This is a genomic window from Paenibacillus sp. Root444D2 (assembly GCF_001426375.1).
Taxonomy (GTDB): domain Bacteria; phylum Bacillota; class Bacilli; order Paenibacillales; family NBRC-103111; genus Paenibacillus_E.
Genome location: NZ_LMEO01000001.1, coordinates 288,357 through 401,304, shown reverse-complemented (window position 1 = coordinate 401,304; position 112,948 = coordinate 288,357). Strand labels below are relative to the sequence as shown.

Annotated in this window: 140 protein-coding genes and 1 pseudogene (2 of these 141 only partly in view); 128 read left to right on the top strand and 13 right to left on the bottom strand. The window is 41.3% G+C overall.

Annotation, left to right across the window (positions count from 1 at the left end; genetic code table 11):
* Positions 1–865 carry the 3' portion of an AAA family ATPase gene (locus ASD40_RS02060; protein ID WP_082562020.1) on the top strand. The gene continues 872 nt to the left of window position 1, outside the view, so only the last 865 of its 1,737 coding nucleotides appear in the window; its start codon lies beyond the left edge, outside the window; its stop codon occupies positions 863–865.
* Between the two features lie 308 nt (positions 866–1,173).
* Here the strand turns inward: ASD40_RS02060 and ASD40_RS02055 are convergent, their stop codons facing one another.
* Positions 1,174–2,364, bottom strand: coding sequence for a tyrosine-type recombinase/integrase (locus ASD40_RS02055; RefSeq protein WP_057301663.1), 1,191 nt, complete (start codon positions 2,362–2,364; stop codon positions 1,174–1,176).
* Positions 2,365–3,030, bottom strand: a complete 666-nt coding sequence (locus ASD40_RS36030; RefSeq protein WP_063870687.1) for a helix-turn-helix domain-containing protein — start codon at positions 3,028–3,030, stop codon at positions 2,365–2,367. It abuts the gene before it with no gap.
* A 207-nt stretch (positions 3,031–3,237) separates the two neighbouring features.
* On the opposite strand from ASD40_RS36030, the gene ASD40_RS02045 reads away from it, so the two are divergent.
* From ASD40_RS02045 to ASD40_RS02000, 10 genes are all read left to right on the top strand, one after another.
* Positions 3,238–3,420: a helix-turn-helix domain-containing protein gene (locus tag ASD40_RS02045; protein ID WP_057301662.1), complete on the top strand. Its 183-nt coding sequence runs from the start codon at positions 3,238–3,240 to the stop codon at positions 3,418–3,420.
* Between the two features lie 202 nt (positions 3,421–3,622).
* Positions 3,623–3,820, top strand: coding sequence for a hypothetical protein (locus ASD40_RS02040; RefSeq protein ID WP_057301661.1), 198 nt, complete (start codon positions 3,623–3,625; stop codon positions 3,818–3,820).
* Positions 3,821–4,823: 1,003 nt separating this feature from the next.
* Positions 4,824–4,985: a hypothetical protein gene (locus ASD40_RS38120; protein ID WP_200957332.1), complete on the top strand. Its 162-nt coding sequence runs from the start codon at positions 4,824–4,826 to the stop codon at positions 4,983–4,985.
* An 18-nt stretch (positions 4,986–5,003) separates the two neighbouring features.
* Positions 5,004–5,438: a hypothetical protein gene (locus ASD40_RS02030; protein WP_057301659.1), complete on the top strand. Its 435-nt coding sequence runs from the start codon at positions 5,004–5,006 to the stop codon at positions 5,436–5,438.
* A 3-nt stretch (positions 5,439–5,441) separates the two neighbouring features.
* On the top strand, positions 5,442–6,137 hold the full coding sequence (locus ASD40_RS02025; RefSeq protein WP_057301658.1) for a hypothetical protein: 696 nt from the start codon (positions 5,442–5,444) through the stop codon (positions 6,135–6,137).
* A gap of 76 nt (positions 6,138–6,213) precedes the next feature.
* On the top strand, positions 6,214–6,636 hold the full coding sequence (locus ASD40_RS02020) for a hypothetical protein (RefSeq protein ID WP_057301657.1): 423 nt from the start codon (positions 6,214–6,216) through the stop codon (positions 6,634–6,636).
* Positions 6,637–6,787: 151 nt separating this feature from the next.
* Positions 6,788–7,924, top strand: a complete 1,137-nt coding sequence (locus ASD40_RS02015; RefSeq protein WP_057301656.1) for a tape measure protein — start codon at positions 6,788–6,790, stop codon at positions 7,922–7,924.
* Positions 7,925–9,571, top strand: a complete 1,647-nt coding sequence (locus ASD40_RS02010) for a phage tail protein (protein WP_057301655.1) — start codon at positions 7,925–7,927, stop codon at positions 9,569–9,571.
* Between the two features lie 27 nt (positions 9,572–9,598).
* Positions 9,599–9,877, top strand: coding sequence for a hypothetical protein (locus tag ASD40_RS02005; protein ID WP_057301654.1), 279 nt, complete (start codon positions 9,599–9,601; stop codon positions 9,875–9,877).
* Positions 9,878–9,879: 2 nt separating this feature from the next.
* Positions 9,880–10,584 (top strand): hypothetical protein, encoded by a 705-nt coding sequence (locus ASD40_RS02000; protein WP_057301653.1) that lies wholly within the window; start codon positions 9,880–9,882, stop codon positions 10,582–10,584.
* Positions 10,585–10,633: 49 nt separating this feature from the next.
* On the opposite strand, the gene ASD40_RS01995 is transcribed toward ASD40_RS02000, so the two are convergent.
* On the bottom strand, positions 10,634–10,867 hold the full coding sequence (locus ASD40_RS01995) for a hypothetical protein (RefSeq protein WP_057301652.1): 234 nt from the start codon (positions 10,865–10,867) through the stop codon (positions 10,634–10,636).
* Between the two features lie 249 nt (positions 10,868–11,116).
* On the opposite strand from ASD40_RS01995, the gene ASD40_RS01990 reads away from it, so the two are divergent.
* From ASD40_RS01990 to coaD, 4 genes are all read left to right on the top strand, one after another.
* Positions 11,117–11,395, top strand: coding sequence for a hypothetical protein (locus ASD40_RS01990; RefSeq protein ID WP_156389857.1), 279 nt, complete (start codon positions 11,117–11,119; stop codon positions 11,393–11,395).
* A 95-nt stretch (positions 11,396–11,490) separates the two neighbouring features.
* A complete protein-coding gene (locus ASD40_RS01985) occupies positions 11,491–12,222 on the top strand; it encodes a hypothetical protein (protein ID WP_057301650.1) in 732 nt (243 codons plus the stop codon).
* A 443-nt stretch (positions 12,223–12,665) separates the two neighbouring features.
* Positions 12,666–13,223, top strand: a complete 558-nt coding sequence (gene rsmD / locus ASD40_RS01980; protein ID WP_057301649.1) for a 16S rRNA (guanine(966)-N(2))-methyltransferase RsmD — start codon at positions 12,666–12,668, stop codon at positions 13,221–13,223.
* 32 nt (positions 13,224–13,255) lie between these two features.
* A complete protein-coding gene (coaD, locus tag ASD40_RS01975) occupies positions 13,256–13,759 on the top strand; it encodes a pantetheine-phosphate adenylyltransferase (protein WP_029195317.1) in 504 nt (167 codons plus the stop codon).
* A 12-nt stretch (positions 13,760–13,771) separates the two neighbouring features.
* Here the strand turns inward: coaD and ASD40_RS01970 are convergent, their stop codons facing one another.
* Entirely contained in the window at positions 13,772–15,070 is a 1,299-nt protein-coding gene (locus ASD40_RS01970) for a nucleoside recognition domain-containing protein (protein ID WP_156389856.1), read from the bottom strand.
* 123 nt (positions 15,071–15,193) lie between these two features.
* Here ASD40_RS01970 and ASD40_RS01965 point away from each other — a divergent pair, with 123 nt between their 5' ends.
* The 27 genes from ASD40_RS01965 to ASD40_RS01835 all read left to right on the top strand — a co-directional run bounded on the left by ASD40_RS01965 (position 15,194) and on the right by ASD40_RS01835 (position 38,939).
* Positions 15,194–16,318, top strand: a complete 1,125-nt coding sequence (locus ASD40_RS01965; RefSeq protein WP_057301647.1) for a SepM family pheromone-processing serine protease — start codon at positions 15,194–15,196, stop codon at positions 16,316–16,318.
* Positions 16,319–16,408: 90 nt separating this feature from the next.
* Positions 16,409–16,915 carry a YceD family protein gene (locus tag ASD40_RS01960; RefSeq protein WP_057301646.1) on the top strand — a complete coding sequence of 169 codons (507 nt, stop codon included), beginning with the start codon at positions 16,409–16,411 and terminating at the stop codon, positions 16,913–16,915.
* A 37-nt stretch (positions 16,916–16,952) separates the two neighbouring features.
* On the top strand, positions 16,953–17,126 hold the full coding sequence (gene rpmF, locus ASD40_RS01955) for a 50S ribosomal protein L32 (RefSeq protein ID WP_029195321.1): 174 nt from the start codon (positions 16,953–16,955) through the stop codon (positions 17,124–17,126).
* Between the two features lie 119 nt (positions 17,127–17,245).
* Positions 17,246–17,860: a transcription factor FapR gene (gene fapR / locus ASD40_RS01950; RefSeq protein WP_047672754.1), complete on the top strand. Its 615-nt coding sequence runs from the start codon at positions 17,246–17,248 to the stop codon at positions 17,858–17,860.
* On the top strand, positions 17,844–18,848 hold the full coding sequence (plsX, locus tag ASD40_RS01945; RefSeq protein WP_057301645.1) for a phosphate acyltransferase PlsX: 1,005 nt from the start codon (positions 17,844–17,846) through the stop codon (positions 18,846–18,848). Before fapR ends, plsX begins: the two co-directional genes overlap by 17 nt.
* On the top strand, positions 18,845–19,831 hold the full coding sequence (locus tag ASD40_RS01940; protein ID WP_057301644.1) for a beta-ketoacyl-ACP synthase III: 987 nt from the start codon (positions 18,845–18,847) through the stop codon (positions 19,829–19,831). The genes plsX and ASD40_RS01940 overlap by 4 nt, the downstream gene beginning before the upstream one ends.
* 378 nt (positions 19,832–20,209) lie before the next feature.
* Entirely contained in the window at positions 20,210–20,482 is a 273-nt protein-coding gene (locus ASD40_RS38420) for a hypothetical protein (protein WP_057301643.1), read from the top strand.
* Between the two features lie 330 nt (positions 20,483–20,812).
* Positions 20,813–21,763 carry an ACP S-malonyltransferase gene (fabD, locus tag ASD40_RS01930; RefSeq protein WP_057301642.1) on the top strand — a complete coding sequence of 317 codons (951 nt, stop codon included), beginning with the start codon at positions 20,813–20,815 and terminating at the stop codon, positions 21,761–21,763.
* Positions 21,750–22,490 (top strand): 3-oxoacyl-[acyl-carrier-protein] reductase, encoded by a 741-nt coding sequence (fabG, locus tag ASD40_RS01925; RefSeq protein WP_057301641.1) that lies wholly within the window; start codon positions 21,750–21,752, stop codon positions 22,488–22,490. The genes fabD and fabG overlap by 14 nt, the downstream gene beginning before the upstream one ends.
* 84 nt (positions 22,491–22,574) lie before the next feature.
* Positions 22,575–22,808 (top strand): acyl carrier protein, encoded by a 234-nt coding sequence (acpP, locus tag ASD40_RS01920; RefSeq protein ID WP_028558238.1) that lies wholly within the window; start codon positions 22,575–22,577, stop codon positions 22,806–22,808.
* Positions 22,809–22,902: 94 nt separating this feature from the next.
* A complete protein-coding gene (gene fabF, locus ASD40_RS01915; protein ID WP_057301640.1) occupies positions 22,903–24,138 on the top strand; it encodes a beta-ketoacyl-ACP synthase II in 1,236 nt (411 codons plus the stop codon).
* A 61-nt stretch (positions 24,139–24,199) separates the two neighbouring features.
* Positions 24,200–24,901, top strand: a complete 702-nt coding sequence (rnc, locus tag ASD40_RS01910; protein WP_057301639.1) for a ribonuclease III — start codon at positions 24,200–24,202, stop codon at positions 24,899–24,901.
* A 94-nt stretch (positions 24,902–24,995) separates the two neighbouring features.
* Positions 24,996–28,571, top strand: a complete 3,576-nt coding sequence (gene smc, locus ASD40_RS01905) for a chromosome segregation protein SMC (RefSeq protein WP_057301638.1) — start codon at positions 24,996–24,998, stop codon at positions 28,569–28,571.
* A gap of 32 nt (positions 28,572–28,603) precedes the next feature.
* Complete coding sequence (ftsY, locus tag ASD40_RS01900) at positions 28,604–29,596, top strand: signal recognition particle-docking protein FtsY (RefSeq protein WP_057301637.1); 993 nt, start codon at positions 28,604–28,606, stop codon at positions 29,594–29,596.
* Positions 29,597–29,764: 168 nt separating this feature from the next.
* The gene (locus ASD40_RS01895; protein ID WP_057301636.1) at positions 29,765–30,115 is read left to right on the top strand and encodes a putative DNA-binding protein; all 351 of its coding nucleotides are present in this window, start codon (positions 29,765–29,767) and stop codon (positions 30,113–30,115) included.
* Positions 30,116–30,149: 34 nt separating this feature from the next.
* The gene (ffh, locus tag ASD40_RS01890) at positions 30,150–31,508 is read left to right on the top strand and encodes a signal recognition particle protein (protein WP_057301635.1); all 1,359 of its coding nucleotides are present in this window, start codon (positions 30,150–30,152) and stop codon (positions 31,506–31,508) included.
* Positions 31,509–31,543: 35 nt separating this feature from the next.
* The gene (gene rpsP, locus ASD40_RS01885; protein ID WP_029195333.1) at positions 31,544–31,816 is read left to right on the top strand and encodes a 30S ribosomal protein S16; all 273 of its coding nucleotides are present in this window, start codon (positions 31,544–31,546) and stop codon (positions 31,814–31,816) included.
* Positions 31,817–31,846: 30 nt separating this feature from the next.
* Positions 31,847–32,077 (top strand): KH domain-containing protein, encoded by a 231-nt coding sequence (locus ASD40_RS01880; RefSeq protein ID WP_047672782.1) that lies wholly within the window; start codon positions 31,847–31,849, stop codon positions 32,075–32,077.
* 82 nt (positions 32,078–32,159) lie between these two features.
* Positions 32,160–32,675, top strand: coding sequence for a ribosome maturation factor RimM (gene rimM / locus ASD40_RS01875; protein WP_057301634.1), 516 nt, complete (start codon positions 32,160–32,162; stop codon positions 32,673–32,675).
* A complete protein-coding gene (gene trmD, locus ASD40_RS01870; RefSeq protein ID WP_057301633.1) occupies positions 32,672–33,430 on the top strand; it encodes a tRNA (guanosine(37)-N1)-methyltransferase TrmD in 759 nt (252 codons plus the stop codon). The genes rimM and trmD overlap by 4 nt, the downstream gene beginning before the upstream one ends.
* Before the next feature lie 164 nt (positions 33,431–33,594).
* The gene (gene rplS / locus ASD40_RS01865; protein ID WP_028558249.1) at positions 33,595–33,936 is read left to right on the top strand and encodes a 50S ribosomal protein L19; all 342 of its coding nucleotides are present in this window, start codon (positions 33,595–33,597) and stop codon (positions 33,934–33,936) included.
* Between the two features lie 90 nt (positions 33,937–34,026).
* Complete coding sequence (gene lepB / locus ASD40_RS01860) at positions 34,027–34,638, top strand: signal peptidase I (RefSeq protein WP_156389855.1); 612 nt, start codon at positions 34,027–34,029, stop codon at positions 34,636–34,638.
* An 11-nt stretch (positions 34,639–34,649) separates the two neighbouring features.
* On the top strand, positions 34,650–35,522 hold the full coding sequence (gene ylqF, locus ASD40_RS01855) for a ribosome biogenesis GTPase YlqF (protein WP_057301632.1): 873 nt from the start codon (positions 34,650–34,652) through the stop codon (positions 35,520–35,522).
* A gap of 164 nt (positions 35,523–35,686) precedes the next feature.
* Entirely contained in the window at positions 35,687–36,334 is a 648-nt protein-coding gene (locus ASD40_RS01850) for a ribonuclease HII (RefSeq protein ID WP_063860112.1), read from the top strand.
* A 66-nt stretch (positions 36,335–36,400) separates the two neighbouring features.
* Positions 36,401–38,251 (top strand): hypothetical protein, encoded by a 1,851-nt coding sequence (locus ASD40_RS01845; RefSeq protein WP_057301631.1) that lies wholly within the window; start codon positions 36,401–36,403, stop codon positions 38,249–38,251.
* Complete coding sequence (locus tag ASD40_RS01840; protein WP_057301630.1) at positions 38,248–38,565, top strand: EscU/YscU/HrcU family type III secretion system export apparatus switch protein; 318 nt, start codon at positions 38,248–38,250, stop codon at positions 38,563–38,565. Before ASD40_RS01845 ends, ASD40_RS01840 begins: the two co-directional genes overlap by 4 nt.
* Positions 38,562–38,939: a YraN family protein gene (locus ASD40_RS01835; protein ID WP_057301629.1), complete on the top strand. Its 378-nt coding sequence runs from the start codon at positions 38,562–38,564 to the stop codon at positions 38,937–38,939. The genes ASD40_RS01840 and ASD40_RS01835 overlap by 4 nt, the downstream gene beginning before the upstream one ends.
* 87 nt (positions 38,940–39,026) lie before the next feature.
* Here ASD40_RS01835 and ASD40_RS01830 read toward each other — a convergent pair whose 3' ends face one another.
* From ASD40_RS01830 to ASD40_RS37700, 3 genes and pseudogenes are all read right to left on the bottom strand, one after another.
* The gene (locus ASD40_RS01830; protein WP_057301628.1) at positions 39,027–39,950 is read right to left on the bottom strand and encodes a YifB family Mg chelatase-like AAA ATPase; all 924 of its coding nucleotides are present in this window, start codon (positions 39,948–39,950) and stop codon (positions 39,027–39,029) included.
* A gap of 70 nt (positions 39,951–40,020) precedes the next feature.
* Positions 40,021–40,722, bottom strand: coding sequence for a hypothetical protein (locus tag ASD40_RS01825; RefSeq protein ID WP_057301627.1), 702 nt, complete (start codon positions 40,720–40,722; stop codon positions 40,021–40,023).
* 68 nt (positions 40,723–40,790) lie between these two features.
* Positions 40,791–41,037, bottom strand: a pseudogene (locus tag ASD40_RS37700) (group-specific protein).
* Between the two features lie 278 nt (positions 41,038–41,315).
* Between ASD40_RS37700 and ASD40_RS01815 the strand changes: the two are divergent.
* The 7 genes from ASD40_RS01815 to ASD40_RS01785 all read left to right on the top strand — a co-directional run bounded on the left by ASD40_RS01815 (position 41,316) and on the right by ASD40_RS01785 (position 44,217).
* On the top strand, positions 41,316–41,723 hold the full coding sequence (locus tag ASD40_RS01815) for a hypothetical protein (protein WP_057301626.1): 408 nt from the start codon (positions 41,316–41,318) through the stop codon (positions 41,721–41,723).
* A 99-nt stretch (positions 41,724–41,822) separates the two neighbouring features.
* Positions 41,823–42,323: a hypothetical protein gene (locus tag ASD40_RS01810; RefSeq protein WP_156389854.1), complete on the top strand. Its 501-nt coding sequence runs from the start codon at positions 41,823–41,825 to the stop codon at positions 42,321–42,323.
* Positions 42,324–42,348: 25 nt separating this feature from the next.
* Positions 42,349–42,783, top strand: coding sequence for a NucA/NucB deoxyribonuclease domain-containing protein (locus ASD40_RS01805; protein ID WP_057301624.1), 435 nt, complete (start codon positions 42,349–42,351; stop codon positions 42,781–42,783).
* A gap of 28 nt (positions 42,784–42,811) precedes the next feature.
* The gene (locus ASD40_RS01800; protein ID WP_057301623.1) at positions 42,812–43,000 is read left to right on the top strand and encodes a hypothetical protein; all 189 of its coding nucleotides are present in this window, start codon (positions 42,812–42,814) and stop codon (positions 42,998–43,000) included.
* A 33-nt stretch (positions 43,001–43,033) separates the two neighbouring features.
* The gene (locus ASD40_RS01795) at positions 43,034–43,369 is read left to right on the top strand and encodes a hypothetical protein (protein ID WP_057301622.1); all 336 of its coding nucleotides are present in this window, start codon (positions 43,034–43,036) and stop codon (positions 43,367–43,369) included.
* Positions 43,370–43,413: 44 nt separating this feature from the next.
* Positions 43,414–44,013, top strand: coding sequence for a hypothetical protein (locus ASD40_RS01790; RefSeq protein ID WP_057301621.1), 600 nt, complete (start codon positions 43,414–43,416; stop codon positions 44,011–44,013).
* Between the two features lie 24 nt (positions 44,014–44,037).
* Positions 44,038–44,217, top strand: a complete 180-nt coding sequence (locus ASD40_RS01785; protein ID WP_057301620.1) for a hypothetical protein — start codon at positions 44,038–44,040, stop codon at positions 44,215–44,217.
* A gap of 26 nt (positions 44,218–44,243) precedes the next feature.
* On the opposite strand, the gene ASD40_RS01780 is transcribed toward ASD40_RS01785, so the two are convergent.
* Positions 44,244–44,477, bottom strand: coding sequence for a helix-turn-helix domain-containing protein (locus ASD40_RS01780; protein WP_057301619.1), 234 nt, complete (start codon positions 44,475–44,477; stop codon positions 44,244–44,246).
* A 137-nt stretch (positions 44,478–44,614) separates the two neighbouring features.
* On the opposite strand from ASD40_RS01780, the gene ASD40_RS01775 reads away from it, so the two are divergent.
* The 4 genes from ASD40_RS01775 (at position 44,615) to ASD40_RS01765 (ending at position 45,887) form a co-directional block, all read left to right on the top strand.
* Positions 44,615–44,884, top strand: a complete 270-nt coding sequence (locus tag ASD40_RS01775; protein ID WP_057301618.1) for a hypothetical protein — start codon at positions 44,615–44,617, stop codon at positions 44,882–44,884.
* 96 nt (positions 44,885–44,980) lie between these two features.
* On the top strand, positions 44,981–45,382 hold the full coding sequence (locus tag ASD40_RS01770) for a type II toxin-antitoxin system PemK/MazF family toxin (RefSeq protein WP_327205270.1): 402 nt from the start codon (positions 44,981–44,983) through the stop codon (positions 45,380–45,382).
* Entirely contained in the window at positions 45,370–45,525 is a 156-nt protein-coding gene (locus ASD40_RS36960) for a hypothetical protein (RefSeq protein ID WP_156389853.1), read from the top strand. Before ASD40_RS01770 ends, ASD40_RS36960 begins: the two co-directional genes overlap by 13 nt.
* A 41-nt stretch (positions 45,526–45,566) precedes the next feature.
* Entirely contained in the window at positions 45,567–45,887 is a 321-nt protein-coding gene (locus ASD40_RS01765) for a hypothetical protein (protein ID WP_057301617.1), read from the top strand.
* Positions 45,888–45,989: 102 nt separating this feature from the next.
* Here ASD40_RS01765 and ASD40_RS01760 read toward each other — a convergent pair whose 3' ends face one another.
* Entirely contained in the window at positions 45,990–46,337 is a 348-nt protein-coding gene (locus tag ASD40_RS01760; RefSeq protein WP_057301616.1) for a hypothetical protein, read from the bottom strand.
* A gap of 427 nt (positions 46,338–46,764) precedes the next feature.
* On the opposite strand from ASD40_RS01760, the gene ASD40_RS01755 reads away from it, so the two are divergent.
* The 4 genes from ASD40_RS01755 to ASD40_RS01735 all read left to right on the top strand — a co-directional run bounded on the left by ASD40_RS01755 (position 46,765) and on the right by ASD40_RS01735 (position 52,565).
* The gene (locus tag ASD40_RS01755) at positions 46,765–47,658 is read left to right on the top strand and encodes a hypothetical protein (RefSeq protein ID WP_057301615.1); all 894 of its coding nucleotides are present in this window, start codon (positions 46,765–46,767) and stop codon (positions 47,656–47,658) included.
* Between the two features lie 381 nt (positions 47,659–48,039).
* Positions 48,040–50,796, top strand: a complete 2,757-nt coding sequence (locus ASD40_RS01745) for an RNA dependent RNA polymerase (RefSeq protein WP_057301613.1) — start codon at positions 48,040–48,042, stop codon at positions 50,794–50,796.
* 521 nt (positions 50,797–51,317) lie between these two features.
* Complete coding sequence (locus ASD40_RS01740; protein ID WP_057301612.1) at positions 51,318–51,713, top strand: hypothetical protein; 396 nt, start codon at positions 51,318–51,320, stop codon at positions 51,711–51,713.
* A 267-nt stretch (positions 51,714–51,980) separates the two neighbouring features.
* Complete coding sequence (locus ASD40_RS01735) at positions 51,981–52,565, top strand: hypothetical protein (protein WP_057301611.1); 585 nt, start codon at positions 51,981–51,983, stop codon at positions 52,563–52,565.
* Here ASD40_RS01735 and ASD40_RS01730 read toward each other — a convergent pair.
* Positions 52,562–52,753, bottom strand: a complete 192-nt coding sequence (locus ASD40_RS01730; RefSeq protein WP_057301610.1) for a hypothetical protein — start codon at positions 52,751–52,753, stop codon at positions 52,562–52,564. The two genes, ASD40_RS01735 and ASD40_RS01730, sit on opposite strands and share 4 nt — an antisense overlap.
* Before the next feature lie 859 nt (positions 52,754–53,612).
* Entirely contained in the window at positions 53,613–53,978 is a 366-nt protein-coding gene (locus tag ASD40_RS01720; RefSeq protein ID WP_057301608.1) for a hypothetical protein, read from the bottom strand.
* 318 nt (positions 53,979–54,296) lie between these two features.
* Between ASD40_RS01720 and ASD40_RS01715 the strand changes: the two genes are divergently transcribed.
* From ASD40_RS01715 to ASD40_RS37695, 36 genes are all read left to right on the top strand, one after another.
* Positions 54,297–54,857 (top strand): hypothetical protein, encoded by a 561-nt coding sequence (locus ASD40_RS01715; protein ID WP_156389852.1) that lies wholly within the window; start codon positions 54,297–54,299, stop codon positions 54,855–54,857.
* A 70-nt stretch (positions 54,858–54,927) separates the two neighbouring features.
* Complete coding sequence (locus ASD40_RS01710) at positions 54,928–55,317, top strand: HNH endonuclease (protein WP_057301606.1); 390 nt, start codon at positions 54,928–54,930, stop codon at positions 55,315–55,317.
* Positions 55,314–55,532: a hypothetical protein gene (locus ASD40_RS01705; protein WP_057301605.1), complete on the top strand. Its 219-nt coding sequence runs from the start codon at positions 55,314–55,316 to the stop codon at positions 55,530–55,532. The genes ASD40_RS01710 and ASD40_RS01705 overlap by 4 nt, the downstream gene beginning before the upstream one ends.
* A gap of 123 nt (positions 55,533–55,655) precedes the next feature.
* Entirely contained in the window at positions 55,656–56,129 is a 474-nt protein-coding gene (locus ASD40_RS01700; protein ID WP_057301604.1) for a phage terminase small subunit P27 family, read from the top strand.
* Positions 56,122–57,825: a terminase large subunit gene (locus ASD40_RS01695; protein ID WP_057301603.1), complete on the top strand. Its 1,704-nt coding sequence runs from the start codon at positions 56,122–56,124 to the stop codon at positions 57,823–57,825. Before ASD40_RS01700 ends, ASD40_RS01695 begins: the two co-directional genes overlap by 8 nt.
* 17 nt (positions 57,826–57,842) lie before the next feature.
* Entirely contained in the window at positions 57,843–59,078 is a 1,236-nt protein-coding gene (locus tag ASD40_RS01690; protein ID WP_057301602.1) for a phage portal protein, read from the top strand.
* 19 nt (positions 59,079–59,097) lie between these two features.
* Complete coding sequence (locus ASD40_RS01685; protein ID WP_442952624.1) at positions 59,098–59,781, top strand: head maturation protease, ClpP-related; 684 nt, start codon at positions 59,098–59,100, stop codon at positions 59,779–59,781.
* A gap of 58 nt (positions 59,782–59,839) precedes the next feature.
* A complete protein-coding gene (locus tag ASD40_RS01680; RefSeq protein WP_057301600.1) occupies positions 59,840–60,988 on the top strand; it encodes a phage major capsid protein in 1,149 nt (382 codons plus the stop codon).
* 29 nt (positions 60,989–61,017) lie between these two features.
* A complete protein-coding gene (locus tag ASD40_RS01675; protein ID WP_057301599.1) occupies positions 61,018–61,296 on the top strand; it encodes a head-tail connector protein in 279 nt (92 codons plus the stop codon).
* The gene (locus tag ASD40_RS01670; RefSeq protein ID WP_057301598.1) at positions 61,293–61,625 is read left to right on the top strand and encodes a phage head closure protein; all 333 of its coding nucleotides are present in this window, start codon (positions 61,293–61,295) and stop codon (positions 61,623–61,625) included. The genes ASD40_RS01675 and ASD40_RS01670 overlap by 4 nt, the downstream gene beginning before the upstream one ends.
* On the top strand, positions 61,625–62,050 hold the full coding sequence (locus ASD40_RS01665; RefSeq protein WP_057301597.1) for an HK97 gp10 family phage protein: 426 nt from the start codon (positions 61,625–61,627) through the stop codon (positions 62,048–62,050). Before ASD40_RS01670 ends, ASD40_RS01665 begins: the two co-directional genes overlap by 1 nt.
* Before the next feature lie 5 nt (positions 62,051–62,055).
* Entirely contained in the window at positions 62,056–62,502 is a 447-nt protein-coding gene (locus ASD40_RS01660; protein ID WP_063870694.1) for a phage tail terminator family protein, read from the top strand.
* A gap of 13 nt (positions 62,503–62,515) precedes the next feature.
* Positions 62,516–63,601, top strand: coding sequence for a phage tail sheath C-terminal domain-containing protein (locus ASD40_RS01655; RefSeq protein WP_057301595.1), 1,086 nt, complete (start codon positions 62,516–62,518; stop codon positions 63,599–63,601).
* Between the two features lie 13 nt (positions 63,602–63,614).
* A complete protein-coding gene (locus ASD40_RS01650) occupies positions 63,615–64,040 on the top strand; it encodes a phage tail tube protein (protein WP_057301594.1) in 426 nt (141 codons plus the stop codon).
* Positions 64,041–64,097: 57 nt separating this feature from the next.
* Entirely contained in the window at positions 64,098–64,487 is a 390-nt protein-coding gene (locus tag ASD40_RS01645; RefSeq protein WP_057301593.1) for a hypothetical protein, read from the top strand.
* 179 nt (positions 64,488–64,666) lie between these two features.
* Positions 64,667–66,646 (top strand): phage tail tape measure protein, encoded by a 1,980-nt coding sequence (locus ASD40_RS01640; RefSeq protein WP_057301592.1) that lies wholly within the window; start codon positions 64,667–64,669, stop codon positions 66,644–66,646.
* Between the two features lie 11 nt (positions 66,647–66,657).
* Complete coding sequence (locus ASD40_RS01635; protein ID WP_057301591.1) at positions 66,658–67,074, top strand: hypothetical protein; 417 nt, start codon at positions 66,658–66,660, stop codon at positions 67,072–67,074.
* Positions 67,074–68,063: an XkdQ/YqbQ family protein gene (locus tag ASD40_RS01630; protein ID WP_057301590.1), complete on the top strand. Its 990-nt coding sequence runs from the start codon at positions 67,074–67,076 to the stop codon at positions 68,061–68,063. Before ASD40_RS01635 ends, ASD40_RS01630 begins: the two co-directional genes overlap by 1 nt.
* Positions 68,063–68,365, top strand: coding sequence for a DUF2577 family protein (locus ASD40_RS01625; protein ID WP_057301589.1), 303 nt, complete (start codon positions 68,063–68,065; stop codon positions 68,363–68,365). The genes ASD40_RS01630 and ASD40_RS01625 overlap by 1 nt, the downstream gene beginning before the upstream one ends.
* Positions 68,365–68,802, top strand: a complete 438-nt coding sequence (locus ASD40_RS01620) for a DUF2634 domain-containing protein (protein WP_057301588.1) — start codon at positions 68,365–68,367, stop codon at positions 68,800–68,802. Before ASD40_RS01625 ends, ASD40_RS01620 begins: the two co-directional genes overlap by 1 nt.
* Positions 68,795–69,847: a baseplate J/gp47 family protein gene (locus tag ASD40_RS01615; RefSeq protein WP_057301587.1), complete on the top strand. Its 1,053-nt coding sequence runs from the start codon at positions 68,795–68,797 to the stop codon at positions 69,845–69,847. The genes ASD40_RS01620 and ASD40_RS01615 overlap by 8 nt, the downstream gene beginning before the upstream one ends.
* Positions 69,840–70,367, top strand: a complete 528-nt coding sequence (locus ASD40_RS01610) for a putative phage tail protein (RefSeq protein WP_057301586.1) — start codon at positions 69,840–69,842, stop codon at positions 70,365–70,367. The genes ASD40_RS01615 and ASD40_RS01610 overlap by 8 nt, the downstream gene beginning before the upstream one ends.
* A 5-nt stretch (positions 70,368–70,372) precedes the next feature.
* On the top strand, positions 70,373–71,164 hold the full coding sequence (locus ASD40_RS01605) for a hypothetical protein (RefSeq protein WP_057301585.1): 792 nt from the start codon (positions 70,373–70,375) through the stop codon (positions 71,162–71,164).
* Positions 71,165–71,167: 3 nt separating this feature from the next.
* Positions 71,168–71,914 carry a hypothetical protein gene (locus ASD40_RS01600; protein WP_057301584.1) on the top strand — a complete coding sequence of 249 codons (747 nt, stop codon included), beginning with the start codon at positions 71,168–71,170 and terminating at the stop codon, positions 71,912–71,914.
* Between the two features lie 90 nt (positions 71,915–72,004).
* The gene (locus ASD40_RS01595) at positions 72,005–72,424 is read left to right on the top strand and encodes a DUF4376 domain-containing protein (RefSeq protein WP_057301583.1); all 420 of its coding nucleotides are present in this window, start codon (positions 72,005–72,007) and stop codon (positions 72,422–72,424) included.
* 10 nt (positions 72,425–72,434) lie between these two features.
* The gene (locus ASD40_RS01590; protein ID WP_057301582.1) at positions 72,435–72,923 is read left to right on the top strand and encodes a hypothetical protein; all 489 of its coding nucleotides are present in this window, start codon (positions 72,435–72,437) and stop codon (positions 72,921–72,923) included.
* Positions 72,907–73,068, top strand: coding sequence for a hypothetical protein (locus ASD40_RS36955; RefSeq protein ID WP_156389851.1), 162 nt, complete (start codon positions 72,907–72,909; stop codon positions 73,066–73,068). The genes ASD40_RS01590 and ASD40_RS36955 overlap by 17 nt, the downstream gene beginning before the upstream one ends.
* A gap of 59 nt (positions 73,069–73,127) precedes the next feature.
* The gene (locus ASD40_RS01585; protein ID WP_156389850.1) at positions 73,128–73,781 is read left to right on the top strand and encodes a hypothetical protein; all 654 of its coding nucleotides are present in this window, start codon (positions 73,128–73,130) and stop codon (positions 73,779–73,781) included.
* A 105-nt stretch (positions 73,782–73,886) separates the two neighbouring features.
* Positions 73,887–74,198 (top strand): hypothetical protein, encoded by a 312-nt coding sequence (locus ASD40_RS01580; protein WP_057301580.1) that lies wholly within the window; start codon positions 73,887–73,889, stop codon positions 74,196–74,198.
* A gap of 142 nt (positions 74,199–74,340) precedes the next feature.
* Positions 74,341–75,114, top strand: coding sequence for a hypothetical protein (locus ASD40_RS01575; protein ID WP_057301579.1), 774 nt, complete (start codon positions 74,341–74,343; stop codon positions 75,112–75,114).
* Between the two features lie 16 nt (positions 75,115–75,130).
* A complete protein-coding gene (locus ASD40_RS01570) occupies positions 75,131–75,601 on the top strand; it encodes a Panacea domain-containing protein (protein ID WP_057301578.1) in 471 nt (156 codons plus the stop codon).
* An 84-nt stretch (positions 75,602–75,685) separates the two neighbouring features.
* Complete coding sequence (locus ASD40_RS01565) at positions 75,686–76,081, top strand: hypothetical protein (RefSeq protein WP_057301577.1); 396 nt, start codon at positions 75,686–75,688, stop codon at positions 76,079–76,081.
* Positions 76,082–76,105: 24 nt separating this feature from the next.
* The gene (locus ASD40_RS01560; RefSeq protein WP_057301576.1) at positions 76,106–76,354 is read left to right on the top strand and encodes a hypothetical protein; all 249 of its coding nucleotides are present in this window, start codon (positions 76,106–76,108) and stop codon (positions 76,352–76,354) included.
* A gap of 75 nt (positions 76,355–76,429) precedes the next feature.
* The gene (locus ASD40_RS01555) at positions 76,430–76,648 is read left to right on the top strand and encodes a hypothetical protein (protein ID WP_057301575.1); all 219 of its coding nucleotides are present in this window, start codon (positions 76,430–76,432) and stop codon (positions 76,646–76,648) included.
* Complete coding sequence (locus ASD40_RS01550; RefSeq protein ID WP_057301574.1) at positions 76,648–77,310, top strand: M15 family metallopeptidase; 663 nt, start codon at positions 76,648–76,650, stop codon at positions 77,308–77,310. Before ASD40_RS01555 ends, ASD40_RS01550 begins: the two co-directional genes overlap by 1 nt.
* Before the next feature lie 162 nt (positions 77,311–77,472).
* Positions 77,473–78,108: a collagen-like protein gene (locus ASD40_RS37695; RefSeq protein WP_057301573.1), complete on the top strand. Its 636-nt coding sequence runs from the start codon at positions 77,473–77,475 to the stop codon at positions 78,106–78,108.
* Positions 78,109–78,256: 148 nt separating this feature from the next.
* On the opposite strand, the gene ASD40_RS01540 is transcribed toward ASD40_RS37695, so the two are convergent.
* Both ASD40_RS01540 and ASD40_RS01535 read right to left on the bottom strand, forming a co-directional pair.
* The gene (locus tag ASD40_RS01540) at positions 78,257–79,966 is read right to left on the bottom strand and encodes a recombinase family protein (protein WP_057301572.1); all 1,710 of its coding nucleotides are present in this window, start codon (positions 79,964–79,966) and stop codon (positions 78,257–78,259) included.
* 41 nt (positions 79,967–80,007) lie between these two features.
* Positions 80,008–80,703 (bottom strand): magnesium chelatase domain-containing protein, encoded by a 696-nt coding sequence (locus tag ASD40_RS01535; RefSeq protein ID WP_057301571.1) that lies wholly within the window; start codon positions 80,701–80,703, stop codon positions 80,008–80,010.
* Between the two features lie 200 nt (positions 80,704–80,903).
* On the opposite strand from ASD40_RS01535, the gene ASD40_RS01530 reads away from it, so the two are divergent.
* The 35 genes from ASD40_RS01530 to ASD40_RS01360 all read left to right on the top strand — a co-directional run.
* Positions 80,904–81,161, top strand: coding sequence for a hypothetical protein (locus ASD40_RS01530; RefSeq protein WP_056832931.1), 258 nt, complete (start codon positions 80,904–80,906; stop codon positions 81,159–81,161).
* A gap of 284 nt (positions 81,162–81,445) precedes the next feature.
* A complete protein-coding gene (gene sucC, locus ASD40_RS01525; protein ID WP_057301570.1) occupies positions 81,446–82,606 on the top strand; it encodes an ADP-forming succinate--CoA ligase subunit beta in 1,161 nt (386 codons plus the stop codon).
* 48 nt (positions 82,607–82,654) lie between these two features.
* Entirely contained in the window at positions 82,655–83,587 is a 933-nt protein-coding gene (gene sucD / locus ASD40_RS01520; protein ID WP_029195344.1) for a succinate--CoA ligase subunit alpha, read from the top strand.
* Positions 83,588–83,703: 116 nt separating this feature from the next.
* The gene (dprA, locus tag ASD40_RS01515) at positions 83,704–84,795 is read left to right on the top strand and encodes a DNA-processing protein DprA (RefSeq protein ID WP_057301569.1); all 1,092 of its coding nucleotides are present in this window, start codon (positions 83,704–83,706) and stop codon (positions 84,793–84,795) included.
* 69 nt (positions 84,796–84,864) lie between these two features.
* Entirely contained in the window at positions 84,865–86,967 is a 2,103-nt protein-coding gene (gene topA / locus ASD40_RS01510) for a type I DNA topoisomerase (RefSeq protein ID WP_057301568.1), read from the top strand.
* A 12-nt stretch (positions 86,968–86,979) separates the two neighbouring features.
* On the top strand, positions 86,980–88,296 hold the full coding sequence (trmFO, locus tag ASD40_RS01505; protein WP_057301567.1) for an FADH(2)-oxidizing methylenetetrahydrofolate--tRNA-(uracil(54)-C(5))-methyltransferase TrmFO: 1,317 nt from the start codon (positions 86,980–86,982) through the stop codon (positions 88,294–88,296).
* 195 nt (positions 88,297–88,491) lie between these two features.
* Positions 88,492–89,046 (top strand): ATP-dependent protease subunit HslV, encoded by a 555-nt coding sequence (hslV, locus tag ASD40_RS01500; RefSeq protein ID WP_047672807.1) that lies wholly within the window; start codon positions 88,492–88,494, stop codon positions 89,044–89,046.
* Positions 89,047–89,114: 68 nt separating this feature from the next.
* On the top strand, positions 89,115–90,512 hold the full coding sequence (gene hslU, locus ASD40_RS01495) for an ATP-dependent protease ATPase subunit HslU (RefSeq protein WP_057301566.1): 1,398 nt from the start codon (positions 89,115–89,117) through the stop codon (positions 90,510–90,512).
* 41 nt (positions 90,513–90,553) lie between these two features.
* A complete protein-coding gene (codY, locus tag ASD40_RS01490) occupies positions 90,554–91,339 on the top strand; it encodes a GTP-sensing pleiotropic transcriptional regulator CodY (RefSeq protein ID WP_057301565.1) in 786 nt (261 codons plus the stop codon).
* Positions 91,340–91,562: 223 nt separating this feature from the next.
* The gene (gene flgB, locus ASD40_RS01485) at positions 91,563–91,970 is read left to right on the top strand and encodes a flagellar basal body rod protein FlgB (RefSeq protein ID WP_057301564.1); all 408 of its coding nucleotides are present in this window, start codon (positions 91,563–91,565) and stop codon (positions 91,968–91,970) included.
* A 6-nt stretch (positions 91,971–91,976) separates the two neighbouring features.
* Entirely contained in the window at positions 91,977–92,426 is a 450-nt protein-coding gene (gene flgC, locus ASD40_RS01480) for a flagellar basal body rod protein FlgC (protein WP_057301563.1), read from the top strand.
* Between the two features lie 20 nt (positions 92,427–92,446).
* Positions 92,447–92,755: a flagellar hook-basal body complex protein FliE gene (fliE, locus tag ASD40_RS01475; protein ID WP_057301562.1), complete on the top strand. Its 309-nt coding sequence runs from the start codon at positions 92,447–92,449 to the stop codon at positions 92,753–92,755.
* Positions 92,756–92,798: 43 nt separating this feature from the next.
* The gene (fliF, locus tag ASD40_RS01470) at positions 92,799–94,382 is read left to right on the top strand and encodes a flagellar basal-body MS-ring/collar protein FliF (protein WP_057301561.1); all 1,584 of its coding nucleotides are present in this window, start codon (positions 92,799–92,801) and stop codon (positions 94,380–94,382) included.
* Between the two features lie 12 nt (positions 94,383–94,394).
* A complete protein-coding gene (gene fliG / locus ASD40_RS01465; RefSeq protein WP_057301560.1) occupies positions 94,395–95,411 on the top strand; it encodes a flagellar motor switch protein FliG in 1,017 nt (338 codons plus the stop codon).
* Complete coding sequence (locus tag ASD40_RS01460) at positions 95,404–96,237, top strand: FliH/SctL family protein (RefSeq protein WP_057301559.1); 834 nt, start codon at positions 95,404–95,406, stop codon at positions 96,235–96,237. The genes fliG and ASD40_RS01460 overlap by 8 nt, the downstream gene beginning before the upstream one ends.
* Positions 96,234–97,559 carry a flagellar protein export ATPase FliI gene (gene fliI, locus ASD40_RS01455; protein WP_057301558.1) on the top strand — a complete coding sequence of 442 codons (1,326 nt, stop codon included), beginning with the start codon at positions 96,234–96,236 and terminating at the stop codon, positions 97,557–97,559. Before ASD40_RS01460 ends, fliI begins: the two co-directional genes overlap by 4 nt.
* 9 nt (positions 97,560–97,568) lie before the next feature.
* On the top strand, positions 97,569–98,012 hold the full coding sequence (gene fliJ / locus ASD40_RS01450; protein WP_057301557.1) for a flagellar export protein FliJ: 444 nt from the start codon (positions 97,569–97,571) through the stop codon (positions 98,010–98,012).
* Between the two features lie 24 nt (positions 98,013–98,036).
* Positions 98,037–98,945 (top strand): MotE family protein, encoded by a 909-nt coding sequence (locus ASD40_RS01445; RefSeq protein ID WP_063870686.1) that lies wholly within the window; start codon positions 98,037–98,039, stop codon positions 98,943–98,945.
* A 32-nt stretch (positions 98,946–98,977) separates the two neighbouring features.
* The gene (locus tag ASD40_RS01440; RefSeq protein ID WP_057301556.1) at positions 98,978–100,420 is read left to right on the top strand and encodes a flagellar hook-length control protein FliK; all 1,443 of its coding nucleotides are present in this window, start codon (positions 98,978–98,980) and stop codon (positions 100,418–100,420) included.
* A 36-nt stretch (positions 100,421–100,456) separates the two neighbouring features.
* Positions 100,457–100,900 (top strand): flagellar hook capping FlgD N-terminal domain-containing protein, encoded by a 444-nt coding sequence (locus ASD40_RS01435; RefSeq protein WP_057301555.1) that lies wholly within the window; start codon positions 100,457–100,459, stop codon positions 100,898–100,900.
* The gene (locus ASD40_RS01430) at positions 100,897–101,283 is read left to right on the top strand and encodes a TIGR02530 family flagellar biosynthesis protein (protein WP_057301554.1); all 387 of its coding nucleotides are present in this window, start codon (positions 100,897–100,899) and stop codon (positions 101,281–101,283) included. The genes ASD40_RS01435 and ASD40_RS01430 overlap by 4 nt, the downstream gene beginning before the upstream one ends.
* A gap of 90 nt (positions 101,284–101,373) precedes the next feature.
* The gene (flgG, locus tag ASD40_RS01425) at positions 101,374–102,195 is read left to right on the top strand and encodes a flagellar basal body rod protein FlgG (protein ID WP_057301553.1); all 822 of its coding nucleotides are present in this window, start codon (positions 101,374–101,376) and stop codon (positions 102,193–102,195) included.
* Positions 102,196–102,256: 61 nt separating this feature from the next.
* Entirely contained in the window at positions 102,257–102,478 is a 222-nt protein-coding gene (locus tag ASD40_RS01420) for a flagellar FlbD family protein (RefSeq protein WP_057301552.1), read from the top strand.
* Positions 102,479–102,964: a flagellar basal body-associated FliL family protein gene (locus ASD40_RS01415; protein ID WP_057301551.1), complete on the top strand. Its 486-nt coding sequence runs from the start codon at positions 102,479–102,481 to the stop codon at positions 102,962–102,964. It begins immediately after the preceding gene.
* 35 nt (positions 102,965–102,999) lie between these two features.
* Positions 103,000–103,998: a flagellar motor switch protein FliM gene (gene fliM / locus ASD40_RS01410; protein ID WP_057301550.1), complete on the top strand. Its 999-nt coding sequence runs from the start codon at positions 103,000–103,002 to the stop codon at positions 103,996–103,998.
* Positions 103,988–105,277 (top strand): flagellar motor switch phosphatase FliY, encoded by a 1,290-nt coding sequence (gene fliY / locus ASD40_RS01405; protein WP_057301549.1) that lies wholly within the window; start codon positions 103,988–103,990, stop codon positions 105,275–105,277. Before fliM ends, fliY begins: the two co-directional genes overlap by 11 nt.
* Positions 105,278–105,301: 24 nt before the next feature.
* Positions 105,302–105,664 (top strand): response regulator, encoded by a 363-nt coding sequence (locus ASD40_RS01400; RefSeq protein ID WP_029195368.1) that lies wholly within the window; start codon positions 105,302–105,304, stop codon positions 105,662–105,664.
* A gap of 102 nt (positions 105,665–105,766) precedes the next feature.
* A complete protein-coding gene (locus tag ASD40_RS01395; RefSeq protein WP_162251186.1) occupies positions 105,767–106,342 on the top strand; it encodes a flagellar biosynthetic protein FliO in 576 nt (191 codons plus the stop codon).
* Positions 106,339–107,112: a flagellar type III secretion system pore protein FliP gene (fliP, locus tag ASD40_RS01390; protein ID WP_057301548.1), complete on the top strand. Its 774-nt coding sequence runs from the start codon at positions 106,339–106,341 to the stop codon at positions 107,110–107,112. The genes ASD40_RS01395 and fliP overlap by 4 nt, the downstream gene beginning before the upstream one ends.
* Positions 107,113–107,137: 25 nt before the next feature.
* Positions 107,138–107,407 carry a flagellar biosynthesis protein FliQ gene (gene fliQ, locus ASD40_RS01385; RefSeq protein WP_029195371.1) on the top strand — a complete coding sequence of 90 codons (270 nt, stop codon included), beginning with the start codon at positions 107,138–107,140 and terminating at the stop codon, positions 107,405–107,407.
* A gap of 12 nt (positions 107,408–107,419) precedes the next feature.
* Entirely contained in the window at positions 107,420–108,220 is an 801-nt protein-coding gene (gene fliR / locus ASD40_RS01380; RefSeq protein WP_057301547.1) for a flagellar biosynthetic protein FliR, read from the top strand.
* A gap of 10 nt (positions 108,221–108,230) precedes the next feature.
* Positions 108,231–109,325: a flagellar biosynthesis protein FlhB gene (gene flhB / locus ASD40_RS01375; RefSeq protein ID WP_057301546.1), complete on the top strand. Its 1,095-nt coding sequence runs from the start codon at positions 108,231–108,233 to the stop codon at positions 109,323–109,325.
* Positions 109,326–109,346: 21 nt separating this feature from the next.
* The gene (gene flhA, locus ASD40_RS01370; RefSeq protein ID WP_057301545.1) at positions 109,347–111,380 is read left to right on the top strand and encodes a flagellar biosynthesis protein FlhA; all 2,034 of its coding nucleotides are present in this window, start codon (positions 109,347–109,349) and stop codon (positions 111,378–111,380) included.
* Positions 111,377–112,675 carry a flagellar biosynthesis protein FlhF gene (gene flhF / locus ASD40_RS01365; RefSeq protein WP_057301544.1) on the top strand — a complete coding sequence of 433 codons (1,299 nt, stop codon included), beginning with the start codon at positions 111,377–111,379 and terminating at the stop codon, positions 112,673–112,675. Before flhA ends, flhF begins: the two co-directional genes overlap by 4 nt.
* Positions 112,672–112,948, top strand: the 5' end (the start) of a protein-coding gene (locus ASD40_RS01360; RefSeq protein WP_057301543.1) for a MinD/ParA family protein. Its footprint extends 593 nt past the window's final position; 277 of the gene's 870 nt are visible here — the first part of the coding sequence; the start codon lies at positions 112,672–112,674; its stop codon lies off the right edge, out of view. Before flhF ends, ASD40_RS01360 begins: the two co-directional genes overlap by 4 nt.

Sequence of the window (112,948 nt, the reverse complement as noted above, 5' to 3'; positions counted from 1 at the left end):
CCAATACTATCTCCGGAAGGTGAAGAGGGACTCTACGCTAACTCCGGAAGCAGCAGCGCTCGATACGGTCGGTTACAGCCCTGCGCAGATCAAACATATTGTCAACGAATCGCTTGTTATCGCCCACCAACGGGGGGCCCAGGAAGCCAGTTACGAGGACTTCCGTGCTGCCATGGAAACCTATGAGTGGGGACTCAAACAGCCGCTCCGCTCCATGAGAGACGACGAGAAGCGGAATGTCGCCTACCATGAGGCCGGTCATGCGGTGGCCCAGTACCTATTGAAGCCTCACGACCGGGTCTGGAAAGTGACGATCATCCGCCGGGGCGGCGCGCTCGGTCTCGCTGCCACCAAGCCGACGCATGAACGGTATAACCGAAGCGATAGTGAGATATTAGCGGAGATTCAAGTCTGTCTGGCAGCTCGGGCGGTGGAAGAGGTGTATTTGGGGAAAAAATTAAACGGTGTCACCTCCGACCTGCAGCAAGCTACAGAGATGGCCGGTGCCTACCTCGGTATGGTAGGTATGGGCGATGAGCTATTCAGTTGGCTTGCGACGGGCTCTCGTGCCGATGCACTCAAGGCACTCCGGCCAAAGATTAACGAGCTTCTGAAGGATCAGATGCTCCAAGTAAAGAATTTAGTAAGGGAACACGTCGACTTCGTCCACGCCATTGCATCGGAGCTGCTAAAGCAAGGCGATCTAACCGGCGAGGAGATTGAGCAGATCTATGTACGGCTGTATGGCCGTAGTCGGCCAGAGGCAATTGAGGTAAAAACCCAGGCGGTTATTGATTCCCTGGCACAAGTTGCTCAGGAACACCGGCTGGAGGAGGACGCCAACGAAACGAAGGATTCCGAATAAACATTCGATTTATCTTTCTTTTTAGTATAACTGAATAACACTATCTAATAAGAAGCTACAGAAATAAACCCTTATAGAAAAATAAGGGTTTTTAGCAATCTGTATTATAAAATAATAACGGCGACCGCTTGCGCGATCGCCTCATGGGAGAGGAAACAAAGCGAAAATATAATAACTGTTATAGTTGTAAAAGTGCTTTTTTGTGCGTTATTTTTGTAGGGGTTATAGGCGATTAAAGCGAATGAATGGTATTTTGGTAAAGGCGGGTATTTTGTTGGTCCCCTTTCGGTCCCCTATAGTCCCCCGCGTTATGCCTTCTGCTGCTGGTCTTGTTTGACTTCAAAGAGCGTATCAAATGCTTCAGCGGCTGCCACGTCTGCTGACTGCATAGCATGGCCGTATATGTTCATTGTGGTCTTAATATTTGAATGACCTAAACGGCTGGAAATCGTTTTTGCGTGTACGCCCTTATTTATAAGCAGCGTAGCGGAAGTATGACGTAGATCATGGAATCGAATGTACTTAATGCCAGGATTCTTTTTTATAAAGTCCCGCCACATATCCGAAAGCGTCTTAGGATAATATGGCATACCGTACTTATTTGCGAATAAAAAGAAACGGTCCCCGCCTTGCCATTTATCCCCGACCTGTAATTTGTCTTTTCGTGCCTGTAAAAAGTATTTGTCCAGTTCGGGAACAACAAAGGCATTGATAGATACTTTTCTAATGGAATTTTTCGTCTTTGGTTCCTTGATAACGGGTTGATGGTCTTTAAACATGGGGATTGACTGCCGCACGTCGATAAAGCTTTTGTCCAGGTGAATATGCTTCCATTCCAGGCCCAGCAGTTCGCCGCGCCGCAGCCCTGTTGTAACTGCTAGAAGAATGAGTACACGAAACATTGGCTTTTCATTCTGCAAAGCATCGAACAGATACGCTACTTCTTCTTCGCTATAAACGTCGGCGTCGTAATCCGTTTCCTTCGGCTTCGGGACGCCCTCCATAGGGTTTTCCTTTACTACTTTCCATTCCTTCGCCCAGTGAAATATGCTTTTTAGGACCCGATAATATTTAACAATGGAATTCGCGCTTAAACCGTCGCCCTTCAACTTGGCTATAAAATCCATGATGTGAAATGACTTTATCTTTTCCATATCCGCTTTGCCGAAAAAGGGGGTTATTCGCTTGTTAACGATATGACTATAATTCTGCTGTGTTTTCTCTTCCTTATCCACTAAATAGCGCTTCTTCCATTGTTCAACGAACGCGGCGAATGACATTTTTTCTATATCCCGGTATTCTCCGTTGTTCACTTCGTTTTTGAATCTATCTAGTTCGGCGTTTAGTTCACGCTTCCCCAATTCCTTTTTACCAAAATCCTTCGCGTTTACCGTCTTTCTCTTTCTAATTCTGCTTCCATCCGGGGCATACCCCAATTCCACTGTGAGCCTATACGACGTAGTTCCGTCTTTAAGTTCCTTTGGTTCAATAGTTGCCATTCACGCTTCCCCCTTTAATAACAGATGTAGCATAGATTCGATGCGCTGGCGGTCGTTTTGGGTAAGTAGCCTGTTCCCATATGCGATATTCGGCAGCTTTAGCAAATCTTCCAAGTGAAGGACCGTCGCTTCTTGTTCCCAGGCGTCTTCGATGCGGCCCAGTTCCAGCATTAGTAGCATTCGCGTTCTGCCGTCCAGGGTTAGAAGGCCGTCAATAAATTCGCTGGGAGTGAAGTTATCGGCGCTAATTTCGATTCCGTAAGTTTGGGCCGTTAACCATAACCGCTGTAGGTAGCGCCCCTTAAATTCGTCATTTTCCATATCGGCGAATTTTTTTAATTCCACAGCTTCTAAATAATCCCGCAGTTCTTGGTCGTTCTCATAGAAAGCGGGATTAAGTGCCCCGGCTACCATAGCCGCATCTTCGAAAGCCGAATCTGCTCTATCAATAACCCCGGCTTTTTCCAGCAGACTTTCAGGTGGAACGTCTAGCGCTTCGGCCAACTTCTTCAAGTTTTCGGGTTTCGGAACGCCCCTAGTACCTAGTTCAATTCGGGAAATCTGGGAGTCACTTACCCCCGATAGTTCGGCCAGCTGCTTCAAGGTGTAGCCCCGCTTCTTACGCAGTTGCTTTAGATAGTCGCCAAAAATAATTTCGTTTACCAAAATACCTTCACCCCAAATCAAAAATTACTTACTAAATCATAATATAACCCAAAATCACCAAAAGGGGAATTATATTTTTTGTAAAACCCCAAAAGGAAAAATTTTTGTTGCTTTTTGTCGGTATCGTATGCTAATTTGTAAACAAATCCCCAAAAGGGGATAAGACACATTGGATGTTTATGACAAAAGGAAAAGGAGAATGTGCAAATGGAAAAAGTAACTATGACGGTGAAAGAAGCCGCGGTTTTCTTGGGGGTTTCGAAGGACCTACTTTACAAAGAGGTACGTTGCGGAAAAATTCCGCATACGCGGCTGGGGGCAACAATTCTTTTTCGCCGGGATACGTTAACTGCCTGGTTAGAGCAGCAAGAGAAACAAAGCGTAAGCTGAAACTGCGAAGGAATGGCGCGATTATCCAACAATTTGAGGTGGAGCAGGATAAATAATCAGTGTAAGCTAAAAAAAGACAACAAAAAAGCCCGGACAGCCTGCCAGCTGCCGAAGCTTTCGTAGTACCCAGGTACGGGCGGTATACTCGTTGGTTCAATTATAACCGCCCCGGCTTGGAAAATTCAACCTATGGGGAGTGTTTTTGCATGAAAATATGGATACTACATTAGACCATCTTAACCGCTTAGAACTGGCTGTAAAGGACGTTATCGAAGCCTACAAGCTGCAAATGGAAATCATTCGAAGAATGGCCGAACTTGGTGTAATCCCGGAAACGGTCGGCGGTGAGATCGAACGGCTAGAAGCTGAAATCGAACAGAAGATTAACGCAGCTGCATAGTTACGAGTGAAGGCCCCGGCGCCTGGTAACTGAATACGAACTGATACAAGCCTTCCAGGTAATGGGGGGCTTTTGTTTTGGATGCTTACCAGGCGCAGCTGCTGGCCGTCATTCAGGGATAGAAGGCTGGTACACGCTGGGCGGCTTGTAGGCGTTTATGACGGACCAGGAGTAAGTACGACTGCCTGGGGCCATCCACGCTAGAGTGGGCAAATATGAACGCCTGGCGACGTGTGGGCCGCGCGGTTCGGATGTGGCATGACTACTTCCAGGCTGTAAGGCTGCGAAATTGAAGCGGTTGGAGGGAGAAAAACGAAAAACGAAAAACGAAAAACGAAAAACGAAGGAAACGGAAGCTATCGGGAGAAAGTACCCCCCGCGTATCCGCGCTCACCTACTCTAAACGGGTGAATACGGCGAAATACAGCAATTCGGAATAATATATATAATTAGCCCTATTACAAAGGGGGGTTCCTATAAATAAAAAACAAAAAAGGAAAAGTCAAAAACAATAAGACCCCCCCTACAAAATTACAGCAGCTAATATATTATTTTTTAAAAAAGAAGAAAGAACAAACAGTATAGTATACTACTATACTTAATAGATACTAATACTATATATAATATATATATATTTATTATTTATATATTATATATTTATATTATATATATAGAGTTACTTACTGTTCATTGTCTCTTCTCTTACTGGAGGGGTTTTTAGGCAGTCATGCCGATAGTGTTTCCTATAGGCAACAATTTGAACTGCTTCATTGACACCTGTATTGGCTCATGCTATATCTATAACATAGACATAAATTTCAAAGGCGTTTCGGGGGCTTCGTACCGTATAAAACCCCCAGGAGTAACAGGTAGCGGCTTTATATTGCTGCCTGGTCATAGTCGGTACCCTTTTCAAAGGGTGTCAGGCGGGCTTCCTATTGTGCGTACTTCATACGCGCTTTAGGAAGCCCGCTTTTTATTTTTTGAAGAAAGGGTGCTGGACATGCTTAACAACGAAGCTAAGAAAACGGACAGGAAAACCTATAAGCGGGACTGGGCGCGAAAATGGCGCAAAGAAAACCCTGAAAAAGAAAGGGCAAACCAGGAACGATATTGGGCGCGTCGATTACAACGGCAGTTGGCCATTTTACGAAACGAAGACTAGGGAGGGGGATATTACAAAATGAATGATTACTTTTTGGTCAGTGGGAATCTAGGGCTGGGGTTTAGGGCTTTACAACGCCACTACATGAACTTACGCGAAACCATGGTAGACGAATTGGAGAAATGCGGCGTAATGGTTGAAGACGAGAAGCTGCGGGAATGGGACGACATGCAGGCCGAAGCCTTCATAAACCTAATTATGTGGGAGAAACAGTTTAGCTGGGATTATATCCGGGCCAAACGCTGGGCCGAGGGACAAGCTGCAAACGATAAGCGAGTACGGAATCTGCTGCGGTACCAGGAAGTTTCGATAGATCGGGCTTTTGAAGTCTTCGACGAGCGGGGAATCATTGAACTGCTGGCCCACCATGTTAAATGCTTTTTCACTTCATGCAGGGTGATGGTCCATATGTGGCGGGAGCGCGGCAAGTTACTGCCGGGTGGGGAGTGTTGACCATTGGAGGACGAACAGCAGCAGCTGAAGGAAAAACGGGAAATTAACCCGAAGGCCGACGATAAAAATCAGATAGCAGAACGCTATGGCCGAACGATTCTAGTATGTGGAGCAAAGCGGAAAAATAAAAATGCTAAATGTCTACAGGTGGCCGGGGCTGGTACGGATCACCTGGGAAGCGGTCGCTGTAATAGGTGTGGCGGGGCTTCGACTGGTCCGAAGACTGAGGAAGGGAAGCGCCGGGTAAGTCAGAACAGCCGCATACATGGGCTGTACGCTTCGACGCTTAACGAAGAAGGCCAGGAAATTTACGACGAACTGGCTGAACAGAAGTTACTAGGCCTGGAAAACGAAATTTATATGCTAAAGGCGCAAATTATCCAACATTTAAGGAACTGGAAGGGTAAGAAGGATCGGCGCAGGGTGGCCGTAGAAGGTTCGCTCAACAGTTACGAATGGTACCAGCCTGGAACTATCGACGACAGGGCATACGTACGTGCGCTGGAAGCCCTGGGCCGTTTGGTAGAGAAGCACGCCAGGTTAACCCCTGACGGTGGCGACGATCTGCTAGGACAAGTTAACGCAGAACTTCGCGCAGCTTCTAAAGGTAAGGTAAGTATTTCCTGGGGCGGCGAAGCACAAGCACGACAAAATCCTGTAGATACGCCAAAAAACAGCGGTACTACAGCTGGGAAATAATCTTAACTAAGGTTCATTAAAATGAAGTATAGTGTACCCACGAAAAACGGTGGTTCAACCGGGGAGGTTATTACGTTTGCTACGTGTTGAAGGCTACATTTCCAAGAAGAACATAAAACGCTGGCTGGAGAATTACGAAGCCCTGGCTGCTGGGGACAGGCCTTACGATGCTATACCAGGCAGTAGCGGCCCAAAGGCTTATGACGGCGTAAGCGGCGGGCGTGTGAATAAGATTATGTTAGACAAGGCGTTGGTGCAGCTGCACCAAGATATGCCGTTTTCCTGGAACTGCATCATGTTCGCCTACATAAGGCCTATCTTACAGAAGGAAGCCCTGCGGTTGCTTCGGGTAAGTCGTAGCGTCTTTATTAGGGGCCTGGGCGAAGGAGTAGAATTTATTTACCGGGAGATAAACGGCGGCGCAGCAGAAGAAAAGGAAAGTCTGGAAGGCCACAAAGCTGCACCAGGCTACAAACGACTCGCAGAATTGATACTTTAATAGTATGTAAAGTTATCAAGAAATAAAGAAGTCTTTACTTCATTCACCTTCACGATTATTGGATAAATCGGCGTCCTTCACGATTATGGAAAATCGGCAACCTTCGACGGTAGGCGGTAAAACGATTTCTCATAGCTGGTGGTGATGGTAAATGTCACGTGAATTTACAATGGGTATACGGCTTAATTACTTCGATAACGACTTTACGCGGGGAATCCGGGAAGCGACGCGGAATACGAATTCCTTTCGGGATGGCATGGCGCAGGCAACACGAAGCGCTACAGGTTTAACGTCTGCTGTAGGGGCGGCAGCCGTTGCCCTGGGGGGAATGGCAGCAGCTAAAAAAGGCTTCGATTGGTTGATTGGTGCAAATGCTGATATGGAAACTTATCAAAATACTCTTACCGTGGTAATGGGAAGTGCAGCAGAAGCCACAAAAACGTTAGCCTGGGCTAATGAATTTGCTGCACAGACGCCTTTCGAAATTCCGCAAATTGTAGAAGCTACAACGAAGCTTACCGCGTATGGAATGAACGCGCAGAAAACACTGGGAATCGTAGGTGATGCGGCTTCCGTTATGGGTAAGGACATTATGCAAGGCGTTGAAGCCGTAGCCGATGCACAAACGGGTAGCCTGGAAAGGCTTAAAGAAGCATTTAGTATTACAAAAGATGATATTAGCGCTATGGCGAAGGCCATGGGTGCTAACGTTTTTGATAATAGTGGCAGCATAACCGATATGAAGGGCATGAATGCGGCGTTATTTGCTATCATGGAAAAGCGATTTAAGGGCGGTATGGAAGCACAAAGCAAGACCTGGAAAGGCATGATAAGCAACGTAAAAGACTTCGTGGGTACTACGGGCCGCCTTATGGGCCTACCGCTATTCGAACGTGCCGAGAAACGCCTTCAAGGCTTCCTAGGTACGCTTGATCAATTAAAAAAAGACGGCAGCATAGACCACTTTATAAGCCAAGCACATAAAATGGGGGCCGTCGTAGGGAATGAAATGGCATACGCAGGGAAGGTAGTTCGCGCAGCCATCCAGGGTATTTGGAAAGTAGCCAGCCCCATTATCAACGAAATACGTACCAATTGGGAGAAGTGGCAGCCCGTTATAAAAACGTTGGGCTACTCAATGGCAGTATTTGCCGTCGGTCTAAGCGGCGTAAAGACGGCGCTAACGGCTGCTAGTATAGCTATGAAACTACTGAATGTAACAATGCTTACGAATCCGATAGGTTGGATTATTTTAGCCGTCGGCCTGCTAGTAGGCTGGTTTATCTGAATGAATGGCGGTATAGAAGGCAGTAAGAAGGCGCTGCTAGGAATGTGGGATACGGTTAAAAAATTCAGCCAGGCAATCGCCGACATATTTACGAAATCCGATCCTACGAAGCTTATGGATATGGGCTTTTCGCTGAAATTCGTACAAGCTACCTGGAAAATCGTAACGGCTGCCCGATTTATGTTCGATCAGCTGGTAAAAGGCTGGGCCTGGATATGCGCGACAGCAGTAAAATACTGGCCGACAATCAAGGCGGCAGCCATGACCACGATAAACGCCCTGGGTGCTGCCTTCAAATGGGTACAGCAGCAGGCGGTACAGTACTGGCCGACCATAAAGGCCGTAGCCATAACAGTAATAAACGCCTTGGGCGCTGCTTTCCAATGGATACAGCAGCAAGCTACGAAATACTGGCCGACTATACAGGCCGTCGCGATGGTAGTAATTAACGACCTGGTAAGCGGCTTTCGCGGATTAGTAAGTACGGCTATTCGTTACTGGCCGAAGATTAAAGACACGATTTTAAATATGTGGGCCGCAGTACAAGCTTACGTGCTCCCAACAATAAAGCAACTGCTTATGATAGCCGTAGACGCCTTTAAAAAAATATGGGCCGTAGCCGTACCGCTGGGTGCAGCCATTTACAATTTCTTTAAGGCCATAGCGCCTACGGTATTAATGCTAGTCGGTATGATAGCCTGGGCCGTAACTAATATCTTATGGCCTGCTGCTATGCTGATATGGAAAGTATTGGCCCAGGTAGCTGCTGCGGTAATCCCGGTAGTAGTAAGTATTGCTACTTCGATAGTCGGGGCCTTTACGAAGGTACTTAACTGGGTAACGGCAATATGGCCCGCGATAAGTAAAATCATTACGGCGGCCTTCGTCGTAATCATGGCGCTATGGACGATACTAGGGCCGTTTTTCATGGCAGCATTAAGCATAATCGGCAGTATCATAGTCGGCGGTTTCCAGGTAATAATGGCCTTCGTTAAATTCATATGGACGACGATAGCCAGCATTATAAGCATAGCCTGGGCTGTAATTTCCGGGCTGATACAAACGGCTTTAGGGCTGCTTACTGGCGATTGGCAAATGGCCTGGGATGGTATAAAAACCATTTTCGAAGGAATCTGGAACGGTATTATAGACTTCCTGGGCGGCCTGGGTAGCCTATTCTATGATTCGGGTAAAGCTATCATTACGACGCTGGTAGACGGTATAAAAAGTATGGCTATGGCCCCGGTAAACGCGATTAAGGGCGTAATGGAGAAGGTACGCGAATTCCTGCCGTTTTCCGATGCGAAGAAGGGGCCGCTTTCTCAGCTAACGTACAGCGGGGGCGCTATCATGACGACCCTATCAGCTGGTGTCAACATGAAAGCTGGGATGCTCCAGGATGCCGTAGGCGGCGCGTTCTCTGCTGCTGGTACAAATATCGCCCCTAGCCAGGTAAACGCCGTGGTGGCCCCGCCAGCGAAAGCAGGAGCATTAGCACCAGTGTACAATATCGGGGACATAAACATTCATGCGGCGGAAGGCATGGACGGAAAACAATTGTACCAAGAATTTATAGACGAACTTTATAACCAGACTAAAAATGCAACGGCCCTTTTGAGTAGCAGTAATAAGGCAGCATTAATTTAATCAGAAAGACAGGAAGGGTATCTGAAAATGAAGGAAAATAGAATTTTATTGGAAAATGCAGTACTAAAGCATGCTGCTGCACTTAACCCGATCAAGATAAGGCAAATAGTCCTGGCGCTGGAAGATAAAGAATACGAAGGCTTACTTGAGTACACCGACAGGGACGAATTAAACCCGGCCAGCGTGAACAGGGCGTTAAAGCACCTGGCCGCAACTGAACCGAATTTATTCTACTCGCCTGATAAGGCAAAAGAACTGGACGACGGCGGCAGCAATTACAATAAATCCGAAACAGGGGGAATGTAACCATGATTAGAGCGTATGAAGAAATGGTAGAGAGTATCAAGGCGTTTGACGCCGCACAGGGGAAGGACAACGGACAGCTGGCCGTAGCAGTTGCGGAAGTTGAGCAAGTCCGCCAGCGGTATAATAGCCTGCTGGGAGAAGCCCTGGAGAACCCGGAACTGGCAGCAGACGTTGCCAATGCCCAGGGAATGGTAACTATCATGGAAACGAAGCTGCAACGTCTACAGGATAAGCTGAACGCGGAAAAGAAGCCATACCCGGACGGCATGGCGGTAGCCTTTATGAACGTCCAGGGGGAAATTCGCCGCAGAATCGCAGATGGTAGCTTGCTGCATGAAGAATTTCAGCCCCTGCTGGACGGAATGAAAGAGCATATGCAGGCATACATGGCGAATCTGGCTACTGTATTCGATAAAATGCACCAGGTAAATAAAAGGCTAGTTCATATCCAGCACAGTACATCAAGCGCGGTACTGCGTTACACAGGTAAGGAAGAACGTTACGGCCTTTTAGGCCCGGAACAGGTAACAGAATCGGACTTTAAGGAATGGGCATGGGTTGACCACTACCAGTATAGTAACGACCTGGCGTCAATTCGTAAGGCAGCCCTGGAGGAAACAAACCCCGAAGCAAAGCTTCCCCCGGTTCGAATGCAGAATGTAACGACGCCGAAAAGCGAGAATTATCAGAACGCTAAACAGCTGTAAACGAGAAAGCCACGTAGGACGGGATACAGCCCCGCTACGCGGCTTTTGTTTATTTGTCCAGTTCTTCGTTATTTTTGGCGTCTGCATTATGGCTTTGGATAAGCTGCCTTTCGATGACTCGCTTGATATATGGCGCAGCAACAGCCCATGCGTGTTCCTGTAAAGCAGTAATTAATGCGGGATGTCCTTCCATCTTACCGTTCATGAAAGATACCCCGGCTTCGAAATCTTCTCTGCTAATCTCAATCCCGGAATTCTTTTTAAATAATTCGTAGTTATCCATTACCCTTGCAGCCCCTATGATAAGGCTAGGTCATAGCGGCAGCGCCGCTATGAATTTTGTTCCTGCCTTTTTCAGTAAGAGTACAACAAGACAAAGCATACCGCTAGATTTATCTCTAGATAACGACTGTTGCCTAGAGATATTAAAATGACGGAATAAAAAATAGCGTATATAATAGTAAAGATATCTTTACTTATACAGTCCGTTATCATAAAAGCCAATAGAAAAAGGGGAAGTAGGTGCTTCGAAATGATGTTTACAGCTGGGGGACAAGTAGGCGGCCAGGATGCTACGATTGTGTGGAAAGATGGAATGGTAAGCGGCAGCCCCTTCGCGGTACAGCTTGTACTGCTGGAAGCTGCCAACTTGGAAGGCGAACTGGTAGGCCCGGTTAACCAGCAGACGGACACCAGACACCTTTCCAGCCCGCTTTCGGCGCTTATGATAATAGACCGGGTACTAACCGCAGCGGTATTTACCGGGGAGGTACCCGAAGTCGATAGCGCGCCACCTGGGGCAGTTATCTAATTTCGTGCCAATGGTTTATGGTGCGATCAGTTGGCTTCTTGCCGTGGTTCGGCTTTAGTGGTCGTGGAATTAGGTCGATTTGTTGGAGGTGTAAAATGAAATTTAACATTCAGTGTATGAAGTGTTTGACAGAAGGAATAAAAGATGAAAACAAAGTCCAAGAACTAACCGACGAAAGGGTTTATCATTTGACTTGTGATGCAGGGCATGAAACTGTTATCATCGTTGAGCATCATGTTTATGAATTGCTCTTTGAAATGGGGATATATGCCCTGACTGACGGTTACGCACGTGAGGCTGTAGCAAACTTTGCAGCAGCAATAGAAAGGTTCCATGAATTTTCAATAAATGTTTTTGCAGCCAAATCGTTAAAATCTACTTCGTATATGGAAGACTTCCCGAAATCCTGGAAAGAACTTTCTAAGCAGTCTGAAAGACAACTTGGTGCATATATCATGATGTATCTTACAACATTCAAAAAGAATCCTGAACTTATTCCGCAGAAAAAAATTGAATTTAGAAACGATGTCATACATAAAGGGAAATTTCCTACTCTAAACGAAGCTACTAAGTACGCCAATTTAACTTTTGAATATATTAAGAACAAACTGGTTGAAATGAAAAAGGAACTAGACGATGAGGTTACTTACGTTCATGATAAAAATCTGCGTGATTATATTATCAAACACTCTGGGAATGGGAAGCACATTGTTCACTGGGCTGAGCTAATGACGTTTAGATCGACTAGGCCTGTAGAAGAGATTGAGCAAAAGACTTTCGAGGAAAGCATGAATCAACTTAAGCAATATAGGTCTTTTTACAATTAATCAAATATATTAATGGGCCCTGTAATTTATGGGGCTTTTTTTCTTTAATCAAGTTGAACAGGAGGGTGTACTTAGTAACATTACGCAGTTTGGTCCCCTTTTGGTCCCCTTGAAAGCGATTGAGTTGCTGTTACAACAAAAAACAAACAACTGTTACACACAAATAAACCCTTATATAATAAGGGTTATAGAAAACTGTACCATAAAATAATAACGGCGGTCATTTGCATGACCGCCTCATGGGAGAGGAGAAACCGGACGAAGAACTTATGGGGAAACGTAAGTCTTCTCCGCGGTTGTCTACGACATTCTCTGATGTCGATAGTTCAAGGATGACCGTTTTACGGGAAATTTATACATCACAGGGATAAAATTTTTGTGTCCGATTAGAGCTTGTGGTACGATAGCAAAAGAATGAGCCAGCTAGAAGGGGAATACGTAAGATGAGAGTGATTTCAGGCACCGCCAAAGGCAGGCCGTTAAAAGCTGTACCCGGTACCAGCACGCGGCCAACAACGGATAAAGTGAAAGAAGCGATCTTCAGTATGATTGGTCCTTATTTTGATGGAGGACAGGTACTTGATCTATTCGCAGGTACAGGCGGACTCGGGATTGAAGCGCTCAGCCGCGGGATGACTAAGGCTGTCTTCATTGATATCGAGAAGAAAAGTATTGACACGATTGGGCATAATTTAGTAACCGCAGGTCTCAAGGACCAAGCTGAGATCTACCGAACGGATGCTGCTCGTGCTTTGAAAGCATTAGCGAAGCGGGAGCAGCAATTTGAACTCGTTTTCCTCGATCCTCCGTACAAAATGAAATTTATCGCGGAGCTGATAAGTACGATGGAAGAGCAGTCGATCGTTCCATTGAATGCCACGATAGTTGTGGAGCATGATGCTAAGGATGTTCTCGAAGATACCATCGGAGGATTTAAGCAGCAGCGAAGATCCGATTACGGAGATACCGCTGTCACGATTTACAAAGGATCAGCAGAATAAATATGAGCAAGTTTTTTAAGGAGATGAACAGCATGATGAGGCAAGAACACGGTATTACAGTTGCCGTTTATCCAGGCAGTTTTGATCCTGTTACACACGGCCATCTTGACATTATACATAGAGCGGCAAAAGTGTTTGATAAGTTGATTGTAGCTGTACTGAATAACACTTCCAAGAATCCTCTATTCACATTGGAAGAACGGATGGAGCTCATTAGGAAGGTGACCAAGGATCTGCCGAATGTGGAGGTGGATGGTTTTAGAGATTTAATGGTTAATTATATGAAAGCTCGGAATGTGCGACTAATTGTTCGTGGACTTCGGGCGGTCTCGGACTTTGAGTATGAATTGCAGATGGCTTCTACGAATCACAAGCTGAATCCAGATGTAGAAACTTTCTTTATGACTTCGAAACCTCAGTTTTCGTACTTGAGCTCAAGTATTGTGAAGGAGATTGCTAAGTTTCACGGGCCAGTGGAAGATCTAGTTCCGGCTGAGGTGGAAGAAGCGTTGAAGAAGAAATTCCCTCGAATCTAATGGAATTACGAATTAATAGTTTTCTTTCTTTTTGAAAGTTCTCAGGACCGTTGAAATCATCATCATCAAAGTGAATAATAGAAGGAACTGCGTCAGCATAGGTCCCCACAGGCCCCATGCCGATTCGCCGTTCAGTGGAAAGGCAACAGTAGGATATTCGCTTTTGGCTTTGTCTAACCATAGAAAACTAGGCTCAGAATCCAGCAAAAGCAGCTGCAGTGGCTTCCAAAGCAGAACAGTTACTACCAACGCAAGTACAGCATGAAGAGCACGGGACTGAAAGAAGAACAGATAACGAGCATCTGTTTTTTGATGAAAGCCTGCTACTTGCGCGTGGGCAGACAAGCCTCCCCAGCCAAGAAAAGCGCTTAGGAGCGCCATTTGCGGAAGTAAGGAGAGGCCTTGTGCTTGGCTAAAAGCATAAGCGCCCAGATGAATTTCCAGAATCCCCTTGAGCCACTGAGGAGTGATATCGGTGTGGACATTCATAAAAGCAAGTAAATAGTGTGTGACGGGTTGGAATACATCCGTAAGATGAGTTATGTTGACGACATTAATCAGTACGGAAAAGATCATCATATATCCGCCAATTAGCATTAAAGTTTGCACAGAAGAGGTTACCGAATCCCCAAGCAGCTTACCGAACGGACGTCCATCGTGTAAATAAGCTTGGCGCATCGTTGATAAGGAGAGTTTCAAGACGGAAGCGGATGATTGATTATTAGGCCGCAAGGTGGCTATTTGGAGTTCTTGGGAATCAGCTAAAGGCTGCTGTACTTTTCTGGAATTTCTCATCAGGAATCCTGTTAAAATAGCGGAGGTATAATGGACGACCGCAAGTATGAAGCCCAGCTTTGTGCTGTGCAGGAAGCCGACACCTACGACCATAATCAGGAATAAGGGGCTGCACAAATGGGACAGTGCCGTTAATCGTTCTGTTTCTGTTTGGGAGATGAGGTTTTTTTCCCTCAGGGTAGCTGTAATTTTGGCTCCGGTAGGAAATCCTACTATAAGACCTGAAGCTAGCGCCCACCCACTTACACCGGGAAGGCGGAATACAATCCTCATCAGCGGCTCTAAAAGAATGCCTATCCCTTGAATAACACCAAAACCGATTAACAGCTCGGTCATAATGAGAAAAGGCATGAGTGCCGGAAATACAAGCTTCCACCAAATTGTAAGTCCCTCGAGCGAAGACTGAAATGCTTTGTCCGGGAATAAAATGACAGACACGACTACAAGGGCAGCCAAAGACCCCAGTACCAGCGTTGTGAGTTTGGAGTTGGATCTTACATTCTTGGGCTGCATCATATCACCTCGTCCTTTAAACATGCTTCAATTGTACGCTAGAGCATGCGGGTTTAGACCAAGCTTTCGCTTGGAGGTAAGGCAAGAGACATCTACTTGTATAAGGCATCAGGAAGGGGAACCTGCATGGAGAACGAAGAAGAGAGTACGATTCGTACATGGTCGAATGATTCGTATCGATATCCGAGAAGATCGGCGACTAGGCGCTATTTAATATCCGCAATTGTCGGAGTTGTCATTGTTTATTTGTTGTTTTTTGTAAGACTTCCATTTTTTATATTCATGCCAGGGACTGCGGAAGAAATTAAACCGATGGTGACAATCCCCAAAGGCTCTGATGACGAAAAAGGGACGCTGATGTTAACCACAGTACGAGTTGCCGATGCCAATATGGTCAATTATTTAATCGGACTCGTACATCCGTATGAAGAGATTCAGCCCAAAACGAGTGTTTTACGTAAAGGTGAGTCGGAACAAGAGTATTCACAGCGCCAAGAGTATGTTATGTTGACATCCCAAGCAAGTGCTATTCAAGCGGCCTATAAGCAAGCCAAAATCCCCTTTCATATCAATCATGAAGGAGTTATGGTACTCCAGACGCTGCCTGGCCTATCGGGAGAAAAGGTTCTCAAACCAGGAGATGTGCTTTTAAAAGCTGGAGATAAAGAAGTGAAGGTCGCGCAAGATTTACTGGACTCACTTAAAGGGAAAAAAGCGGGGGATACAATTTCTATCACGTATTCGAGGAAAAAAGTTGAACAGCAAGCTACGCTGACGCTTGGTGCGCTTCCTAAGCAGGAAGGCGAGCAGGGCGAAGCGCGGGCAGGTATTGGCGTTGTACCGGCGGATATGCAGGCTGTAAAAGCGGACCAGGAGGATCAACAAGTATCCATTAAGGCTGGTGAGATTGGCGGTCCTTCGGCGGGATTAATGTTCTCCTTAGAGATTTACAATCAACTAGTGCCAGATGATATTACCAAGGGTTATCGCATTGCGGGGACAGGAACGATTGAAAGCGACGGCACTGTAGGTCCAATTGGCGGTATTCAGCATAAAATCATTGCCGCGGATCGGGAAAAGGCCGATTATTTCTTTGCACCCAAAGATGTTACTTATAAAGATGGTGCCAAAATCGAGAATTACACAGCAGCTGTCGAGAGAGCCAATCAAATTAAGACCAAAATGAAAATTGTCGAAATTGGCACAATGGAAGATGCACTCAAATTTCTAGCAGCATTGCCTCCGAAATAAGCTAGATTTAGTAAAAACAATATAATTTAAATTGACAAAAGGCATTCAAACTGGATATAATAATCTTTGTTTGTTTGGGGTGAAAAACACATGCAAATTCGTTTTAGAGAGCTATCTCTTAAAGGGCAGGCTCATATGACCGAAGAATTGACCTTGACCGATCCTTTTGAAGGACGTCAAGATATCCTTGGTCATGGTCCTGTACACGTCGATCTTCAAGCTGTGTACGAAGATGGAGCAGCAAAAGTTAACGGTACGTTAACGCTAGACTTGGAGTTAAGCTGTTCACGATGCTTATCGCACACTAACCAAACAATCGAACTTCCTTTTGAGGAAGTCTTCATGCAAAAACCAGAAGAAGAGGATCCGGATCTAGACGAGGATATTCATTTGGTGGTTGGAGATAAAGTCGATTTGGAGCCTTACGTTGTAGAAAATGTAGTGGTCGGTTTACCGTACATACCACTTTGTGACGAAGCGTGCAAAGGTCTCTGTCCCGTGTGCGGAGAGAATCGCAATCAACGCGATTGCGGCTGTAAGCAGGAGAAGATTGATCCTCGGCTTGCAGGTCTCGCGGACTTTTTTAACAAAGAATAAGGCATCATTGAAATTCGTATAAGGAGGTGTTTTGAATATGGCAGTACCTCAAAGAAGAACGTCCAAAACTCGTCGCGACAAGCGCCGTACTCACTTTAAATTGGAAGTTCCAGGCATGGTGAAATGTGAACAATGTGGAGAACTGAAGCTAGCACACCGTGTGTGCAAGTCTTGCGGAACTTACAAAGGTAGAGAGATCGTAAAAGCATAAGATTGGACATAGTACTTCATCCTAGTGTGAGGTGCTATTTTTTTTGCTTTCTTTTTGGCTATAAATTTAATATACTACAGTTTAGTATCTGGTAATAAGATGAGATCTCACGAGATAAGGTGGTGCTCGCCATCGAACGCCTTCCTAAACGACAAAGGCAGCAGCAATTGCTTCAAGCCATTGAAGCTAATCCTTTTATGACAGACGAGGAACTGATGCGAACGTTTCAGGTCAGTATCCAAACCGTCCGCTTGGATCGGTTGGAACTCGGCATTCCTGAGCTGCGGGAACGAATGAAGCATATGGCGGTCAAAACGTACGATCATGTACGCTCACTGCCAATTGATGAAATTATTGGAGAAGTGATTGATTTACAGCTGGATCAAAGCGGTATCTCGATTTTTGAAATTAAAGAAGATCATGTTTTCTCAAGAACCAAAATTGCAAGAGGACATCATATTTTCTCGCAAGCGAACTCCCTGGCGGTTGCCGTCATCGACGATCCCATAGCTTTAACAGCATCTGCAGACATACGTTTTATTCGTTCTGTAAAGCTCGGAGAGAAATGTATCGCCAAAGCCTATGTGCGTTCCGTTTCCAAAGGGAAAGCAAGAGTCGAGGTGTTTTCATATGTTGGCGATGAAACGGTTTTTCGAGGCAACTTTGTGATCTTTCATTCGAAGAAAGAGCAACATCTAGATAGGGAGGACAAGCTGCATGCGAATCGCGATTGATGCAATGGGCGGCGACAATGCTCCTAAAATCGTAGTCGAAGGTGCACTCGCAGCGGCCAAAGAATGGAAGGATGTTCATATCATTCTGGTCGGTAACAGCGCCGCGATTGAAGCGCATCTCACAGAAAGGCCAGCGAACTTAACTATCCATCACACGGAAGAAGTCATTGAAGCAGAGGATGAGCCCGTTAAGGCTGTTCGTCGCAAAAAAGACGCTTCCATGGTGGTAGCAGGAAGGCTGGTACGTGAGAAGGAAGCAGAAGCTATGATTTCTGCAGGAAATACAGGTGCTCTGATGACGACTGGATTGCTAGTCGTAGGAAGAATTCCAGGGATCGAGCGTCCGGCACTAGCGCCTATGATTCCAACTATGGATGGAAACGGTGTTCTTGCGCTCGATCTGGGAGCAAATATGGATGCAACAGCCGAACAGCTGATTCAATACGCCATTATGGGCAGTATTTATCGCTCCAAAGTTCACGGTATTGCCAAGCCTCGTGTAGGCCTGCTGAATGTCGGTACAGAAGCGACCAAAGGGAATGAATTAACGAAAACGGCATATCCTTTAATGGAACAAGCCCCTATTCATTTTGTGGGGAATGTCGAATCTTCTCAAGTGCTTCGTGCCAAATGCGATGTCATCGTGTGCGATGGATTCGCTGGGAATATTATGCTGAAATCATTGGAAGGCGCTGCGTCTACGATTTTCTCAGCACTAAAACAAGAGTTCACCAAAACCATTTTTACTAAACTTGCAGCGGCTGTCTTGAAACCAGGACTTACACAATTCCGCAAAAAGTTGGATTATAACGAACATGGGGCGGCCCCGTTTTTGGGTATTGATGGATTAGTCCTAAAAAGCCATGGCTCCTCCGATGCGAATGCTATTAAGAATGCAGTTCGTCAAGCGAGAATTGCCTTGCAAAATGATTTGGTTGGCACGATATCTGCCGAAATTAGCCACGGGAAGAGAGATATAACAACATGAATTTAATACCAGTTGGGGTACTCGGAACGGGTAAATATGTACCAGAACGAATTTTAACAAATCAAGAATTGGAAACCATGGTCGAAACGAATGATGAGTGGATCGTGACCAGAACGGGTATACGTGAAAGAAGAATAGCCTCCGAAGTACAAGCTACGTCTGATCTTTGTTATGAAGCCGCACTGATTGCTCTGACTAATGCAGGGATTACGGCAGACCAACTTGATTTGATTATAGTAGCAACGATTACACCTGATATGGCATTCCCTTCAACGGCATGTATTCTCCAAGAGAAGCTGGGAGCCAAAAAAGCAGCAGCTTTTGACTTGTCAGCAGCTTGTTCAGGCTTTGTATATGGACTAGCTAATGCCTCTAACTTCATTGCCACAGGTACATATAAACATGCACTTATCATTGGCGCTGATTGCTTATCCAAAATTACTGACTATACAGACCGAAACACATGCATTCTTTTTGGCGATGGCGCTGGAGCCGTTGTTATTGGAGAAGTGCCTGAACATAGAGGTTTCAAATCTTTTGAGTTGGGTGCTGACGGTACAGGAGGTCCGCTCCTGAAAATTGAAGGTGGCGGGTCGCGTAATCCTTCCTCACAAACCTCCATTGACCAACGTTTGCACTACATCTATATGGCCGGAGCTGAAGTCTTCAAATTTGCCGTCCGAATCATGGGCAATGCCGCTGATGAAGTGCTGCGCAAAGCAGGCTGGGAAAAAACAGACATCGATCTGCTCGTACCGCACCAAGCCAATATGAGAATTATTCAAGCTTCATTAAATCGTCTAGAACTGACTGACGACAAATGTATGATCAACCTAGACAAATACGGTAACATGTCCGCGGCCTCTATCCCAGTAGCTCTTGCAGAGGCAGTTGAGCAGGGAAGATTGAACGAAGGCGACCGTCTTGTACTAGTCGGCTTCGGCGGCGGTCTTACTTGGGGCGCAGCTGCTTTGGTTTGGTAGTTCGTTACTGCCTGCACTATCCCCAAGGCTCAGGTGTTTAGAAAGAGACCATTCTTTTTTCTTTTCCACTGAGCCCCGGGTTATGCTGGATAAAGTACGCGATCGATTGTATGTCTTACAGCTGATAAGAGTTTTCCGAGTGAGGCTATTGGTGCTATCCCTAAGGCTCAGGCGTCTAGAATAGGACCATTCTTTTCTTCTTTTCCACTGAACCCGATGGTTATGCAGGAAAATTGCACGATTGACGAAAAACTTTCAGCTGATAAAAGTTTTCTGTGTAAAGCTATTGGCGCTATCCCTAAGGCTCAGGTGTCTAGAATAGGACCATACTTTTCTTCTTTTGCACTGAACCCGGTGGTTACGCAGGAAGATTGCCGTTTGACTGCAAAACTTTCAGCAGATAAGAGTTTTCCGTGTAAAGCTATTGGCGCTATCCCTAAGGCTCAGGTATCTAGAAAAGGACTATTCTTTTCTTCTTTTGCACTGAACCCGATGGTTACGCAGGAAGATTGTCGTTTGACTGCAAAACTTTCAGCTGATAAGAGTTTTCCGTGTAAAGCTATTGGCGCTATCCCTAAGGCTCAGGTGTCTAGAAAAGGACTATTCTTTTCTTCTTTTCCACTGAAACCGTTGGTTACGCAGGAAGATTGACTGTAAGTTTTGCAATTGATATAAGTTTTCCAAGTGATGCTATTGACACTAACCATGAGGCTCAGTAAAGCAAAAGCCATCTGGTGATGCGGCAGCCTCAGTAAACAATTTGAGTGGGGACTGTTAGAGTTACTGAGGAACTGAAGAACTGAAGAACTGAAGAACTGAAGAACTGAAGAACTATGGAACTGAGGAACTGAGGAACTGAGCTAAGGGGATAGTGTCAATAAGGGGGATAGAAAAAAAGTCGCCCGTCAAAAAAATGGAATTTTAAGTAAAAATTTATATTTAATTACTGAAAATTATCGTGGAAGGGGATCCTTTTCTCGTATGGGTAAAATAGCATTTGTATTTCCTGGTCAAGGCTCGCAGTCCGTGGGTATGGGACAAGATTTATACACGAATCATCCTGCTGCTAGAGCATATTTTGAGCGCGCTAACGAAACGCTAGGCTTTTCTTTATCTGATCTGATCTTCCAAGGTCCAGAGGACCAATTGAAGATCACCTATCACACGCAGCCTGCACTGCTGACAACAAGCATCGCTTGTTTGGAAGCGTTCAAGGCTGCGGGCATTAAGCCAGACTATGTTGCCGGACATAGTCTCGGTGAATACAGCGCGCTGGTCGCGGCGGGCGTGCTCGCGTTCGAAGACGCGGTCCGCACGGTGCGGGCCCGCGGCGAGTACATGGAACAGGCCGTCCCTGGAGGCCTGGGTGCGATGGCAGCCGTGCTGGGAGCCGAGCGCGAAGCGCTTGCCGAGCTATGCGCGGCTATCACAAGCGGCGGCTCAGTCGTGGAGCTCGCCAATGTGAACTGCCCGGGACAGATCGTCGTCTCGGGCAGTAAAGAAGGTGTTGCAGCGGTTGTAGAACGCTGCAAAGAAGCCGGAGCGAAGCGTGCCATACCGCTCGAAGTGAGCGGGCCTTTTCATTCTTCACTCATGAAACCAGCCTCGCAGCGCCTCGCAGAGGTGCTCGCGTCGATCGAGATGAGGGATGCAGCCGTGCCCGTTGTGGCTAACGTAACGGCTCGTCCTGTCACGCAGCCTGGCGATATACGCGGGCTGCTCGTAGAGCAAGTGTACTCTCCAGTATTGTGGGAGGACACCATTGTTTATCTGATCGGCCAAGGCGTCGATACGTTTATTGAGCTTGGCTCGGGAACGGTTCTCGCCGGTCTGATCAAAAAGGTAGACAAAACGGTGAAGACCGTGTCAATCGGCAGCCTAGAAGCTTTGGAGAAGTATATGCAGGAGGTACACAATCATGTTAACGGGTAAGGTAGCACTGGTAACAGGGGCGTCTCGAGGTATTGGCCGAGCGATTGCTTTGCATTTGGCTGAACATGGGGCTGATGTTGTTGTGAACTATGCAGGAAGTGAAGCCGCTGCTGGAGAAGTTGTTGAGCAGATTGAAGCGATGGGACGTAAAGCGATTAAGCTGCGTGCCGACGTAAGCAGTTTTCAAGAGGCTGATGATTTAGTGAAGCAAACGCTAGAAACTTTTGGTAAAATTGATATTCTTGTGAATAATGCTGGCATAACAAGAGACAATTTAATCATGCGGATGAAGGAAGAAGAGTTCGATCAAGTCATCGCTACGAATCTCAAAGGTGTGTTTAACTGTGTAAAAGCCGTTACCCGCCCGATGATGAAACAGCGTTTCGGTCGAATTATTAATATATCTTCTGTAGTGGGTGTGCTCGGTAACCCGGGTCAGGCCAACTATGTAGCAGCAAAAGCAGGCGTTATTGGCTTAACCAAAGCGACTGCGAGAGAACTATCTTCTCGAGGCATTACGGTGAATGCTGTAGCGCCAGGTTTCATTGAAACCGATATGACGGACAAGTTGTCATCCGAGATGCGAGAGCAAATGTTGAAGCAAATTCCACTGGAGCGCCTTGGCCAACCTGAGGAAATTGCAAAGGTTGTTCGCTTCCTAGCATCGGACGATGCGTCCTACATGACAGGCCAAACACTTCATGTGGATGGCGGCATGTACATGTAAGTTTTACCAGAAAGAGAATCTCAAAATTGACTACTGGCAATCTGTCAGAGATTCTCGTATAATACCAAAGAGGAGGTGAACCGGATGTCCGACGTATTGGATCGTGTTAAACGAATTGTTGTCGATCGTCTAGGGGTTGATGAAGCTGAAGTCACCCTCGAAGCATCTTTCAAAGAAGATCTAGGTGCTGATTCTCTCGATGTAGTTGAATTAGTAATGGAATTAGAAGATGAGTTCGATTTAGAAATTTCCGATGAAGATGCTGAGAAGATTACGACTGTAGGAGAAGTTACGAATTACATAAAATCTCATACGTAATAGTCTACCGAGTCCCGTTTCTAATCAAGACGGGACTTTCTCTCCATTTTCAAACAATAAAAAATGATGCTCTACTACATAGAAGGTGGTACAAATGAACAGAGTTGTAATTACAGGTATGGGCGTAGTTACTGCCCTTGGTCAAGATTTAGAAACGTTTTGGGGCAATCTGACTTCTGGTAAATCCGGAATCAGTTTGATCGAGAATTTTGATGTAAGCGAGTATCCGACTCGTATTGCTGCTGAGGTTAAAGATTTTAATATTGAGAATTATGTCGATCGTAAGGATTCACGTCGGATGGACCGTTTCGTTCAATTCGCTGTAGCTGGTGCGATCAATGCGCTAAAAGACGCGAACTTGAATGTGAAGGAAGATACGGATCCTGAACGTGTGGGCGTATCGGTCGGATCAGGAATTGGCGGTTTGAATACGTGGGAAGAACAGCATAGAATTCTTTTGGAGAAGGGGCCGAAACGCGTATCTCCCTTCTTTATTCCGATGATGATTGCGAATATGGCGTCTGGACAAGTTTCAATGATTACAGGGGCAAAAGGACCGAACTCCACGGCTGTAACTGCCTGTGCAACAGGTACACACTCCATCGGTGATTCGTTCAAAATGATTCAACGTGGTGATGCCGACGTAATGATTTGCGGCGGTGCTGAGGCAACGATTACACCGATTGGTGTAGCAGGCTTTTGTGCTTTGCGTGCCATGTCAACTCGTAATGAAGAGCCTCACTTGGCTAGCCGCCCGTTTGATACAGACCGCGATGGTTTTGTCATGGGCGAAGGAGCTGGCGTGATGATTTTGGAATCGCTCGAACATGCGCAGAAGCGTGGGGCACGCATTTATGCCGAAGTGATTGGTTATGGGATGAGCGGTGATGCTTACCACATGACAGATCCAGATCCGGACGGGGCAGCACGTTGTATGGTCAAAGCGATTAAAGACGCAGGCATTAGCCCAGAGTCAATTTCATACATCAATGCTCATGGAACTTCTACGTCAGTAGGAGATAGGTCAGAAACTACGGCTATTAAGAAAGCTTTAGGCGAACACGCCTACAAAGTAGCTGTCAGCTCGACGAAATCAATGACGGGCCATTTGCTTGGCGCTGCAGGCGGTGTAGAAGCTGTTATCTGTGGTTTAACTATTTCTAATAGCTTGATTGCACCAACAATCAATTTGGTCAACCAAGACCCTGAGTGTGATTTGGATTATGTGCCAAACACAGCTCGTGAAGCAAAGGTAGACATTGCGATGTCGAACTCATTTGGCTTCGGTGGACATAATGCAACGATTATCTTGAAAAGGTTTGAAGCATAATTTGCCTTCCTACGAAGAAAGATAACGGAATATCATTCTCTCTGGGTGGTGAATAAAGGCAATGAACCGTGATATTAAAGAACTGCAGCAACGAATAGGGATTACATTTCGGAAAAAAGAGCTGCTTCAGCAAGCTTTTACCCATTCTTCTTATGTCAATGAGCACCGTATTGCTGGGCATAAAGATAACGAGCGTCTGGAGTTTCTTGGGGATGCTGTCCTTGAACTAACGGTTTCGGAATTCTTATATGATTCTTATCCAGGGCGTTCAGAAGGTGAATTGACGAAGCTCAGGGCGTCTATCGTTTGTGAGCCGTCACTCGTTACGTTCGCTGAAGATTTGGATTTCGGTGCTTTTGTATTACTCGGTAAAGGAGAGGAGTTAACCGGAGGGCGTTCACGCCCGGCGCTCCTTGCCGACGTTTTCGAGTCCTTTGTTGGAGCTTTATACCTTGATCAAGGCTTGGATATCGTAAAAGCTTTTCTCAAAAAGCACGTTTTCGCAAAAATCTCCAGTGAAGGTAAGCTGTTAATTATTGATTACAAGACTCTATTGCAGGAGCATACCCAACATCACAATATGGGTTCATTGGAATACCGCATTGTGAATGAAAGAGGGCCAGCTCATGAACGTGAGTTTGTAGCTGAAGTGCACATGGATGCCGACCTTCTGGGAACCGGAGCGGGACGTTCCAAGAAAGAAGCGGAACAGCAGGCTGCTGCTGGGGCCTTGTCGAAATTGAATGTGACCGTTCAGCGGTAATGCATATGGCTTAAAGGGGCGGCTGCGGCCGCCTTTTTGTTTTTTTCTCTTATTTTTATAAGGGATATGTTACAATAATTTCTGAGGTGAGACCATGTTTTTGAAACGGATTGAATTATCCGGGTTTAAGTCTTTCGCAGACCGTACGGAACTGGAATTTGTACGCGGTATTACCGCAGTTGTAGGTCCTAATGGCAGTGGAAAAAGTAATATTTCGGACGGTATCCGCTGGGTGTTAGGTGAGCAAAGTGCTAAGTCCTTGCGTGGCGGTAAAATGGAAGATGTTATTTTTGCAGGCAGTGATGCGCGCCGTGCAGTCAATTATGGGGAAGTCTCGCTGACGCTTGATAATACATCGCAATCGCTTCCACTTGACTTCAATGAAGTGACGGTTACTCGCAGAGTGCATCGCAGTGGGGAAAGTGAGTATTTAATTAATAAGCAGCCCTGCCGCCTGAAAGATATAACGGAATTGTTCATGGACACAGGGATAGGGAAAGAAGCTTATTCCATTATTGGACAAGGTCGTATTGAAGAAATTCTAAGTACGAAATCCGAAGATCGTCGAGGGATCTTTGAAGAAGCTTCGGGGATTGTTAAATATAAATCGCGTAAACGTGAAGCTGAAAAGAAATTGAGTGACACCGAGCAAAATTTGCTGCGGATTCACGACTTGGTTTCTGAGCTTGAGGATCAAATCGAACCGCTTCGCGAGCAGTCTGAGAAGGCGATTCGTTACAAAGAGCTTCGGGAGACGCTCAAAAGCAGTGAGATTGCTATGTATGTACATCAGATTGATCAGATTTACATTTCATGGAATGATTCGAAGCAGCTGCTAGAGAAGCTAGTCAAGGAACAAACAGAGCTTTCGACAATCGTAAATCAACATGATGCGCACTTGGAGAAGCATCGATGGGAAACTCGCAGGTTAGAGGAGGAGCTGGAAAAACTTCAAGAAAGTTTACTCCAACTGAGCGAAGATTTCGAGAAGTGCGAAGGGCATGGCGAAGTGCTCAAAGAGCGTAATAAGAATTACGTGGCTAATCATCAGCAGCTAAGCACTACTATCGCTCTGCAAGAGCAGCGTAAAATAGATAAAGAACATGAGCTGAGCCAGCAGCGTGAGAAAATCATTCAAATTGGCGCCCAGCTATTTGAGTTTCAAGCGAAACTGACCGCGGAAGAACAACGGTTACTTGGGGTTAACGGCGGTATCAGCTCCTCTCCTGAAGATCAGTTGAAGGGCGAATTGCTGGAAACACTGAACCGAATGGCTCAGGCGAGGAACGAGATTCGTTACGCTGAGCAGCAAACGGAAAGTATCGGTCGCCGTTTGGAAAGGCTTGATGAAGAACGTCAGAAGTGGGCGGAACAACGAGATAAGATTTCGATCCGTAAGCAAGAGTTGACGGCTAAATTGGAACAAACGGTTAGTGAAATTGAGAATGAACGACAAAGGTATGTGCAGTTAACCCAAAGCTTGAAAAGTAAGCAAGGGTTGCTCGATGAAGCACAAGGCATGGTCCGCAAATGGGAGCAGAAGCTTGATGCGTTGACCTCCCGCCGCGACACGATGAAAGAGATGGCCAACGATTATGATGGCTTCATGCAGGGTGTTAAAGAAGTTCTTAAAGCGAAGAGCCGTAAGGATTTGCGTGGTATTCGCGGGGCCGTAGCCGAACTTGTTAAGGTGCCTGCAGACGTTGAGATTGCGATTGAGACAGCGCTCGGCGGCGCCTTGCAAAATATCGTTGTCGAGACCGAAGCGGATGGGCGTGAAGCTATTGCCTTCTTGAAGCGCCGTCAAATGGGACGAGCTACGTTCCTGCCAATGAATGTTATACGCGGACGCTCAATTTCTGACAATGAGCTTAGTTCTTTGAAATCTTCTAAAGGTTTTGTCGGCCTTGCGGTTGATCTTGTCTCATTTGAGTCCACCTACCAGAACATCTTCTCAAGCCTGCTTGGGAACGTTGTTGTGGCACAGAGTCTAGAAGATGCGAATCATATTGCTGCTAAAGCGCAGTATCGCTATCGGGTTGTGACGCTGGAAGGTGACGTCGTGAACCCTGGTGGTTCGATGACAGGCGGAAGCTTGCAGAAGAAATCAACGAATCTGCTTGGACGTCAACGTCAAATTGAAGAGTTGGATCAGGAGATTAAAACTTCTGAGCAGCAGCTCAGCGGTTTACGCAGCCAATCTAGCGTGATGAAGCGCGAGATTACAGATGATATGATGACGATCGAACAGCTCCGTCAGCAGGGTGAGCAAAAACGTATCACCGAGCAGCAAATTCGAGCAGAATTGAATCCGCTTGAGTCTGAAAGCCGCACGGTTGAAGAACAACTAGCGCTGGATAGTCAAGATCGAGGTTCGCTGCTTGAAGAGCAGGCCGATCTTGGACGGAAGAAAGTCGAGTCCGAAGCAGCGCTGGCCGAACTGCAGGAAGAAGAAGCTTCCTTACAGCAAGCGATTCGCGATGCCGAGCACTCCCGTAAAGCGAGTGAGTCGGAGAAGGAAGAACTGCAAAGCCAGTTGACGGATTTGAAAGTCAAGGTTGCCTCCATTTCGCAAGAGAAACAGTCACTCCAAGATCAACAACGACGACTGCAGCAGGATCTCGGCGAAGCTGAGCGGGAAATGGAAATGAACCGCGGTCTCCTTAAGCAGTTGGAGCAAGATATGGCAGCGCTTGATCAAGAGACTGTACTACAAGTTGAATTACTTAATGATCTCAAAATCAAGAAGCAGCAATGCTCAGAAAACATTGATTTCAAACGTGCTGAGCGAACGGATTGGTTACATAAGCTCGAGCAAGAAGAGAATGAGACCCGGACGCAACGTATCCAGCTGAAACAGGTTGAAGAGAGTTTGCATCAAACTGAAGTTCGTGTGACTCGATTGGATGTTGAGCTAGAAAACCTGCTGAAGAAGCTAGGGGAAGAATATGAGCTTAGCTATGAGTTAGCCAAAGAGCGCTATCCAATTCCTGAGGATATCCAAGGTACACAGGGCAAAGTGCGTGAACTTAAACGCGAAATCGCTTCGCTTGGTGATGTGAACCTCGGTGCTATTGAAGAATATGCGCGGGTTTCTGAGCGCTATGAATTTTTAGACTCCCAGAAAAATGACTTGATCGAAGCGAAAACGACGCTTTATCAGGTCATCCGTGAAATGGATCAAGAAATGTCCAAACGATTTAAGACCACCTTTGATGCGATTCGCTCGCACTTTGGCGTCGTATTTGCTAAATTGTTTGGCGGTGGCCGTGCGGATTTGATTCTATCTGAGCCGGAGAATATGCTGGATACAGGTATTGAGATCGTTGCACAACCGCCTGGCAAAAAGCTCCAAAATCTTCAGCTTCTTTCCGGTGGGGAGCGCGCTCTCACAGCGATTGCGCTGCTGTTCTCGATCATCCGCGTTAAACCGGTTCCATTCTGCGTACTAGATGAGGTAGAAGCTGCTTTGGACGAAGCTAACGTATCTCGTTTTGCCGAATACTTGCGTGAGTTCTCTGAAATGACGCAATTTATCGTGGTTACGCACCGTAAGGGGACGATGGAGGAAGCCGATGTGCTGTATGGGGTAACGATGCAAGAGGGCGGCGTTTCCAAGCTCGTTTCCGTTCGTTTAGAGGATGAAGAAGCCGCAATGTCCGCATCATAATTAGGTTGAATGTTATTTTATTAGGAGGAACCATGAGCTTTTTCAAACGATTAAAGGAAAGTATTTCCAACAAGGCCGAAGCGGTCACAAATAAGTTCAAAGAAGGACTTACGAAAACAAGAGACGCCTTCGTCGATCGTGTGGATGATTTATTTAGCCGCCGCAAGAAGATAGATGAAGATTTTTATGAGGAGCTTGAAGAAATTCTAATTGGCGCTGATGTAGGTGTGAATACAGTGCTTAAGCTAATCGATCAGCTTCGTGCTGAAGTAAAAAAACGCAAAATTGAAGATCCCGCGGAGCTACAACCGATCCTTTCCGAAAAGTTGATTGAGCTATTAAAAGGTGACGCTGATGCAGGACTGAAGTTAAATCCAAATGGATTATCCGTCATTTTGTTTGTTGGTGTGAATGGCGTTGGGAAGACAACGACAATCGGTAAAATGGCACACATGTTTAAATCTCAAGGAAAAAAAGTGTTAATGGCTGCAGGAGATACATTTCGTGCCGGTGCAATTGAGCAGTTGGAAACTTGGGGCGAGCGTGTGGGTGTGGATGTGATTAAACAGCATTCAGGCTCCGATCCTGCCGCCGTCATGTTTGATGCGGTGCAGGCAGCGAAAACGCGTGGTGTAGACATCTTATTGTGCGATACAGCAGGTCGTTTGCAAAATAAAGTGAATCTGATGGAGGAACTGAATAAGATCTATCGCGTTATCCAGCGTGAAGTTCCAGATGCTCCTCATGAGGTTATTCTCGTTTTAGATGCTACGACGGGACAAAATGCACTCAGCCAAGCCAAGCTTTTCGGTGACAAAACAGGTCTTACGGGATTGGTGCTTTCCAAGCTTGACGGTACGGCCAAAGGCGGTATCGTTGTTGCGATCCGTCAGGAGTTATCACTTCCTGTGAAGTTCGTTGGCCTTGGTGAGAAAATGGATGATCTTCAGCCTTTTGATTCCGAGCAATTCGTGCATGCCCTCTTTGGCAAATGGATTAGCGAGCAAAAAGAAGAGAATGCTTAATAAATGGTTCTAGTTGCGTGAAAAATTCTCCTCAGCCTTTAGTCGGTTAGAGGAGGATTTTTTTGTTCTTTAACTGACAAGGTCAAATGCTTGACATTCATCTTGGAATTCAGTATGATAGGTTCTGTTGTGCTGCTGTCAAGTGTGCAACCTTTACGGAGGTGGATCATGTCTATCGATCAAATGCTTGAGAAAACGAATCGCGTTAACTTGCTATTTGATTTCTATGAACCGCTGTTGACCGATAAACAGAGAACGTTCCTCCAACTGTATTTTCATGATGATTACTCACTCGGAGAAATCGCTGAGAATTTTGAAATAAGCCGCCAGGCGGTTTATGAACATATTAAACGTGCAGAGTCAACTCTTCAGGATTATGAAAGCAAACTGCAACTGGTACATAAGCACGAACAACGCATGAAGCTGCGTGCGGAATTGGTTCAGGTGCTTGAAGTTTGCGAACCAGAGCTAAAGAGGAAAACGACAGAGCTTTTTGATACAATAGTAGGGATCGATTAAAACATAGAAAGTCCAGAAGCAGGAGGTGAAGCGCATGGCATTTGAAGGATTGGCAAGCCGGTTACAGAACGTTTTCGGTAAGCTGAGAAGCAAAGGTAAGCTGACGGAAGAAGATGTAGGCGAAGCGCTTCGCGAAGTACGATTGGCGCTGCTTGAAGCGGACGTTAACTTTAAAGTAGTCAAAGACTTTATTGCTAAAGTGAAGGAACAATCCATCGGACAAGAAGTATTGAAATCCTTCACACCAGGCATGGTCGTAATCGATATCGTGAACAAAGAGCTAACCGCACTTATGGGCGGTACACAAAGTAAGTTAGTTCGTTCGAATCGACCGCCAACGATCATCATGATGGCAGGCTTGCAAGGGGCAGGTAAGACAACAACCTCTGGAAAGCTAGCGAAAATGCTCCTTAAACAAAACCATAGACCGCTTCTTGTAGCCTGTGACATTTATCGTCCAGCTGCGATCAAACAGCTGCAGGTTCTTGGAGAACAGCTCAATGTTCCGGTATTTTCACTTGGGGATCAAGTGAATCCTGTTGATATTGCTAAAGCAGGACTTCAGCATGCCAAAGATAACGGTAATGATTATGTCATTATCGATACCGCAGGTCGTTTGCACATTGATGAAAATCTGATGGACGAGCTGAAAAATGTTCGAACTGCTGTTGAACCGGATGAAATTTTGCTCGTTGTCGATGCGATGACCGGGCAGGATGCAGTCAATGTTGCAGAAAGCTTCCATCAACAGCTTGAACTTACGGGTGTTGTACTGACCAAGCTGGATGGCGATACCCGCGGTGGTGCGGCTTTATCGGTTAAAGCTGTTACAGGTTGCCCAATTAAGTTCGTGGCTAGCGGCGAGAAAATGGATGCTCTAGAACCATTCTTCCCTGATCGTATGGCCTCAAGAATTCTTGGTATGGGCGATATGCTTTCCTTGATTGAGAAGGCGCAAGCCGGTATCGACATGGACAAGGCGAAAGAGATGGAGCGCAAAATGCGCAACGCCGAATTCACCTTCGAGGATTTCCTTGATCAAATGGAGCAAGTGAAGAAGATGGGACCACTGGATCAAATTCTTGAAATGCTGCCAGGAGCTAATAAGATTAAGGGCATGAAAGATATGAAGGTTGACGACAAACAAATGGCACGTGTTGAAGCTATCGTGAAGTCGATGACCACCGAAGAAAAACGCAAGCCTGAACTTCTCAATGCGAACCGTCGCAAACGGATTGCTCAAGGCAGCGGCAACTCGGTACAAGAGGTCAACCGTTTCATCAAGCAGTTTGATGATATGCGCAAAATGATGAAGCAATTTTCCGGCATGATGGGACCTAAAGGTGCCAAAGGAATGAAGAAGCTAGGCAAGGGATTTAAATTCCCCTTTTAAATAAGCATTTTATTCTAAGTAGGAGGTGATTTTTCATGGCAGTACGTATTCGTCTTAAACGTGTAGGCGCTCATAAAGCTCCTTTTTACCGTGTGGTGGTTTCGGATTCCCGTTCCCCGCGTGATGGTCGTTTTATCGAAGAAATCGGTACTTATAACCCAATTGCTGAACCAGCAGCTGTAACTCTTGATGAGGAGAAAGCGCTGAAATGGCTTCAAACTGGCGCTCAACCGTCCGATACAGTTCGCAGCCTGTTCTCAAAAGCAGGTCTGATGACTAAGTTTCACGAGCTGAAATTACAGAAGTAATCTGTTATCTTTCTTTCGGAGGGTGGGTTCATGAAGGATCTTATCACCGTAATTGCTAAGGCTCTTGTCGATCATCCGGAAGAAGTACGTGTCGCTGTGGTGGAGAAAGATGACAAGATCGAGTACAGGCTTTCTGTCCACCCCGACGATGTCGGTAAAGTGATTGGTAAGCAAGGCAAGATTGCAAAGTCGCTCCGCACAGTTGTCACGTCGGCAGCAGTGAAAGAGACGAAACGGGTAGCCGTTGAAATCGTTTCATAAGAAACTAGGTTAGGATTTAGTTCCTAACCTTTTTCTTGTATGGTTTTGAAGGTAAATTAATGTGGAGGTTGGGCAAGCGCATATGAGCGAAAAACTTGTGACAGTTGGTCGAATTGTGAATAGCCATGGTATTCGTGGAGAACTAAAAGTGGTTCCGGAAACTGATTTTCCCGAACGTTTTGATAAAGGAAACGCATTGATTATTGTAGATTCTCAAAATAAGCAAACGCCGGTGACGGTGCAAACCTCCCGCTTACATAAAAATATGTTTATCTTGCAGTTTGACCAATTTTCTAATATTAATGAAGTTGAGAAATTCAAAGGCTCGCTTCTCAAGATTGAAGCTAAGGATCAACAGCCTCTTGAAGAGGGAGAATATTATTACCACGAGATCATTGGCTGTAAGGTCGTTACGGAAGAAGGCCAGGAGTTAGGGCTTGTTTCTGAGGTGTTGACACCGGGAGCTAATGACGTATGGGTTGTTTCTTTGCCGAAAGGCAAACAGTTGCTGCTTCCAGTCATCGATGATGTGATACTCGATGTGGATATTGCCAACAAAACGATTCGTATTCATCTGATGGAAGGATTAATGGAATGAGAATCGATGTATTGACCCTATTTCCGGAAATGTTCGATGGCGTGTTTTCGTCCAGCATTTTAGGGAAAGCGCGTGACAAAGGAATTGTTGCTCTCAACACGGTTAATTTTCGAGATTATTCCAATAATAAGCATAACACAGTAGATGATTATCCATACGGTGGCGGTGGAGGGATGGTTTTAAAGCCAGAGCCGATATTTGCTGCTGTTGAGAATCTGCCCATACATCAAGAAGATGGACAAGACCCGGTGAAGCCGCGAGTGATTCTCATGTGCCCACAAGGGGAGACGTTCACGCAAAAGAAAGCGGAGGAGCTGTCTAATGAACAGCATCTCGTGTTTATTTGTGGTCATTATGAAGGCTATGATGAGCGCATTAGGCAGTATCTAGTGACGGATGAGCTGTCCATCGGTGATTATGTATTAACTGGCGGCGAGTTACCCGCTATGGTCGTTATAGACACCGTAGTGAGGCTGCTGCCTGGTGTGCTCGGCAATGAGATGTCAGCGGTGACAGATTCGTTTTCCACAGGCTTGCTAGAGTATCCCCACTATACGAGGCCTGCTAAGTTTAGAGACTGGGACGTTCCGGAGATGCTGTTATCAGGGCATCATGAAAATGTGAAACGTTGGCGCCGCAAGGAGTCTCTGTTCCGAACACTAGAACGCCGTCCTGATTTGCTTGAAGGAAGAGAACTATCCAAAGAAGAAAAAGCTTGGGTGGTTGAATGGAAAGGGCGGAAGCAAGAGGAGTAAGCCCCCAAAAACTTCTCTATTGAATTTCTTTCCTGTCTATGATATTATATATTCTGTTGTGAATTTTTCAACAGTTCGAGTCTGGTGGTCCTCTACGCATAACAACTAAGAACGACTATGCCAATAAGCGGAATGAACACCTGTGTGGAAGGAGGGAGTCAACTATGAATCTTATTCAAGAGATTACGAAAGAGCAACTCCGTACGGATATTCCTAATTTCCGTCCAGGAGACACACTTAAAGTACACGTAAAAGTTATCGAGGGTACACGTGAGCGTATTCAGCTGTTCGAAGGTGTTGTTATTAAACGCCACGGCGGTGGAATCAGCGAAACGTTTACAGTTCGTAAAATTTCTTACGGTGTGGGTGTGGAAAGAACTTTCCCATTCCATTCTCCGAAGATTGACAAGATTGAAGTGGCTCGCCGTGGTAAAGTTCGTCGTGCGAAACTTTATTATCTGCGTGGTCTTCGTGGTAAAGCAGCAAGAATTAAAGAAATTCGATAAGAAAACGGGGGGCTTGTTCAGGCAAGTCTCCTTTTCATTTTCATGGTACATAATAGATATAAACCAAAACTGGAAAAGAGGCAATCAGTGATGGAACACAATAATCAAGAACAGCCTTACATAGAGCCGGATAAAACTACAGAAACGACTCCCGTTAAAACAGCGAAAAGCGAAACTTGGGAATGGATTAAAGCGTTAGTGATCGCGGGTGTGCTCGTGATTATCATTCGTTGGTTCCTATTCTCTCCTTTTATTGTAGATGGAGATTCCATGCGTCCGAATTTTTTCACAGGTGAACGACTCATCGTCAATAAAATTGTTTATGATATTCGCTCACCCAAACGCGGAGAAGTTATTGTTTTCCATGCACCGGAAGGTAAGGATTACATTAAACGGGTAATTGCTCTTCCAGGTGAGACCGTAAAGGTTACAGGTGACAAAGTGTTCATTAATGGTCAAGAGATTGATCAGCCTTACATCAAGGATGCGATTGAGCAGGCGAAAAATGAAGGACATGCCTATAATACGTTATCCGATTTTCAAGAGAAAAAAGTGCCAGATGGTGAAATATTCGCAATGGGAGATAACCGCGGTAACTCCAAAGACAGCCGAGCGATTGGCTTCATACCTTACAACAAAATTGTAGGCCGTGCGGAAGTCATTTTTTGGCCAGTGAGCAAAATTAGTTTCATACATTTTTGAGGTGAAGAAGAATGACCATTCAATGGTTTCCCGGTCACATGACCAAGGCTCGAAGACAGATTGAAGAAAAGCTTAAGCTGATTGATGTTGTGATCGAGCTCTTGGATGCCCGCATACCGCTCTCCAGTCGGAACCCGATGGTTGATGAGATTTTGAAAGGCAAACCGCGATTGGTGCTACTCAATAAGAATGACCTGGCAGATCCTCAGGTGACAGCAGATTGGGTTAAGTATTTTGCTGATCAGGGCCTACCATCATTGCCGATTGATGCAGCAACCGGAACGCACGTCAAAGAAATTTTGCCGCGTGTTAAGCAGCTTTGGGCACATAAGATTGAACGGCAGATTAGCAAAGGGATTAATCCCCGTGCCGTAAGGGCGCTCATTGTAGGTATCCCGAACGTTGGGAAATCAACGCTGATTAATCAGCTGGCAGGTAAGAAGATTGCAGCAACCGGAGATAAGCCTGGTGTTACGAAGGGGCAGCAATGGATTAAAGTTGGAACCGAAATGGACTTGCTTGATACGCCAGGTATTTTGTGGCCAAAATTCGAAGACCAAATGGTAGGGATGAGATTGGCAGCAACGGGCGCCATTAAAGAAGAGCTGCTGCATTTAGACGAGATTGCACTCTTTGTCGTTAAATACATGGTTCAGAATTATGGGGCTGGTATTCAAGAACGATTTGGGGTTCAAGATCTTCCTGAGGATTTGGACGACATACAAGAAATGGTCAAAGTCATGGAAGCTATCGGTCGTAAGCGTGGAGCGATTGTGAGCGGGGGAAAAGTGGATTTGGACAAAGCCTCTTTAATCATTATTCGTGAGCTTAGGGCAGGCAAGATGGGACGCATTTCTTTGGAGAAGCCTTTAGATAAAAGGTAGATAGGTTAGTTATTAATGAAGGAAACGGTCACTTTTGGACTCAGCTGATCAAGCGGGTCGGGGGGTGGCCTTTTCTTTTTTACTAATAGAATGTGAAAAAAATGGGTGTGGCTTGATTAAACACCAATCCTTTATAATGAGGAGATGGAAAGGGGCGAAAGCCATTGCTAGAGCATGAAAAACAACTTTGGGAGCAAGGTTTTACTCTAATCGCGGGTATTGATGAGGTAGGCAGAGGCTGTTTATTTGGGGATGTAGTCGCGGCCGCGGTTATACTTCCGATGGGATATGTGCTGGAGGGTGTGGACGACTCCAAGAAGCTTTCTGAAAAGAAGCGAGATATCTTCTATGATCAGATCATGACTGAGGCTATAGCTGTTGGTGTAGGTATTGTGGACGTGGATAGAATTGAAGCGATTAATATAAAACAGGCGGCCAGGCTTGCTATGAAGCAAGCAGTGGAACAGTTAAACATAGCACCTGATTTTCTTCTTGTGGATGCGGAGAACATTGATATGGACATACAACAATCCGCAATCATTCATGGAGATGCACTTAGTCAATCTATTGCGGCCGCATCGATTATTGCGAAGGTTACTCGAGATCGTATGTGTTTGGATTGGGATGAGAAGTTTCCCGAATATGGACTTGCTATACATAAAGGATATGCAACAAAGCACCATAGAGAAATGCTTTTGCGCTATGGTCCTACACCGCTGCATCGGAAATTATTTATACGTAAAGTGATGGCGCAATTGGAAGAGAAAGAGATTGTGCTCGAGTCTGAACAGTTGGAATTAGATCTCATTTAACTTCTTATTGTAACGAAAAGGCAACTAGCCGCCGATAATATACATAAGTGTTTAGGAAGATTTGAGGTGAGCGCCATGAATATTAGTGGTTTAATTCGCAGTTTAGTCGGTGATTTAACAGCATCTGAAAGTAAGGTGCTTGAATTAAAAGTGGGTCAAATTGTTAAAGGTGTCGTGCTTCAGTTGCTCAGTGACCAAGAAGCATTGATTAATATTGGCGGTGTGCAGGTGCAGGCCAAGTTGGAAACACCCCTTAAGCAAGGGGATGTTACGATGCTGCAAGTGCAGCCGGAATCTAGTGGGGGTCAAATCCTGCTCAAGCCACTAACGGCGTCAGATGTACAAATTGCGGATGATTCGCTCAGTGAGCTGTTAAAGGCATTCACGATTAAAGATACGGCTGGAAATCGTCAAATGGTACAGCAGATGCAGCAGGAAGGTGTGCCAGTATCAAAGGAGAATGTGAAAGCTTTTGAGGCTGTAATGCGCAGCGTGCCTGAGGGAGTTAGTAAGGATGAATGGGCACAGGCAGCTGTACTTGCCTATAAAAAGGGATTGCCGCTCACAGAGGCGACTGTGGGGGCTTTGAGACAGGTTACCACAGGGCCACCTGTCGGTAAGGTGCTGGAGCAGCTAGAGCAGCAGGCCGCTGCTTTGCTTGAGCAAGATCCGGCACACCCGTCGGCTGATACCGTGAAGCAGGTGGTAACGCTGCTCAAGGAGCTGCGGGCTTCCGCCGCAGCTGCGTGGCCTGCACGGCCGCCGGAGGCGTCGGCCGCAACTGTTGGTGCTGCGCCAGCTGCTCCGCAGGCTGGCGGTAGTGCTATGGCGGCTCCCGCAGGGTCGCCACCTGTGGCTTCTGGCAGCGCGCCTGCGGCCGCTGCCGTTACGGCTCCGCCCGCTGCAGCTGCTGCAGGCGCGGAACTTCCCGCGCCAGCTGCGCCGCGCGCGGAGACCGCTTCCGCCGCCTCGGCGCAGCCGGCGGCGGGGCCTCAGGCCGCCCGCGCAGCGGGGGCGGCCTCGCCAGAGGCTCAGGCGCGAAGCGCTGAGCCTGCAAAAGGCGAACCGCCCGCGGCGGGTTCGCAGGTACAACCAGAGCCGCCTGCGAAGCAGAAGGCGGCAATAACGTCAGAGGCGCTTAATAGCGCGCCTCAAGAGGTCGAGGCTGATCCAGAGCCAAACTGGATCAGCCGCATGCTCAAAGCCGTAGGCGTAGAGCACGAATCTCATCTAGCGGCGAAGCTAGATGAGCGCGCAGACGCTATCCTACGGGGCCACAACAACTCAGACGATCTGCTGCCTAATCTGATCGCCACAGCATCTCAGCAGGACGACTCCGTCAAGCCTGCTGCTGACACATTGAAGAGTCTGCTGCTGCAGCTTACAGCCTCTGATGACACGCCAGCGCCGCTCAAAGAGGCGGCGCAGCAAGCCATTGGGCAAATTACAGGGCAACAGCTCATGTTGACTGGCGACAAAAGTTCTATGTTTGCACATATGACATTGTTTGTCCCCTTCATGGATGGCACTGGCCAGCAATCTGCCGCCATTCACATCCAATCCCGCAAAGGAAAGCGCGGGGAAGTAGACGCGAGCAATTGTCGTTTGCTGTTCGACCTGCAAATGAAAGTGATGGGCAATACTTTACTCGATGTGCATGTCGTCAATAAAATCGTATCTTTGAACATCCATAATGATCATCCTGCGTTAGCTCCCTTAATGGAGGAGTCCAAAGAAGAAATAACAGCAGCCATGCATAAAGCGGGTTATCAATTTATTTCATTAAAATGCTCGCCATATCCGCAGCCGCCTGTAGCGGAGAACGAAGCTCCCAAGCAAGGGGCATCTGACGGTAGAGTAGATCTTCGAGCGCTCTATCAGCCAAAAGCCTACAAAGGGGTTGATTTCCGAGCATGACTAAGCAAAGGAATGCATCCGAAGAGTCGCAACCGACTCCTCTTAAGAAGGCTGTAGCGCTTCGTTACTCACCTGAAGCGCAGAAAGCCCCAACCCTCATTGCGAAAGGGAAAGGGCATATGGCCGAAGCCATTCTTCAGAAAGCCAAGGAGAATGGGATCCCCATTCAAGAGGATTCCTCATTGGTTGAAGTGCTGTCTAAGCTGGAGTTGGATCAAGAAATCCCCCCGGAACTTTATCAATTGGTCGCTGAGGTATTAAGTTTTATCTATCGTTCAGATAACCGAATGAGATCGTCGAGGAATAATGGATGACGGAACTTCGTAAAGATGACCGGAAGCAGTTGGGGAAGCTTGGCGAAGAGTTGGCTGAAGCGTTTCTTTGTGAGCGTGGTTACCGAATTGTGGAACGTAATTGGCGCTGTCGTACTGGCGAGCTTGATATTATTGCAGAGAAAGCCAATAAGTTAATTTTTGTTGAGGTCAGAACAAGGCGCCCTTCAGGGCGTTTTGGCTCAGCCAAAGAATCCGTCGATTATCGCAAGCAGTTGAAAGTCAAAGAGACAGCACAATTTTACTTGCATCGATTTCAAAAATATGAACAGTTCATTCAATTTGATGTGATCACTGTAGAACTATCCATGACTGGAGCAGCACCTCAAATTGAACACATACAAGGAGCGTTTTGACTATCGTTTGTCGAGAAGACAACGAGTCAAAACGCTCTTTTTTGAGTAATAACATAATTGGATTGATTATTGTGGGAGCGCCATACTTCAGATTTCAATCTCTTCAATCCGCTGTTTTTTATCCAGATTACGATATTGGATCGCCTCTGCCAGATGCTGTGGCTGGATGCTGTCACATTCCTCAAGATCAGCGATGGTCAGGGCTAACCTCAGGATGCGATCATGGGCTCTTGCACTAAGTCCCAAAGCTTCAAAAGAGGCACTAAGCAGTTGATCACCTTCTGGTGTTAGATGACAAATTTGTCTCATTCGCTTACCGCTCAATTCATTATTGTATTGGATGCCAGATCCTGCATAGCGTTGTTGTTGTCTTTGATGTGCGCGCATAACTTGTATTAGCATTTCTTTTGAAGACAAGTGATTCGTTCGTTCCTTGAGTTGTGTGTAACTTGGTTTAGGTACTTCGACATGAAGATCGATGCGATCAAGCAGAGGGCCTGATATTTTAGAGCGATAATGAACAATTTTTGCTGGACTGCAAATGCAAGCATTAGCTTCAGTTTCGGCTCCATAATACCCGCAAGGACATGGATTCATAGCGGCAGCCAATATAAAGTGAGAGGGGAATGTGTAAACCGCTCTTGCTCTTGCAATTGTAACATGACGGTCCTCAAGGGGCTGTCTAAGTACTTCGAGGGCAGTTCGCGTGAATTCAGGCAGTTCATCTAGAAAAAGAATGCCGCGATGGGATAAGCTAACTTCTCCAGGTTTGGGAATTGTTCCGCCACCGACAAGTCCGGCAGCTGAAATCGTATGATGCGGGGCTCTAAAAGATCTTGTTCGCATGAGAGACGAGCGATCAATAAGCTTTCCTGAGGCACTGTATATCTTCGTGACTTCTAAAGCTTCTTTGTCAGACATAGGCGGCAAAATCGAGGGCATGCGCTTCACAAGCATCGTTTTCCCCGTTCCGGGAGGACCGATTAAAAGTATATTATGCAACAGAACCATGTAATAAAATAGTGCCTCAAATAAAGCAGACTACCTGACAAACGGTAGTCTTTTTTCATGTTGCATTATATTATATATCCCAAAAATCATTTATTCTTTTTTCTGGATCGTAATTTTTTACAGCTTTCATTATTCTAAGCATCATTGCGCCACTGGGTGTTTGTTCAACATCTTCACTCAAGTATTTGATTGTCGTAGTACTTGCATCACATATTTTCGCGAATTCTGAGTAATCAATGTCTTTATCATATAGCCAATTGCCAAGAGGAGTGAAAAAAATCTCTTTCTCAATAATAGTAATGCTACCGTAGTCCCCCCAAAATTCATTTGGGTTTAACTCATAGCCTTGATGCTCCAATGATTTTATTATTTGTTGAACAGATTTTAAAGTCATGCATCCAAGATCATTCAAATCTAGGGTTTCCCTTATTCTCTTAATTGTCGATTCATTGACTCCAGATATTTCAGATAATTTTTCTTGTGAAATTCCATTATTAATGAGCCATAAACTAAAGGGGGTTGTATCTTGGCAATTCCAAAACATTTTTGCATTCACGTTAAAATTAAGGGATTTCAGTTCTGAAATGAGTTTAGTCATTAATTTATAATTCGGTTCAAATTCGAAATCTGAAGAAAGTTTCGATAAGTAATCCCTGTTTATGCTCGTGTTATCAACAACCCATTGCTGGTTAATTCCTTCTTTATATAGCCATTCTCCAAATTTAGTGTATTGCTTACCAGTACCTGACCCCCAAATACCGTATTTTTTCATATATCTCACCTCAATAAAAGCATATGAGGAGGGAGTTCCTTTCTTTACCTATCCTTTTGCTCAGACAACTACAATAATAAAAATTGTTTTGTTTCGCTTGCAGGAAAGTACCATTTAGATCCTATTTTTCTTTTTGGAAAATGCTTATCAAAGAAGAACTCTTTTTGAATAGTATTCCAACACATGCATGTTCTTCTCATCAACTCCTTGGTGTCCCAGAATACTAATTCCGAATCAATCTCCTTAAGTTTCTCATCAATTTTTTGAGCCATTAATCCCTTCAATGTCGTTCTCATCAATTTGAACAGATAGCATTTCCCACACCTCTTAGCCTGTTTGTTAATACATACCACAAGAAAATCCCCAATACCACGCTCTACATCGCCCTACAATACATACTAAGCCATGAATCCACACATGTATCAATGGATTGCTTAAGCCCTTATAACCCAATCTCAAGCCTCTAGTAATTAGCATTCACTAAATCTATTTAGGTAATATTTGTATTGCCTTCCATCGTTCGACACATGTAATATAGTCTTTATGAACTACGTGTTTTGAATATAATTCAGATTTTATAGAGGAGAATAAAAATGGCTGATAAAGAGAGAGAGAAAAATTATAACCGAGGTACTTATGATTTAACTGTTAATATTGATCCAACTTACGAAACAGGTAGTGGATATTATACTGAGGATATTGCTGATATGTTAGGTGTACTAAATAAAACAAATAGCAATCCTAACAAACGATTGATTGACGCTATTGCAAAATTTTATCGACTAGAAAGTTCAGGTGGAAGACACTCAACTGCCTACCCTAATTCAAATGGAGGTACAGGTTATAGCCAACATACAAAGTACAAGTATGATGACGAAGCAGTTGATTTTTTTAGAAACAAAATAACACTTTGTTGCAAAGGATATAAAACGATCGGGATATTTAATTTCTGTGGTGTGGATTTTAGATTAAAGAGCCCTGAGAGCTGGGATATCTTTTAGATTGAAAGTCTGATTTCTTTGGAAATACGATGCACAATGAATTACTCTCTTATTTGGTTTATCGGAATAAATAAATTGTATGGAGTGAGTGATTATTCTATGAAAAAAAAGAAAGAGCATGAGACAAATAATATTTTTGGTTCATATGGATTGGTATTCGCGCTTGGAGCATCTTTTATAATTCTAGGTATTCTGAGATGGTTCGGGTTAGAGGTACCACTTTTATTCTTATTAGGAATTTCAATTTCAGCTCTTGGTTTAATATTAATTGAATTTTTTAATATTCAGGGGAAATTGATTCTTATAATGCAGCTATCTGGTCTGTTTTCAATTATTTGTTTGCCTAATTTGAATTTCATGAAAAAAATTGACATTGCAATAATAACTAATATTAATGATGGACTGTCATTAATTATAATGGGGTTGACAATAGTTCTACTAAGTCAAAAAGGTCTCAAAGAGATACATTCAATAGTTGAATCCAACACAGAAACTATCGAAAGTATGGCAGCTTCGCTGGAAAAGGCGGCAGAAATGTATCAAGAACTTGTAAATAAGTACAAGGATTTAAAAGAAGAACAAGATAAAAAGATACTATAAAACACGGAATTCAAGGGTAGGTACAATGAAAAAGAAATTATTATTTTTAACAGTCTTTATTATTTTGATTGCTGGTTTATCCTATTATTATAAATACGAAGTTTTCACCATTCCACCTAAAAACCAAAACACTTCAACTCAATACACTATCACAATACCTTCAGATCGTTTCCCAGAAACCGCGGCACATGTCAAAGCAGCCATTGAGCATGGTGAAACTCCAGTATGTACAATTGATCGTAAAGGTGCAGAGGAGAACCGCAAAGAATCGTTAAAGGGTATCCCTACAAAAAAAGGCTATGATCGCGATGAATTTCCGATGGCTCTCTGTATTGAAGGTGGGACTGGTGCAGATATAGCCTATGTGACATCTTCAGACAATCGTGGTTCTGGATCATGGGTGGGTAATCAGTTAGAGAATTATCCTGATGGAACAAGAGTTATGATAATGGTAAAGTGAAGGAGATTAAAATTGAGGAGACCGCCTTATGTTTAAATCACAATTACAATCATTCAAAGAAGATCTAGAATTTGTGATAAAAGGACACAATACTCGCGCTCAGGTAAGTACAACTGCTGCCCCAATATTGCTTGGAGAAATAGAAGCTTTAGAAAATGAAATTAGAGAATTAAAACAAAGGCTATTACAGATATCAGAAATTTCAAAGTTAAAATGAAAGCAATTTAATAAATAGTTGGAGTGAACACATTTGAAAGTTTGGACTAAAGTAGAAGTTGCAGAAGGAATTGACTATTATGTTACCGCGGAAGAAGATTTTAAATGTTCAATAAATATTGAAGCATGGGAATATTACGATGAAGAATGTGATATCGATCATGAGAACTGGAAGAAATATAATGAAAAATGGGAAGTTGTGGCAGTTGTTTTTGCTATTGTAAAGGAAGACAAAGGTGAGATAAGGGTGCAGTATGAAGAAGATGATTATGATGCACATAAATCTAATTTATTGATCCAGAAGGCAGTTAAAGAGGGTATGGAGTTAATGAGAGAAGAATTGGATGATTATTTCTCGGAAGTTCTATAAGTACCAATATTTTAGTCAATTCAAAGAATAAGGGGATGTGTATTTTGCCTAGTTTAAGTACTTTTATGAGTATGGCTGGTGAAAAGTATAAAGTGTTTAGAAATGGTGAACAAGTATCTACTGTGGAAGGTATGCAAAATACCGAAGACAATACACGGAGGAAGTACGTTGGATTCTATCCTGATGCAGATATTCAAGTTGGCGATTGGATCACAGGTGAAGTTTCGAAGAATGAATTTTTTATTGAGGACATGAAGACAGATGTTGTTCAGGGCAAAGCATTTCAAAAGAAAGGCTATTCCTTAACAAGAGCCCAGTATGAAAAGCAACAAATTGAGAGCGGGAAAATTTCCCATCAATTTAACATTCAAAATGCATATGGTTCTTCATTTGGTTCAAGTGGGACTGTTACATTAAATAACACTTTTAACTTTGAAGCTCTTGATCAGGAGATTGAGGAAAAGGGCAAAGAAGATAAAGAGGAACTTAGGCAAATGATTGCTGAAATTAAAGAATTGTTTGAAGACAGTGAAAAGGTTAAGAAAGGTTCACTTTCAAAATTTTCTGAAGTGATGCAGAAGCATAGTTGGATAACTGGGGCAGTAGCTAAGCTAGGACTTGATTTTATGATAGGTCAAAAATAGACGACCCAATGGAGGGAATCATAGGTGGTTAATATCATTGAATGGACACAGATTTTACGAGCATCCAAAGAAGTAACTGATAAAATTTTATCACCAATGGAATACAATCATAAAGAGCGTATAGAACAAGAACGAAGACGTAATTTGTCTGTAGAAGATCGATATCGTGAAGATATGGGTCGTGTTTATCGAAGTATGAGATGATAGATAGTAGGAAAGAAGACACCTGATCACTCGGGTGTCTTTTCTTCGTCGTTTAATTGTACTTCCTTCACTGTAAATAAGTCCTCAACGTTCAAATTTAAAGCTTTAGCTATTGAAAATAAGTGCAAATCTGTATGTTGTTTCTGGTTGTCAAATCTAGATATTGCGGCTTGTGGTATACCTGCCATAGAAGATAGTTCTGTTTGTTTGATATCACGCTTCTTTAATATGTCGAGTAAACAAGGTTTTACTTCTAGCACACATCTACCTCCTTTCCCTATTCCTTAATATTACTATACAAAATTCAATAATGAGAATCAAATAATTTAATTTGACATTCAATATTGAGTATTGTATATTGTAATTAAAGAAGGAACAAACTAAAGGAGCGATGAAAATGGAAATCAGATTATCCCTGATTGAAGTAATCCAAGAAGCAATGGAAGGCACAAAGCAAGGTCTTATCAATCTTCTCAAGGAAACAGTAACACTTGATCCATATGGAGAAGTTGAAGAGGAATGTGCAGCAGCTATTGAGGTAGTTGAGCAAGAATATTCGGAAGAAGATGTTCAAGGTTTCTGGCGTACATTCAATTGGGATTTTGGATTCGATTTCATACATACTAGCATCTTCCGTTATGACAACATTCGTTTGGGTTTAGTGTAAACAGTCGTTCAGGCGACTTTAAACCGCCTTAAGTCTGAAGCGTTCATTCCCCAGAATTGGGGAGTGAGGTGGTAAAAAAATTCTAATTAAAAGGTGATGAAAATGGAACAAATGTATCGAAGAGGGGACGTTTTCATATGTGACTTAACAGGATCGCTTGGCTCTGAATATTCAGGCCTCCAGAGACCTGTGGTCATCGTGCAATGTGAGGCGGGAAATCGTCATTCACCCACCGTTCAAATTTGCCCAATTACTTCATCCAAAACTAAGAAACGCCTCCCAACCCATGTAAATTTATCGGCTGAGTTTCATGGATTAAATAAAGATTGTTTCGTATCCTGTGAGCAGCAAAGGGTAGCAGATAAATTTAGGCTCCAGCGCAAAGTAGCAACATTAGACAAGGAAACTATGGAGAAGATTGATATTGCACTACTTATCAGCAACGGCCTGTATGAGAAATTCATTTACAGAAGGGACGTGATGACATGTACGCGGTAATCGGCAAAGGTATGTTTACCAAAGATGCATTCATTCAATTCTTAATCAATATTGGGTTGAAAGAACATGATTCAATCATTAGCCAAGTGGAGCGTACTGGCAGATTAGAGCATGGTCGCTACAGATTTATGTTGGTAAGGTAAATGATACGATGTCGTACCAAACTTAAAGGAGGAGTTCCCATTTGTTTGAAGCCTACGATGGTACACCATTTTCCAATGATGAAGAGCGCGAAGCCTATGAGCACACCAAGTTGCAACGTAGACCAATCAAACTTTCCATAATCAACGTTTACCAGTACACAATCCAAACACAAATGGATCTACAGCGCGTAATCTCACTAGAGCGTGATGGCGGATATAAGGTGGTTTTAAGCGACTCTATCAAGTTAGGTGACCAAATAGTCGCCTTTACAGATGACGAGCAGAGAGAGCTGCATCTGGTCGAATTAGAGCGTGCTGTTGAGTATATGAGCAATCTCATACGTAAAGTGTTACATTACTGAAGATTAACTGAGACTCGTTTTGTTGGTAATAGTTGTGATCCTGAGGAAAAGGGGAGGGAAATAAAAATGACCCCCAAAGTTATGGGAGTCAAAATTTTATTATTAACCAGCAGCCAGAATATCGTTTGTTATTGCTTGCTCATCGTATATTGTCAGCCTGCCATTATCTCGAAGGGAAGAATAATACCTACGACCACAATCTAATGCGTTTTGCCTAAGTTGTGGGTTTTTAGGGTCTCTTGAAAGGATGTCTAGGGCGTTTCTATAGTTCTTTTGAGCTGTTTCTTTTTCTTCTTCGTTTGCAGCTAATCCAAGTAATATAAGAAAAATTACTACAAATGATCCACCAACCCAGTAAATGTTAAAAGTGAATTCACCCTTAAACCATGAAACGCCGCCAATTAATAATCCCTCAAGAATAATACTGAAAAAAAAAGCCGTTTTCAACATTTCCTTCAAACCTCCAAGTAAAATATATATGACATTTATATTATAATGTCGAATATGGAAGATTAAAAGTAAAATATTACTAAATAAGAAGGTTTATTAGGGGGAGGGAAATAGAGGGGAAATATCTGCTTGACGGATTTTCACTTCCATGTGAAGATATTAATGAGGACTCGAAAACTGGTCTAACGAAAAATAGACCCAGTCGATTGACTGCACCCAATTTTTGAGACTCATATTTAATTATGTAGAAATGGAGGTTGTGCTTCCTGTTCTTTGAAAACTGAAAACTTGCTTTACATCCTCATTTGCGGTGAGGAATGAAGTACTTATGAAATATTTCTTTGATAAGAATAACACGGTTTGATGGTATCTGCAAGTAAAAAGTCTTATAAAAGTGAAAAAACATTAGAAAAATTGGAGGAACTGAATGGCAAGAATTAAACGTCAGGTATTAGATCCTGAACAAGTAAGAGGCTACATCAAAGAACACATGAAATTTGTCATGATCAACAACAGAATATTTGACGACTTCTACGAAAACAGAGAGTTGTACTACCACCCATTAAAAGATGAAATGTACATTGATCGTAATACAAAAATTGAAACGAATTTCTCTGATTTAGATATGGTCATTTTCATTTTTATCCATCTCCTACAACTAAACAAAATTACATTATATGAGAAGGAAATGGCTGCATATCTTGGATGTCATGAAAGATATTTAAAGGAATCAATCAAAAAAATCAACTTGATCAGAGGAAATGTTAAAGCACAATACAATCCGCATCGAGACATTATTGATATTTTAAGCGAACCCAAAGAAGTTTCCTTGATCAATTATAAAATGGACAGAAAAGGAAGGAGAAGCAAATCTCCCGTTCCTGAGTGGTATGTAGACTTTATACCAGATCATAAGAAGACTAAAGAAGGAACGACACCAATCAATTTCTTTGCTGTAACAATCGATGATCTAGACCTTCTCACAAAGGGCTATTTAACACGACCAGAATTTATCCTGTATCTATTCTTTATTCGCATACACAAAGAGAAGTCTGAGCAGCAGAAGCCATTTAACTTGAGAAATTCCACTATTGCTGAAAGATTACAAATTAAAGGTGCAGATACGACCTTGAATAAATACATAGATAAACTTGAATCACTTGGATTGATCCAAATTAATTATCCAAAGAATTATGATGACAAGTTGATGTTTAGGCAAGAACCATCTAGAGAGTTTATACCTATAGCTAATCTGGCTTACATGGAACAATACAGAGTCGAAGAGCAAATTGATGAGTTAGCTGTACATGAATTTTCATAATCTGCACATGAATTTTTCAAAATGTTACATGAATTTTCATTTTCGTGTACTTGGATTTGTAATATATTCACATGAATTTTTCAAATATACACATGAATTTGAAAAATCGGTACATGGATTTCTAATAACTGTACGTGGCTTCATTTTGACCAGTGAAAATAGTCAATCGTATCAAGGGTTTGAGGCACCTATTTTCTCACTATAAGAACTATAAGAATACTATTTATAATAAATTTCAGAATATATCCAAGAAGAATCACAATAACAATTACAAGAATATCCGTAAGGATATTCTGAAGAGCGGAAGAGATGGAAGGGCGAAGATCAAGGTCAAGATCGCCTTTGAACAGAATTGAATTTAAATTTTAGGAGGATTTATATTTGATTAATAATTTGAGTTTAGAAAAACCAGTGTATATTCCATCTTTAGAGGCAAGCAATATTTATAATCATGTTGAACGTAATAAGCCGATTTATTTAAAGTATGTTGGAATGATTCCTAAGTCACTTGAGTTAGAAGCGCTTGTTAGAAACGGGTTAAATGTCATTACGAACAAAAGAAAGAAACGTAAATCTAATGATTTAATCAGTGTACAATTCAAAACCAAAGTTCGTGACGCGGCTGAAAATAATGCAAACTTAAACCAGAAGATTGAGACAACTAAACAACAAATTATAAAACTGGAAGAAATGGATCTAACCAAGAAAAAAGACATACAACGGATTAAGGAGAAAATTCAAAAGAAAAAAGACTACATAACATCCCTAGAAAAAAATCTTAAAGAGATTGATTTTGATTGGGAAGAGGTTGACAACAAATCACTTAGAAATCTGCTATACGAAGAAGGATTCACATTGAAAATCACTGATTACAATACTGGTGAGATTTTAGATGAGATTAAGTATGTTGTTTATAAGCGAAGTACTGCAAAATCACGAACAGGTAAGGTTTTATTTATCCGTGAAAAACTAAGCGATGATATAAATTTTCATGAAAATATGATTAATTGGTCTCGGATGGGCATTGACTTTAACAGAAAAGAAAAGGTTGATTATGTTTCATTGCTGGCCTATGAGTCACTAGTTGGAAGCTGTATTAATAGCATGGTTAAAATACCAACAAAAAACATTCTGGTTATTGATGATGTTGAAAGTGTTTTTGATCAGGATGTTAATGTTGTTAGCGTTGGTGTTGACGGAATTCTAAAAAGTAAGTCTGGAGAAGCACCAGTTACACAGAGTTTGTTTGATGGGCAAAGTTTACTTGATGAGCAATACTTCGAGGGTAGTAAAAAAAGTATGTTTTTACTTAGGAATCACTTTTTTAAAAGTGCTGCTTTTCGTTGCTCAGTTCAAAAGTATCTGCAAGATTTTGCTGAAAAGAATGGAATTGACTTTGATACATGGCAATTAAAAGATGATTATTTTGGATTAGGCACCGTTTATGCTAAAGACGTACATATGATTACTACCCCTTCATCCATTAAAGCCCTTAAGTTTTCTAATATGGTGGGCACTAAAAAAGATATGTGGAATCACTGGTGTGAAGTTGTTGATGCTGAAGGTTCACTATTTGGAATTGTAAAAGAAGAAAAGCAAAGTAAACTTGGAACAGATGAAGAAGGCAGAACTATCCAGCAAATGAGTTATCAAATGTTAAATTCATTGCCGTGTGACAATGATCAATTAATCAAGATTGCTTCATATGAATCAGAGTTTGTAATTAACTTGAAGAATAATATGGATACTTTCTTGGGATATGTGGCTGATACAGCAGAAATCACCAATGGAAATCAAATGATGATTGATCTGTATAAAAATAATCCTAAGATTGCCCATACAAAGATGTTCAGACAATGGAAGTCTAAGACAATTAATAAATATGTTGATCGTGTTAAAAGCGGAAAAGTGAAGATTCTTAATGCGGATTATGCCGTGTTATTAGGGAATCCAATTGAAATGCTTGCAGTTACTGTAGAAGACTACAGAGAGTCTAAATTAGCGTTAAACGACAATCAGGTATACACTAAGATGTTTCCTTTTGGTGATTCCTTGGCAGGCTTCAGAAGCCCTCACACCTCACCAAGTAATGTTTTATCTGTAGAGAATGTAGATAATGAACTGATAAATGAATACTTACCTCATTTAACTAAGAATATTGTTGTAGTAAATTGTGTAAAACATCCGTTACAGGCCATTCTCAGTGGTTCAGATTACGATTCTGACACAGTTTTGTTGACAAATAGCAGCGAGCTATCAGATTTAGCTAAGAAATGTAAAGAGGAGTATAGAGTTTGTATTAGTGATGTTGGAACAGATCCTTCTACGTACACCGTAAACACTGGAAATATGGCGAAAATTGATAACACTCTAATGGACTCCCAAAAGTTTATTGGACAGGTAACAAATGTAGCGCAGCTCATTGTGAGTAATATTTGGGAGGCCGAGAGTAGAAATAAGGATTGTAAGAATATGTGGGAAAAGTTGAGTTGTTTGACTGTGTTATCAGGTTTGTGTATTGACCTTGCCAAACGTATGCCAGAAGTAGATATTAAAGAGCAAATTATAGATGTGAAGAAAACAGAAGATATGCTTAAATACAAGCCACATTGGTGGTTAGTCCGTAATAGCAAAGTAGCTAAGAAGGGTAATAAGAAACTTAAGGCGATGAAAGAAAACAAAATTAAGTCTTATAATTGTCCGATGGACTACCTATATAATAAATTCACAGACATAAAAAATGCACAAAGAATCGAAGATTTAAATATTATTGATCTAATTGTTAAGGGTGATGCTGGAGATGCTAACAACCCTCAGAAAAATAAACTTTTAGATATTTTAGATGAGTTGGCTAATAACATTAAGAGCACACATAAACAAGAGGTAGATAAAGATGAGGAAGAGATGTTGGAGTATGAACGAAATGAACTTACGTCTGAAGCCGTAGACTGTGTAACTAAACTAAAAATTAAGCCAGACACGATGTATGCAGCTATCATGAATATCATAAAAAGTGAGTCAGATAATAGCACGATTAGATCGCTTAACGTTTTATATCAAGCACAGAAGACTGTATTTATTAGAACTTTTAAGAAAAACGAGTTTTTTTCTAGCGAGAGTCTTCAAAAAGCCTTATAGAATAAGGGTTTTCTAGTACTAGTGAAAATTCCTATATGGAGAGATGGTTGAGTGCAAAGGTATACCAATAGTTGCCCCACCAAAAGGTAAGCTCAGTAGTGGCGGTCATTTCTCCTTTTATTTTTTGTTTGACTTTCAAGTGAATTTTATATATGATATATAGTTAGTTATTTCGTCGGTGTCACCGCAAGGGAACCATGTTTATTCTCCGACAATAAACAAAAGAATAAGCAAGCCAACTCAGCAATTGATGGGGATCAAGTTGGCATCCTCCTATATGGTATGAGTTTTAGCCCTAAGCTTAACTTAGGGCTTTTATTCGTACTACTTTTTATTTTTCAATCTTAAAAATAGTTATTTGGATTTAATGTAACATAAATATGATGAGTTTGCAAATTCAGTATTTTAGCCATATCCATTTGAGATATTGGGCTTTGGGATAATAATATTCAAAACGATTGATTTCATTGTATATAAATAGTAGAATGATCCCGAATCTTCCTATAGTAAGGGGTAATACAATGAATTTCGATGTAGTTAATATTCAATTTCAATTCTCCAAGAAGTGGAAACAGATTACTCAGGCACTAGCCCTGTCAAGCGTTTTAGCTCTGACTGCTTGCGGAGCATCCGTCGATGCAGACTTTGCAAAGGATGCCAAGCAGATCGTTAGCTCGTTTGACTCAAGTATGAAGAGACCGGATTTCGATTCCGAAGCCATTCTCTCTGAGGCTCAATTCTTCTTTGACAAATGGGGTAAGAAACCAAACAAACAGGAGACAGAAGTCCTTAAGCATATCTCTCAGATGTCGGGATATGCCACACTTTACTCAGTGGAGAAGGAAGAGTCGAAACGATCTGAGATACGTCAGAAGTACATTACCGAAGTAGAGGCTATCAACAAGATAATTAAGTAGATAAATCTAGATAAATTGATCTTAGAGTATTTAATAATCAGACTCATTCCTGACAAGTTCAGGAGTGAGTTTTTTATATTTATGGCCTGATGTGTAACACCATTAGCTTGTGATGTATCAAGCGACAATGCCCTATATGCCATTTTGAGTGTATAGGTTGGAGATAGTTACTCCCCAATCGACGGAACCAATACAGTAAGACTCAGCAATTTTTGCTGGGTCTTATTTGTGTTGTCCATAGACAAAATAAAAGGGGATATGAAAAGAATGGAAAAGCAATTTGAAGAGGAACTTTATTTAAATGATGGGACAGTATTAACACAAGTGCCAAAATATCCGGATTATTATTGTGATATCGAAAACGGCAAAGTATATAGCGCACGAACAGGGAATAAAATCAAAATTCTTAAATCACATGAAAGGCCGCTTCCTCATAACTATGTAACAACGACAATTATTGATGAAAATGGAATTCCACAATGTCTTGGAGTCCATGAAATTTGCATGGCAGCAAAAGAATCAACGTGGAAGTGGAAAGAAGATGGGTTAGAGGTTAATCATATTGACGATACCCGTAAGAATGATAATAGAGCTGAAAATTTAGAATTAATTATACATAGTGCCCAGTATACGAAATCAGTTAGACTCAAAATGGCTAAAAAGAAACAAGGATCTGCCCATCCATTGAGTAGGTTAAATGAAGACGATGTAATTGAGATTAGACAGCGGTACAGTGAATTTGAATCAGGATTGAAGTGTGAGTTTGTTGAACAATTAGCAGACGAATATGGAGTGAGTGAAAGTTGCATCAATAGTGTGATTTACAATTATTCCTGGAGTCATATAATTTAACGAACACTCATGAAGACACAAGCAGATTTAACATAATGCGTTCCAGATTCGTCAGTCAGTGTTTCATCGTTGTGTGATTCAATCAGGACGTTTGATCCTATTTTTTCACCTTGTAAGAATATGTTTATTGGCTGGCTGAAGGTAATATATCGATTGAAATCTGATTCAAGTTTGAGTTGTTTTGGCATCGGGATCTCCTTTAAATGATATTGATATGTCATTATTGCATAAATATGGAACTATTTACAGTCATTTAATGAAAATTTGATGAAAACAAAATTAGTGTATACTTTCCAAAAATATTGTCTATAAAAAATGGAGTAAACTACCATTAGGAGGCAATGTTTTTGAGAAGAAAAGCGAAAAAGAAAAGTGAGATTGTTCTTGTTGAACCAATGCCAAGAGATGAAATACTTAAGCAAGTAGAAGAGCACACTTATCATGAATCAGGTTATTAAAGAATTATGGGAAGAGTACAAAAAAGCGGTCATACATGGACACGGAGCGGAAACAAAGCGAATACTGATTAAGATTTATGAACTACGAGACAGCCTTGCCCCTAAAGAGTAGGGGCTTTTTCTTTAAAGGTTTAGCTTACATACTCGTTTTGGTGCTTTTTGTTGATCAAAATAACCTTTCTGCATATAATGAGAACAAATGTTCTTATTGGTGGTGGTTTGATGAGAAAAAGTAATGTAGATATATCTAGACTCCCTTCATTTACATCATTGGAGGAAGCTGTAGACTACTTTAGGCGATTCGGGGAACTTAAATTTTACGGATGGGAAACACCAGCTCCAATGTATGCTATTTACTCATACAAGAGTAAAGGACTAGAGTACTTTATCAGTATTACACCATCTGGTGAAGTTTCGGTTACACAGAGAGGTGCAGAGTTGAGGAATGATTTCTAACATTAGGAATAGTGAAAATAAATAACCACCAGTCCGTCAATATCACACGGTTGGTGGTCTAAGTATAAGTATTGTTCAGAGGTACAAATAGTGCCGACATCACTATGTACATGTTATTTTAACAACTCCAGTTCTAAGTATTACGATATAAAGAAGACAGATTGCCGTAGGGTTGATTCATTTTAGGAAGAGCTCTAGGGAACGATGGCAATACTGGTTTTGGGTTCCAAGTTTGGTTAGCCAAACTCACTACACTACTAGGAACATTTAAATTAGTGGCAATTGCAGTAACTTCAGTAATCAGTAAACTGTCATTGGAATCGATAAACTGATTCAGATAGTCTCTGACTTGTGCATGAGTTTTATTGGTTCTTAGAAACCAAACTGAGTATTGAGCTTTCTCGACAGTACCAAGACTATAAATGGCACTGATTAAGCGTTTATAATCATATCCACTTTCAAAACCGTTTAAATCATAGCAAATTTGTAAGAGTCTCATTGTAGGTTTCCTCCTTTCTTCATTATTATTAGCACTTTAATGTGTCGAGTGCTACAAGATCTATAATACTACTAATTGGAAATGATTTCAACTAATATTTTAGTGAAATCACAATATATTGTGTGAGTTATATGTTATCGTGTACAATATATTGGGTTCGCATCAAACTGTTCGCATAATGGAAATAATATGGTAATTAAGCATAGATTAAGTAAAGATGGGTTGTTGTAGTTTTTGAGAAATGCAGAGTGAAACCGATACTTTACAGTCACGTATTGTATGTTAAAATTAGGAATATTACTACAATATGGGGTGTCTATGATGGTTTTATTTACAGTATTCTTAATTATATTTGTTTTCTGTGTGTTGGCATTAATTGCTCAACGAAAAATGTATAAGAAATTGAAACAAAGAGCAAAAGAATTAGGTGCCGATGCACAGATGTTTTGTCATCACGTAGAAGGATTACCAGTAACCGAAAATGCTCTAGTAAGCTTATTCTCCCTTAATGATCGATTACACATTGAATTTTCAGGCAATAAATTTGAACTGTACTCCGATAAGATAATAACAGTTAAGGCTTTAACTGAGACAGAGATTCTAGAAGTTAGTAAGAGTACAATTGGCAGAGCTGTAGTTGGTGGGATTCTACTAGGAGGCCTTGGTGCAATTGTTGGTGGAATTAGTGGTGTTGGAACGAAGAAGAAAAAGGGCAAAACCAATAACTATTTAGTTATCAATTATCATAATAAAGATAGTGTTCCATCAGTAATTTCCTTTAAGAATAATATGAATTACTTTGCATTGCAGAAGTTTGCTAACACTGTAAATAAACAAATTATTCAATTGAATAATGTTAATGGGACAGTTGTTCTATAATTAAAAAAAGACTAAGACTAAGACCACTCAACAATTTGAGTGGTCTTTTTATTTTTGGGTTGGAGTTAATATGGCAATCAAGAAAATATGTAATAAGAGTGGTTGCAATGCATTGGTTGATGCTGGAGTTAGATTCTGTGATAAACATATTGAACAAGAACAGGTTAATAAGAAAGAGCGTAACAAGCATTATGACATGTACAGACGTGACGAGAAGTCAAAAGCATTCTACATAAGTAAGGAATGGAAGGCGCTTAGAACCATAGTTAGGGCTAGATTTAGAGGTCTATGCAGCGCCTGCTTGAAGGTGAAGAGGATTAGAGCCGGTTATATATGTGACCATATCATACCCATTAAGGTTAGGTGGGAACTAAGGCTTGAGGAATCCAACTTACAATATTTATGTATCGAGTGTCATAACACTAAGACTGCTGAAGATAAGAGGAGATATGGAATATGAACATCAAAGATGTATTGGTTAATCTAAAGATAAGTGCTGATGTTGTTAGACCAAAGACAGTAACACCAAAAGAGATAGCAGAACGTGTAAGTTTAGTTGCTGAACCGATTCAGTTAGAACTAAAGATGTCTAATCCAGACATGAAACAAGTTGATAAGTGGTTGTGGAACATTAGACGTGCAAGTATTCCATTAGTTTATCATCTGTCAGAATAGTAAGAGGGGTGGGGGGAGGTCAAAATGTTTTTTGAAGAACATTGATGACCGCATCGTCCCTTTTTTGCAGTAAAATCTCCTTTTCTGAATCTATTTTGAAATAAACGCATAGGAGGTGTCGAGATGAGTAACAAAAACAGGAAGCCAATTGATGTATTATTGGCTGAAGGTAAGACACATTTAACTAAATCAGAAATAGAAGAAAGACGCGAAAAAGAAAATGCAATTAGACCTAACAGCGATAAAATAAAATGTCCATCATGGGTTAAAGATAAAGTGGCAAGAAGCGAGTATAAGCGTTTAAGTGAAGAATTGCAGGAGTTAAATCTGCTTACTAATCTTGATGTAAACACTTTAGCCTCCTATGCTGTTGCCTTTTCTCTATATCAGAAAGCCACACAAGAATTAGAAGGCCAGTCATTACTTATCAATGAATCAGCAAATCCACTCATCAGAATCCAGCTTTTATACTCTGATGAATGTAAAAAATACGCCATTCAAATGGGTTTAACCATAAGTTCACGTTTGAAATTAGTTGTTCCTAAGCCATCTGATGACAAACCGAAGAATAAATTTGGGGATTTCGTGAATGAATAGCGTTACTAAATACGCGAATGATGTGTTAAATGGAGATATAATTGCAGGGAAATCAGTAAGATTGGCTTGTCAGAGACATCTAAATGACTTAGGAAAACAGGGAGCCGAAGGGTTTCCTTTTTTATTTGATGAGAAAAAAGCGGACAGAATCATAAACCTTGCCCAAACATTGAAGCTTGCCGAAGGTGATAAGGGCAATCAAACGCTAGTATTGGCACCATTTCAGAAGTTTATTTTGGGTTCACTGTTTGGTTGGTGCTCGTCCATAACTGGATATCGTCGTTATCGTCAAAGCTATGTCCAAGTTTCCAGACAACAAGGTAAATCACTTTTGAATGGTGTACTTGGAATTTACTGTTCTAATTTCGATGGATATAAACATGCTCAAATTAACGTTGCTGCTACAAAATTAAAACAGTCTAAGATTGTTTTCAATGAAATGGTAAAAATGATTGAAGCTGATAACGATCTGTCAGAGATGTTTAAGATTCAGGACTACAAATCTACCATTCAAGCACTCAATACAAAGAGTGTCGTTAGTGCATTATCAAGAGACGATAAGTTAGATGGCTTCCGAAGTTACTTAGCAATTCTAGATGAGTATCACCAACATGCTACAAACGATATTTACTCTGCCTTATTGTATGGACAACGTACCTTAGCACAGTGCTTAACCTCAATCATTACAACAGCAGGAGAAGACTTCTCTTCACCTTGTTATAGCATGTATGAATACTGCCTAAAGCTTCTTGAAGATACATCAATGAATGAGCAATTATTTATATACATTGCTCAGATGGATGCTGATGATGATATCTGGAATCCAGACAATTGGGAAAAGTGTATGCCGCTTATAAACGAAGTCCCAACGATGAAAGAAAGTATTATTGTTGATGCACACAAGGCTAGAAGTATTGGTGGCAAGGATCTCTCTACATTTATGACTAAGGTTTTCAATATCTGGTGTACGGCTGGCGATACTCAATTTGTAGACGTAGCTAAATGGAAAAAAGCCAGTTGTGATTTAACTTTAGAGGATATGAAGAACCGTGATTGCTACGTTGGAATCGATTTATCGGGTGGAGGAACTGGAGATTTATCCAGTTTAGGCTTCGTATTTCCTCTTGAAAATAACAAATTCTTCATTCACACTATGTCATTTATGGCTAAAGAACACCTAGAAAGCCATATTCAATCTGATAACGTACCCTATAACAAATGGGTTAATGATGGTTTATTGAAACTAACATCGGGGTATAAGACCGATTTCAAGCGCATCATTAAGTATCTTAAGGATTTACGGGAGAGCAATGGAATTAAGTATAGAATGATTTGCTATGATGCGCACAATATAAACATGCTACTTGACGATCTGGACAGTTTCGGGTGTGATGTCGTTGAAATCAAACAAAGCGCTAAGTCATTGAATGAAGCAACGTTAGATTTCCGATTGACCGTTGACGAAGGGAACATTCTCTATAACAAAAATAATGAGTTGCTTACTTGGTCAGTGATTAATGCCAAGCTAGAATATAACTCATTTGGAGAATGCAAGATTATGAAGAATGGTAAGAGTACGAAACGTATTGACCCTGTGGATGCAATTATTGATGCATATGTATTCGCTATGCTTCAGAAGGAACAGTTTGTATTAACAGACGAATATCTGGATGAGTTGTATGCAGATTATCTGTAGAGAAAGGGGGTGTAAAAGTGGGTTGGTTCAATAGAAAGAAAGACATCAAAAAAGAGTTGATGAATGAAGGTTTTAGTATTGCTGATATCAATACTTTCCTAACGTCAATTGGTTTTAGCGGAGGGGACATAAGCGCAGACAAACTATACTCTGCTACTTACTACGCATGTATGGATATAAGATGCAAAGCAATTTCTACACTTCCTCTGAAAGTAATGAAAAGCTCAAATCAAGGTGTCGAAAAAGCAGATGATCATTATCTATATCAATTACTTAAGCGAAGACCTAATCCCTATGTAAGTACAGTCGATTTTCTTTACTCTACAGAGTTTCAAAAGTTGGAATATGGTAATGCGTATATTTATGCTCCAGTAGTCAGAGGTAAAGTTGCTGGGTTGTATTTACTAAATAGCGAACGTATGCAGATCATTATTGACGATGCAGGAATTATTGGTAAAACAAATGCGATTTGGTATCAATATATAGATCGTAACGGTAAAGAGTATATATTTAATTACAATGAGATTATTCATCTTAAGAATTTCACGAAGGATGGATTAGTTGGCACACCAGCAAAAAAATACTTAGCCGAAACTATTCAGAATGAACAATATGCTACTAAATTTATCAATAATTATTGGGCTAATGGTGTTCAGGGTCGTGCAGTATTGCAATATACAAACAATATGGATACATCCTCTGTTGAAAAGATGAGGACTAAGTGGGAACAGTTAACAAGTGGCGTGAAGAATGCAGGACGCATCATACCTGTTGCACTCGGATATGAGATCAAAGAATTCAATCCAAAGTTAGTTGATTCACAGTTCTTTGAGTTGCAAGGTCTAACTATTAAGAACATTGCCAATGCATTCGGGGTAAAGATGCATCAACTAAATGACTTGAATTCAAGTACATATTCTAATATTGAAACGCAAAATAGAGCTTTTCTTTCGGATACATTACAACATGAAATCGTTCAATATGAACTTGAAATGGATTGGAAATTGTTAACCGTTAACGAACTGAAACAAGGTTATTTTCTCAATTTCAATTTAGATAGTTTACTAAGAGCAGATTTGAAAACTAGATATGAAGCTTACGGCATCGGCATTGAGAAGGGATTTGATACTCCTAATGAAGTTCGTGCCTTAGAAGGCAAGAAGGCTCTAGCTGGAGGAGATAGGTTGATTTTTAACGGAAATGTTATACCTCTAGAGCAAGCAGGTCAACAATATACGAATGGGGGTGTGTAAAAAGTTGACAGTTAACTACATGAAGATTAAGAATAAGACTGAAGATCAGGCTGATATCTATTTCTACGGAGACATAGTTTCTTCGTCATGGGATAAGTGGACTGATACAGATACAGCTCCTGAAGATGTAAGGAGTATATTGGATCAAATAAGCAATGTAAATCAATTGAATATCTACATCAATAGTGGTGGTGGGTCTGTTTTTGCAGGACTAGCAATTTATAATATGCTAAAGCGCCACAGTGCTAATAAGACTGTATACGTCGATGGGCTAGCAGCATCCATTGCTTCAATTATTGCTATGGCTGGTGATAAAATCGTAATCCCCAGCAATGCTTTCCTGATGATTCACAAGCCATGGAATGGAATGTATGGCAATGCTAACGACTTCCGTAAGATGGCCGAAGATTTAGACAGGATTGAAGAAGGTATCTTAAATGTATACGCCGATAATTTGGCTGAAGGTGTGGACATTGCAACAATCAAGGATATGGTTAATGCTGAGACATGGTTAAATGGAACAGAGGCAAGTAAATACTTCAACATTGAAGTTACTGAAAGCAATAAGATGGCAGCTTGTGTTAGTGATAATTTTAAGAATTATCTAAATATGCCTGAAGCATTGTTGACAAAAGATACTCCAAAAGACGAGATTGATGAACATGAACTTATTAAACTACAAATCCAATTAGAACTGTTATAACGCCAACGTTGTAGCAGTTTTTTATTTACCCAAAATACAAATACGAGGAGTTTATAAAATGAAGAAAATTGATGAATTGAAAGCAGCACTAGAGACAGCTAAAACAGAAGCACAAACTTTCCTGAATGAAAATAAAGTGGCTGATGCTAAAGCGAAGATGGAAGAAGTTAAGGAACTGAAGGCAAGTATTGAGATTCAAGAAGTACTTGATGCTGAAGCAATGGAAGAAGTACAAAACAAAATTGACAATAAAAAGGTGGACGTTACTGAAATGGAAAATGTAAAACAATCAGCAAACACAGTACGCGCAATGATTAAAGCAGGTATGGGTAAAAGCTTGACACAAGCAGAAAATGCATTACTAATTCCTGCGTCTGGAGCGGGTACAGATGGCGTGGGCTATCTCTTACCATCGGACGTTCGTACTATGATTGTTGAGAAAATTAGACAATATAAATCTTTCCGCGATGTGTTGGGTTATATCCCTACAACTACTCTCACAGGGTCGTTCCCCGTTGAAGATTTTGAAACACTGTCTGAATTGGTTGACTTCACTGACGGAACTGACGGTACTGAGCCAACAGATATCAAGTTCAAAAATGTTACATATGCACTTAAAGAAAAAGGTGCAATTATCAAACTTTCCAACACTCTGTTGCAAATGACTGATAACAACCTAATTGCTTATATCGCTAATGTATTTGCTAAGAAAGCTGTAATCACTGAAAACAAAATGGCTATCACAGCTCTGCAAACAGGTAAAACCTTGAAGCAAGTCGCTGACTGGAAAGCACTCAAGAAATCGATCAACGTCGATTTAGATGAAGGTGTAAAATACGGTACAGTCGTAGTAGTAAACCAAGACGGATTTGATGTCCTTGACTCTGCACTAGATACTACTGGTCGGCCTGTGCTTCAACCTAACCCTGCTAATCCTACACAAAAATTGTTCATGGGCTATCCTGTTCATGTATTCTCTAATGCTCTATTGCCAACTACAGGTACAACAACTAAGAAAGCCCCTCTCTTCTACGGTAACCTAACAGAAGCTGTCTCCTTTGTAGATAACGGTGTATATGCATTCGCTAGTTCTGAGCACGCTGGATTCACGTCTAATACTACGATTGCCCGTGTTATCGAATATGTAGATGTTACAAAAGTTGATGCATCTGACAAAATTTATATCGCTGGAGAATTTACTGTCTAAGTCTTCTCTCTTAGAATGGAGGACTAATAATGCTTGACGAATTAAAAGAATACTTACGATTAGACATGGATGAAACTGGGGAAGATACCTTCCTCAGTTCTCTTATTATCGCGGCTAAATCCTATATTAAAACTGCAACGGGCAAGGAAGTAGATGAGTTAAATTCACTACATAAGTTAGCATTATTCATGCTATGTACTCATTGGTATGAGAATAGAAACACAGTCATTATAGGCCAACCATCGAAAACGCTTGAATACAGTCTGCAATCCATCATGTTTCAGATTGAATGGAGCGACACTGTATGAATGTAGGCAATCTAAGATACAAAATTGAATTGTGGGGAAACGTTGAATTTACGAATGAACTACTAGAGACAGATACTAGACCTGAAGCAATTAAATCAATTTGGGCTGAGGTCATTCCACAAACTGGGAATATGTCCAAACGACAAGGCGTAGAAACGATTATGACCAATGTTACACATAAATTTGTAGTCCGCTATAACTCAGGCAAAGACATCACGTCTGATATGTGGTTCCTATATCGAGGTCATAAATTTGATATTAGATTTATTCTGAATCCATATTTCTCTAATGAAAAGTTGGAGATTTTTTGTGAAGAGGTGGTTGGGTAATGGCTGACGGATTTGATTTTAGTGAAATGGAAGAGTTCACTAGACAATTAATGGATCTTGCTGTACAAAGGATGCCTAGAGAGTCAAAGAAATTCTTGCGTGACGAGGGAAATAAGTTAAAAAAAGACACGAAGGCAAAAGCCAAACAGAAGGTTAAAAAAGATAAAGGCATATACCAGAAGAGCATCAAGCGAGGTAAAGTATATAAATTTAACGGAAATCAATTGAGTATTCGGACGTATAGCAATGCTCCGCACGCTCATTTGATTGAACATGGTCACAGAATCATTGGGAAAGATGGTTCTGAGCACGGATTCAAACAGGGTGAACATGTATTTGAAGATTCAGTTAGAGAGTTTCATGACAAGTTTATTTCTGATGTAGAAGACTTTGTAGACGAAATGCTTGAGCAAGGATTGCGGTGATAGAATTGGTAACATTGAAAGACATAGCAAAGGCGATTAATGCCAAATTAAAGGAGTCGTTTCCTGATATCCAGATTAACACAAAGGATATTAGCGAAGGCTTTGCACGTCCATCATTTACTGTAGATTTCGATAACTCAACCAAATCTCCATTTGGTTCTCATGGTGTTGAACGTACTGTACATGTGATCATCTACTTTTTCCCATCTGACAGGAGTCAATATAAGATTGAGATGCTGGATGTACAGGACAAATTAGAGAATGCATTCACCTATACGCTAACGATTTTGGATGGATTTGTTGTCTATCTCGATGAATTGTCAAGCGATAAGGTGGACGGTGTTCTCCAGTTTGCTTTTGACATTCACTATATAGAAATTGATTATACCGATGATGTTGGTGAAGATGGCGAAGTATTAGAAGATATAGAAAACTTAAATTTGAACATTTGAAAGGGTTGAAGATATGAGCATTGGATTGCCACAAATTGAAATTATTTTTAAACAATTAGCTTCTAGCGCAATTGTAAGAAGCCAGCGAGGAATCGTTGCACTTATTGTTAAGGACAATACAGATATCACATTTACATTGAAGGAATATACATCTGTTCTCGACATCGAAACAGCTAAGTTTACTGCGGCTAACGTCAACTATATTAAGGATGTATTTGCTGGTTCGCCTAGTAAAGTGTTAGTTGTTCGTGTTGGTACTGCAAGTGTAACAGCAGTTGTAGATGCAATTACGGCACTAGGGAGTAAGAAATATAATTGGATTGGTTTGGCAGCAGGTACAGCAGATGAGCAGGACGATCTATCAGTATATGTGAAAGAGCAAGAGGCACTTAATAAATCAATTAAGGCTATCGTTTATGATGTTACCGCACCAAATAGTATGCATGTGGTTAATTTCACGAATGCATCTGTCACTTATACAAGCGGTACAACGGTTACGGGCGAGAAGTTCATTGCTCGTTTATTAGGCGTATTTGCAGGTCTCTCTACATCACTTACTCAATCGGCTACGTATTTAGCTTTTGCTGATTTACTTAGCGTAGTTGAGCCAGCAGATGTTGAAGTAGCTGTAAATAGTGGTGAGTTAGTCCTATTTAATGACGAGGAAACCGTACGTATTGCTCGTGCTGTGAATTCATTGACAACTTATACAGCAAATGTAACAGAATCAATGAGCAAGATTATCATCGTTGAATCGATGGACTTGATTCGCTCGGACGTGTACAACACATTCAAGAATGAATATCTGTCTAAGTATAAGAACAAATATGACAATCAAGTACTTCTGATTAGCGCAATCAACAGCTATCTTTCCGATTTAGCTAATGAGGGTATTCTCGATAGTGCATACGCAAACACATGTTATGTTGATATTGAAGCACAGAGAAACGCATGGCTGTCTATTGGTACAACAGAAGCAGCAGATTGGGATGATGTTACCGTTCGTAACAAGTCATTCCGAAGCAACGTTTATTTAGGTGGACAAATTAAGATTCTCGACAGCATGGAGGATTTCTCCTTCAGCATCGCTATGGAATAGGAGTGAATAAATAATGGCAAATAGAGGCAATGAAGTAATTAGCGGAACAAATGGTGTTATCTGGGTTAATGGACAGCAATGGGCTGACGTTACAGCATTTGAAGCTAAGTTAACAGCAAAATTTGAGGATGTGGAATTTTGTGATGACTATGCAACATATAAAGTGTACCAAGGTCGAACAGGCGAAGGAACAGTAACACTTAATAAGACACAAAGCCGTGGTGCTAAAATCATGGCAGATGCATTTAAAACTGGAGTTATGCCTGATATTAAAATTATTACAAAAATCGAAAACAAACAGAATGGTAAAGCTGAACGTGCTGTAGTTAAAGACGTTGTGTTTAGCGAATTCCATTTAGCTAAATTTGAGAATAGAGCAAACTTGACGGAAGAACTTCCTTTCTCATTCAGTGATTATGACTTCATCGAAATGATCTAAACAACAATGGGGTGGGCAAATTGTCCATCCCTTTATAATTATTGGAGGTAATAATAAATGGCTAATAAACGTAATACGAAACTTGTATTGGCAGATTTAATTGCTAAGAAACTTGACAAAGAAAACAAACGGAATAAAACCGAAGAATATAATATTGAAAGTCTTGGTGGCGCAGTAATCATTAAGGTTCCTGAAGAAGGAGTTCTCTTGAAAGCAATTGATATGCTAAAGGACGAAAGTATCACAGGAGTTATGGAGGCTTATGTTTACCTAATTTACAATTCCATTGATTTGTTCCAGAATACAGAGCTGCATAAAGAATATGAAGTGCAAGTACCTACGGACATCGTTTATAAATTGTTAGAGCTTTCTGAACGACTGAGATTAGGTAATTATATTTTTGAATTCTCAGGTGCAAATAACATCGAGGAAAACGTAAAAAACTAATCAAGCAGGATCATGAGTTGCAGATGATAGGATTCTGGATGCTAAAGGGTCATGATCCTGATAAGTTGGCTAATCTAACATTTTATGAGCAGGTATACTACTCTGAAATAATGAAACGGCATTATGAAGAGGAAGCAGCCAAAAATGGTGGTTAATTTTCTGAGGGAAGGAGGTAATGTATGGCATCAAGATCAATACAAGCAATATTAAACTTTAGGGAAAATATGACCCAAGGTTTAAGAAGGGTTGCGGGACAAACACAAGAAAATCAGCGACAAGTTAGACTATTACATAATAATGTAAACTCTTTCCGTAATTCAGCCGTATCCAGTTTTTCATCTGTAGCTAAAAGCGCAGGTGGATTAGCGACATCGTTTCTTGGAATTGGTGCAGCAACAGCAACTGTGTTTACTACAATTGGAACTGTAAAGGATTATCAGGCTGCTTTAAATCAATTACAGTCTTCTACTGGAGCAACAGCTCAAGAAATGGCGAATATGAAGGTTGAAATGGTAGATCTTTATAAGCAAAATTTTGGGGAGAATTGGGCTGATTTAGCAGACTCAATGGCTGTTGCAAAACAAGTAACTAAACAGTCAGGAGCTGCACTTAAAGAGACAACTGCCAATGCTCTCATTTATCGTGATGTGTTCAAAGCTGACATTCCAGAGTCAATTAAAACAGCAGATACCATTATGAAGCAGTTTGGAATTACGAGTACTGAGGCATTTAATTTATTGGCGCAGGGTAATCAAAAGGGACTTGATAAGTCTGGGGAATTACTGGACACTGCTAATGAATACAGTGTCTATTTCGCTAAATTGGGCTTCTCGGCTAATCAAATGTTCGACGTTTTTGCTAATGGATTAGAAGCGGGAGCTTTCAACCTTGATAAAGTTGGGGATGGCATCAAGGAGTTTGGAATTAGAGCTAAAGATGGATCGCAGTCTTCATTGGATGCATACAAAGCAATAAAGCTTAATGGTGCGCAAATGACAGCTCAGTTTGCCAAAGGTGGAGTGGAAGCTCAAAAAGCTTTTATGACTACAGCTAAAGCCATAAGCGAGATTAAAGATCCAGTTCTAGCAAATACTGTTTCAGTACAATTGTTCGGTACTCAAGCTGAAGACCTCGAACAACGTGTTATAAACTCATATGGAAACATCAAGAGTCAATTTGATATGACAAAGAAATCAATGGAAGAGATCAACAATGTTAAATACAACAGTGTTACTTCTGCTTTTGCAGGTATTAAGCGTGAGCTAGAAGTGAACATTGCTATTCCAATTGCTGACAGAGTTTTACCTAAACTCAATGACTACTCAAACTGGATTAAGACAAATATGCCTGAAATTAAAAACAGTGTTAACACATCTCTGAGTATTGCTAAGGATGTTTTCGATGGGTTTACCGCAGCAATTCGATGGACACGGGATAATGCAAATTGGCTAATTCCTGTTATTGCTGGATTAACTGGTGTAATAGTAGCACAGCAAGCAATTGAAGGTATAACGAAACTATACAAGGCATGGCAAGCTGCGTCTACTGGTCTAACAGTTGCACAAACGCTACTCAATATAGTAATGGCAGCAAATCCATTTGGGTTACTAGCAATAGGAATTGGAGTAGCAATTGGGGTCGGTGTACTTTTATGGAGAAATTGGGACACTGTTAGAGAGAAGGCTTCCGAATTATGGAAGGTTGTAAAGGTGAAGTTTGCTGAGGGTGTAAATTTTGTTGTCGATAAGGTCAATTGGCTTATAGAGAAACTGAATAAGATACCAGGAGTCAATATACCAGTCATAGCTAAAATGAAGGTTGAATCAGAGGATGCATATAAAAGCGGCTCAGCTTCTTTTGCTACTCCTAAGACTTTTAGTGACTTTACCAAGCCTAAGATTCCTAAATTTGCTACAGGAACTAGTTACTTTCAGGGTGGTATGGCTAGAACTGATGAACACGGTGGAGAGATCAAAGAGTATCCAAACGGTACAAGAGTCATTCCACATGATTTATCCAAGCAAATGGTTAGTAATTCAAGTGGTGGTATCACTGTTAATTTAACCATTCAAGGTAATATGGTTGGCAATAAAGAGTTTGCAAATTGGATTGGTGATTACCTGTTTAATAAAATAACATTGCAACAAGGAAACGTATAGGAGGGGATAATATGGATATTGTATTCAGCGCAAATAACTTTGAGGAAATGGTACAACTGCCTATTATTCCTCCTGATTTTTCTCTTCCATTTAACCAACGGAAAAATGAAGAATTCGAAACAATTCAAATGGGAGCACTTAATTTAGCAGGCTTAAGAGGACTAAAGCATTGGACTATTCAATCCTTTTTCCCTACAAAGGAATATAGTTTTGCAAAATCTAAAATAAGCGGCTGGGAATGCGTCAATTTCTTTAATAATTGGGCAAATAAAAGACTTCCAATCAGAGTCATTGTAACTACTGATTCGGGTATTGAAATGCTTAATATGCCCTGTCTTGTGGAGAATTTCACTTATGGCTTAGATCGAGCAGGAGATATTCCGTACACTCTAGACATTAAAGAGTTTCGTTTCGTCGAGGTGACTTAATGGCACATCAATTAATACTGGTTAAAAACGGTGAGCGCAAGAATATTACTCAACTAGTCGGCAATCTTTCGTGGTCAAGCAATATTGATGCTTTAGGTGTAGAGTTGAGTTTTGATTATGCCTATAATGATACCTTTTACTTTGCCGAATGGGATATTGTAGAGATTGGTGATCATATCTTATTAGCCAATAACAATGGTGATATCCTGCATCGGTTCGTTGTCATTTCACCAGATGTTAACGGAAGATTCAGTAAAGGATTTAATTGCTTTGATTATGCTTGGTATCTAAATGAGAATGAGACCGTTATACAATTTAAGAATATTAACGCGAGTAATGCCATCAGAAAGCTTCTTGATAAGTTCAATATCAAGCATGTAGTCACTGATATATCGACACTCATTAATAAGATATATAAAGATGAAGCAATCAGCGATATTATCAAGGATGTTCTAGAGCAAGCAGAGAAGGAAACAGGCAATAAATATAGGATGGAAATGAACATTGATACACTTAGCGTCCAAAAACAAACAGATCTTATCATAAACCCTATGGTTAGGCTGAGTGAAAACTCCGCTCCTTTTCCTGTTACAGCAGCAATAAGCAATCCAAGCAGAAAAACGTCAATAGATGGCATGAAGAACAGGGTTATTGTCGTGAGTAGCGGTGATGATAATGTCAATATCCTTATTGAGAGAAGCGATGATGAGAATATAGCCAAATATGGATTGCTTACTGAAGTTGTCACAGTAGATGAAAAGAATGAATCACAAGCAAGGAATATAGCTAAGAATACATTGGCTGACTTGAATCGCATCAAGGAAGACATATCCCTTGGTTTACTAGGACATGATGATATTCGAGCAGGAAGAATATTAGAACTCAACGAACCGATTACAGGTATTGTTGGACAATATGTAATAAAAAGCGCAAACCATTCAGAAAGTAATGGAATTCATAAAGTAAGTGTTCAATTAGGTGGTGTGTGATGGAGAAATGGGATGTAGGATTTGCAAAGATGCTTAAGGATAAGAAGAGTAATGGTTCGTTTGGTGTAACAACAGGTAAGATAATTAGTGCTTTGCCTGACATTGTTGTTCAAGTTGGAGATGAAATACTTTTGGACTCCTCTGACTTAATCATAGCAAATCGATTGTATTATATGCATACTCATGATGATGACGAGTATCATACGCCGATTCCAATTACTCTAATTACAGGTGATATGGTTATCCTTATTCCATCTTCTAACGGACAAACGTATTATTTGATAGATAAGGTTGGTGAATAATGTTTCCACAATTTAATACGACAGCAACATCAACTAATACTCTCACTGGTGAACGTTCACTAGGCAGAGTATTTTTATTTGATTTTGATACTAAACAACATGTGCTTATAGATGGAAAACCAGTTGAAGCGACATATGAGCAAGCAATTCAACAGTGGATTAAAACACTCATACTCACAGAAGCAGGTAAGTATCGAGTTTATGATGATTCAGGCTTTGGGCTAAGTTTGTATCAGTTCATTAGTAGGAGAGATATACCAATTGGCGTTATTAATTCTGAAGTGAAGAGACAGATTGAAGAACAGGTATTGAAGCATCCAGAGATTAGTTCGATTCAAAACTTTAGCACAACAAGGAACAATGGCATGATAACCATTAGCTGTAACGTTGTTACAAAGAACGGTGTAATGAATAGCGAGGTGAATTTAAGTGGATGAGAGTGAACTACATAATCAATTATTAAGCAATTTAAGCGATGACTATGATAAGACAACTGGGTACCTACCTTCAGACTTGCTTAAGTCAATATCGATTGTCTTGGCTGGATTATATGCGAAATTGGACAGTGTTGAGCAACTAATCGACGTTGATAATTTAACAGGTGAAAAGCTTGAACAATTTATAGAGCAACGAACAGGTATCACAAAGACTAAGGCAACGAATTCTGTTGGAGTGATCACGGTTAATGGTAATGGTCAAATTAATATTGGGGATTTGTTCGAGACAAAAGGTGGTATTCAATTCCAAGCAATAGAAACAAAGCTAATAACCACTACAGGTACAGTGAATATTGAGGCTTCTCAATCGGGTAGTGTCGGCAATGTTCCAGCGAATCAAATTGTTCAAATACCAGTAACCATAAGTGGTATTACAAGCATAAAAAATCCAGCAGCCACACATGATGGATTTGATGCTGAGACTGATGATAGCTTGCGCGACCGCTATTATCTTGCTCTTAAAACCCCTGCAACATCGGGAAATCAATACCACTATTTGCAATGGGCGAAGTCAATTGCAGGGGTAGGCGATGCTAAGGTATTCCCTTTGGAACAAGGAGATAACACGGTTGAAGTCGTTATTATAGATCAAAATAAGCAACCAGCAAGCACATCATTAGTAGCTAGTGTTCAAGAATATATCGACCCAAATTCAGCCGGACTAGGAAGTGAAGTGGCTCCTATAGGTTGTTTTTGCTATGTGACGGCTGCCATAGCGCTGTCTATCAATGTACAGGTCAGTGTAACTAAGTCTGCAGGCTATACGGATGCAGATGTTTTGACCAATGTTCAAGCATCAATTACCGCCTATCTAAAGGAAGTTGCGTTCAAAAGCACATACGTCAGCTATGCAAAATTAGGAGAAGCAATTTTAAATAGTGTAGGTGTTGAAGATTATTCGGGATTGACAGTCAATAGTCAGACAGACAATGTAAATATTGCAGATAAAGAAGTAGCTATCTTGGGTGGTGTGACTATTGTATAAAGATCAGATTATCAATAATCTCAATCGAATTATGAGATATGACACACTTGTACAAGAACTTGCTAATTCATCTGGCGTTCAATTGGATGACGCAGAGAATCTTATAAATGAATTTGAAGCCCAACTTAGCATTGATACAGCTACGTGGGCTTTAGTTTTTTATGAGAAAGAATTAGGAATTAAAACGGATATTAGCAAGTCATTGGATGAGAGAAGAGCAAGGATAAAGTTTAAGCAAATAGGCACAGGAAACATTAACGCGAACACAATTAAATTGGCTGCATTAGCATATCCAAATGGAGATTGTGAAGTTTCGTTTAATGGTCATATAGTAATAAAGTTCTCCTCATTAATTGGTATTCCTGATTTCTTGGAGAGTCTTAAATCGGATTTGGAGCAGATTAAGCCAGCACACTTAAGAATTGACTATGAGTTTAAGTATATGACTTATTTTGAATTCACTTTGTTGACATATGACCAGTTACATACAATTACATACAATAATTTTGCAAGGAGGTAGTAATTTTGCCAAGTTCAACACCAAATATTAATTTAAGAAAAATTAATCCCAATACTGATGGCAGTTTAGTGGTCAATATTGATACGGATTTCAATGATAACTGGGATAAGATTGATGCGGCAGTCGCAACAAAAGCTTCTGTAAATTCCCCTACATTTACAGGAACAGTAGGATTGCCAAGCAGCACCTCTATTGGCAATGTATCATCAACAGAATTGGGATATTTGGATGGTGTGACAAGTGCCATTCAGACACAGTTAGGTATTTTATCAACCCTCACCACAACAGATAAAACATCCCTAACAGCAGCTATTAATGAGAATAAAACATCCATTTCATCGAAAGCATCGACAACTTATGTTGATACTGCAATAAGCGCAATTCCACCTGTAAATTCTGCAACAGGGTCAACATTGGGTACTGTTCAGGTAACAACTATCCCTGTAAGTGGTAATCCAATTGCAACAAGCAGAGTGGGTAGTGTGAGTGACTCTTTATTAGCTACAACAAGTTTAACTACAATCGCCACATTTACACCAACTGTAAACAAAAGTAACTATGTAATATATACGTATTTCAGAGTAATCACTGGCACAACAAATGTTACGGTACAAATCACATATACGGACGGAACGGGTGCTCAAACAAACACACTTCTCAACGCTCAAGCAAGCACAGTTGGTAGCTATAGTCTTATCCCTTTGTTTATTAACGCAACCACTGCCGTAATCAACGTAAAAGCACAGGCAAGTGTAGCAAATCAAGTTTACATGTCAGCTTCTGTAGTGGGGGTGTAATATATGGCACAATTAATAGTTGCAGGTAATGCAACACCAGATAAAGTTTTAACAGGGAATAAGTTCTCGGCAGGGGTGCTTATGAATGCAGATGGGACAATGGTCAATAATGGAACAGTAAATCGTACGCCTAGCAATGTGGCTCAAAGTATTCCATCAGGGTTTACTACTGGTGGTACAGTGGACGCTGTTGTGGTTCCAGCGGCTAATGTTTTGACTGGTACAACAATCGCTGGAACTGCTGGGACTATGCCGAATAGAGGGGCAACAAACTTTACTCCTAGTACGGGGAATCAGACTATACCTGCTGGTTATCATAACGGTAGCGGTATTGTATCTGGAGATGCTGATTTAATAGCCAGTAATATAGTGAATACCGCAAATATATTTGGGGTACAGGGAAGCGTTGCTCCAAAGTTGTTTGCGAGTGGTACAATTTCATCTAGTTCTGGTCTGTTAGGTGGTGTTGTTTACGATGGTACTACAGGGAGACAAGACTATTATGTAACTGTAAGTGGTTTATCGTTTACACCATTGTTAATAACAGTCAATGGAGCACAACCCGGATATATGTCTGTTTTTATAAGTGGTTATAGTGTAATTGCTGGCCAATCCTCACCAATTTTTATAGCATCGGGTGGTGCTTCAATGTGGTTTAGACTAAGCGCTAATCATTATGTAAATGGTAGTGGTTTTCAATTACCGTATTATGGTCAAAGTAATACCGTTGATTGGAAGGCGTATGGTTAAAAATAAGGAGGGAAAAAATGAATATTGGAAGAAAAATATATTATGAAAAATCCACTGGTAATGTAGTATAGCGAATACTTGGATGAATTCATGCAATACCAACTTAGTATTGATCCTGTGACAGAAAATCTAATATGGACACCTCGTAGTGACGGATCATTAGAGGACGTTAAAATACAAAAAATTAAGCAACTAAACATTTTTTGCAACATAGCCATACTAGCAGGATTCACGTCTGATGCATTGGGATCGTCAAATACATATGACTTCGACATTGACGCACAAATCAATTTGGGAGGTATGCTCAACGCAATTACAGCAGGGCTAGTTTCAGAACCAGTTATTTGGAAAGCTTCTGGTCAGCCACAAGCACACACTTTTGTTCAATTTAAAACAGTATTTGGTGCAGGGCTTGCTCACAAAAATATAAACATTGGCAAGTATTGGACTTTAAAGGCGCAAGTAGAGGCGGCAACAACTACGGAACAAGTTAATGCTATAGTTTGGTAGGTGATTACTCTTGGCTATTGGTGATCTGATATTTGTTCGCGGTCATTATTTAATAAATAAAGCAATTGAATTTTTCGATGGTGAATTTTCACATGTGTGCGTGAGTCTATCAGATTCAAACAATAAAATACTCGAAGCACAAGGAATGACTCGTTCGCGAATCGTTCCTTTTTATTTTGATGATTATGAGGTTGTTGAATTAAATCTAACCCAAGAACAAAAAGATTTAGTATTGAAAGTTGCTATTCAACTAACCAATTTTGGTTACGACTATCTACAAATCGTAGGTATAGCTATTCAGGATATTCTTAAATTTAGGAAGCCTTACTTTATGAATAGTCCTAATAAATTGATTTGTTCTGAACTGACTGACTTGTTTTTATACGGAATAGGTTGGTTGGATGATGATATCTATCTTGGTGATTGTACTGTAAATGAGTTCTATAGAAAAGTTAAAAGTAAATTGGCCGAGGTGATTAGTAGTGAAAGTAACAACTGAAGATGGACTCATTCTAGAGGGTAGCCCAGAGGAAATTATGGCATTTATTGAATCAAAGAAAATGACCAGTAGTATATTACATGCTGGTGTAATAACGGGCACCAAAGTGACTGACTCAAATGTTGTTGATATGCGTATCTATTAATGGAAAATTACGTCATTTTCTGGTAGAATGATATAAAAATTCAAACAGGGGTGACAAGATTGACGATTATCTCAACCGTAATTGTGCCAGAAGGTATTGCCATGGCAGCTGATAGTAGACTAACAAGCAACTTTTCATATGGAAATGGCGCTACAGACAGATTTACTCTGACAGATAATGCTCAAAAACTAGTATTAGTTCGCAAATCCACAATCGGTATTTCATTTTGTGGAGACGCTATTATCGAAGGTAAGACTGTTGCTGATATATTGAGGATATTTGATATTGAAAAAATCAGTGTTGAAGATACAGTTTCGCAGGTTTCTGAAAAATTACAAGTATTTTTACAAAGTAGTTATGGAACTTATAATATTGCTTTTATCGTCGCTGGTTACGATTCTGATGAACCGTTTGTTTATAGTGTTACTAAGAATGAACTTCGAAGAACTAACTTTGAAAACGGTCAATTGGTATATACAATGACCTTTAATGGTGAAATGGAAACAATAAATAAGCTATTTAATGGAATTGCCACAAATTTCAGTCTCATGCCTCTTAAAGATGCAGCTGATTTGGCTGAGTTTTCAGCAGAGGTTACTATTAAATATCAAAGATTTCAACATACAATTGCCACTTGTGGTGGAGCGATTGATTTATTGGTAATAACAAAAGACTACGCTAAATTCATTAAGCATAAATTGCTAGCTCCATAAAGGAAGCTTTTCAGTTTATAGCTCCGAGTAATATTCGGGGCTTTTTGTTTTACAAAGATTTACGTTGAAAACAGAATTTTATGAGGTTGAATGAAGGGGACATAAGTGGGAAATGAATTGACGGATGTTGAAAGGATAGTAAGACTAGAAACTAAATTAGACACAGAGTTAGCGGCTATTAAAGAGGCGCTATACGATCTTAAGAAAATGATGTTGGTACGTGATGATATTCATGTAACCAAAGATCTTCTGCAAAGTGAGTTAAAGTTAAGAGACGAAAAGATTGAAGGCTTACACCGCGGATTAAATGAGATCCGCGACAATAGTAAATCAAATAAACAACTTGCTCCAGCTTGGGGACAGGTTATTCTTGCGGTTGTGGCAGTTGGTGTTGCTGTTTTAGCTTTGTGGAAGTGATTTGTGGGTAAAGATTTCGTATACAGGGTTAGAGACTTGTGAGATAATAGAACAGACGTTTCTGTATTTAGTATAATTTTTCCAAATGGGATAAAGGATTTCCTCCTAATATGTCGAATGACATAGGTATAAAGGAGGATGAATGTTATTGTTTAGAAGGATAACTGGCGCTTTAGGTTATTTATTAAATTTCAAAAAAAATATAAGAGATACGTGGGGTCAATTACTCACTTTACTTATCCCACTGGCTCTATCAATACCATACTTCCAAGGAATCATAGTTAGCAAATTGTATTATTTGGTGCCAGCAATAGCTGTATTTCTTATTGGGTACATACATTCAGTTAGTAAGCAAGCCACTATTAGTGATTTGACGGAAGAACATGAAGATGCTATTGAACAAAGAGACAGTTTAAGGAATGAGCTTGAGGCTATTCCAGAGAGAATAATAAAAAGTTTGTTTTATTTATTTAATTTTACTTACTCTGAACGTATTACTATCTACAGATTCAATGAATCAGAATTTGTTCCTGTTGGTCGTTACGCTAGAAATGCAGAATTTAAAAAGAACGGTCGGCAAAGTTATCCAAAACATGAGGGATTTATTGGTTTAGCATGGATTAACGGAGACTCTATATCTAGCGAACTACCAGATCCTAATCGGGCGAAACAAGGTTATGTTAATATGGTTAAAAACCAATGTTCCATTGACGATATGACAATTTCAAATATGCAAATGAAGAGTAGATCTTATTATTGCAAAAATTTGGATAATTCAGATGGTGAACCAGTTGCAGTTATTGTTTTTGAATCGATTAATCCACAATTGCCAACTGACGTTGAAGAAATCAAAAAAATTCTTAATGGTTCAATTGGTCAATTACTTACAAATACGATCAGAGTAAATCTTCACTAGGAAAGGAGTTCTTACCATGACTGATATACGCCATATCCTAAGATATTTTGCAATTCATTATCCATATAAGAATGAATTGTCAAAAACCAGAATAACTAAAATGGTTTACTTGGCAGATTGGTTCTCTTCTCAAAGACATCACAAACAAATGACCAAGATTAAGTGGTATTTCGACCATTATGGGCCATATGTGAGTGATGTGTACGATGCAGCGAAGAAAGACAATAAGTTGAAAATTGTGGAAGAGTTTTCTGCTTATGGCTCTCCTAAATTGCTTATCGCTTTAAAAAGTAAGGATTCACTGGGTTTAGAGGAACTGGATAAAAAAGAAACTAAAATCTTAGATAAAGTCATTGAAGAAACAAAAACACTTAATTGGTCGGAATTTATTGATTATGTATATAGTACTTATCCAATTAAAAATAAAGCTAGATACAATTTTCTCAATCTAGCAGAAATGGCAAAAGACGAAGAGATAGAAAATTAACACAAGTCACTCCATCGCGGAGTGGCTTTTTTGTTGTGTCTGTTGTGGTATAATATCCCTAATAATATTTAGGGGAGATATACTATGGCAGATTATCCAGATAATACGCCGATAAAGGATAGAGTATTACATAAGGAAAGTGTACTTAGATTGCTCAATGATATTGAGTATTTTGAGCTGACAGTTTATAAATTTACTGTTGAAGAAAGTAACCAATACACTGAATTCGATTCGAACAATGGAAGCCATAATTATTACTTAATTCGTTCTAACGGTAAGTTAGTTATGAGTAGGACTTTGGTTGATTTGTCTTTGTTCGATACAGGTGAAGATGATTATGGGCTTGATTGGAACACTTCACATTATAATAAAGCTCTGTTTGATTTAGGTATCAAAGTTTACCACAAAAATGGCACTAATAAACGTGCTTATAAAAAAGCAATAGATAGTGGTTTATTAGAGTATCGAGCTGATGTATAAAATGAAACCGCAAAGGGTGAATTTATGAAAATACATCCAAACAGAAGTGGTTTAACTAGAAGATTGGCTAAAGCCTTCGCAAACGAAATAGTACGTGACAAAAAGAAACAGAGGGGACGAAAGCAGCAACGGCCAATTGTCGCTAATAAAAGCACAAAGGAAAAAATGAGTGAAGCTTGGAATAATATTGGATACGTTGTTGCTTTTATTATTTTAATTACACTTATTATTAAGGTTGTTGATGCAATAAAACTTATTTTCCATATTGAGTAGAAATTCACTTACTGTCCTATCTAATCGATAGGGCTTTTTTGTTATACAAATTTGTGAAAAGGTGGGAAATGAAAAATGAATATTGATAAAGTTAAGGTGCTACGCATCGTATCACTTATGCTGGCTATTTTAGGAATCACCAATATGGTAGCATCTCGATACGGGTATGGCATTCCAGACGCAGAGATTGAATTCTACGCTAATTTAATCAGTTACGCATCTACGGTTATCTTTGGGATTACAATCGAAAGCAAGGCCATTTCTGCTCTTTTTAAGGGTAGGGGTGGAGTTTGATGCAGCTTAATGAAAACCTAGCAAAGAGTGAATCGCGCATATCCAAACTAAATTCAATTGTAGCTCAGAAAGCTAGACAACTCGTTATCGCGGCTTTTAATGAAGGAATCTATATTGTGATTGTTCAAGGATTGCGAACAATGGATGAACAAGCAGCCTTATATGCTCAAGGTAGAACAACAGCAGGATCAATTGTGACGAATGCTAGGGCTGGCTACAGCTATCATAATTACGGCCTAGCATTAGACTTCGCTTTGCTTGCTGATGACGGTTATAACGTCTTGTGGACAGTTAATGACAAGTGGCGTAGAGTCGGAGCAATAGGTAAGTCATTGGGTTTCGTTTGGGGTGGAGATTGGACAGTTCAAAAGGAAGGTATTGTTGATTTTCCACACTTTGAAATGTGCTTTGGTTTGAGCATTAATGACTTAGTTAAAGGTGCGAAGTTACCAGAATTAGAAGAGGATGACGATATGAATAAAGTACTTGAATACGAAGATTGGGCATGGACAGAATTAGATTGTTATCTAGGCGATGCTTATAACGATGGCACATTAGAGGATTGGAAATGGGTTCAATCTGTAAGAGATAAGACTTTGACTTATAAGGATTTATTGCTTCTTAAGGTTTTGATTGATGAGCGTAGACGGAAAATTGCTTGATTAAAGGGTAAACGGAGCTATTTTTTTATGAAATAGAGAAATTAAGCAATATTTAATAGAAATAGAGACTATCGACATTATAATCCGACACATTTATCAAATGTAGTTTGTTAATATTTCACTGAAGTATTACAAACGTAAATTTGATGGAGGTTTTGGGGCATGATTAAGAAAAAGAAGTATTTCCTAATGCTGGGGTGTTCACTAGTTTTTCTGCTTTCTGGTGTCGCTTATGGAAAAGATTTATTACCCTCACAAATAAGCTCATTAACAGTGTGCGTAAAACAGAATGGACAAATTTCATTATCTGATTTGAATGGTACATGTAAAAAAGGTGAAATTGCAGTTTCCTTAAAAGGTGAACAGGGAGCACAAGGTCCTAAGGGCGATACTGGTCCAACTGGGCCTCAAGGTGTTGCTGGACCTCAGGGCATAAAAGGAGACAAGGGTGACGTTGGCCCTCAAGGATTGCCCGGCGGGTCTGGTGCAAAAGTAATATCAGGTCTTGTAGGATGGAATGGAAAGCCATTTGAAGGAACTGAGTATTCTGTTAAAAAGCTTAACGTAGGTCAATATGAAATAACTTTTCCAAAGGGTACATTTAATAAGGGGCCAGTCATAACAGTAACTCCCTCAGGCTTTGTTCCCACAATTGCGATGACAACTTTAACGACATTTGGTGATTATGCCACATTTAGAGTAACCCTCAGACAGTATGTAGACAATTCATTCAATGATGCAGACAGTGATTTTTCTTTTATAGTTGCTGAAACAAGTGGATTAGCCAACTCTAACTAACATAGTAAAATAAAAAAGACCTGTGCGAATTTTATCGCATGGGCTTTTTTGTGTTGTCTTGATTGCTAGGGGAGATAATGTGTCCATGTAAGGAGTAAAGTGTTTTAGATCTAGTACTAACGTGGACACAATATCCCCAGCATTATTATTAGTCCCTATAATAAGGCGACTGTGTTGTTCTATTCCAAACAATACTTGATGAGGAATACGTTTCTTTAACATTGGAATCAAAGTATTTATCAGTGAAATCATACAATTTTTCAAACGCCTTAAATTCAAATTGCAATATTAATAAGTTTTCATTGCTTTCAGCGTGAACAGCTCCGATAACTTTAATCTTGCTCAAAAAATCAATGATTTCTTCACGTGTACTGTGTTCATCACGAACTTTAAAGTTACTGATGTTATTAATTATTTCGTCAATATCGCTCAGGTTCTTATAAATATCCTCATTACTCATGATAACTTCTTGCAATTGGCTGTTTAATGTTTCGTACTCGGAGTTGATTTCATTCGTTAAATCATCAAGTTCATCATCTTTGAATTTTCCCAAAGAGTATAGTTTTAGTACGCGTTTTCTTTGTGCATCAAGTTCATCAATTTGTGAACGTAAGGTTGAGGCATCTTGTTCTTTTTGATTGTCTATTTTCTCAAGTAACTTACCCTTGATTATATTCAAATCAGTAAAATAGGATTCCTTAAAATTTCGTATTGTTTCCTCAATTCCATTACCAATAAAATGCTCAATGGCCCACTCTAATACATCCTCGTAGAGATTTGGTGCGTCACATGCTTGTACACCTTTGCTTTTTTTTGTGCCACAATTAAACAAGATTTTTCCTCGATCAGAGTTTCTTACATAAGCGGCACCACATTTATTACAGATTATTAATCCAGAAAACTCACCAATGCCTTTATAAACTCCTCTTTGTTCAGTTCCTTTATCGAAACGCAACTGCTTGGCCGACTCGAATAATTCTTTACTAATAATAGTAGGTACAACATCCTCATGAACTTCCCATTCTGTCTCAGGCTTAACTTTAGCGTAATGCTTGTTAAAAACTGCTCCACTGTCCCATTTATTACGTACAAGTGTTCCACAATACTTCTCATTAGATACAATATGTTTGATTGCGTTAATGCTGAATGGTTTTCCGTTCCTTGTAAAGATTAATTTACTTTCAAGATGATTAATAATGCGTCGAAACCCATAGCCCTCATTAACATAAAGATGATATATTAAACGTACGACTTCTGCTTCTCCTTCATTTATCTCCAATCTTTTTTCACCTTCAAAATAGTCATAACCATATAGTCTATGTGCAGCAAATAAGGAACCCCATTTTGCTGTTTTACTCAATCCAGCTTTTAATTTCTGAGACTTGTCGCGTGAATCATTCGCCGCAAAGGTCATCATTAATTCAATGTAAAACATATCTCCATCATTTTCAGTGCTCTTATTGCAGTCGAGGAAATCAATGAATACACCTTTTGATTTCAATTCCCGAAGAGGATCTATAGCTAGGATGTCACGAGCAAAACGACTTAGATTCGTCACTAGTATCCTGTTGAATTTAGGTTCGCGTTTCATCGAGGCTTCGAAGTGAATTTTTTTCTTGCTCTTTGAAGGGTAGGAGACATCAACCCCTCCATCATAAAGCATTTGTAGAAATTGTTCGCGCTTGAACTTTGTGGCTGTCAATCCGCGATCAGCGTAAATATGTATCAGCTCGTAATCTTTAAATGAATCCTTATTACCAATTTCTTCGCGAAAAAAACGTTGTTGTGAATCAAAACTTAAATCTTGGTCTTGACTGGATGTTGACACACGACAATAAGCAGCGACTTTTGTTTTCAATGTTTCAGCTCCATATACTAGTGGATTAAGGGTGTGTTTGTCTACTTGCAATTGTAACATAAAAGTAGAATATTATGCATCCCGGCCGCAGCGATCATCATGGCACGCTTCACTTGGTGCTGTCCGTTGACATCGGCATAATCTTCGACAAAGTTGTGTTCATCGGCAGAAATTGTCGAAAGTTCACCACGTTCATAATTAATGCCATTAAATATATATTCATGTTGGGATTGGTTGTTCCATGACTTGAAATCAGAGAGGTTAGTTATCGCGCACACCTCAATACCTTCTATTAAAGCAGCTTCAGGAGCATTCGCGAGGGGAAGGCAGACGCGTTTAATTCCTAGCTTTTTCGCGGCATGCGCCATAGAAAGAACACCCGGAATGGGGCGAAGAGAACCATCCAAAGCAAGTTCACCTAGAAACAAAGTGTGCAGAAAGCTGTCCATTGGCACTTGACCGGTTGTAATCAAAATTCCTATCGCAATGGCTAAATCAAAGGATGAGCCCTCTTTGCGTAAATCTGCTGGTGCGAGATTGACCGTAATCCGATCCATGGGAAATGTGTACCCACAATTTTTGATGGAGGAGCGCACTCTTTCAACGGATTCCCGAATAGCCGAATCGGGGAGACCAACCAAGTTAATTTGGGGTAAGCCACTTGAGATATCAACCTCTACTTCGATCGTTTGTCCTTCTATTCCCTGCAAGCAAGCGCTCATGACTTTGCCATACATGAAAAAAACACCTTCCTCTCCATAGTTACGCAGCCGTTTCGAGCTGTCATAAAGTGGGATAAAAGGTGCTTCCTTATTGATCCGTTTTATACTTTGTCCTAATTGTATACGATAATGGTAAAATTACGCAATCCGGAAATGATCACCGCGTACGTTTTAAAAATGCACGGCTTGCACATACTGGAACTAGAGGTGATGATATGCAGGAGAAACCGTATTTTTGTCCCAATTGTCGTTCTAATCGAATCAAGTTCAGTGTAATCACTAGTTACTCTCAGTCCTTTTTGAAGGACGCTTTATCAGGAAATATTACAGAATTCAAGGATCCTGACGCAATACCAGAGCCAGAACCTACGATTCAATGCTTGGTGTGCAGTTTCACGGGTAATGAGCTTCGCTTCATTAAACAGGCGGAGCGTGAACCGCGGATGAATACACCAACAACGCCGCATTATTAAAAAAGTCGAAACTAGACGTATTTTTCAGCTTATTGAAAATGCGTCTTTTTTTATGTTGAAAGTGATAGCTAAAGTTTTTCAGGCTGAAAGGAAAGTTTGAACGCATTAACGAAAAAAATAAGGAAACTGTCGAAAATTAGTGATACAATGGTTAGGGCTTGTGAAGAAGTGTGATACTAATTCCGGCAGCAAGATTTATTTCGTGCACTACACAAATAGGAAATTACACTTTTTCCATGTATAGCACGTTTAGAAAGTCCATACTGATAGGAGGATTTTAGGAAATGAATATCCATGAGTATCAAGGCAAAGAAGTCCTGAGACAGTACGGAGTCAACGTTCCTAACGGAAAAGTTGCTTTTACCGTTGACGAAGCTGTTGAAGCAGCGAAAGAACTCGGAACATCCGTCGTTGTAGTTAAGGCGCAAATTCATGCCGGAGGTCGCGGGAAAGCTGGCGGCGTTAAGGTAGCCAAAAGCCTCGATGAAGTTCGTACATATGCTAGCGAAATTCTGGGTAAAGTTCTTGTCACTCACCAAACAGGTCCTGAAGGCAAAGAAGTTAAACGTCTTTTGATCGAAGAAGGCTGTGACATTAGGAAAGAATATTATGTTGGTGTTGTTGTTGACCGTGCTACAGGCAGCGTCGTTTTGATGGCATCTGAAGAGGGCGGTACGGAGATTGAAGAGGTTGCTGAGCATTCTCCTGAGAAAATCTTTAAAGAAGTTGTGGATCCTGCGATTGGTCTTCAAGCTTTCCAAGCCCGCAGACTTGCTTACTCCATCAATATTCCTAACGAGCTTGTTAACAAAGCGGTTAAATTCATGCTAGCTCTTTATAAAGCATTCGTAGAGAAAGACGCGTCCATTGCCGAAATCAACCCACTAGTTGTTACTGGTTCTGGCGACGTTATGGCTCTTGATGCCAAATTGAACTTTGATTCCAACGCTCTTTTCCGTCACAAAGATATCGTTGAACTTCGTGACCTTGAAGAAGAAGATGCGAAAGAAATCCAAGCTTCTAAATTTGACCTGAGCTACATTGCTCTTGATGGTAACATCGGTTGTATGGTTAACGGTGCAGGACTTGCTATGGCCACTATGGACATTATCAAGCACTACGGCGGAGACCCGGCTAACTTCCTAGACGTAGGGGGCGGTGCTACGAAAGAGAAAGTAACAGAAGCTTTTAAAATCATCTTGTCCGATGAGCAAGTTAAAGGAATCTTCGTTAATATCTTCGGTGGCATCATGCGTTGTGATGTTATTGCTGAGGGTGTTGTAGCTGCTGCCAGAGAGCTTGGACTTTCCCGTCCGCTTGTTGTTCGTCTTGAAGGAACTAACGTTGAACTTGGTAAAAAGATTCTTAACGAATCCGGCTTGAACATTGTTGCTGCTGACTCCATGGCAGATGGCGCACAAAAAATCGTTGCTTTAGTTAAATAATTAAACCCGAGCGGTTTCAAATAATATAGGGGATGTGAACAAAAGATCATGAGTATTTTGGTTAATAAACATACAAAAGTCATTACTCAAGGGATTACCGGCGCTACGGGTTTGTTTCATACCAAAGGCGGTCTGGAATACGGCACACAAATGGTTGGTGGCGTAACCCCAGGTAAAGGCGGAACAAAAGTAGATATCACATTGGAAAACGGTGAGCTAGTTCAGCTTCCAGTTTTCAACACCGTTATCGAAGCTAAAAATGCAACTGGTGCTACGGCATCCGTTATCTATGTACCACCAGCTTTTGCTGCAGAGTCAATCATTGAAGCTATCGAAGCTGAACTTGATCTGGTTATCTGTATCACAGAAGGTATTCCTGTTCTTGATATGGTTAACGTGAAACGTTACCTAGAAGGCAAGAAAACCGTTCTAATCGGACCTAACTGTCCGGGAGTAATTACACCAGGCGAGTGCAAAATCGGTATTATGCCGGGTTACATTCATACGCCAGGTCACGTAGGTGTAGTTTCCCGTTCCGGGACATTAACTTATGAGGCAGTTCACCAATTGACAACTCGCGGCATTGGACAATCCTCTGCTGTAGGTATCGGTGGAGACCCTGTTAAAGGCTCCGAGTTCATCGACATCCTTAAACGTTTTAACGATGATCCAGATACGTATGCTGTCATCATGATTGGTGAAATCGGCGGTACGGCAGAAGAAGAAGCGGCTGAGTGGGTTGCTGCGAATATGACGAAGCCAGTTGTAGGCTTTATCGGTGGTAAAACAGCCCCTCCAGGAAAACGTATGGGCCATGCTGGCGCAATCATTTCCGGTGGTAAAGGTACAGCTGCTGAGAAAGTTGCAACGATGGAAAGATGTGGTATCCGCGTAGCGGCTACACCATCCGAGATGGGCTCTACACTTGTTAGTGTGCTTGAAGAAAAAGGCATGCTGGACAAAGTTATTACAAAAAAATAGTTTTCTTCTAACGAAGGTAAGCAACCTTCCATCTCCCTGAATCAGGGATTTGGGAGGTTTTTTGTTTTTCTTGGCTTTGCAATTATTTGTTATTCGAGAAGGGAGTGTATATACTTATGGATAATCGTTTCATTTTGTTTGGCCTTCACGAGCTCGAGGGCGTTGGTTGGAAAACCATTCTTCAGCTTCTAAGTCGCTTTCCTGATCTGCATGTGTTGTTTGAGCTTTCAGCTGCAGCAATTGCCTCTAAAGGTATCCGGACTTCCATTGCTGAACAAATTGCCACGCGTTTTACACCGACTTTTATTGAGCAAAAGCTACAATTATATAAGAAGCAATCCATTCAAATTCTCACGCTTTTGGATGAGGACTACCCTTCGGTTCTAAAAGAAATTGCGCAGCCTCCCTGGGTTTTATATGTGAAAGGAAATGTTTCATTATTGAATGGGCGTCTCCTTGGTATAGTAGGAACACGTACCCCTACTCTTTATGGAAAGAAGATTGCTGAGGAATGGGCAGCTGCCCTTTCAAGAGCAGGATTCGGTATCGTAAGCGGATTGGCTAGAGGGATTGACAGCAAGGCTCATATTGGCGCATTGCAAGGTAAATCCAAAACGGTAGCAGTTCTTGGATGTGCGATTAATCAAATTTATCCGCGTGAGAATGCATTATTATATCGAAATATAGAACAAGAGGGTGTCATCATTTCTGAATATCCCATTGGCACGGGCATGAGGCCAGGTATGTTTCCGCAGAGGAATCGTATCATAGCAGGGTTGACATTAGGAGTTATGGTTGTGGAAGCAGCAGAAGATAGCGGATCACTGATTACAGTTGAGTTTGCGGTGGATGAATCAAGAGATGTATTCGCCGTTCCTGGTCCTATTGACTCAAATCAAAGTAGTGGCGTCCACAAGCTTCTAAAGGATGGTGCTAAACTGGTTACCCGTGTTGAGGAGATTGTAGAAGATTATAAACATATGTTAAGCGCGGAAGACCAGGGGGCCATGAAGAAGCCTTTGCCGACATTTTCGCTTACAGATGAGGAGGGCGAAATCGTTCGAAAGTTGTCGAATGAGCCTGTATCCATTGATGCTTTGTTGGAGGACAGTCAATTTACGTTTGGACATTTGCATGCAGTTCTGTTATCTTTGGTAATGAAAAAGGCGATTAAACAGCTTCCGGGTTCTACTTACATACTAGCATAGGCTAATACGAAGCTTTTCTTCTCGCCAATAGACTTTACCTTGAAACCAAGAGGGGAGGAAGGACGATCCATGGCGGATTCTTTAGTCATAGTTGAGTCACCAGCAAAAGCCAAAACCATTGGCAAATATTTGGGAAGTAAATTTATCGTAAAAGCCTCGATGGGTCATATTCGCGACCTTCCGAAAAGCCAAATTGGCGTAGAAGTGGATCGTAACTTTGAGCCTAAATACATAACAATCCGCGGTAAAGGTTCTATACTAAAAGAATTAAAAGATGCGAGTAAAAAAGTAAAAAAAATATATCTGGCGGCGGATCCGGATCGTGAAGGTGAAGCGATTGCCTGGCACTTAGCTCATTATTTGGATGTAGGTCCCGAAGAGCTCTGCCGTGTTGTATTTAATGAAATAACGAAGGATGCGGTCAAGGATGCCTTCAAAACACCGCGTCGAATTAATCAAGATCTCGTTAACGCTCAGCAAGCTCGGCGCATTTTGGATCGACTTGTTGGTTATAAAATCAGTCCTTTACTTTGGAAAAAAGTAAAAAAGGGATTATCTGCAGGTCGTGTACAGTCGGTAGCAGTTAAATTGATACAAGACAGAGAGAATGAGATCAAAGCCTTCGAACCAGAAGAATATTGGTCGATAACCGTTGTCTTGGACGCTGGTAAAACGGTGTTCGAAGCAAAGTATCACAGCATTAACGGTGAGAAAAAGGAACTGCATTCGCAAGAAGATGTCGATCTGATTTTAACCGCGATGGGCAGTGATGCTTTTACAGTGAAAGAAGTGAAAGAGAAAGAACGGCAGCGTAATCCTTCTCCTCCTTTCATTACAAGCTCAATGCAACAGGAAGCGGCAAGGAAACTTAATTTCCGTGCATCGAAGACAATGTCTGTCGCACAGCAATTATATGAAGGAATAGATTTAGGCAAAGAAGGTACGGTTGGTTTGATTACCTATATGCGTACCGATTCAACCCGTATTTCGCCGGTTGCCCAAGAGGAAGCCAAAGATTTTATCTTTAATAAATATGGCCCAGCTTTCTACCCAGAGACACCGCGCCAGTACACGAAGAAAAATGCTAATGCCCAAGACGCGCATGAAGGTATTCGGCCTACATCTGTGCTTCGAGAACCTGATCAAATGAAGGCATTTCTAAGTAAAGATCAATATCGTCTGTACAAGCTGGTATGGGATCGTTTCGTAGCTAGTCAAATGGCTTCAGCCGTCTTGGATACAATGACCATTGATTTAACTGCTGGAGAAACTGTTTTTAGAGCGAATGGTTCTAAGATGAAGTTTGCAGGATTTATGAAAGTTTATGTCGAGAGCAATGATGACGGGACGACAGAAGAGGACAAATTGCTGCCACCTCTGACTAAGGGTGATTCTTTGCAAAAGCAAAGCGTGGATCCGAAGCAGCACTTTACTCAACCGCCTCCAAGGTATACAGAAGCGCGTTTAGTTAGGGCTTTAGAGGAAATGGGCATCGGTCGTCCGAGTACGTATGCACCGACACTGGAGACGATTCAGAAGCGTGGGTATGTTGCGATCGAAGAGAAGAAATTCGTGCCTACGGAGCTTGGTGAATTAGTTATTCAATTGATGCAGGAGTTTTTTCCTGAAATTCTCGATATCGAGTTCACGGCTCATATGGAAGAGGAGCTAGACTTTGTCGAAGAGGGAAAAGAGGACTGGGTTCGAGTTCTGGATACATTCTACACATCCTTTGAAAAGCGGCTAATTTTCGCTGAAGAGGAAATGAAGGAAATCGAAATCCAGGATGAAATTTCGGATGAGATTTGTGAGAAATGCGGTAAACATCTTGTTTATAAAATGGGGCGTTTCGGTAAGTTTCTGGCATGTTCAGGATTCCCTGATTGTCGCAATACGAAACCGATCATTAAAGATATTGGTGTTACTTGTCCAACTTGTCATACTGGGAAAATTGTCGAACGCAGAAGCAAAAAGGGGCGAGTTTTCTATGGTTGCGATCAGTATCCAACCTGTGACTTTGTCTCATGGGATAAACCGGTCAATAAGCCATGTCCTGTATGCAGCTCGATGATGATCGAGAAAAGAAGCAAGAATGGCGTGAATATTCAATGTACCGTGTGTGATCATAAAGAAGAAGTTAATGACGATAATTCAGATGATATGAAAGATTAGAGGTGTCTGATTTTGCCAGAATATCAAAGAGTAACAGTCATCGGTGCAGGATTGGCTGGAAGTGAAGCCGCCTGGCAAATTGCCCGTCAGGGTGTGCCTGTTACTTTATACGAAATGCGTAATGTCCGTAAAACTCCAGCACATATAACAGATCAATTTGCTGAACTAGTCTGTAGTAACTCACTACGTTCGAATGGTCTAACCAACGCTGTCGGAGTACTGAAGGAAGAAATGAGAAGAATGGATTCGCTCATTCTATCTTGTGCAGATGAGCATGCTGTACCGGCAGGAGGCGCGTTAGCTGTTGACCGCGACGGGTTCTCTCAAGCAGTTACAACGACGCTACGTAACCATCCGCTCATAGAAGTTCGCAATGAGGAAGTTCAAACCTTGCCTGAAGGCATAACGGTAGTTGCCTCAGGTCCATTAACATCACCAGCCCTTTCTGCAGGCCTCAAAGAGCTTATGGGCGAGGAGTACTTGTACTTTTATGATGCAGCAGCTCCGATCGTGGAGAAGGACTCCATTGATATGAATAAGGTGTACTTGGCTTCCCGTTATGACAAAGGAGAAGCAGCTTACCTTAACTGTCCTATGACAGAAGAAGAGTTTAATGTTTTCTATGAAGCTTTAATAACTGCAGAGGTTGCTGAGCTGAAGGAATTCGAGAAAGAAATTTATTTCGAAGGCTGTATGCCCTTAGAAGTCATGGCGAAACGAGGTAGACAAACGGTACTGTTCGGGCCAATGAAACCAGTTGGTTTAATAAACCCGCATACAGGTAAGATGCCGCATGCTGTCGTTCAACTCCGTCAAGATAATGCAGCGGGAACTTTATATAACTTAGTCGGCTTCCAAACCCATTTGAAATGGGGAGAGCAGAAACGGGTATTATCCTTGATTCCAGGGTTAGAGCAAGCGGAGTTCGTACGCTATGGTGTTATGCATCGTAACACGTTTATTAACTCTCCGAAGCTTCTTGAACCTACTTATCAATTTAAACGTCGTGAAAATTTGTTTTTTGCAGGTCAAATGACGGGTGTAGAAGGATATGTGGAATCTGCGGCTTCCGGACTGATAGCAGGAATGAATGCGGGGCGTTTAGCTAAAGGGCAACCTTGTTTGGTTGTTCCGGAGGAAACGACTCTGGGTAGTATGGCACATTATATCACGACAGCTGACTTTAAACATTTTCAGCCGATGAATGCTAATTTTGGTTTGCTTCCACAATTGCCCGAACGAATTCGTAACAAAAAAGAGAAGTACGAGAAGCTGGCTAATCGAGCTTTGGAGAGTATTCAGAATTTTAAGAAAACATTTGCGGAGTAGGTTGTAATTGGACTCTTTGCTATGTTACTATAATTATGTTTTGTAGCATTTTTCATTCGTTTCCTCATACATTTACCTCTAGATGCGGTCATTTCTCGAATTGACCTCGCTAGAGGTTTATCTCATTTATGAGACCGAAACCAACGTATAGAGTAACTTTCATGGTGTATGATTCCATTTGAGAGGTGAGAAGAGATGGATCCTAATCAAGCTACGTTTCATGCGACAACAATCTTTGCTATTCGTCATCAAGGTAAGGGAGCTATTGCTGGAGATGGGCAAGTGACATTTGGCAACAGCATGATTATGAAAAGCACGGCCAAAAAAGTTCGGCGTTTACATAGAGGAAAAGTCATCGCTGGTTTTGCTGGTTCTGTTGCCGATGCGATTACACTTTTTGAGAAATTCGAAGGCAAGCTAGAAGAGCACCACGGTAATTTGCAGCGTGCTGCGGTAGAACTTACGAAGGACTGGCGTCAGGATCGCGTCCTGCGACGTCTTGAAGCCATGATGATCGTTATGGATTCAACAGGTTTGCTGTTGCTCTCGGGAAATGGTGAGGTTATTGAGCCTGATGACGGTATTTTGGCTATTGGGTCTGGTGGCAGCTTTGCATTAGCTGCTGGAAGAGCGTTGCATCGCCATGCGTCGTCGCTAAGCGCTAAGGAAATAGCCCATGCTGCCCTAACAACTGCAGCTGAAATATGTGTGTTTACGAATCATAATATTATTGTGGAAGAAATTGAATAGTTAACTATTGAAAAGTTAATGCTTACGATGTTAGTTTTGCTAAAGCAAAACTTTTAGGAGGGTACAAAATGGCAAACAGCTCCCTTACACCTAAACAAATTGTCCAAGAATTGGATCGATACATAGTAGGTCAGAAAAAAGCAAAGAAATCAGTTGCTATTGCTCTGCGAAACCGTTATCGGAGAAATCTCGTAGATGAGGCTATGCGGGATGAAATTGTTCCGAAGAATATACTCATGATAGGGCCTACCGGCGTTGGAAAGACTGAAATTGCGCGCAGACTAGCTAAGTTGGTTGGCGCACCATTCATTAAGATAGAGGCCACCAAATTCACAGAAGTCGGCTATGTTGGTCGCGATGTGGAGTCAATGGTACGTGATCTGATCGAAACTTCCGTTCGTATGGTAAAGGCTGAGCGGATGGAAAAGGTGAAAGACCGAGCTGAGAAGCTCGCTAACGAGCGACTAGTTAACTTGCTGGCGCCAAGTCCTGCGCGTTCCAAAACACAGCGTAATCCTCTTGAGATGCTATTTGGTGGGCAGAACCAACCGGATCAAGAAGAAAGTGCTCCAGACCCTTCACTTGCCGCAAAAAGGGTTCAAATCGCTGAGCAATTGACTAATGGTAAATTAGAGAATGAAGTTGTAGAAATCGAAGTGGAAGACTCTTCACCATCAATGATGGATATGCTGGCTGGTCAAGGCAATGAACAAGCTGGCATGAACATGCAGGAGATGTTCGGCAATCTTCTCCCGAAGAAAATGAAGAAACGTAAGCTGCTTGTTAAGGAAGCCAGGAAAGTGTTAGCTCAAGAAGAAGCGCAAAGATTGATTGACATGGATGAAGTGATCCAGGAATCTATTACTCGCGCGGAACAATCCGGTATTATTTTTATTGATGAAATCGATAAGATCGCTAGTAATAGCCGCGGCGGCAGCGGACCGGACATTTCTCGGGAAGGTGTTCAGCGAGACATTTTACCGATTGTAGAGGGATCTACGGTTGTAACTAAATATGGGCCCGTGAAGACGGACTATGTCTTATTTATTGGTGCAGGTGCTTTCCATATTGCTAAGCCTTCTGATTTAATTCCAGAGCTTCAGGGAAGGTTCCCAATTCGAGTGGAATTAAGTAACTTGACCTTGGAAGACTTTGTTTCTATTTTAAAAGAACCCAAAAATGCATTAACAAAACAATATACAGCATTGTTGCAAACGGAAGGTATAACGGTTGAGTTTGCGGACGAAGCTATTTATGAAATTGCTCGTATCGCGGTTGAAGTTAATCAGAATACGGAGAATATTGGTGCTCGGCGATTACACACCATTTTAGAAAAATTGCTGGAGGATCTATCCTTCGAAGCGCCTGAGATTACATTGGAGTCCATTGTTATTAACCCGGAATATGTTCGTGAGAAACTCAGTGATATTGTACAAAATCGAGATTTAAGTCAATATATCTTATAGTAAAGAACTATCGCATGGTTAAGTAAGTAGGAGGCAGTTAAATGAGTTTATTAAATAAAACAAGAAGGCTAAATCGCTTGCTGCAAAAAGAAGCTGGCAACGCAGTTAGCTTTATGGATATGGCCGAAGTGCTGCGTGATATTGTTATTGCGAATATCTACGTCGTTAGCCGCAAAGGCAAAATTTTAGGTTATGCAGTAACGAATGATCCTGTTTCACCGGAAATGAATCAGACCATATTAATTGAACGCAGATTTCCGTTGGAGTCGAACAATTTGCTTCTGAAGATTGAGGAAACATCATCAACAGCAGAACCAGACAGTCCATATTTCTATTACACGGAGCAAATGAAAGATATGTTTCCATACACGCATACGACTTTAGTACCAATTATTGGCGGGGGCTCTCGTTTGGGAACGCTCATATTAAGTCGCAGTGAAGGAACTTTCATTGATGATGATTTAGTGCTGGCTGAATATGGATCTACCGTTATTGCAATGGAAATATTAAGAGAACGTGCGGAAGAAATTGAGGAAGAAGCTAGAAGTAAAGCTGTCGTCCAAGTTGCGATAGGTTCCTTATCTTTCAGTGAAATGGAAGCTGTGGAACACATTTTTGAAGAATTAGATGGTAAGGAAGGTCTATTGGTAGCGAGCAAAATTGCCGATCGGGTAGGCATTACTCGTTCTGTTATTGTTAACGCACTTCGCAAACTGGAAAGTGCCGGAGTTATTGAAACTCGTTCGCTTGGTATGAAGGGCACTTATATCCGTATTTTAAATGAGCAATTAATACAAAGTATCGAGCAATTAAAAACGAAACTCTAGATAAACACATAGAAAAGCCCTGTCTTGTAAAAGATAGGGCTTTTTTCTTATTGTAAGTTATCGTAATTTCTTAGATGATAAGAAAGGTTACCGAATCTTTTACAAATTTCTACAATAAGGACCATTTCGAATTATTTTATGAAAATAATGTCGAAATAAGAAGGAATCGATAAATACAATGTTGAAGTATAAGTCGAATATTCTATAGACGGGGGGTAACATAATGTCTCTGATAGACAAACCAAGTTGGAACTTGATGGAGCGATCGCTGGATGCATCGACTCTAAGACAAAAGGTTGTAGCAAACAACGTAGCCAATGCGGATACACCCTTCTTTAAGCGTTCGGATGTCGTGTTCGAAGAACTTTTACAAGGTCAGATGAATTCATCAACACCCACTATAGAAGGTTATCGGACAGACCCAAGGCATTTCTTAATAGGAAAATCCACAAATCTGCCAAATTCAGAAATAAAAACAGATGAATCGACAGCGATTAATAACAATATGAACAATGTCGATATGGATTATGAAATGTCGTTAATGGCCAAAAACCAACTTAAATACAATGCAATGATTCAACAAATGAATAGCGAATTCAAAAAAATGCGCACAGTCTTAGGAGGGAAGTAATAACCAATGAGGTTAACCAATGGATTTGACATCAGCTCTTCGGCACTGACTGCTCAACGATTAAGAATGGATGTTGTCTCTTCTAATATAGCGAATGCGGATACAACACGTGCTAAGTTCGTAGATGGGAAATGGGTTCCCTATACAAGGAAGTTAGTTGCTTTTGAAACGAAGTCACAGCCCAGCTTTGCGCAATCGCTTAAATCAGCAATGGCCGATGGTACTGGTGAAGGTGTGCGGGTGAATAAAATTTTTGATGATAAGTCGCCTTTGAAGCAGGTATATAACCCAACTCATCCAGATGCGGATGCGAATGGATTCGTTTATATGCCCAATGTCGATGTGCTTAAAGAAATGGTCGATATGATCTCTGCGACTAGATCTTATGAAGCGAACGTAACCGCCCTTAATGCAAGTAAATCAATGATAACCAAAGCTTTGGAGATTGGTAGATAACCAGTACAGGAGGTTGCATCATGATTGACAAAATAAGTTACAGTCCACTAAACATCATGAGTTCCATTCAACCAAAGGATAACTCCGGTGAAGGGGCTGCTGATCTTGGTAAAAGATTCGGTTCGTTCCTGAATGACGCCATATCAAACTTAAACACGCAACAACAGCAAGTGGACAACTTGAATCAGAGTTTCATCAAAGGTGAGCTTTCCGATGTTCATCAACTGACAATAGCCTCTGAGAAAGCATCGCTAGGACTTGAGTTGACTGTACAAGTCAGAAACAAAGTCCTTGAAGCTTACCAAGAAATGATGAGAATGCAGCTGTGATTGAGTTAGATGCTGCTAAATTTTGGTTCGATGAGGTGACAGAGTGAACGAGAACCTGCTCCAGTACTGGGAAAAGGTGAAGCAATATTGGAATCGTTATAGTAGAACTACCAAAATCACTTTTATAGCAACGGTTGTCCTACTGATTCTTACTGCTGCAATTATAAGTATTAATTTATCAAAAACGGAGTATTCACTCGCATTTACGGAATTGCAGCCAAGTGATGCTTCAGCCATCAAGTCGTATCTAGATACCGCAAAAATACCGTATCATCTTAGTGATGATGGAAAAAGTATCGAAGTACCAACAAGCGAAGTAGCAAATGTAAAGCTTGGTGTTGAGTCCCAAGGTTTAAATAAAAACGGCTCTTTAGGCTTTGGTGCGTTTAGCAACAGCAGTTCATTTGGCATAACAGACAACGAATTCAAAGTGAAATACTTGAACGCGATACAAGGCGAGCTTCAACAGTTGATTAACGCTAATCAAGCAATCGCCAGTTCCAAAGTTCTCATCTCACTTCCAGAAGAAGGACCTTTCTTACAGCAACAGCAAGAAAAAGCAACGGCATCTGTTGTTGTGCAAACGAAGCAGGGATATACCTTAGATCAAGCAAAGGTTGATACGATTTATAATTTAGTATCGCATAGTGTTAAAAATCTCCCTCTAGAGAATATTACGATCTCAGACCAGTATGGACAGAGTCTTGTATCTTCGAAGGTGGGCGGAACATCATCCACGAGTTTAGTCACTAGTCAAGTGGATATTAATAACCAGTTCCGTAATGATTTACAGAAGAATATCAATACGATGCTGGGCACGATGTTTGGCCGTGACAAAGTGAATGTAAGTGTATTCTCAACAATGAATTTTGATCAAAAGAAAAGTAAAGAGCAGCTTGTCAGCGCTCCAAATCAAGTGGATCAAAAAGGATTGGAAATTTCCCTGCAGGAAGCAAGTGAATCGTATCAGAACAATGGTGCGGATACAGGCGGTGTACCTGGTACAGGTACTACAGATGTTCCAGGCTATCCTGGGGCTGCCAGCTCAGGCAAGTCTAATTCAGAGAAAAATAATAAAACTGTCAATTATGAAGTCAACCGAATTACGAACGATATTATTTCTACGCCTTATGTTGTAAAAGACTTAAGTATTAATGTGGGGATTGAGCCTCCGGTTATAGATGATCCCAACTCTTTGACAGCTGAGACCAAGGCTGCAGTGCAAAGTGCGCTAGTAAACATCGTAAGAACTGCATTAGCGGATAATAAGGTTACATATACTGACGCAGATTTACAGAAAAAAGTTACGGTATTCGCACATTCTTTTGCAAGACCAGCGGACACACTCGCATCGAAAACAACAACGTACTTAACGTATGCAGGTTTAGCTCTAGCGGCGCTTGCAATTGGATTAATTGCAGGGTTCGCAATTAGAAAACGAAGAAAAGCTGCGCAGCAACAATTGGAACAAGAAATGAATATAGCGGCAGGTAAAGCAGAACTTCCAACGATTGATATCGAAAATGTTACTAATGACAATCAAGTACGCAAGCAGCTAGAGACTCTTGCCAAAAAGCGACCAGAAGACTTTGTTAATTTGCTTCGTACTTGGTTAGTAGACGAATAGAGGTGCACTTGTATGGCCAAAGCTGCTCTGCAAGGGTTAACCGGACGACAAAAGGCAGCCATTCTTTTGATCAGTTTAGGCCCTGAGGTGTCTGCTCAAATATTTAAGCATTTGCGAGAAGAAGAAATCGAGCAGTTAACGCTAGAAATTGCGAATGTTAGAAAAGTAGATTCTTATGAAAAAGAAACTATTTTATCTGAATTTCATCAGATCTGTTTAGCCCAAGAGTTTATTTCTCAAGGTGGTATTGCTTACGCCAAGGATATTTTGGAAAAGGCATTAGGATCACAAAAAGCGCTTGATATCATCAATAGATTGACAGCAACTCTGCAGGTGAGACCTTTCGATTTTGCAAGAAAAGCAGATCCTGCTCAAATCCTTAACTTCATTCAAAATGAGAATTCTCAGACAATCGCTTTGGTATTGTCATATTTGCAAGCAGATCAAGCTTCGATCATCTTGTCATCACTACCACAGGAAAAGCAAGCTGATGTTGCTAAGCGTATTGCACTCATGGATAGTACCTCTCCTGAAGTCATAAGCCAGGTTGAACGCGTTCTTGAACAAAAACTATCGTCAACTGTGACTCAGGATTACACAAATGCAGGTGGTATTGCTTCCATCGTTCAAATTCTGAATGGTGTCGATCGGGGTACAGAGCGCACTATTCTCGATTCTCTCGAAATTCAGGATCCGGAACTTGCGGAAGAAATTAAGAAACGGATGTTTGTCTTCGAAGATATCGTCAATATCGACAATCGCTCCATTCAACGAATTATCCGCGACATTGAGAATGCGGATTTACAGCTTGCCCTTAAAGTTGCAAGCGAAGAAGTTCGAGATGCCTTGTTCAAAAATATGTCCAAACGTATGGCGGATACCTTTAAGGAAGAAATGGAATTTATGGGACCCGTACGTTTACGTGATGTTGAAGAAGCTCAAACCCGGATTGTTGCAACGATTCGCCGCTTAGAAGAATCTGGTGAAATCATCATCGCACGTGGTGGAGGAGATGATATTATTGTCTAACGTCATTAAATCATTTGCTTATTTTCCGTTAGATGATAAGAAAATAGTAGAAACGATTTCACCACTTGAATTATTACGTGCTGGTATGTTAACAGATGATACAAATCAATTGACTCCTGAACAGCAGCAGGAACTGACAGAAGCTACAAGTATGAAGGAGCAGATCCTTCAAGACGCTGAGGCTTTTGCCCACGAACAAATCGACCAGGCTATGCAGGAGTGCGCAGCGCTTCGAGAACAAACTCACGCAGAAATAACGAGTTGGTGGGAGAGCCGCCGTGCAGAAGATGAAGAGCACATCACGATTTCCAGACAATCAGGATTTGAAGAAGGTTACGAACAAGGGATTGTTCAAGCCGAAGAAAACCTCCGCCAAGAATACGGTGAGATGTTATCAGAGGCTCGAGCCATTTTGGAACAATCTTACAAGCTTAAGCAGCAAATCATTCAAGAATCAGAACCTTTTTTAATTGAACTTAGTACTTCCATCGCTGAGAAAGTCATTGGACGTCAATTAACTTTAAATCCAGAATGGGTTATTGATTTAATTCAGATGGTACTTTCACGTAGAAGAGAAAAAGGGATTATCGCGCTTTGTGTAGCACCTTCACAGTTTGCATATATCCAAGAAGCACGCGAAGAGTTACTAACTTCCATTGATTCACAAGCTGAATTACAAATTATCCCGGACTCTACGGTACAAGACCGTGGTTGTGTGATACGTTCCTCATTTGGAAGCATTGATGCCAGAATTGACACTCAGTTAAAAGAGATTAAGTCGGCGTTAAGACAATTGGCAACTCAAAGTGAGGTATCCGAGTTATGAGCAGCAAGCTGCCAAATGCTGATAAATACAAGGAGCATCTACATACGATTGATCCGATTCGAGTGAACGGTAAAGTGACGCAGGTAATTGGGCTGACAGTTGAGTCAGAAGGTCCTGATGTGAGCATTGGCGATCTTTGCTACATATATCCGCACAAGTCAAACAAGCCGCTAAAAGCTGAAGTCGTTGGATTTCGCAGCAACAAAGTAGTTCTGATGCCACTCGGTGATTTGGATGCAATAGGTCCTGGATGCGATGTCGTAGGTACCGGAAAGCCGCTTACTGTTCATGTTGGCCATGAGCTGCTTGGTAAAGTTTTAGACGGTTTGGGACAACCCTTAGATGGTTCATTCCTCCCGTCTAGAATGGCGCAATATTCAACGAATAATGTGCCTGGGAACCCGCTTACACGTCCACGTGTTCTGAATCCAATTTCGGTTGGTGTTCGCTGTATAGATGGATTATTAACAATTGGCAAGGGACAGCGTGTCGGTATTTTCGCAGGTTCTGGTGTAGGTAAAAGTACGTTGATGGGCATGATTGCACGTAATACATCCGCTGATGTCAACGTAATTGCTCTTATTGGCGAGCGTGGTAGAGAGGTTCTAGACTTTATTGAAAGAGATTTAGGTCCTGAAGGACTTGCTAGATCCGTTGTGATTGTAGCAACTTCTGATCAACCCGCTTTAATCAGAATCAAAGGTGCGATGATTGCAACTAGCATTGCCGAATATTTTCGGGATCGCGGCTTAAATGTCATGATGATGATGGATTCAGTCACTCGTTTTGCTATGGCGCAGCGTGAAGTCGGGCTTGCTGTTGGAGAACCTCCAGCCACACGTGGTTATACTCCTTCGGTTTTTGCAATGCTTCCGCGGCTTCTAGAGCGTTCAGGTACGGGACCAAAGGGCTCCATTACCGCTTTTTATACTGTACTTGTAGATGGGGACGACATGAATGAGCCTATCGCTGATGCTGTGCGAGGTATTTTGGATGGTCATATTGTACTTAATCGCAGCATTGCTAATAAGGGTCATTACCCAGCCATCGATGTTTTATCCAGTGTAAGCCGAGTCATGAAAGAAATTGTTCCTACTGAACACATGGAAGCAGCTGATCAATTGAAGCGACTTCTTTCTATATATAAAGATTCGGAAGATCTTATCAATATAGGGGCATACCAAAAAGGTTCTAACCCAAATATTGATATCGCTATGGATAATATCGAGGCAATATGGGATTTCACGAAGCAAAAAACCTCTGAAAAGTTAACATTTGAAGAAGCTCAAGAACGTTTGATTCATGAATTTTATAAGGGATGAGGCTCCTGAATGAATTTTCGTTATTCTTTCCAGCAAATTGTCGATTTGAAAAACAATGAACGAACACAGGCAGAATGGATACTTTCTGAGGCAATGGGGCAACTAAGGAATGAAGAGACGAGCTTGCATGGATTGTTTGAGCAGAAAGATAGCCTCCATAATGAAATGGCTAGTGTATCTAGCAGTTCGGTATCCATCTCCAAGATGCTGTTGATGCAAAATTACATGAATCATGTTGATCAGCAGATCGCACGCAAGCATTTGGATGTGCAGCAAGCACAGCATGTCGTGCTCAAAAAGCAGGAACATCTTTCGGAAAGAATGATTGATGAGAAAGTTTGGTCGAAGGCAAGAGAGAAGGCATACAACCAATTTCAATCTTTTGTCGCCAAAAAAGAGCAAGAAACTCTAGATGAGATGGCTACTAACCGTTTCAAACGATTAACGTATTGAGGAAGGCAAAGGAGGGAAAAGGAGATGGCCGATACAAGCATAGAGGGTGCATCTTATAGTGCACTGGAACGATTTCTGATATGGTTTGTCATCCCCTTTGTGTTTACGGCAGTTTTGCTCTTCGTGCTGTTGTCAATTTTTGATTATGATATCAAGAGCAGTATTCAGAAGGCGCTGCACAATACACCAGTCATTGGGACAATCGTCCCTGCTCCCAAAGAAAAAGCAGTAGTGACGAGTGATGGTAAAGCACCGACTTCTGAGCAAAGCAACAAGATTAAAGATGAAGAGATTACAAAGCTAAATGCAAGAATTGCTGAACTTCAAACAGCTTTGCAAAAAGCCGATTCGACAACCGAGCAGAAGGATCTTTCACTGAAAGATGCTCAGGCGAAGTTAACTGACTTGGAAGAGAAGCTGAAGAATAAAACGCAAACCGAAGAAGAATACAATAATCAAATTACTCAACTTGCGAATATGTATGCAAAAATAAATCCAAGTAAAGCTGCGCCAATCATTGAAGCTTTGACACCTAAAGAAATGGTTCTTGTGTTTTCAATGATGAAAGCAGATAGTCGTGGTGCGATTCTAGAAAAGATGACCCCTACTAAAGCGGCTGAGGCTTCCATTGGGGTTAAGGATGTTGTTCCTGTGCGCGATAAACAAATTGCTGCCTTGCAAGAAAGATTGGCAACGAATGGAGCGACGAAGACCACAACATCCGTAAGTAAAACAGATTTAGGGCAAACTTTTGCCAACATGACACCGAAAAGTGCTTCCAATGTCCTTCTGGAAATGAATAAATCTAACCCTGATAAAGTGTTAGCTATTCTCAGTGGGATGGATAATGCTTCTCGTTCAAAAGTAATGTCTTCATTATCAGACGCAAATAAAGAAATCACAGCTTCCATTTCAGCTAAACTTGTTCAGTAATGTCATTGATTTCACGAAGGGAGGTGAAAAAAATGGACGTACAAATGCCAACAGTACCTACTGGAAACAATGCTGCTTCAACAGCAACAGGTAAAGCAAGTACGACTGAAACGGCTGCCAAGGATACTTCTTTTAATCAAGTATTAGATGGTCAAATTGTTCAAGAGAATGCTTCTGGTGATGCAAATGCTTCTGATCCAGCTCTTTCTCTGAACATGCTGCTTCAAATGCTTCAAAGCTTGGTTATGCCTCTTCAAGGCGCTGCTGTACAGCAGGTCGAACAAGGAAAGGGAGATCAACCTCTACCAGAAATGCTTTTGGAGGCAATGAACAGTAACCCTAAGCTAGCTGAACAATTATTACAAGATCAGAACGTGAAGAAGTGGTTCGAAGATGCTCAGCAATTGTTAAGCACACTTGGTGATACACAATCTAACACGGCTTTCACACTACCGAATGGGTTGAATCTTCAGCCAGCTGATACATTAAACTTACAAGCCCAGAATACTTTGCTTACACTGACTACTTTGACTAAACAGCAGCCTGACAATCCTATTTTGAAGTTTTTGAACCAGGACTTACTTAGCACGATTGAGCCTTTGCTTCCAGATTTAATGGCGACATTGAAGGGACCAACATCAATAACTGATGCAGCAACGAAATCACTCAAGGCTACTGAAGGTTTAGTAGAAGAAACTAAGAGTGATATCACATCTGTTAACAGAGCAAGTCATGTTAAAAAGGCAAACAAGTTAGGTGTTGAGCAGAAAATTGATGGAGATTCATTTACCCTAGTGCAACCATCAAAGTCAAAGCTTGAGCTTTTAGCAATCAAGAATGTACTTCACGCACCAGTTGTCGAGTCTACTACAGCGTCCGAAGAATCTTTTGCTGCCCTAGTTGATTTGCCGACTGAAGAAGCTCCAGCAACGAATAACATCGTTACGATCGGTGATTTGCAGAAAGCGCAACAGGCTGCTGTTCCAGTTGATAAAACGCCAACAGCAACAATCAATGCGGCGAATTTTACAGAAGAAATGACAGAGCATGTGTTGAAGAACTTGAAGATAACGATGGCTGGCGGTTTTTCTGAAGCTAAACTATCTTTATTCCCTAAAAATCTCGGTCATATTGATGTAAGAATATCGATGCAGGATGGACAACTGATAGCTCAATTTGCAGCTGATTCCTTAGCAGGTAAGCAGATGCTGGAAAGTCAACTTCCGCAGTTACGACAAGCTCTTCAAACACAAGGTTTGCAAGTTGAGAAGCTTGAGGTCACTCAAAATCAAAACATGCAATCTAGTATGTTTCAAGATCAACGTCAACAGCAAACATTTAGTCAATCTCAGCGTCAAAGTAAAAATGCTTCTGGTAACTATGAGGAAGATTCAATTGATTTTAATATAGAAATTGAGAATGTAGCTCAAGTACGAACTGCAGTAAATGGTAACTCCTTCGATGTTATTGCCTAAAAAAGCAATCTATGTGATTCAGCTGGAGGTGAAAGTGTGGCTACAACCCCTATTTCAGGTAATGTTACGGATTTGATCAATACTGGAAATAAAGCAAAATCGAAAGAGAAAGACAACAATACGTTAGGCAAAGATGATTTCCTTAAAATCTTGATTACACAACTTCAAAATCAAGATCCGACGCAACCTTTACAAGATAAAGAGTTTATTGCACAAATGGCGCAGTTTACATCCGTAGAGCAACTGACCAATATGGCCGGTGAAATGAAGCTAATGCGTCAATCTCTTGGTTTTGTTTCAGGCTTGATTGGGAAATCGATCACATGGACGGATATCGACTCATCTGGAGCATCTGTTGAAAAGTCTGGTGTTATTGATTCCATTACATTCAAAGACGGAAATCAATATGCCAATGTGAAGGGAGAGGAAATTTCTCTTGACAAGCTCAAGAAAATTGAGAATGTTGGAGAAACCAAATGACAGAGAGAATATCCATAGGGCAGCTTTATCCTAATGCGGTTTCTCCAGCGTCTACGAGACGAACACCTGTACAGCAACCGGTAACCCAATCCGGTAGCCCTACTTTTCAAAAACTTCTTCAGGAGCAACTTGTTCGTTTCAGTCATCATGCAGAGGTTAGACTTAAAGAGAGAGGCATTCAACTAAAGCCTGAGCAATTGGATAAGCTTAGTACAGCTATTGATAAGGTAGCCGCTAAAGGCGCTAAGGATGCGCTTATGATTTTAGGTGGAAATGCTTTAATTGTTAATGTTCCTAACCGAACTGTTGTGACGGCGCTTGATGGAAATGCGATGAATGAACATGTTTTCACGCAAATTGATAGTGCCATTATTATTTCTTAACCATCAGGCTCGACCGTGCAGGAAGCCTGGAGCTGTGGAGCGATTGAAGCAGTTCATTATATTTATATCCGATTAGGAGGCCTATTATAGATGTTAAGATCCTTGTACTCAGGCGTTTCAGGTATGCGTGGTTTTCAAACGAAATTGGATGTCATTGGTAATAATATCGCAAACGTAAATACCATCGGTTTCAAAGGCAGTCGTGTTATGTTTAAAGATATTCTCAGTCAAACCGTTGCTGGTGTTAGTGCTGCCGATGAGAACCGTGGTGGTGTGAATGCTCAGCAAGTAGGATTAGGCGTTAGTTTGGCTGCCATTGATACAGTACATACGGCTGGAAGTGCAATGACAACGAATGTCACTACTGATTTGCGTGTTAACGGGGATGGATTCTTTGCAGTAGGTACTACCGAGCAGGTGGATGCACCTTACTTGACAAGAGCAGGTAACTTTACTTTAGATGCTTCTAGAAACCTTGTAAATGCAGAAGGGCTACATGTTATGGGGGCTGATAATGCCGGTCCGATAGTGCTTCCTGATGACATAGTTTCATTCTCGATTGCACAAAACGGCGATATCATCGGTGTCAACAATACAGGAGCAACGGTTACTACAGGTCAGAAAGTTGGCGTCGTTAAAGTCATTAACCCTTCGGGGCTTGAGAAAATTGGCGGGAATTTGTATCGTATGACAGCGAATGCAAACCCAGAGGGTGAAATTGTAGTTGGGGCAGCGGGTAATCCAGAAACGGGTACTGGGACACTGATTTCAGGTCAACTGGAAATGTCGAATGTTGACTTAACAGGTGAATTCACCGAAATGATTATTGCTCAACGTGGTTTCCAAGCCAATTCTCGAATTATTACGACTTCGGATGAAGTACTTCAAGAAGTCGTAAATCTTAAACATTAATCTTAAATTGATGTGAAATAGGGGAGCTAGCCTCCCCTTATCCTGATACAGGAGGAGAAGCATGATTTCTCTCACTCGTTTAAACGGGAAAGCGATTATCCTGAATGCCTTGCTTATCGAAATTATTGAAGAGACTCCAGACACAATGATTACATTAACGACAGGAAAGAAAATCACAGTACTCGAAAAGGCAGAGGTTGTGGTAAGCTTAGTGCGGACCTACATGCAGGAGATTGGCTCAGTACGAGCGACAATAAAGTCCAGGGATGCGGAGGGTTCGTAAGTGTTTAAGAACAAAATTTTCATACTCATTGTCTCTATTCTAATCGCAATTACTCTGATTTTGACAGCTGCCTTTGTTTTGTGGAATTTTATGGAGAAAAATAATCAATCCAAAGACCCTGCAGTACAAGCTCAGGATGCTGTTGCAAGCGTGAAGCCAACGAAAGCGCCATCTGCGGAAGCTAAAAAGGCAAACACTGCAATTATTAAAGATATCTTGACGAATTTGTCTGGCAGTCAAAACTTCATTAAAATCAGCTTCGCTTTTGAATTAGAAAATTCAAAGGGTAAGGCAGAGTTTGATAGTTTGCTGGACTCAGCGGTTAAAGGAACAATCGTACAAGCGCTTGGAGATTTGACAAAAGATCAAATTGAAGGAAGTAAGGGTTCCGACAGTTTAATCTCTACGTTAATGAACAAATTAAACCCGCTGTTACATGAGGGTAAAATCAAGCAAATATGGATAACCGATAAAGTACTTCAATAACTCGCTGTTGATTTTGCTTAAAGGAGGTGACTCGAATGGTTGATGTTCTATCGCAAAATGAGATCGATGCCTTGCTAGCTGCTCTGTCCTCAGGCGAAATGGATGCGGATGAACTTAAAAAAGAGGAAACGCAGAAGAAGGTAAGGGCCTATGATTTTAAGAGAGCCGTACGTTTCTCAAAGGATCATATTCGTAGCTTAACCCGGATTCACGAAAACTATGCACGATTTTTAACAACGTATTTTTCTGCCCAGCTCCGTACGTTCGTACAGATCAGTGTTGTCCAGGTTGAACAACTGCCCTATGACGAATTTATTCGTTCGATCCCGAAAATGACCATTTTGAACATCTTTGAAGCGGAGCCTTTAGAGGGTCGAATGGTGCTTGAGGTTCATCCCAATGTCGCATTTGCTATGTTGGACCGTTTGTTGGGCGGTGCAGGTACGACCCCAACCAAAATTAATGCCTTAACTGAGATTGAAACGATTGTGATGGAACGTATTTTTAGCAGAGCATTCGATAGTTTACAAGAGGCATGGAAGACTGTCATTGATATTCAACCTCGTTTAGAGGCCCTTGAAACAAATCCGCAGTTCATGCAGATTGTTTCACCCAATGAAACCATTGCATTAATATCACTTAGCACCAAAATCGGTGATACAACAGGGATGATCAACTTGTGTATCCCTCATGTTGTCATCGAACCCATTATGCCTCGACTTTCTGTGCATCATTGGTTTGTCTCCCAGAAGAAGACGAGAGCACCTGAAGAAGTGGAAGCACTTCAATCGCGCTTGGAAAAAACCAAGCTGCCACTCATTGCAGAATTGGGATCGTCTGAAATTTCCATACGTGATTTCCTTGGCTTAACGGCTGGCGATGTAATCCCGCTGCATAAATCCGTCGAAGATTCGCTTCAAGTCAAAGTGGGCGAGAAGCTGAAATATCTCGGAAGCCCCGGTACCTTAAAAGGGAAGATGGCTGTACAAATTACAGAAATCGTAAACGAAGGAGAAGAAGATTATGACGAATAACAGAGATTATTTGTCCCAGGAAGAGATCGATGCTTTGTTGAGACAGTCTTCAGACGATAGTTCAGCCACTTCTTTTAACGGGCCTCCTATAGTTGAAGACTATTTATCTCCCCTAGAACAGGATGCACTTGGTGAAATTGGTAATATCACTTTCGGTAGTGCAGCCACAGCACTTTCGACATTGCTTGGAAAGAAAGTAGACATAACAACACCAAAGGTTTCTATTATTGGTAAAGAAGAATTGGGAGAGCAGTTTCCAAAACCTCATGTAGCCGTTCATGTGAATTATGTTGATGGTTTTGACGGTATTAATCTACTTGTTATTAAAACACGTGATGCTCAAGTCATTGCTGATTTAATGATGGGAGGTGATGGTACTGGCGGTGATGAAAATCTTAGTGAGATTCACATCAGTGCTGTACAAGAAGCCATGAATCAGATGATGGGATCTTCTGCTACGTCCATGTCTACCATCTTTAATCGATTTGTCAATATCTCTCCTCCAGGAATCGACATATTAAATTTGTCGAAAGGAGAAGGAAAACTACCGGACGAGGACGTATTTATAAAGATATCGTTCCGACTTACCATTGGCGATCTTATTGATTCTAACATCATGCAATTATTACCTGTTCCATTCGCCAAAGAAATGGTATCGACTCTCATGGGTGGTGATTCTGACTCTTCAATGGAGGCTGCGCCTGCGGCTCAAGCACCTGCCCCTGCAGCACCATCACAATTACCTACACAGGAAGCTCATACGCCGCCTACAGCAACTCCAAGTCCCATTTACGAGCAGCCTATGTACCAACAACAGCAGCCAATGTATGAACAACCGATGTATCAACAGCCAAGAATGGGGCAGCCGATGTATCCACCTCAACAGCCCATGTACCCGCCACAGCAACCCATGTATCAGCAGCCTCCGGCAGCTTATGGTGGGATGCCGAATCGGAATGTAAATGTTCAACCCGTGCAATTTGGAAATTTACAATCGGGTTCGTTGGGACAGGCTGATGATACAAACCTTAATTTATTACTAGATATACCTCTTAAGGTAACAGTAGAATTAGGCAGAACGCACAAGGTGATTAAAGACATCTTAGAACTTTCCCAGGGATCGATTATTGAATTGGATAAGCTGGCAGGTGAGCCTGTTGATATCTTAGTAAATAACAAGTTGATTGCCAAAGGCGAAGTTGTCGTCATCGATGAAAACTTTGGGGTTCGTGTAACAGACATCGTTAACCAGTGGGAACGAATTCAAAAGTTACAATAATTTAAATTTAGGGGGATTTTACTCATGGCTAACCGTATTCTAATTGTTGATGATGCTGCATTTATGAGAATGATGATTCGTGATATTTTATCTAAAAATGGTTACGAGGTTTGTGGCGAAGCGAATGATGGTGCTCAAGCCATCGAAAAGTACAAAGAATTGAAACCAGATTTAATTACGATGGATATTACGATGCCTGAGATGGACGGCATTCAAGCATTGAAAGAAATCAAAAAAATTGAACCTACTGCAAAGGTCATTATGTGTTCCGCGATGGGGCAGCAAGCTATGGTTATTGATGCCATTCAAGCAGGGGCAAAAGACTTTATTGTTAAACCATTTCAGGCAGACCGTGTTATCGAAGCGATTAAAAAGACTCTAGGTTAAACCGTCAACGTTCGGTTGAGTCTTACATAAACCGAAAGGGTTGTGACTATGAGAAGACTCCAATCGAAACGACTGATTACTGCCATATTAAGTGTAGTCGCAATGTTATATACCAAATCCATTAGCTTTGCTGAAACAGAGCCAGGACAAGGTCTTCCAACATCAGATTTTCCGACTACTGACCCATTTAATTCGTTTGGCATGATTGTTAAGGTCATTTTCTTTCTCGTATTAATTATTCTCTTATTCTTTGTGCTTATGAAGTACATAGCTAAGAAAAATAAAGGTACTATGTTCGGGAACTCAATTCGTTCTTTAGGTGGAGTTCCCCTCGGACAAAATAAATCTATTCAAATAGTTGAAATTGGTCATTCGCTCTTCGTGGTTGGCGTCGGTGAGAACATTCAGTTGTTGGATAAGATCAATGACGCCGATGAAGTTGCGTATATCTCGGAATTGCTTACTTCTTCTGAGGATGATCGCGTGGGCTTTGGTGCAATAAGTAAGTGGATAAGCAAACTTCCTGTTAGAAAGAAAGAGATTGAGGAAGAAGTAGAAATTACTTCATCCTTTCAACAAGTATTTCACGATAGGCTGCAGCGAGTATCTAACCGTAATAAAGATGCTCACGAATGGCTTTCTGATCAAAAACAAACAGATCGGTTGAATGATGAATGAAAAGAAATAAATTAGTTCTTACGCTTCTGATTGTTATGATTTCAGTGTTCCTCTTATCACTGACAGCTTCTGCTGCTGAAACAGATCCAAACAATCCGATCCCTGGGTTAAATGTGAATATTGGGACTAGTGGCGCTGCCGGTGGTTCTTCTAACACAGTTACCTTATTGCTCTTATTAACCGTATTAAGTCTTGCACCATCTTTTCTTATTTTAATGACTAGTTTCACAAGAATTGTCATCGTGCTTGGATTCGTTCGAACATCCCTTGGAACCCAGCAGATGCCGCCTAATCAGGTTTTAATCGGACTAGCTCTGTTTTTAACCTTTTTTATTATGTCTCCTACTTTGGGAGAGGTTAACCAGACAGCTTTGCAGCCTTATCTGAAGGGTGAAATTAATCAGACCCAGGCTTTTGAGAAAGCGTCCTTACCAATGAAGAAGTTTATGTTCAAACATACACGTCAGAAGGATCTAAAGTTGTTCTTAGACTATACCAAAGCTAAGGCACCTACAGGCGTAGAAGATATACCGATTACTTCATTAGTTCCGGCATACGCAATAAGTGAACTGAAATCAGCTTTCCAGATGGGATTCATGATTTTCATCCCGTTTCTGGTCATAGATATGGTTGTATCCAGTACCTTAATGGCAATGGGAATGATGATGTTACCGCCTGTTATGATTTCTCTCCCTTTTAAAATTCTACTTTTCATACTTGTAGATGGTTGGTATCTTGTGGTGAGATCTTTACTCCTAAGCTATGGTTGAGGATCAAGATATCGGAGGTTTCTAGATGGGCTCGGAATTTGTAATACGGATTGCTGGTGAGGCTGTTTATACCGTGCTTAAAGCAAGTGCACCCATGCTTATTATTGGGCTTGTCGTTGGTCTGATCATTAGTATTTTTCAAGCAACGACGCAGATTCAAGAACAAACCTTGGCGTTTGTTCCCAAAATTGTGGCGGTTCTGCTGTCTATCTTAATATTTGGACCTTGGATCATGAATACATTGGTTGACTTTACTTTTAATTTACTCAACAACCTTTACAAATTCGTTGGATAGGTTGTGAGCGATATGACATACTTTTTCCAAGTTATCCCTATCTTTCTGCTTATTTTTTGTCGAATTACATCGTTCTTTGTCGTAGTCCCAATTCTTTCTTCAAGAAATGTTCCAATGATGTTCAAAATCGGACTTTCCGTATTCATCTCGTTAATCATTTTTGCGACTATGGGGTTGGATAAGCCCATTCCCATGGATGGTGAATACATTCTATTGATCATTCGTGAAATGCTTGTTGGCGTTTTACTTGGTTTTCTGGCCTATATCTTTTTTACAGTTGTCCAGACAGCCGGCTCTTTTATGGATATGCAAATCGGCTTCAGTATGGCGAGTGTGATTGATCCTCTAACGGGGGCTTCAAGTCCAATGTTAGGTAACCTTAAATATATGATCGCCGTGCTGCTTTTTCTTTCTTTTGATGGGCACCATTATTTGATCAGAGCGATTATTGACAGCTACCGTTGGATACCGCTAGACAATCAGCTGTTCACCCGCATCTATGATGGACAAATTTCGAATTTCTTGTTTCAATCGCTTTCAAAAATGTTTTATCTCTCGTTTCAACTCGCTGCTCCTATCATAGCAGCCCTTTTTTTGACAGATTTAGGGTTAGGACTCTTAACAAGGGTTGCTCCGCAATTCAATATTTTCGTTATAGGCGCACCTTTGAAAATGATCCTTGGCTTTTTTCTGCTGGTCATTATTTTCCCGGAATTAATATCTCAATTTCAAAATTTATTTGCAACCATTTTTGATTACATGGAGAAGTTGCTTCAACTGATTAGCGGCACACAGCAACCATCACCTAAGTAGGAGGTAAGCCGTGTCCCAAACATTACGCTTGAAGCTCGATTTACAATGGTTTGCTGGGGAAAAGACGGAATCTGCTACAGCAAAGAAGAGGCAGGACGCTCGTAAAAAGGGTCAAGTTGCGAAGAGTATGGACCTACCGGCGGCATTTATTTTACTCTTTTCATTTCTATCTTTCCTCATGTTCGGTGGTTATATGAAAGAGAAAATTGTAAACATCTTTCGCAACGTGTATGAGAATCAACTGACGATGGATATCACAGCCGCAAACGTTCAGGTATTATTCGTAGATTTAGTCCAACAAGGGTTAATCATTTTAGCTCCAATTTTCATCCTTGTTGTTTTAGTTGCTTTTATTGGAAATTATGCGCAAATTGGCTTTATGTTTATTGGCGATCCCCTGATGATGAAGTTTAGCAAGATCAATCCGATCGAGGGCTTCAAGCGAATTTTTTCGCTGCGGACCGTGATGGATTTTCTTAAGTCAACAATGAAAATGTTAATTATCGGTTATGTCGTGTACACGACATTAATAGGGGAAAAAGCTAAACTGCTAGGACTTGGCCATGCTCCATTGGAGAGTACATTTTCATTTATTGCCTCGGTCACCCTAAAACTAGGGATCAAAATTGGAGCAATTTTAATTGTCCTTGCCATTTTTGATTTCATATATCAAAAGTATGAGTATGAGAAAAGTCTCAAAATGTCCAAACAGGATATTAAGGATGAGTATAAGAAGAGTGAAGGGGACCCACTTATCAAAGGAAAAATTCGCGCAAAGCAGCGCCAGATGGCCATGCAGCGCATGATGCAGGAAGTCCCCAAAGCTGATGTTATTATTACCAATCCAACCCACTTTGCGGTTGCTTTGAAATATGATTCGAACAATATGCAAGCCCCTACAGTTATTGCTAAGGGCGCGGATTATGTTGCTTTAAAGATTAAAGAAGTTGCGAAGAAAAACGGTATTATGACGATGGAAAATAAACCGCTTGCTCGAGCGATCTTTGCACAGGTGGAAATTGGTGACTCTATTCCCGCTGAGCTGTTCCAGGCTGTCGCAGAAGTATTGGCTTATGTATATAAAGTGAAGGGCAAAACGAACTAATGAGGAGGGGGGTACAATCAGATGAAGATCAAGGATTTATTGGTTCTTATAGGCATTATCGGTATTGTATTAATGATGATTGTACCGGTTCCAATCCCTTTGCTGGACTTTCTTTTAATTATTAATATATCGATTGCCTTAATGATTATTTTGGTTGCTATGAATACAAAAGAAGCTCTTCAGTTCTCCATCTTCCCTTCTTTACTACTAATTACGACATTGTTTCGGTTGGCGCTAAACGTCTCAACTACGCGGAACATTTTGTCGCATGCAGAAGCAGGCGACGTGGTCAGAACTTTTGGTTCTTTCGTTGCTCAAGGCAATATCGTCGTGGGATTCGTCGTGTTTCTCATCCTTGTCTTGGTACAATTCATCGTAATTACCAAAGGTTCTGAGCGCGTTGCCGAGGTTGCAGCGAGATTTACTCTCGATGCGATGCCGGGAAAACAAATGAGTATTGACGCAGATTTGAATGCAGGCTTAATCAATGAGGTCCAAGCTCGTGAACGTAGACAAAAGATTGAACGTGAAGCTGATTTCTACGGAGCTATGGATGGTGCAAGTAAGTTTGTGAAAGGGGATGCCATTGCCGGCATTATCATCCTCGTCATTAATTTGATTGGTGGCTTTATTATTGGGATGACGATGAAAGGGATGTCTTTTTCTGAGGCACTTGAAACCTTCTCGATATTAACTATTGGTGATGGACTCGTCAGTCAAATTCCAGCCCTTTTAATTTCAACTGCAGCTGGTATTATCGTGACACGCGCATCATCTGAAGGTAATTTAGGTCACGATATAACGAAACAATTAACTGCACAACCGAAGCTTCTTTATATTGTTGCTGGTACCCTCATGGTGCTTGGTTTATTCACACCAATTCACTGGTTCACTACGTTTCCGATTGCCGGATTGCTAATTTTCGCAGCTTTTAAAATGCAAAAGAATTTGGAGCGCGAAGCGATCAAAGAAGAACAATTGGTGGAGGAGCAGCAAATTGAGGAAGTGCGGAGTCCTGAAAGTGTTATTTCCTTGTTACAAGTCGATCCGATTGAGTTTGAATTCGGTTATGGTTTAATTCCTCTTGCTGATACTCAACAAGGCGGAGATTTACTAGATCGGATTATCTTGATTCGCCGACAATGTGCGCTTGAGCTTGGGGTTGTCGTACCCGTTATTCGCATCCGTGACAATATTCAACTACGGCCGAATGAGTATATCATCAAAATAAAAGGCAATACGGTTGCACGCGGCGAACTACTTCTTAATCATTACCTAGCCATGAGTCCTGGTATTGATGATGATTCAATAGCAGGTATAGAAACGACTGAGCCTGCCTTTGGATTGCCTGCTATATGGATAGATGAAGTGACCAAAGAAAGAGCGGAGTTATCTGGCTATACAGTCGTTGATCCTCCTTCCGTAGTGGCTACACATTTAACCGAAATTATTAAGAAACATACACATGAACTTCTGGGTCGTCAAGAAACTAAAGCACTTATCGATAATGTTCGCGAGTCTTATCCAGCACTTGTTGATGATCTTATTCCTTCTGTGTTATCAGTTGGGGACGTTCAGAAGGTATTGGCTAAGTTACTGCGTGAGAAAATTTCTGTACGTGACTTGGTAACGATTTTGGAAACTCTTGCTGATTATGGTTCTTATACAAAAGATCCTGAGATATTGACTGAATATGTTAGACAATCATTATCGAGACAAATCACGCAGCAGTTTACTTCTTTAGGTGATTCCCTAAAAGTCATTACAGTTGGTCCATCTGTGGAAAAGAAAATTGCCGATTCTGTTCAGCAATCAGATCAAGGAAGTTACTTAGCCCTTGACCCATCCTCTTCACAAATAATTTATCATCGCGTCAGTGAGCAAGTTACTAAATTGATTCAATCCGGAGAACAACCTGTAATTTTAACTTCACCAACGATTCGGATGTATTTAAGACAATTGCTTGAGAGAACTTTGCAAGATATACCTGTATTATCCTACAGCGAATTAGAGCCTAGCGTTGAAATTCAGAGTATGGGGGTAGTCAATTTATGAGAGTAAAAAGATACGTTGTCGATTCCATGCCGGACGCCTTGCAAAAAATTCGCACGGATTTAGGCAAGGATGCAGTAATCCTCAATACCAAGGAAATTCGCACAGGTGGTTTTCTTGGTCTATTCGGTAAGAAAAAGATTGAAGTTATCGCTGCAATTGATGGAGCAAACACGAATTCAGGAGGGGCCACTCAGCGGTTTACACCTCAGCCTCAACAGCAGAAAGTCATGAGTCAAGCTCAACCTTCGAGAGCTCAATCGCATCTATCTGATTTTCCTGAAGTCCCAGATGTGATTGCTCCTGTTTCAGCCCCAAAAGAACCAGTTACCGTTAGTGCAGGTGTTGAGACGCAACAGAGTTTTGCTTCGCAACAGTCTTACTCTCCCGTTTCGGTAAATGCACCTAATAGAGTCAATCTCAAAGATGAGCACCTCATGGAGGAGCTCAAACAAATGAAGGAAATGATGAGAAAGCTTACTCATGCATCCGAGGTGTCAAATCTCCCAGAACCTTTACAGAAGATCGAACAACGATTATTTGACCAAGAAGTAGATCCTACATTAGTTCGTCAAATTATGGATGAAGCTGTGGCCGATTTTCAGCTTGCAGATGAGCCTGTGACAGATAAGTCAGCTCTTCAAGTGGTGCGATCCAAGCTAGGGCAGGTGCTTCAGTCCAATCGAAGCAAACAAATTTCACCACAAACACGCGTTGTACATTTCGTAGGTCCAACAGGAGTTGGCAAAACGACAACCATTGCCAAGCTAGCAGCAGAGCAAGTGTTGAAGTATCAACATAAGGTTGGATTTATTACTTCAGACACGTATCGAATTGCGGCAATTGAACAGTTGAAAACATATGGAACAATCTTGAATGTACCGCTTGAAGTTGTTTTCTCACCGCAGGATTTAGCGAAGGCATTTCATAATCTTGAAGAATGTGATGTCATTTTCATGGATACGGCTGGACGCAATTTTCGAAATGAAATGTATGTTTCGGAGCTTAACTCTTTGCTAAAGACACAAGGAAATAGTGAGACTATTCTAGTTCTGAGCTTAACAACGAAGTATCGGGACATGAGAGCGATTACGAACAATTTTAATAAGTTTAAGCTAGACAAAGTATTATTCACCAAAATGGATGAAACAGACTCCTACGGTGCGATTGTAAATGTTGTTCACGAGTTCTCACTGCAGCTTTCGTATGTTACAAACGGTCAAAGCGTACCCGATGATATTACGGAAATGAATGAGTGGCAAATCATTGATTTGTTATTGGAGGAACCTAGAGCATGAAGGATCAAGCAGAAGGGTTGCGGAACCTGGTACAAATACAGAATGAAAAAGGCACAAAAGCAACCAGGATTATTACCGTGACTAGCGGAAAGGGAGGCGTAGGTAAATCAAATTTTACGCTAAACTTTGCTTTAACGCTTCAGTCCCAAGGTTATAAGGTACTTGTCTTTGATGCAGACATTGGGCTTGCCAACATTGATGTGCTGATGGGGATTTCCTCCAAATACAATTTGTATCACTTATTGAAAAAGGAAAAAACGATCTGGGAAATTA

Excerpts from the sequence above, each read along its gene's own strand:
- ASD40_RS02055 (WP_057301663.1), bottom strand. The coding sequence starts at position 2,364 with ATGGCAACTATTGAACCAAAGGAACTTAAAGACGGAACTACGTCGTAT.
- ASD40_RS02045 (WP_057301662.1), top strand. The coding sequence starts at position 3,238 with ATGGAAAAAGTAACTATGACGGTGAAAGAAGCCGCGGTTTTCTTGGGG.
- ASD40_RS38120 (WP_200957332.1), top strand. The coding sequence starts at position 4,824 with ATGCTTAACAACGAAGCTAAGAAAACGGACAGGAAAACCTATAAGCGG.
- ASD40_RS02030 (WP_057301659.1), top strand. The coding sequence starts at position 5,004 with ATGAATGATTACTTTTTGGTCAGTGGGAATCTAGGGCTGGGGTTTAGG.
- ASD40_RS02015 (WP_057301656.1), top strand. The coding sequence starts at position 6,788 with ATGTCACGTGAATTTACAATGGGTATACGGCTTAATTACTTCGATAAC.
- ASD40_RS02010 (WP_057301655.1), top strand. The coding sequence starts at position 7,925 with ATGAATGGCGGTATAGAAGGCAGTAAGAAGGCGCTGCTAGGAATGTGG.
- ASD40_RS02005 (WP_057301654.1), top strand. The coding sequence starts at position 9,599 with ATGAAGGAAAATAGAATTTTATTGGAAAATGCAGTACTAAAGCATGCT.
- ASD40_RS02000 (WP_057301653.1), top strand. The coding sequence starts at position 9,880 with ATGATTAGAGCGTATGAAGAAATGGTAGAGAGTATCAAGGCGTTTGAC.
- ASD40_RS01995 (WP_057301652.1), bottom strand. The coding sequence starts at position 10,867 with ATGGATAACTACGAATTATTTAAAAAGAATTCCGGGATTGAGATTAGC.
- ASD40_RS01990 (WP_156389857.1), top strand. The coding sequence starts at position 11,117 with ATGATGTTTACAGCTGGGGGACAAGTAGGCGGCCAGGATGCTACGATT.
- ASD40_RS01985 (WP_057301650.1), top strand. The coding sequence starts at position 11,491 with ATGAAATTTAACATTCAGTGTATGAAGTGTTTGACAGAAGGAATAAAA.
- rsmD (WP_057301649.1), top strand. The coding sequence starts at position 12,666 with ATGAGAGTGATTTCAGGCACCGCCAAAGGCAGGCCGTTAAAAGCTGTA.
- coaD (WP_029195317.1), top strand. The coding sequence starts at position 13,256 with ATGATGAGGCAAGAACACGGTATTACAGTTGCCGTTTATCCAGGCAGT.
- ASD40_RS01970 (WP_156389856.1), bottom strand. The coding sequence starts at position 15,070 with ATGATGCAGCCCAAGAATGTAAGATCCAACTCCAAACTCACAACGCTG.
- ASD40_RS01965 (WP_057301647.1), top strand. The coding sequence starts at position 15,194 with ATGGAGAACGAAGAAGAGAGTACGATTCGTACATGGTCGAATGATTCG.
- ASD40_RS01960 (WP_057301646.1), top strand. The coding sequence starts at position 16,409 with ATGCAAATTCGTTTTAGAGAGCTATCTCTTAAAGGGCAGGCTCATATG.
- rpmF (WP_029195321.1), top strand. The coding sequence starts at position 16,953 with ATGGCAGTACCTCAAAGAAGAACGTCCAAAACTCGTCGCGACAAGCGC.
- plsX (WP_057301645.1), top strand. The coding sequence starts at position 17,844 with ATGCGAATCGCGATTGATGCAATGGGCGGCGACAATGCTCCTAAAATC.
- ASD40_RS01940 (WP_057301644.1), top strand. The coding sequence starts at position 18,845 with ATGAATTTAATACCAGTTGGGGTACTCGGAACGGGTAAATATGTACCA.
- fabD (WP_057301642.1), top strand. The coding sequence starts at position 20,813 with ATGGGTAAAATAGCATTTGTATTTCCTGGTCAAGGCTCGCAGTCCGTG.
- fabG (WP_057301641.1), top strand. The coding sequence starts at position 21,750 with ATGTTAACGGGTAAGGTAGCACTGGTAACAGGGGCGTCTCGAGGTATT.
- acpP (WP_028558238.1), top strand. The coding sequence starts at position 22,575 with ATGTCCGACGTATTGGATCGTGTTAAACGAATTGTTGTCGATCGTCTA.
- fabF (WP_057301640.1), top strand. The coding sequence starts at position 22,903 with ATGAACAGAGTTGTAATTACAGGTATGGGCGTAGTTACTGCCCTTGGT.
- rnc (WP_057301639.1), top strand. The coding sequence starts at position 24,200 with ATGAACCGTGATATTAAAGAACTGCAGCAACGAATAGGGATTACATTT.
- smc (WP_057301638.1), top strand. The coding sequence starts at position 24,996 with ATGTTTTTGAAACGGATTGAATTATCCGGGTTTAAGTCTTTCGCAGAC.
- ftsY (WP_057301637.1), top strand. The coding sequence starts at position 28,604 with ATGAGCTTTTTCAAACGATTAAAGGAAAGTATTTCCAACAAGGCCGAA.
- ASD40_RS01895 (WP_057301636.1), top strand. The coding sequence starts at position 29,765 with ATGTCTATCGATCAAATGCTTGAGAAAACGAATCGCGTTAACTTGCTA.
- ffh (WP_057301635.1), top strand. The coding sequence starts at position 30,150 with ATGGCATTTGAAGGATTGGCAAGCCGGTTACAGAACGTTTTCGGTAAG.
- rpsP (WP_029195333.1), top strand. The coding sequence starts at position 31,544 with ATGGCAGTACGTATTCGTCTTAAACGTGTAGGCGCTCATAAAGCTCCT.
- ASD40_RS01880 (WP_047672782.1), top strand. The coding sequence starts at position 31,847 with ATGAAGGATCTTATCACCGTAATTGCTAAGGCTCTTGTCGATCATCCG.
- rimM (WP_057301634.1), top strand. The coding sequence starts at position 32,160 with ATGAGCGAAAAACTTGTGACAGTTGGTCGAATTGTGAATAGCCATGGT.
- trmD (WP_057301633.1), top strand. The coding sequence starts at position 32,672 with ATGAGAATCGATGTATTGACCCTATTTCCGGAAATGTTCGATGGCGTG.
- rplS (WP_028558249.1), top strand. The coding sequence starts at position 33,595 with ATGAATCTTATTCAAGAGATTACGAAAGAGCAACTCCGTACGGATATT.
- lepB (WP_156389855.1), top strand. The coding sequence starts at position 34,027 with ATGGAACACAATAATCAAGAACAGCCTTACATAGAGCCGGATAAAACT.
- ylqF (WP_057301632.1), top strand. The coding sequence starts at position 34,650 with ATGACCATTCAATGGTTTCCCGGTCACATGACCAAGGCTCGAAGACAG.
- ASD40_RS01840 (WP_057301630.1), top strand. The coding sequence starts at position 38,248 with ATGACTAAGCAAAGGAATGCATCCGAAGAGTCGCAACCGACTCCTCTT.
- ASD40_RS01835 (WP_057301629.1), top strand. The coding sequence starts at position 38,562 with ATGACGGAACTTCGTAAAGATGACCGGAAGCAGTTGGGGAAGCTTGGC.
- ASD40_RS01830 (WP_057301628.1), bottom strand. The coding sequence starts at position 39,950 with ATGGTTCTGTTGCATAATATACTTTTAATCGGTCCTCCCGGAACGGGG.
- ASD40_RS01825 (WP_057301627.1), bottom strand. The coding sequence starts at position 40,722 with ATGAAAAAATACGGTATTTGGGGGTCAGGTACTGGTAAGCAATACACT.
- ASD40_RS01815 (WP_057301626.1), top strand. The coding sequence starts at position 41,316 with ATGGCTGATAAAGAGAGAGAGAAAAATTATAACCGAGGTACTTATGAT.
- ASD40_RS01810 (WP_156389854.1), top strand. The coding sequence starts at position 41,823 with ATGAAAAAAAAGAAAGAGCATGAGACAAATAATATTTTTGGTTCATAT.
- ASD40_RS01805 (WP_057301624.1), top strand. The coding sequence starts at position 42,349 with ATGAAAAAGAAATTATTATTTTTAACAGTCTTTATTATTTTGATTGCT.
- ASD40_RS01800 (WP_057301623.1), top strand. The coding sequence starts at position 42,812 with ATGTTTAAATCACAATTACAATCATTCAAAGAAGATCTAGAATTTGTG.
- ASD40_RS01775 (WP_057301618.1), top strand. The coding sequence starts at position 44,615 with ATGGAAATCAGATTATCCCTGATTGAAGTAATCCAAGAAGCAATGGAA.
- ASD40_RS01770 (WP_327205270.1), top strand. The coding sequence starts at position 44,981 with ATGAAAATGGAACAAATGTATCGAAGAGGGGACGTTTTCATATGTGAC.
- ASD40_RS36960 (WP_156389853.1), top strand. The coding sequence starts at position 45,370 with ATGTACGCGGTAATCGGCAAAGGTATGTTTACCAAAGATGCATTCATT.
- ASD40_RS01760 (WP_057301616.1), bottom strand. The coding sequence starts at position 46,337 with ATGTTGAAAACGGCTTTTTTTTTCAGTATTATTCTTGAGGGATTATTA.
- ASD40_RS01755 (WP_057301615.1), top strand. The coding sequence starts at position 46,765 with ATGGCAAGAATTAAACGTCAGGTATTAGATCCTGAACAAGTAAGAGGC.
- ASD40_RS01740 (WP_057301612.1), top strand. The coding sequence starts at position 51,318 with ATGAATTTCGATGTAGTTAATATTCAATTTCAATTCTCCAAGAAGTGG.
- ASD40_RS01735 (WP_057301611.1), top strand. The coding sequence starts at position 51,981 with ATGGAAAAGCAATTTGAAGAGGAACTTTATTTAAATGATGGGACAGTA.
- ASD40_RS01730 (WP_057301610.1), bottom strand. The coding sequence starts at position 52,753 with ATGCCAAAACAACTCAAACTTGAATCAGATTTCAATCGATATATTACC.
- ASD40_RS01720 (WP_057301608.1), bottom strand. The coding sequence starts at position 53,978 with ATGAGACTCTTACAAATTTGCTATGATTTAAACGGTTTTGAAAGTGGA.
- ASD40_RS01715 (WP_156389852.1), top strand. The coding sequence starts at position 54,297 with ATGATGGTTTTATTTACAGTATTCTTAATTATATTTGTTTTCTGTGTG.
- ASD40_RS01710 (WP_057301606.1), top strand. The coding sequence starts at position 54,928 with ATGGCAATCAAGAAAATATGTAATAAGAGTGGTTGCAATGCATTGGTT.
- ASD40_RS01705 (WP_057301605.1), top strand. The coding sequence starts at position 55,314 with ATGAACATCAAAGATGTATTGGTTAATCTAAAGATAAGTGCTGATGTT.
- ASD40_RS01700 (WP_057301604.1), top strand. The coding sequence starts at position 55,656 with ATGAGTAACAAAAACAGGAAGCCAATTGATGTATTATTGGCTGAAGGT.
- ASD40_RS01695 (WP_057301603.1), top strand. The coding sequence starts at position 56,122 with ATGAATAGCGTTACTAAATACGCGAATGATGTGTTAAATGGAGATATA.
- ASD40_RS01685 (WP_442952624.1), top strand. The coding sequence starts at position 59,098 with ATGAAGATTAAGAATAAGACTGAAGATCAGGCTGATATCTATTTCTAC.
- ASD40_RS01680 (WP_057301600.1), top strand. The coding sequence starts at position 59,840 with ATGAAGAAAATTGATGAATTGAAAGCAGCACTAGAGACAGCTAAAACA.
- ASD40_RS01675 (WP_057301599.1), top strand. The coding sequence starts at position 61,018 with ATGCTTGACGAATTAAAAGAATACTTACGATTAGACATGGATGAAACT.
- ASD40_RS01670 (WP_057301598.1), top strand. The coding sequence starts at position 61,293 with ATGAATGTAGGCAATCTAAGATACAAAATTGAATTGTGGGGAAACGTT.
- ASD40_RS01665 (WP_057301597.1), top strand. The coding sequence starts at position 61,625 with ATGGCTGACGGATTTGATTTTAGTGAAATGGAAGAGTTCACTAGACAA.
- ASD40_RS01655 (WP_057301595.1), top strand. The coding sequence starts at position 62,516 with ATGAGCATTGGATTGCCACAAATTGAAATTATTTTTAAACAATTAGCT.
- ASD40_RS01650 (WP_057301594.1), top strand. The coding sequence starts at position 63,615 with ATGGCAAATAGAGGCAATGAAGTAATTAGCGGAACAAATGGTGTTATC.
- ASD40_RS01645 (WP_057301593.1), top strand. The coding sequence starts at position 64,098 with ATGGCTAATAAACGTAATACGAAACTTGTATTGGCAGATTTAATTGCT.
- ASD40_RS01640 (WP_057301592.1), top strand. The coding sequence starts at position 64,667 with ATGGCATCAAGATCAATACAAGCAATATTAAACTTTAGGGAAAATATG.
- ASD40_RS01635 (WP_057301591.1), top strand. The coding sequence starts at position 66,658 with ATGGATATTGTATTCAGCGCAAATAACTTTGAGGAAATGGTACAACTG.
- ASD40_RS01630 (WP_057301590.1), top strand. The coding sequence starts at position 67,074 with ATGGCACATCAATTAATACTGGTTAAAAACGGTGAGCGCAAGAATATT.
- ASD40_RS01625 (WP_057301589.1), top strand. The coding sequence starts at position 68,063 with ATGGAGAAATGGGATGTAGGATTTGCAAAGATGCTTAAGGATAAGAAG.
- ASD40_RS01620 (WP_057301588.1), top strand. The coding sequence starts at position 68,365 with ATGTTTCCACAATTTAATACGACAGCAACATCAACTAATACTCTCACT.
- ASD40_RS01600 (WP_057301584.1), top strand. The coding sequence starts at position 71,168 with ATGGCACAATTAATAGTTGCAGGTAATGCAACACCAGATAAAGTTTTA.
- ASD40_RS01595 (WP_057301583.1), top strand. The coding sequence starts at position 72,005 with ATGCAATACCAACTTAGTATTGATCCTGTGACAGAAAATCTAATATGG.
- ASD40_RS01575 (WP_057301579.1), top strand. The coding sequence starts at position 74,341 with ATGTTATTGTTTAGAAGGATAACTGGCGCTTTAGGTTATTTATTAAAT.
- ASD40_RS01570 (WP_057301578.1), top strand. The coding sequence starts at position 75,131 with ATGACTGATATACGCCATATCCTAAGATATTTTGCAATTCATTATCCA.
- ASD40_RS01565 (WP_057301577.1), top strand. The coding sequence starts at position 75,686 with ATGGCAGATTATCCAGATAATACGCCGATAAAGGATAGAGTATTACAT.
- ASD40_RS01560 (WP_057301576.1), top strand. The coding sequence starts at position 76,106 with ATGAAAATACATCCAAACAGAAGTGGTTTAACTAGAAGATTGGCTAAA.
- ASD40_RS01555 (WP_057301575.1), top strand. The coding sequence starts at position 76,430 with ATGAATATTGATAAAGTTAAGGTGCTACGCATCGTATCACTTATGCTG.
- ASD40_RS01550 (WP_057301574.1), top strand. The coding sequence starts at position 76,648 with ATGCAGCTTAATGAAAACCTAGCAAAGAGTGAATCGCGCATATCCAAA.
- ASD40_RS37695 (WP_057301573.1), top strand. The coding sequence starts at position 77,473 with ATGATTAAGAAAAAGAAGTATTTCCTAATGCTGGGGTGTTCACTAGTT.
- ASD40_RS01535 (WP_057301571.1), bottom strand. The coding sequence starts at position 80,703 with ATGTATGGCAAAGTCATGAGCGCTTGCTTGCAGGGAATAGAAGGACAA.
- ASD40_RS01530 (WP_056832931.1), top strand. The coding sequence starts at position 80,904 with ATGCAGGAGAAACCGTATTTTTGTCCCAATTGTCGTTCTAATCGAATC.
- sucC (WP_057301570.1), top strand. The coding sequence starts at position 81,446 with ATGAATATCCATGAGTATCAAGGCAAAGAAGTCCTGAGACAGTACGGA.
- sucD (WP_029195344.1), top strand. The coding sequence starts at position 82,655 with ATGAGTATTTTGGTTAATAAACATACAAAAGTCATTACTCAAGGGATT.
- dprA (WP_057301569.1), top strand. The coding sequence starts at position 83,704 with ATGGATAATCGTTTCATTTTGTTTGGCCTTCACGAGCTCGAGGGCGTT.
- topA (WP_057301568.1), top strand. The coding sequence starts at position 84,865 with ATGGCGGATTCTTTAGTCATAGTTGAGTCACCAGCAAAAGCCAAAACC.
- hslV (WP_047672807.1), top strand. The coding sequence starts at position 88,492 with ATGGATCCTAATCAAGCTACGTTTCATGCGACAACAATCTTTGCTATT.
- hslU (WP_057301566.1), top strand. The coding sequence starts at position 89,115 with ATGGCAAACAGCTCCCTTACACCTAAACAAATTGTCCAAGAATTGGAT.
- codY (WP_057301565.1), top strand. The coding sequence starts at position 90,554 with ATGAGTTTATTAAATAAAACAAGAAGGCTAAATCGCTTGCTGCAAAAA.
- flgB (WP_057301564.1), top strand. The coding sequence starts at position 91,563 with ATGTCTCTGATAGACAAACCAAGTTGGAACTTGATGGAGCGATCGCTG.
- flgC (WP_057301563.1), top strand. The coding sequence starts at position 91,977 with ATGAGGTTAACCAATGGATTTGACATCAGCTCTTCGGCACTGACTGCT.
- fliE (WP_057301562.1), top strand. The coding sequence starts at position 92,447 with ATGATTGACAAAATAAGTTACAGTCCACTAAACATCATGAGTTCCATT.
- fliG (WP_057301560.1), top strand. The coding sequence starts at position 94,395 with ATGGCCAAAGCTGCTCTGCAAGGGTTAACCGGACGACAAAAGGCAGCC.
- fliI (WP_057301558.1), top strand. The coding sequence starts at position 96,234 with ATGAGCAGCAAGCTGCCAAATGCTGATAAATACAAGGAGCATCTACAT.
- fliJ (WP_057301557.1), top strand. The coding sequence starts at position 97,569 with ATGAATTTTCGTTATTCTTTCCAGCAAATTGTCGATTTGAAAAACAAT.
- ASD40_RS01445 (WP_063870686.1), top strand. The coding sequence starts at position 98,037 with ATGGCCGATACAAGCATAGAGGGTGCATCTTATAGTGCACTGGAACGA.
- ASD40_RS01440 (WP_057301556.1), top strand. The coding sequence starts at position 98,978 with ATGGACGTACAAATGCCAACAGTACCTACTGGAAACAATGCTGCTTCA.
- ASD40_RS01430 (WP_057301554.1), top strand. The coding sequence starts at position 100,897 with ATGACAGAGAGAATATCCATAGGGCAGCTTTATCCTAATGCGGTTTCT.
- flgG (WP_057301553.1), top strand. The coding sequence starts at position 101,374 with ATGTTAAGATCCTTGTACTCAGGCGTTTCAGGTATGCGTGGTTTTCAA.
- ASD40_RS01420 (WP_057301552.1), top strand. The coding sequence starts at position 102,257 with ATGATTTCTCTCACTCGTTTAAACGGGAAAGCGATTATCCTGAATGCC.
- fliM (WP_057301550.1), top strand. The coding sequence starts at position 103,000 with ATGGTTGATGTTCTATCGCAAAATGAGATCGATGCCTTGCTAGCTGCT.
- fliY (WP_057301549.1), top strand. The coding sequence starts at position 103,988 with ATGACGAATAACAGAGATTATTTGTCCCAGGAAGAGATCGATGCTTTG.
- ASD40_RS01400 (WP_029195368.1), top strand. The coding sequence starts at position 105,302 with ATGGCTAACCGTATTCTAATTGTTGATGATGCTGCATTTATGAGAATG.
- ASD40_RS01395 (WP_162251186.1), top strand. The coding sequence starts at position 105,767 with ATGTTATATACCAAATCCATTAGCTTTGCTGAAACAGAGCCAGGACAA.
- fliP (WP_057301548.1), top strand. The coding sequence starts at position 106,339 with ATGAAAAGAAATAAATTAGTTCTTACGCTTCTGATTGTTATGATTTCA.
- fliQ (WP_029195371.1), top strand. The coding sequence starts at position 107,138 with ATGGGCTCGGAATTTGTAATACGGATTGCTGGTGAGGCTGTTTATACC.
- fliR (WP_057301547.1), top strand. The coding sequence starts at position 107,420 with ATGACATACTTTTTCCAAGTTATCCCTATCTTTCTGCTTATTTTTTGT.
- flhA (WP_057301545.1), top strand. The coding sequence starts at position 109,347 with ATGAAGATCAAGGATTTATTGGTTCTTATAGGCATTATCGGTATTGTA.
- flhF (WP_057301544.1), top strand. The coding sequence starts at position 111,377 with ATGAGAGTAAAAAGATACGTTGTCGATTCCATGCCGGACGCCTTGCAA.